92 protein-coding genes, 2 pseudogenes and 1 other annotated feature (1 of these 95 running past the window's edge) are annotated in these 115,343 nt (G+C 38.6%); of the genes and pseudogenes, 48 read left to right on the top strand and 46 right to left on the bottom strand.

The features are described 5' to 3' along the window. The 6 genes from JEP36_RS00470 to serC form a co-directional block, all read right to left on the bottom strand. A protein-coding gene (locus tag JEP36_RS00470) for a DNA internalization-related competence protein ComEC/Rec2 (RefSeq protein ID WP_198629742.1) crosses the window boundary here: on the bottom strand, positions 1-2,356 show its 5' portion. 14 nt of this gene lie to the left of the window's left edge; only the first 2,356 of its 2,370 coding nucleotides appear in the window; it begins with the start codon at positions 2,354-2,356; its stop codon lies beyond the left edge, outside the window. A gap of 413 nt (positions 2,357-2,769) precedes the next feature. After that, complete coding sequence (gene ihfB / locus JEP36_RS00465) at positions 2,770-3,057, bottom strand: integration host factor subunit beta (RefSeq protein WP_006537420.1); 288 nt, start codon at positions 3,055-3,057, stop codon at positions 2,770-2,772. 64 nt (positions 3,058-3,121) lie between these two features. Further along, the gene (rpsA, locus tag JEP36_RS00460) at positions 3,122-4,795 is read right to left on the bottom strand and encodes a 30S ribosomal protein S1 (RefSeq protein WP_006537421.1); all 1,674 of its coding nucleotides are present in this window, start codon (positions 4,793-4,795) and stop codon (positions 3,122-3,124) included. 173 nt (positions 4,796-4,968) lie between these two features. Beyond that, entirely contained in the window at positions 4,969-5,655 is a 687-nt protein-coding gene (gene cmk, locus JEP36_RS00455; protein WP_198629741.1) for a (d)CMP kinase, read from the bottom strand. Positions 5,656-5,967: 312 nt separating this feature from the next. Beyond that, complete coding sequence (gene aroA, locus JEP36_RS00450) at positions 5,968-7,254, bottom strand: 3-phosphoshikimate 1-carboxyvinyltransferase (protein ID WP_198626167.1); 1,287 nt, start codon at positions 7,252-7,254, stop codon at positions 5,968-5,970. 196 nt (positions 7,255-7,450) lie between these two features. Then, complete coding sequence (gene serC, locus JEP36_RS00445) at positions 7,451-8,539, bottom strand: 3-phosphoserine/phosphohydroxythreonine transaminase (RefSeq protein WP_198629740.1); 1,089 nt, start codon at positions 8,537-8,539, stop codon at positions 7,451-7,453. A 136-nt stretch (positions 8,540-8,675) separates the two neighbouring features. Here serC and JEP36_RS00440 point away from each other — a divergent pair, with 136 nt between their 5' ends. Next, positions 8,676-10,109, top strand: coding sequence for an MFS transporter (locus JEP36_RS00440; RefSeq protein WP_198629739.1), 1,434 nt, complete (start codon positions 8,676-8,678; stop codon positions 10,107-10,109). A 69-nt stretch (positions 10,110-10,178) separates the two neighbouring features. Here JEP36_RS00440 and ansB read toward each other — a convergent pair whose 3' ends face one another. Then, a complete protein-coding gene (gene ansB, locus JEP36_RS00435; protein ID WP_109373520.1) occupies positions 10,179-11,216 on the bottom strand; it encodes an L-asparaginase 2 in 1,038 nt (345 codons plus the stop codon). A 230-nt stretch (positions 11,217-11,446) separates the two neighbouring features. Here ansB and ycaO point away from each other — a divergent pair, with 230 nt between their 5' ends. The 5 genes from ycaO (at position 11,447) to JEP36_RS00410 (ending at position 19,095) form a co-directional block, all read left to right on the top strand. Next, a complete protein-coding gene (ycaO, locus tag JEP36_RS00430; protein ID WP_198620528.1) occupies positions 11,447-13,204 on the top strand; it encodes a 30S ribosomal protein S12 methylthiotransferase accessory factor YcaO in 1,758 nt (585 codons plus the stop codon). Positions 13,205-13,876: 672 nt separating this feature from the next. Then, on the top strand, positions 13,877-14,731 hold the full coding sequence (focA, locus tag JEP36_RS00425) for a formate transporter FocA (protein ID WP_100159566.1): 855 nt from the start codon (positions 13,877-13,879) through the stop codon (positions 14,729-14,731). Positions 14,732-14,785: 54 nt separating this feature from the next. Beyond that, positions 14,786-17,068 (top strand): formate C-acetyltransferase, encoded by a 2,283-nt coding sequence (pflB, locus tag JEP36_RS00420; protein ID WP_198620500.1) that lies wholly within the window; start codon positions 14,786-14,788, stop codon positions 17,066-17,068. Positions 17,069-17,176: 108 nt separating this feature from the next. Continuing rightward, positions 17,177-17,917 carry a pyruvate formate lyase 1-activating protein gene (gene pflA / locus JEP36_RS00415; RefSeq protein WP_023581312.1) on the top strand — a complete coding sequence of 247 codons (741 nt, stop codon included), beginning with the start codon at positions 17,177-17,179 and terminating at the stop codon, positions 17,915-17,917. A 299-nt stretch (positions 17,918-18,216) separates the two neighbouring features. Next, entirely contained in the window at positions 18,217-19,095 is an 879-nt protein-coding gene (locus JEP36_RS00410; RefSeq protein WP_198620499.1) for a BPSS1780 family membrane protein, read from the top strand. Between the two features lie 86 nt (positions 19,096-19,181). Here the strand turns inward: JEP36_RS00410 and allD are convergent, their stop codons facing one another. The 9 genes from allD to lrp all read right to left on the bottom strand — a co-directional run bounded on the left by allD (position 19,182) and on the right by lrp (position 31,160). Beyond that, positions 19,182-20,231: an ureidoglycolate dehydrogenase gene (allD, locus tag JEP36_RS00405; RefSeq protein WP_198629738.1), complete on the bottom strand. Its 1,050-nt coding sequence runs from the start codon at positions 20,229-20,231 to the stop codon at positions 19,182-19,184. A 257-nt stretch (positions 20,232-20,488) separates the two neighbouring features. Next, positions 20,489-21,313, bottom strand: a complete 825-nt coding sequence (locus tag JEP36_RS00400) for a MetQ/NlpA family ABC transporter substrate-binding protein (RefSeq protein ID WP_198626163.1) — start codon at positions 21,311-21,313, stop codon at positions 20,489-20,491. A gap of 52 nt (positions 21,314-21,365) precedes the next feature. Beyond that, positions 21,366-22,052 carry a methionine ABC transporter permease gene (locus JEP36_RS00395; RefSeq protein WP_198620496.1) on the bottom strand — a complete coding sequence of 229 codons (687 nt, stop codon included), beginning with the start codon at positions 22,050-22,052 and terminating at the stop codon, positions 21,366-21,368. Between the two features lies 1 nt (position 22,053). Next, positions 22,054-23,040 carry a methionine ABC transporter ATP-binding protein gene (locus tag JEP36_RS00390; protein ID WP_198629737.1) on the bottom strand — a complete coding sequence of 329 codons (987 nt, stop codon included), beginning with the start codon at positions 23,038-23,040 and terminating at the stop codon, positions 22,054-22,056. A 304-nt stretch (positions 23,041-23,344) separates the two neighbouring features. Next, on the bottom strand, positions 23,345-24,634 hold the full coding sequence (gene serS / locus JEP36_RS00385) for a serine--tRNA ligase (protein WP_109373512.1): 1,290 nt from the start codon (positions 24,632-24,634) through the stop codon (positions 23,345-23,347). A gap of 118 nt (positions 24,635-24,752) precedes the next feature. Further along, complete coding sequence (locus JEP36_RS00380; protein WP_198620527.1) at positions 24,753-26,102, bottom strand: replication-associated recombination protein A; 1,350 nt, start codon at positions 26,100-26,102, stop codon at positions 24,753-24,755. 7 nt (positions 26,103-26,109) lie between these two features. Then, positions 26,110-26,718: an outer membrane lipoprotein chaperone LolA gene (gene lolA / locus JEP36_RS00375; protein WP_109373511.1), complete on the bottom strand. Its 609-nt coding sequence runs from the start codon at positions 26,716-26,718 to the stop codon at positions 26,110-26,112. Positions 26,719-26,831: 113 nt separating this feature from the next. Next, positions 26,832-30,533: a DNA translocase FtsK 4TM domain-containing protein gene (locus tag JEP36_RS00370; RefSeq protein ID WP_198629736.1), complete on the bottom strand. Its 3,702-nt coding sequence runs from the start codon at positions 30,531-30,533 to the stop codon at positions 26,832-26,834. 132 nt (positions 30,534-30,665) lie between these two features. Further along, complete coding sequence (gene lrp, locus JEP36_RS00365) at positions 30,666-31,160, bottom strand: leucine-responsive transcriptional regulator Lrp (protein ID WP_004244566.1); 495 nt, start codon at positions 31,158-31,160, stop codon at positions 30,666-30,668. Positions 31,161-31,704: 544 nt separating this feature from the next. Between lrp and trxB the strand changes: the two genes are divergently transcribed. From trxB to infA, 5 genes are all read left to right on the top strand, one after another. Beyond that, a complete protein-coding gene (gene trxB / locus JEP36_RS00360; RefSeq protein WP_109373510.1) occupies positions 31,705-32,664 on the top strand; it encodes a thioredoxin-disulfide reductase in 960 nt (319 codons plus the stop codon). Between the two features lie 141 nt (positions 32,665-32,805). Continuing rightward, positions 32,806-34,575 carry a heme ABC transporter permease/ATP-binding protein CydD gene (cydD, locus tag JEP36_RS00355; RefSeq protein WP_198620493.1) on the top strand — a complete coding sequence of 590 codons (1,770 nt, stop codon included), beginning with the start codon at positions 32,806-32,808 and terminating at the stop codon, positions 34,573-34,575. A 2-nt stretch (positions 34,576-34,577) separates the two neighbouring features. Beyond that, the gene (gene cydC / locus JEP36_RS00350; RefSeq protein ID WP_198629735.1) at positions 34,578-36,329 is read left to right on the top strand and encodes a heme ABC transporter ATP-binding protein/permease CydC; all 1,752 of its coding nucleotides are present in this window, start codon (positions 34,578-34,580) and stop codon (positions 36,327-36,329) included. A 1-nt stretch (position 36,330) separates the two neighbouring features. Next, the gene (gene aat, locus JEP36_RS00345; protein ID WP_198620491.1) at positions 36,331-37,023 is read left to right on the top strand and encodes a leucyl/phenylalanyl-tRNA--protein transferase; all 693 of its coding nucleotides are present in this window, start codon (positions 36,331-36,333) and stop codon (positions 37,021-37,023) included. A 340-nt stretch (positions 37,024-37,363) separates the two neighbouring features. After that, the gene (gene infA, locus JEP36_RS00340) at positions 37,364-37,582 is read left to right on the top strand and encodes a translation initiation factor IF-1 (RefSeq protein ID WP_004244560.1); all 219 of its coding nucleotides are present in this window, start codon (positions 37,364-37,366) and stop codon (positions 37,580-37,582) included. Between the two features lie 118 nt (positions 37,583-37,700). Here the strand turns inward: infA and clpA are convergent, their stop codons facing one another. Both clpA and clpS read right to left on the bottom strand, forming a co-directional pair. Then, positions 37,701-39,992, bottom strand: a complete 2,292-nt coding sequence (gene clpA / locus JEP36_RS00335; protein WP_198629734.1) for an ATP-dependent Clp protease ATP-binding subunit ClpA — start codon at positions 39,990-39,992, stop codon at positions 37,701-37,703. 30 nt (positions 39,993-40,022) lie between these two features. Next, a complete protein-coding gene (gene clpS / locus JEP36_RS00330; protein ID WP_109373506.1) occupies positions 40,023-40,337 on the bottom strand; it encodes an ATP-dependent Clp protease adapter ClpS in 315 nt (104 codons plus the stop codon). 288 nt (positions 40,338-40,625) lie between these two features. Here clpS and cspD point away from each other — a divergent pair, with 288 nt between their 5' ends. Continuing rightward, on the top strand, positions 40,626-40,835 hold the full coding sequence (cspD, locus tag JEP36_RS00325; RefSeq protein ID WP_109373505.1) for a cold shock domain-containing protein CspD: 210 nt from the start codon (positions 40,626-40,628) through the stop codon (positions 40,833-40,835). 137 nt (positions 40,836-40,972) lie between these two features. On the opposite strand, the gene macB is transcribed toward cspD, so the two are convergent. The 5 genes and pseudogenes from macB to JEP36_RS00300 form a co-directional block, all read right to left on the bottom strand. Further along, positions 40,973-42,919 carry a macrolide ABC transporter ATP-binding protein/permease MacB gene (macB, locus tag JEP36_RS00320; RefSeq protein ID WP_198629831.1) on the bottom strand — a complete coding sequence of 649 codons (1,947 nt, stop codon included), beginning with the start codon at positions 42,917-42,919 and terminating at the stop codon, positions 40,973-40,975. Continuing rightward, a pseudogene (gene macA / locus JEP36_RS00315) lies at positions 42,919-43,776 on the bottom strand (macrolide transporter subunit MacA); the annotation flags it as partial. The pseudogene macA and the gene macB, both read right to left, overlap by 1 nt. Next, positions 43,777-45,129, bottom strand: coding sequence for an IS110 family transposase (locus tag JEP36_RS00310; RefSeq protein ID WP_067424518.1), 1,353 nt, complete (start codon positions 45,127-45,129; stop codon positions 43,777-43,779). A gap of 221 nt (positions 45,130-45,350) precedes the next feature. Continuing rightward, a pseudogene (locus JEP36_RS00305) lies at positions 45,351-45,605 on the bottom strand (macrolide transporter subunit MacA); the annotation flags it as partial. 120 nt (positions 45,606-45,725) lie between these two features. Then, the gene (locus tag JEP36_RS00300) at positions 45,726-47,402 is read right to left on the bottom strand and encodes an ATP-dependent nuclease (RefSeq protein ID WP_198629733.1); all 1,677 of its coding nucleotides are present in this window, start codon (positions 47,400-47,402) and stop codon (positions 45,726-45,728) included. 343 nt (positions 47,403-47,745) lie between these two features. Between JEP36_RS00300 and JEP36_RS00295 the strand changes: the two genes are divergently transcribed. The 6 genes from JEP36_RS00295 (at position 47,746) to artM (ending at position 53,152) form a co-directional block, all read left to right on the top strand. After that, the gene (locus JEP36_RS00295) at positions 47,746-48,648 is read left to right on the top strand and encodes a lysine exporter LysO family protein (protein ID WP_196533032.1); all 903 of its coding nucleotides are present in this window, start codon (positions 47,746-47,748) and stop codon (positions 48,646-48,648) included. Between the two features lie 52 nt (positions 48,649-48,700). Beyond that, positions 48,701-50,158: a DUF2867 domain-containing protein gene (locus JEP36_RS00290; protein ID WP_198620487.1), complete on the top strand. Its 1,458-nt coding sequence runs from the start codon at positions 48,701-48,703 to the stop codon at positions 50,156-50,158. A 112-nt stretch (positions 50,159-50,270) separates the two neighbouring features. Continuing rightward, positions 50,271-50,999, top strand: coding sequence for an arginine ABC transporter ATP-binding protein ArtP (gene artP / locus JEP36_RS00285; RefSeq protein WP_109373499.1), 729 nt, complete (start codon positions 50,271-50,273; stop codon positions 50,997-50,999). 14 nt (positions 51,000-51,013) lie between these two features. Next, positions 51,014-51,748 (top strand): arginine ABC transporter substrate-binding protein, encoded by a 735-nt coding sequence (gene artJ / locus JEP36_RS00280; protein WP_023581291.1) that lies wholly within the window; start codon positions 51,014-51,016, stop codon positions 51,746-51,748. Positions 51,749-51,779: 31 nt separating this feature from the next. Then, the gene (artQ, locus tag JEP36_RS00275) at positions 51,780-52,484 is read left to right on the top strand and encodes an arginine ABC transporter permease ArtQ (RefSeq protein ID WP_198626155.1); all 705 of its coding nucleotides are present in this window, start codon (positions 51,780-51,782) and stop codon (positions 52,482-52,484) included. Beyond that, complete coding sequence (artM, locus tag JEP36_RS00270; protein ID WP_196533029.1) at positions 52,484-53,152, top strand: arginine ABC transporter permease ArtM; 669 nt, start codon at positions 52,484-52,486, stop codon at positions 53,150-53,152. Before artQ ends, artM begins: the two co-directional genes overlap by 1 nt. A 119-nt stretch (positions 53,153-53,271) precedes the next feature. Here the strand turns inward: artM and JEP36_RS00265 are convergent, their stop codons facing one another. The 4 genes from JEP36_RS00265 to JEP36_RS00250 all read right to left on the bottom strand — a co-directional run bounded on the left by JEP36_RS00265 (position 53,272) and on the right by JEP36_RS00250 (position 56,725). Further along, entirely contained in the window at positions 53,272-54,471 is a 1,200-nt protein-coding gene (locus tag JEP36_RS00265) for a multidrug effflux MFS transporter (RefSeq protein WP_198626154.1), read from the bottom strand. A gap of 105 nt (positions 54,472-54,576) precedes the next feature. Beyond that, positions 54,577-55,710: a 23S rRNA (uracil(747)-C(5))-methyltransferase RlmC gene (gene rlmC / locus JEP36_RS00260; RefSeq protein WP_198629732.1), complete on the bottom strand. Its 1,134-nt coding sequence runs from the start codon at positions 55,708-55,710 to the stop codon at positions 54,577-54,579. Positions 55,711-55,740: 30 nt separating this feature from the next. Next, positions 55,741-56,256 carry a YbjN domain-containing protein gene (locus tag JEP36_RS00255; protein ID WP_109373494.1) on the bottom strand — a complete coding sequence of 172 codons (516 nt, stop codon included), beginning with the start codon at positions 56,254-56,256 and terminating at the stop codon, positions 55,741-55,743. A 166-nt stretch (positions 56,257-56,422) separates the two neighbouring features. Beyond that, entirely contained in the window at positions 56,423-56,725 is a 303-nt protein-coding gene (locus JEP36_RS00250; protein WP_196533025.1) for a YbjC family protein, read from the bottom strand. Between the two features lie 171 nt (positions 56,726-56,896). Here JEP36_RS00250 and JEP36_RS00245 point away from each other — a divergent pair, with 171 nt between their 5' ends. Beyond that, entirely contained in the window at positions 56,897-57,160 is a 264-nt protein-coding gene (locus tag JEP36_RS00245) for a GrxA family glutaredoxin (protein ID WP_036912158.1), read from the top strand. 253 nt (positions 57,161-57,413) lie between these two features. Here the strand turns inward: JEP36_RS00245 and JEP36_RS00240 are convergent, their stop codons facing one another. Beyond that, positions 57,414-57,839, bottom strand: a complete 426-nt coding sequence (locus JEP36_RS00240) for a secondary thiamine-phosphate synthase enzyme YjbQ (RefSeq protein WP_198620483.1) — start codon at positions 57,837-57,839, stop codon at positions 57,414-57,416. 238 nt (positions 57,840-58,077) lie between these two features. Here JEP36_RS00240 and ybjG point away from each other — a divergent pair, with 238 nt between their 5' ends. The 4 genes from ybjG (at position 58,078) to JEP36_RS00220 (ending at position 64,406) form a co-directional block, all read left to right on the top strand. Then, complete coding sequence (gene ybjG / locus JEP36_RS00235; protein ID WP_198620482.1) at positions 58,078-58,689, top strand: undecaprenyl-diphosphate phosphatase; 612 nt, start codon at positions 58,078-58,080, stop codon at positions 58,687-58,689. A 911-nt stretch (positions 58,690-59,600) separates the two neighbouring features. Next, positions 59,601-60,917 carry an HAAAP family serine/threonine permease gene (locus tag JEP36_RS00230; protein ID WP_160230107.1) on the top strand — a complete coding sequence of 439 codons (1,317 nt, stop codon included), beginning with the start codon at positions 59,601-59,603 and terminating at the stop codon, positions 60,915-60,917. Positions 60,918-61,042: 125 nt separating this feature from the next. After that, the gene (locus tag JEP36_RS00225) at positions 61,043-62,407 is read left to right on the top strand and encodes an L-serine ammonia-lyase (RefSeq protein ID WP_198620481.1); all 1,365 of its coding nucleotides are present in this window, start codon (positions 61,043-61,045) and stop codon (positions 62,405-62,407) included. 328 nt (positions 62,408-62,735) lie between these two features. Then, the gene (locus tag JEP36_RS00220) at positions 62,736-64,406 is read left to right on the top strand and encodes a formate--tetrahydrofolate ligase (RefSeq protein ID WP_198629731.1); all 1,671 of its coding nucleotides are present in this window, start codon (positions 62,736-62,738) and stop codon (positions 64,404-64,406) included. Positions 64,407-64,556: 150 nt separating this feature from the next. On the opposite strand, the gene JEP36_RS00215 is transcribed toward JEP36_RS00220, so the two are convergent. Continuing rightward, the gene (locus tag JEP36_RS00215; protein ID WP_198629730.1) at positions 64,557-65,759 is read right to left on the bottom strand and encodes a serine hydrolase; all 1,203 of its coding nucleotides are present in this window, start codon (positions 65,757-65,759) and stop codon (positions 64,557-64,559) included. 157 nt (positions 65,760-65,916) lie between these two features. Between JEP36_RS00215 and JEP36_RS00210 the strand changes: the two genes are divergently transcribed. Further along, complete coding sequence (locus tag JEP36_RS00210) at positions 65,917-66,537, top strand: glutathione S-transferase family protein (protein ID WP_198620478.1); 621 nt, start codon at positions 65,917-65,919, stop codon at positions 66,535-66,537. 1 nt (position 66,538) lies between these two features. On the opposite strand, the gene JEP36_RS00205 is transcribed toward JEP36_RS00210, so the two are convergent. Further along, entirely contained in the window at positions 66,539-67,360 is an 822-nt protein-coding gene (locus tag JEP36_RS00205) for an SDR family oxidoreductase (RefSeq protein WP_109373485.1), read from the bottom strand. Positions 67,361-67,745: 385 nt separating this feature from the next. Beyond that, positions 67,746-67,875, top strand: a sequence feature (His leader region). 44 nt (positions 67,876-67,919) lie between these two features. On the opposite strand from JEP36_RS00205, the gene hisG reads away from it, so the two are divergent. From hisG to hisIE, 8 genes are read left to right on the top strand one after another with little or no spacing between them, the layout of a single operon-like run. Further along, on the top strand, positions 67,920-68,819 hold the full coding sequence (gene hisG, locus JEP36_RS00200; RefSeq protein ID WP_109373484.1) for an ATP phosphoribosyltransferase: 900 nt from the start codon (positions 67,920-67,922) through the stop codon (positions 68,817-68,819). Between the two features lie 6 nt (positions 68,820-68,825). Continuing rightward, complete coding sequence (gene hisD / locus JEP36_RS00195; RefSeq protein ID WP_198629729.1) at positions 68,826-70,154, top strand: histidinol dehydrogenase; 1,329 nt, start codon at positions 68,826-68,828, stop codon at positions 70,152-70,154. Next, a complete protein-coding gene (gene hisC / locus JEP36_RS00190; protein ID WP_198629728.1) occupies positions 70,144-71,226 on the top strand; it encodes a histidinol-phosphate transaminase in 1,083 nt (360 codons plus the stop codon). The genes hisD and hisC overlap by 11 nt, the downstream gene beginning before the upstream one ends. Before the next feature lie 49 nt (positions 71,227-71,275). Continuing rightward, on the top strand, positions 71,276-72,343 hold the full coding sequence (hisB, locus tag JEP36_RS00185; RefSeq protein WP_198620475.1) for a bifunctional histidinol-phosphatase/imidazoleglycerol-phosphate dehydratase HisB: 1,068 nt from the start codon (positions 71,276-71,278) through the stop codon (positions 72,341-72,343). After that, on the top strand, positions 72,343-72,933 hold the full coding sequence (gene hisH / locus JEP36_RS00180; RefSeq protein WP_109373480.1) for an imidazole glycerol phosphate synthase subunit HisH: 591 nt from the start codon (positions 72,343-72,345) through the stop codon (positions 72,931-72,933). The genes hisB and hisH overlap by 1 nt, the downstream gene beginning before the upstream one ends. Positions 72,934-72,939: 6 nt before the next feature. Then, on the top strand, positions 72,940-73,677 hold the full coding sequence (gene hisA, locus JEP36_RS00175) for a 1-(5-phosphoribosyl)-5-[(5-phosphoribosylamino)methylideneamino]imidazole-4-carboxamide isomerase (RefSeq protein ID WP_198620474.1): 738 nt from the start codon (positions 72,940-72,942) through the stop codon (positions 73,675-73,677). Beyond that, positions 73,659-74,432 (top strand): imidazole glycerol phosphate synthase subunit HisF, encoded by a 774-nt coding sequence (gene hisF / locus JEP36_RS00170; RefSeq protein WP_109373478.1) that lies wholly within the window; start codon positions 73,659-73,661, stop codon positions 74,430-74,432. The genes hisA and hisF overlap by 19 nt, the downstream gene beginning before the upstream one ends. After that, positions 74,432-75,049 (top strand): bifunctional phosphoribosyl-AMP cyclohydrolase/phosphoribosyl-ATP diphosphatase HisIE, encoded by a 618-nt coding sequence (hisIE, locus tag JEP36_RS00165; protein ID WP_198620473.1) that lies wholly within the window; start codon positions 74,432-74,434, stop codon positions 75,047-75,049. The genes hisF and hisIE overlap by 1 nt, the downstream gene beginning before the upstream one ends. A 110-nt stretch (positions 75,050-75,159) precedes the next feature. Here hisIE and yiaY read toward each other — a convergent pair whose 3' ends face one another. After that, entirely contained in the window at positions 75,160-76,311 is a 1,152-nt protein-coding gene (gene yiaY, locus JEP36_RS00160) for an L-threonine dehydrogenase (RefSeq protein ID WP_198620472.1), read from the bottom strand. A 314-nt stretch (positions 76,312-76,625) separates the two neighbouring features. Here yiaY and JEP36_RS00155 point away from each other — a divergent pair, with 314 nt between their 5' ends. The 4 genes from JEP36_RS00155 to tnpA all read left to right on the top strand — a co-directional run bounded on the left by JEP36_RS00155 (position 76,626) and on the right by tnpA (position 81,379). Beyond that, complete coding sequence (locus JEP36_RS00155; protein ID WP_100159528.1) at positions 76,626-77,123, top strand: YbaK/prolyl-tRNA synthetase associated domain-containing protein; 498 nt, start codon at positions 76,626-76,628, stop codon at positions 77,121-77,123. Positions 77,124-77,555: 432 nt separating this feature from the next. Then, entirely contained in the window at positions 77,556-78,905 is a 1,350-nt protein-coding gene (locus tag JEP36_RS00150; RefSeq protein ID WP_198629727.1) for a dicarboxylate/amino acid:cation symporter, read from the top strand. Between the two features lie 437 nt (positions 78,906-79,342). After that, the gene (locus JEP36_RS00145; protein ID WP_198629726.1) at positions 79,343-80,695 is read left to right on the top strand and encodes a dicarboxylate/amino acid:cation symporter; all 1,353 of its coding nucleotides are present in this window, start codon (positions 79,343-79,345) and stop codon (positions 80,693-80,695) included. 228 nt (positions 80,696-80,923) lie between these two features. Continuing rightward, positions 80,924-81,379, top strand: a complete 456-nt coding sequence (tnpA, locus tag JEP36_RS00140; protein WP_165121832.1) for an IS200/IS605 family transposase — start codon at positions 80,924-80,926, stop codon at positions 81,377-81,379. Positions 81,380-81,537: 158 nt separating this feature from the next. Here tnpA and gndA read toward each other — a convergent pair whose 3' ends face one another. Then, complete coding sequence (gndA, locus tag JEP36_RS00135) at positions 81,538-82,944, bottom strand: NADP-dependent phosphogluconate dehydrogenase (RefSeq protein ID WP_023581264.1); 1,407 nt, start codon at positions 82,942-82,944, stop codon at positions 81,538-81,540. A gap of 244 nt (positions 82,945-83,188) precedes the next feature. Between gndA and JEP36_RS00130 the strand changes: the two genes are divergently transcribed. Beyond that, the gene (locus JEP36_RS00130) at positions 83,189-84,769 is read left to right on the top strand and encodes a TerC family protein (RefSeq protein ID WP_109373472.1); all 1,581 of its coding nucleotides are present in this window, start codon (positions 83,189-83,191) and stop codon (positions 84,767-84,769) included. 148 nt (positions 84,770-84,917) lie between these two features. Here the strand turns inward: JEP36_RS00130 and dcuC are convergent, their stop codons facing one another. From dcuC to apbC, 5 genes are all read right to left on the bottom strand, one after another. Continuing rightward, the gene (gene dcuC, locus JEP36_RS00125) at positions 84,918-86,279 is read right to left on the bottom strand and encodes an anaerobic C4-dicarboxylate transporter DcuC (protein ID WP_198620469.1); all 1,362 of its coding nucleotides are present in this window, start codon (positions 86,277-86,279) and stop codon (positions 84,918-84,920) included. A gap of 275 nt (positions 86,280-86,554) precedes the next feature. Further along, positions 86,555-88,492, bottom strand: a complete 1,938-nt coding sequence (gene asmA / locus JEP36_RS00120) for an outer membrane assembly protein AsmA (protein WP_198629725.1) — start codon at positions 88,490-88,492, stop codon at positions 86,555-86,557. 46 nt (positions 88,493-88,538) lie between these two features. Continuing rightward, the gene (gene dcd / locus JEP36_RS00115; RefSeq protein ID WP_006537532.1) at positions 88,539-89,120 is read right to left on the bottom strand and encodes a dCTP deaminase; all 582 of its coding nucleotides are present in this window, start codon (positions 89,118-89,120) and stop codon (positions 88,539-88,541) included. Between the two features lie 67 nt (positions 89,121-89,187). Continuing rightward, on the bottom strand, positions 89,188-89,829 hold the full coding sequence (gene udk, locus JEP36_RS00110; RefSeq protein WP_109373469.1) for a uridine kinase: 642 nt from the start codon (positions 89,827-89,829) through the stop codon (positions 89,188-89,190). A 220-nt stretch (positions 89,830-90,049) separates the two neighbouring features. Next, positions 90,050-91,162: an iron-sulfur cluster carrier protein ApbC gene (gene apbC / locus JEP36_RS00105; protein ID WP_036912151.1), complete on the bottom strand. Its 1,113-nt coding sequence runs from the start codon at positions 91,160-91,162 to the stop codon at positions 90,050-90,052. 204 nt (positions 91,163-91,366) lie between these two features. Here apbC and metG point away from each other — a divergent pair, with 204 nt between their 5' ends. The 6 genes from metG to sanA all read left to right on the top strand — a co-directional run bounded on the left by metG (position 91,367) and on the right by sanA (position 98,567). Then, positions 91,367-93,394 carry a methionine--tRNA ligase gene (metG, locus tag JEP36_RS00100; protein ID WP_198629724.1) on the top strand — a complete coding sequence of 676 codons (2,028 nt, stop codon included), beginning with the start codon at positions 91,367-91,369 and terminating at the stop codon, positions 93,392-93,394. 134 nt (positions 93,395-93,528) lie between these two features. After that, on the top strand, positions 93,529-94,002 hold the full coding sequence (locus JEP36_RS00095; protein WP_198620466.1) for a CidA/LrgA family protein: 474 nt from the start codon (positions 93,529-93,531) through the stop codon (positions 94,000-94,002). Beyond that, the gene (locus tag JEP36_RS00090) at positions 94,002-94,697 is read left to right on the top strand and encodes a CidB/LrgB family autolysis modulator (RefSeq protein WP_100159648.1); all 696 of its coding nucleotides are present in this window, start codon (positions 94,002-94,004) and stop codon (positions 94,695-94,697) included. Before JEP36_RS00095 ends, JEP36_RS00090 begins: the two co-directional genes overlap by 1 nt. A gap of 200 nt (positions 94,698-94,897) precedes the next feature. Then, positions 94,898-95,782: a cytidine deaminase gene (gene cdd / locus JEP36_RS00085; RefSeq protein WP_198620465.1), complete on the top strand. Its 885-nt coding sequence runs from the start codon at positions 94,898-94,900 to the stop codon at positions 95,780-95,782. Positions 95,783-95,996: 214 nt separating this feature from the next. Continuing rightward, positions 95,997-97,694, top strand: a complete 1,698-nt coding sequence (locus JEP36_RS00080) for an NAD-dependent malic enzyme (protein ID WP_196533004.1) — start codon at positions 95,997-95,999, stop codon at positions 97,692-97,694. 141 nt (positions 97,695-97,835) lie between these two features. Further along, positions 97,836-98,567: an outer membrane permeability protein SanA gene (gene sanA, locus JEP36_RS00075; RefSeq protein WP_198620464.1), complete on the top strand. Its 732-nt coding sequence runs from the start codon at positions 97,836-97,838 to the stop codon at positions 98,565-98,567. Here the strand turns inward: sanA and yeiB are convergent. The 3 genes from yeiB to JEP36_RS00060 form a co-directional block, all read right to left on the bottom strand. After that, positions 98,564-99,715 (bottom strand): DUF418 domain-containing protein YeiB, encoded by a 1,152-nt coding sequence (gene yeiB / locus JEP36_RS00070; protein ID WP_198629723.1) that lies wholly within the window; start codon positions 99,713-99,715, stop codon positions 98,564-98,566. The two genes, sanA and yeiB, sit on opposite strands and share 4 nt — an antisense overlap. Before the next feature lie 13 nt (positions 99,716-99,728). Then, on the bottom strand, positions 99,729-100,388 hold the full coding sequence (folE, locus tag JEP36_RS00065) for a GTP cyclohydrolase I FolE (RefSeq protein ID WP_023581251.1): 660 nt from the start codon (positions 100,386-100,388) through the stop codon (positions 99,729-99,731). A gap of 148 nt (positions 100,389-100,536) precedes the next feature. After that, complete coding sequence (locus JEP36_RS00060; RefSeq protein ID WP_198620462.1) at positions 100,537-101,706, bottom strand: YbfB/YjiJ family MFS transporter; 1,170 nt, start codon at positions 101,704-101,706, stop codon at positions 100,537-100,539. Between the two features lie 210 nt (positions 101,707-101,916). On the opposite strand from JEP36_RS00060, the gene moeA reads away from it, so the two are divergent. The 3 genes from moeA (at position 101,917) to JEP36_RS00045 (ending at position 105,865) form a co-directional block, all read left to right on the top strand. Continuing rightward, on the top strand, positions 101,917-103,158 hold the full coding sequence (gene moeA, locus JEP36_RS00055; protein WP_198629722.1) for a molybdopterin molybdotransferase MoeA: 1,242 nt from the start codon (positions 101,917-101,919) through the stop codon (positions 103,156-103,158). A gap of 5 nt (positions 103,159-103,163) precedes the next feature. Next, positions 103,164-103,931, top strand: a complete 768-nt coding sequence (gene moeB, locus JEP36_RS00050; RefSeq protein WP_198620461.1) for a molybdopterin-synthase adenylyltransferase MoeB — start codon at positions 103,164-103,166, stop codon at positions 103,929-103,931. 233 nt (positions 103,932-104,164) lie between these two features. Then, positions 104,165-105,865, top strand: coding sequence for an amidohydrolase (locus JEP36_RS00045; protein WP_198629721.1), 1,701 nt, complete (start codon positions 104,165-104,167; stop codon positions 105,863-105,865). Positions 105,866-105,958: 93 nt separating this feature from the next. Here JEP36_RS00045 and JEP36_RS00040 read toward each other — a convergent pair whose 3' ends face one another. Then, positions 105,959-106,423, bottom strand: coding sequence for a GNAT family N-acetyltransferase (locus tag JEP36_RS00040; RefSeq protein WP_198620459.1), 465 nt, complete (start codon positions 106,421-106,423; stop codon positions 105,959-105,961). Positions 106,424-106,432: 9 nt separating this feature from the next. Then, on the bottom strand, positions 106,433-107,011 hold the full coding sequence (locus JEP36_RS00035; RefSeq protein WP_196573867.1) for a TIGR00730 family Rossman fold protein: 579 nt from the start codon (positions 107,009-107,011) through the stop codon (positions 106,433-106,435). Between the two features lie 332 nt (positions 107,012-107,343). Here JEP36_RS00035 and rhtA point away from each other — a divergent pair, with 332 nt between their 5' ends. Continuing rightward, positions 107,344-108,234, top strand: coding sequence for a threonine/homoserine exporter RhtA (gene rhtA / locus JEP36_RS00030; RefSeq protein ID WP_198629720.1), 891 nt, complete (start codon positions 107,344-107,346; stop codon positions 108,232-108,234). 274 nt (positions 108,235-108,508) lie between these two features. Further along, positions 108,509-109,015: a DNA starvation/stationary phase protection protein Dps gene (gene dps, locus JEP36_RS00025; RefSeq protein WP_100159508.1), complete on the top strand. Its 507-nt coding sequence runs from the start codon at positions 108,509-108,511 to the stop codon at positions 109,013-109,015. 76 nt (positions 109,016-109,091) lie between these two features. Here the strand turns inward: dps and JEP36_RS00020 are convergent, their stop codons facing one another. The 4 genes from JEP36_RS00020 to JEP36_RS00005 all read right to left on the bottom strand — a co-directional run bounded on the left by JEP36_RS00020 (position 109,092) and on the right by JEP36_RS00005 (position 114,770). Continuing rightward, positions 109,092-111,125: a TonB-dependent receptor domain-containing protein gene (locus tag JEP36_RS00020; RefSeq protein ID WP_198629719.1), complete on the bottom strand. Its 2,034-nt coding sequence runs from the start codon at positions 111,123-111,125 to the stop codon at positions 109,092-109,094. A 97-nt stretch (positions 111,126-111,222) separates the two neighbouring features. Then, entirely contained in the window at positions 111,223-112,368 is a 1,146-nt protein-coding gene (nrfD, locus tag JEP36_RS00015) for an NrfD/PsrC family molybdoenzyme membrane anchor subunit (protein ID WP_109373455.1), read from the bottom strand. Then, entirely contained in the window at positions 112,365-113,195 is an 831-nt protein-coding gene (locus tag JEP36_RS00010; RefSeq protein WP_198629718.1) for a 4Fe-4S dicluster domain-containing protein, read from the bottom strand. The genes nrfD and JEP36_RS00010 overlap by 4 nt, the downstream gene beginning before the upstream one ends. An 18-nt stretch (positions 113,196-113,213) precedes the next feature. Next, positions 113,214-114,770: a [FeFe] hydrogenase, group A gene (locus JEP36_RS00005; RefSeq protein WP_109373453.1), complete on the bottom strand. Its 1,557-nt coding sequence runs from the start codon at positions 114,768-114,770 to the stop codon at positions 113,214-113,216. Positions 114,771-115,343: the final 573 nt, after the last annotated feature.

The raw sequence follows: 115,343 nt of genomic DNA, 5'->3' as shown, positions 1-115,343 counted from the left end.
TCAAAATACCAAACCACTGATGATACCAACGAGGTAAAATATCTCGTCTATAGGTAAATACATCAATATTATCTTGATTAAACTCGATAGAAACTTGCCCACTAATAGAGGTTGTTAGCCAATTAATAGCTTCTTTTTTATAGCGATGATGTACTTTATCAGAAGGTAAACGCCAAGGGCTATAACGAGCAGCAGAAACAAGTGCAATTTTTGGTGATACAGCTTGAATAAACATCAATGTGGATGATGTTTGACTACCATGATGAGGGACTTGTAAAACATCTGCTTTCAGTTGTTCTTTTTTTACTCTTACCAATTGAGCTTCAGCTTCTTTCTCTATATCTCCAGTCAAAAGAATATTGTGTTTACCATCGCTGACATTAATTACACAGGATTGATTATTCTTCGGAGAAAGTGATTTATTCAGTGGCCATAATGCATCAAATTGAAGCTCTTTCCACTGCCATGATTTATTGCTTAAGCAAGGTAAATGCGAAGGATCGTCAAAACTACTACGAATGCTTAAGTTAGGATAAGCTTTTATTAAATCTTTAATACCACCCGTATGATCAAGATGATCATGACTAATTATCAATGCAACGGGTTTAAGTCGATGGCTTTTTAAATAAGGAATAATGACACTTTTTGCAATTGAACCACCACTTTTCCAACGTATTCCAGTGTCATAAATAATTGCCTCTCCTTCTTTTTCAATAATAATCGCTAAACCATGCCCAACATCTAGCATAGACATTCGCCATTGATAGCGTGAAGAAGCGGCGAATTCACAATATAAAATAGTAGCAATAGCCACAATACAAATAAAATGATGATACCACCATGACATTTTGATGACTAAAATAATACCAATTCCCAAAAATCCTAATAATAAGGGGATAGCGCCGCTATCTTGCCAAAATGGTAAAAATAATGGAGCACACCAAAAAGCAAGGTTTATTGAAAGATCAACCCAATGCCAAATTATCGGTTGAAAAAATGAGAGAAAAAATGTCAATAATCCAAGCATTATTAATGGTACAGTAATAAAAGAAATAACAGGAACCGCCCATAAATTAACAATAAAACTAAAAAAATTAGCACCACTAAATAAATATAATTGAAATGGTAATAAAATAATTAATAAACCAAATTGTAAATGTACTAATCTTAAAATAAACCACCGTTTTTGATAATTATATTTAGCTTTTAATGGGTACATCCAATACCAAAAAATAATGGCGAATATAGCAGAAAATGAGAGCCAAAAACTGGCTGAAAGTATAGAAAGAGGTTCAACAATAAGAATGAGTGCAGCACTCCACAGTGCCCATTGCCACGGTAAAAATAACCGGCTCCCCCAATGCAAAATAACCCAAACGGTTAATCCAATAACAGCTCTTGTTGCTGGTATTCCCCAACCCGATAACGCGGCATAGAAAACACCACATAGCCAAGCTATAACTAATGGAAATTGTGGATTAATCCATCTAATAGGAAAAAGAAATTGAATACCTCTTGCAATAACCCAACCAGCAAAGGCAGCTAAACCTATATGTAAACCCGATATCACAATTAAATGTGCAACTCCTGTTTTCATATAGAGATCTTTTTTTTCAGGTTCGATATATCGCTTATCACCTAAGACTAAAGCAATTATTTCACCTTTATTTTTTGCTGTTTGCCAATAAGCTGAGATGGTCTGAATAAGCTGAATACGCAGTGATATATCATCTCGGATAAACTTAGCCGTCATCACTTTACCCGTTAGAGTTTCTTTCATAGAAACGGCATATTTTTGGCTATCAAACCCACCTTCATTTAAATAGCTATGTACAGCTCTGAATTGAATCTTAAACTTCCAATATTGCCCTACCGCTATATTTTTAGGCGGATTTCGCCAATACACGTTAGCGTAAACAGATGATGAAAAGAGCGTTTTTTTCGTAATAGGTATTTTGATAATAATATTACCATCTGCTAATTGGCGATATCCCATAACTTTGGTTTCAAATGTTGCCATATTATCAGCAAACTGTTCCGTTCTCGTCATTAACGATGACGCAGCCATATTTGAATAACCCCAGAAAAACAGAAATATTGCTAAAAATCGGAATGAGCAAAAAGGAACAAATAATAGAAATAGAGCAACTAGAATAATAATAGAATAAATAGTTTGGCTAAAAAGTGTATGTTGAGCTAATAACGGTAAGCAACCTAATATCATTGCTAAAGCAATATTATCTAAAGTTAACTTTGTGAAATAGAGTTTTTGAAAATAGGTTGAATGAAAGCACCTCCATTTTATTGATACCACCCTTAACTCAAAAAAGTTTATTATTCGATTCAATAAAATCATTTTCAGCATCCTTACCTTCAATCATTCTTTAAATATCATGATATTACCATTCAGTTAAAGAAAGACGTTTAGGTCATTTTTTAGCGATGCTTTATAAAAAGAAAAAGATCTCTTGTTGCATACAATGAATTTTGAGAAGAAACTCGTAAAAAGCCAAACAACTAAGTGATACAGGTAATTAAATAGAGAAATTACAACTAAAGCAGAATACAGTAGTAAAGAAGAAGTAAGAAAGGTAGGTACTAGTGGGATAAAGTAAATAGAGCAAATCAATCAATTCAAGATCAGAGATTGAAGAAGATTAGAGAGCAGAAAAATACGCTAAAAGTCATAATAATTGGTAATAAAAAAACGGCACCTAAGCACCGTTTTTGAGAAAGTTAACTAACATCGTGCCATTTCGACAGGAGTTATTATTCCGTATAAATGTTTACACGGTCACGTAACTCTTTACCTGGCTTAAAGTGTGGAACGTATTTACCTTCCAGATCTACTTTATCACCAGTCTTCGGGTTACGACCCGTACGCGGCGCACGGTAGTGTAGAGAAAAACTGCCGAATCCGCGGACTTCGATACGCTCACCATCAGCTAAAGTATCAGCCATATGATCAAGCATTTCTTTTACAGCTTCTTCAACCGTCTTAGCCGAAAGATGAGATTGTAGGCCTGCAAGTCTCTCGATTAACTCAGACTTGGTCATATTACCTCCCTAAACTACCGATAAATAGGCAACGATTAACGTTGCCTTCCGTTAATAACTTAAATTATTCGCCTTTAGCTGCTTTGAAAGCTTCAGCCATAGCGTTGTTTGAAAAACCAACTTCTTCTTTGTTGTTTACAGAAGCGATAGCGTCTTTCTCGTCTGCTTCGTCCTTAGCACGAACAGATAAGTTGATAACGCGGTTTTTACGGTCAACGCCAGTGTATTTAGCTTCTACAGCTTCGCCAACATTCAGAACCAGAGTTGCATCTTCAACGCGGTCACGTGAAGCTTCTGAAGCACGCAGGTAACCTTCAACACCGTCAGCTAATTCTACAGTTGCGCCTTTAGCGTCAACAGCAGTTACTTTACCAGAAACAATAGCACCTTTTTTGTGAGCAGACAGGTAATTATTGAATGGATCTTCTGATAATTGTTTAACGCCCAGTGAGATACGTTCACGTTCAGCATCAACTTGCAGAACTACAGCAGCGATTTCGTCGCCTTTTTTGTATTCACGAACTGCTTCTTCACCTGCAACATTCCAAGAAATGTCAGATAAATGAACCAGACCATCAATACCGCCGTCTAAACCGATGAAGATACCGAAGTCAGTGATAGACTTGATTTTACCTTCAACACGGTCGTTCTTGTTGTGAGTTTCTGCGAACTGCTGCCATGGGTTAGATTTGCACTGTTTCAGACCCAGTGAAATACGACGACGTTCTTCATCGATGTCAAGAACCATAACTTCAACAACATCACCAACGTTAACAACTTTAGATGGATGAATGTTTTTGTTAGTCCAATCCATTTCAGAAACGTGTACCAGACCTTCAACGCCTTCTTCGATTTCTACGAAGCAACCGTAATCAGTCAGGTTAGTTACACGACCAGTCAGTTTAGTACCTTCTGGATAACGTTTAGCGATAGCTACCCATGGATCTTCGCCCAGTTGTTTCAGACCTAATGATACGCGAGTACGTTCACGGTCGAATTTCAGGACTTTAACAGTGATTTCGTCGCCAACATTGACAATTTCGCTTGGGTGTTTAACACGTTTCCAAGCCATGTCAGTGATGTGCAGTAAGCCGTCAACACCGCCCAGATCAACGAATGCACCGTAGTCAGTAAGGTTCTTAACGATACCTTTAACTTCCATGCCTTCTTGCAGGTTTTCTAATAACTGATCGCGTTCTGCGCTGTTTTCAGATTCGATAACCGCACGACGAGACACAACAACGTTGTTACGTTTTTGGTCTAATTTGATGACTTTGAACTCAAGCTCTTTGTTTTCCAGATGAGTTGTATCGCGAACTGGGCGAACGTCTACCAGTGAACCTGGTAAGAACGCACGAATGCCGTTCAGTTCAACAGTGAAACCACCTTTAACTTTACCGTTGATGATACCAACAACAGTTTCGTTTTCTTCGTAAGCTTTTTCCAGCATCAGCCACGCTTCGTGACGTTTAGCTTTCTCACGAGACAGAACGGTTTCACCGAAGCCATCTTCAACCGCGTCCAGAGCAACATCAATTTCGTCGCCCACTTGGATTTCTAATTCGCCTTGAGCGTTTTTGAATTGTTCTACAGGAATAGCAGATTCTGATTTCAGACCTGCATCAACCAGAACAACGTCTTTATCGATAGCAACTACAACGCCGCGAACGATAGCGCCAGGACGAGTTTCGATTGTTTTTAGGGATTCTTCAAAGAGTTGAGCAAAAGATTCTGTCATGTTAATGATCTTCAAGTAAATTTAATTAACGTCCATTTAGCATCCGGCCGAATGGGGTTGTTTCACATACCTCGTTACATCCTTTGTGACAAGGTCATCGGGCATTGTTGTGTTTTCATTAACACGTCAACCCGATTTTGATAATTACCTAGTATAAACGAAATAAAAATTAATTACGCTGATAATTGCAGATTTTTTTTAGCATAAGCCAACGATTTTTCAATGACTTCGTCAATAGACAAGCTTGTAGAATCGAGAATTAATGCATCTTTCGCCGCAACAAGTGGCGCAACAGCGCGATTCCGGTCACGGTAATCGCGTTCTTTTATCTCGGATAAAAGGCGCTCAAAGTTAACATTAAAGCCCTTTTCCTGCAACTGTAACATGCGACGACGCGCGCGCTCTTCTGCACTCGCTTCTAGAAATATTTTTACTTGAGCATCAGGAAAAACAATTGTGCCCATATCTCGACCATCTGCAATTAAGCCCGGCGCTGTACGAAATGCGCGTTGACGACGCAGTAATGCTTCTCTTACACGAGGAAAAGTCGCAGCTTGTGATGCCGTATTCCCAACTGTTTCTGTTCGAATTTCAGTTGAAACATCTTCACCTTCAAGAATGACACTTAAGCCATTCTCATTAGGAATAAAACGTACATCTAAATTTGCAGCCAGGGGAACTAAAGCATCTTCTGAGGTGATATCAACATGGTGATGTAAAGCCGCTAATGCCAATACACGATAAATAGCGCCAGAATCGAGTAAATGCCAGCCAAACGCTTTCGCTAATGCTTGGCATAATGTTCCTTTACCTGCTCCGCTAGGCCCATCAACAGTTATAACAGGGACGATAACCGCCATGAGTTTCTCCTTTTCGTGGGCACTGCATTTCTGTATTTGTTGCTCTTATTACATTGATATAATAGGCATTGTATTCAAACAGAGAAAAACAGTATTAATATATGCGCGACATTATACGCATACAATGTATAGGAAGAAACAAGCAGATAAGCACTAAAGGGTCTTATTTAATATTATTTTTTCGAGATAGTGTATTTTTTAGAAAAATTAATCTAATCACAATAAAAAATCGGCAGTATTGTTCTTTAAAAAGTCCAATACTACCGATTTAATTGATTTAATTTTGACTCATTTTAATTAATGATTTTCACATTAATTATTACGTTGAGAAAGTGTTTCTAATTTCTCAAAATAATCAGGGAAGGTTTTTGCAGTACATCCTGGATCAAGAATAGTAATTGGCGTATCTGAAAGTGCCACCAGCGAAAAACACATCGCAATGCGGTGATCATTATAAGTTTCGATATCCGCAGTGATTAACTGTTTTGGTGGCGTTACTTTTAAGTAGTCGTGCCCTTCTTCAACTATCGCACCTACTTTTTGTAACTCTGCTGCCATTGCCGCTAATCGGTCAGTTTCTTTTACACGCCAGTTATAGATATTACGGATAACAGTCTCACCTTCAGCAAAAAGTGCCGTGGTAGCAATGGTCATTGCTGCATCAGGGATAGTATTCATATCCATATCAATGCCTTTTAACGTTCCACGCTCACACTCTATATAGTCATCACCCCAGCGTACTTTTGCGCCCATTTTTTCAAGCACAGAAGCAAAATGGATATCCCCTTGTAAGCTATTTTTACCTATACCTGTAACTCGTACAGTGCCACCTTTAATGGCAGCAGCGGCTAAAAAGTAAGAAGCAGATGAAGCATCACCTTCTACAAGGTACTTTTCTGGTGATTGATATTGCTGCCCACCTTTTATAACAAAGCGTTGGTAGTCTTGATTTTCAATTTTCCCACCAAAGGTATTAATTAATGCTAAGGTAATATCAATGTAAGGTTTTGATACTAATTCGCCTTTAATAGTGATAATAGTATCTTGCTCAGCTAAAGGTGCCGTCATTAATAATGCAGTCAAAAATTGGCTAGAAACACGCCCATCAACCTCAACATTACCACCTAAAAAACCACCACATAAGCGAATTGGCGGATAATCTGTCTGTTCAAGGTAGTCAATTTTTGCGCCACCTTGGCGTAAAGCGTCAACTAAATGCCCAATTGGACGCTCTTTCATACGAGGTTCACCCGTAAGAATAATATCGTGCTCACCAAGACTTAATGCAGCCGCTAATGGGCGCATTGCTGTACCTGCATTACCTAAAAAGAGCTCTAATGGCGAATTTGTTTTAAACTTTCCCTCTAGCCCTTCAATATCACATACCGTATTGTTATTTGATAATTGATATTGCACACCTAACGCTTTTAATGCATTAAGCATATGACGAATATCATCACTATCTAATAAGTTGGTTAGACGAGTTTTACCTTTAGCTAAAGCCGCTAATAACAACGCACGGTTAGAGACACTTTTTGATCCTGGTAAATTAATAACACCTTCGATATGAGCGATAGGTTGTAATGTTAACGATTCCATAAACAGGTAAAAACTCCAATAGACAAATAAATTAAGAGGGATGTTATTTAATTAAATATAAAATTATTTAGATACTTATATTTTTATTTATTAATTCCGCACTAAGTAATTCAATTTTAATTATTAACATCTTGAATATTGAATGAATAAGAAAACCTGTATGTTAAGCAGATTTTCTTATTCTAAATTTTATTTCTTACGCATGGCGACGTTCAAAATCAGCCATAAAGTCAACTAATGCTTGAACACCGTCCAATGGCATTGCGTTATAAATTGAAGCACGCATACCACCAGATACACGGTGACCTTTTAATGCGACTAAACCCTGTGCTTCTGCCTCTTTTAGAAATACAGAATCCAACTCAGGAGAAGACATTTGGAAAGGTACATTCATTAGTGAACGATTCTCTGTGGCAACACGATTGATATAGAAATCACTATTATCAATTGCACTATAAAGAAGCGCTGCTTTTTCATAGTTACGTTTTGCCATCTCTTGCAAACCACCTTGCTCTTTCAGCCATTTAAAGACCATACCTGATAAATACCAAGCAAAGGTAGGTGGTGTATTAAACATGGAATCATTTTCAGCAAGCACAGTGTAATCAAACACGGAAGGCGTTTCTTTACGCGCTTTACCTAATAGATCTTCACGAATAATGACAATCGTTAAACCCGCAGGACCAATATTCTTTTGTGCACCCGCGTAGATAACACCAAAACGGCTAACATCTATCGGTTGAGATAAAATAGAAGATGAATAGTCAGCAATAACAATTTTGCTGTCATCAAAATCTGGCTCTTCATGAATGGCAATACCATCAATGGTTTCATTTGGGCAATAATGCACATAAGCAGCATCAGCACTTAATTGCCACTCTTTCATTGGCTTAACGCCAATTTTGCCATCAATTTCTGTTTTAATTTTAATGATATTCGGCGAACAATATTTTTCAGCTTCTTCGGCTGCACTTTTAGCCCAATAACCACCATCAATATAATCAGCGCTTGCTTTATCGCCTAATAAATTGAGAGGTAAAGCAGCAAAATGGCCACGAGCACCACCGTGGCAAAAAAGAATTTTATAGTTTTCTGGCACATTGAGAAGATCGCGAAGATCTTGTTCTGCCTGATGAGCAACCTCAAGAAACTCTTTACTGCGGTGGCTAATTTCCATAACCGAACGCCCAAGTTCATGCCAGTTGCATAATTCTAATTCTGCACGACGAAGGACTTCTGCCGGTAACATAGCCGGACCTGCACTAAAGTTATATACCTGACTCATTCAAATTCACCCTATCTGAATATGTTTTTACAAAATGACCTTTATCGGTTGTATCATTCCCGTTAAATTGGCGCAATGATTATTGTGAACTAACGCATAATATGCAGAGCATAAAAATAATGGTTAGGAGTGTTTTATGTCGGGGAGTGTAAATAAAAAAGAAGAAGCGAGCTGGGGAATGCTTCTTCATGGAAAAAATAGTCTAAAATCGCTCGCTTTGGCAGGAGGTGTCGCATTACATGCAATTAATGTCTATATTACGATCACAACGCTACCTTCAATTGTACGTGATATTGGTGGGCTTAATTTATATGCATGGAACACCACTGTTTTTATTCTGGCTTCAATTCTCTCTTCTGCATTAACTTCTCGATTACTGAGCGTACTTGCACCCCGCAATAGTTATCTTTTTGCCACAATTTGCTTTTTAGCAGGTTCTGTTATTTGTGCGACAGCACCCTCAATGCAGATATTACTTTTAGGGCGATTTATTCAAGGAGCTGGCGGAGGAATGTTGCTGGCTCTTGCTTACTCTTTAGTTCGGGTCATGTTTCCTCAACCACTTTGGTCTAGAGCCATGGCATTAATGTCTAGCATGTGGGGAATATCGACACTATTAGGCCCTGCGCTAGGTGGAATATTTGCTGAATATGATGTTTGGCGCGGTGCATTTTGGTCTATTTTATTTGTAGGTATTCCTTACGCTATTTTATTATTTACTATTCTTCCTACCGAAAATAATGCTGATAATATCGTCGCGAAAACCCCATTACCTTATCAGCAGCTTATTTTATTAATGCTTGCTGTATTATCTATTTCTATTGGTAGTCTTTATAACGTTATTTTATATAACGCCTTATCCTTTATATTTGCTTTTATCTTTATTCTCCTGTTAGTCAATATTGATAAAAAATCAAATGATGGCTTATTTCCTAGAGGGACATTTTCTTTTTCTGCACCGTTAGCACCCATATATTTCACAATGGCTTTATTAGGGATTAGTGTACAAACAGAAGTCTTTGTGCCCTATTTCTTGCAAATTATCCATAATGTTACCCCACTACTTTCAGGTTATTTAGCGGCATTGGTTGGTGCGGGTTGGTCTTTCTCTGCCATTGTGTCTTCATCAAGTAAACAATCTACTGCACAGCGGTTAATGCGTTTTGGCCCAATGATTAATTTTTCAGCCATTGTGATCCTCGGTTTATTTATCTCTAATGTTTTAACCGTACCTTATGGGCAGATTATCATTATTTGTATCGCTCTCTTTTTTACAGGTGCCGGAATTGGTATGGCATGGCCTCATTATTTAACCCATGTTTTACACGTTTCTCAGGGACAAGAAGCTCAAAAAGCGGCAACATCCATTACCACTATTCAATTGTTTTCAACAGCTGTCGGTGCATCTATTTCAGGGACTGTGGTTAATATGGCAGGGTTAACAGATCCAGGAGGTATTCTTGGCGCGCAAAATGCTGCACATTGGCTGTTTATTGTGTTTGCTTTTACGCCGTTTGTGGCGTTTTTTACAGCGAAAGTTGTGGTATCTAGCGCTAAAAAGAATCAATGAATATGATGTGATTTTTAATATAACAAAGCCTCACGAATGAGGCCTTGTTATTATTTAGACTTGTTTAACTTAATACTTTTCAAAGTTTTCTTGAATTTTTGCAGGATCTTGAGTTTCAGTCAGTGATAACTGTAATAACACTCTCGCTTTTTGTGGATTTAAGCGCTCTGACGCAATAAAGCCATATTTTGCATCATCCACTTCACCATTTTGGGTGGTAAATCCTACTGGCACACGGCTTGCACGAACCACTGCAACACCTTTTTTCGCGCCATCAGCTAAGGTATTAAAAATATCAGTATATAAGTTACCGTTACCCACACCTGCACTAACAATACCTTTGTAGCCATTATCAATAAAGGCTTTTGCTGGTAAATCAGACGCATTGGAGTAGTTATAAACAATACCAACTTTTGGCAATTCGGTTAGTTTGCTCACATCAAATGCGGCTTTATCTGCACGAGGTAATGCCGCAGTATAATAATGAACCTTACCGTTATGCACATAACCTTGAGCACCTGCGTTAACAGGCTGGAATGCTTGTACTTCAGTAGTATTCATTTTAACAACGTCTTTACCACTAATCACCGCGTTATTCATAGTGACTAACACACCACGATTTTCAGAGGCTTTATCACTGGCAATCACAACCGCATTAAATAAGTTTAAAGGGCCTTCAGCGCCTAATGCCGTAGCAGGACGCATTGCACCTACCATTACAACAGGTTTTTTACAAGCAGTTGTTAAATCAAGAAAATAAGCCGTTTCCTCCATGGTATCAGTACCATGTGTTATCACGAACCCGTCGGTTTTATCGCAATCTTCATTAATTTTTTTAGCGAGTTTTAACCAAACTTGGTCATTCATATCTTGAGAACCGATATTAACGACTTGCTCACCTTTTAAATTAGCCACTTGCTTCGCTTCAGGCACTGCATTGATCAACACATCAATGCCTAATTTACCTGCCGTATAGCTAGACTGTGTTGCTGAATCACCGCCGCCTGCAATCGTTCCACCTGTTGCAAGAATAGTGACATTAGGCAAAGCGAAAACAGAACCACTGATTACAGCTAACAAACTGGCAAGCAATGTTTTCTTCATCATTTTTTTCGATCCCTTATGAATTAATAAATAAATCTAATTATGATGATTTTTAATTATCAATTCCGTGATAAATCAAACGAATTTATTAAAAAAACTCATATATCAAATAAATAATGAGGCTTCTATATAGTTAGTTATTTTTCGTCATAAGAAATCGTTAGTGCATTACAGGGGATTTCAGTATCATGTGCCCCCTAACTATCACCAGCAAAATATTGATGAAACCTGCCATGTCACAAACATTTATTCCTGGCAAAGATGCCGCACTGGAAGATTCTATCGCTAGCTTTCAGCAAAAATTAACCGACTTAGGATTTAACATTGAAGAAGCTTCATGGTTAAACCCTGTACCAAACGTTTGGTCTGTTCATATTCGCGATAAAGATTGCCCTTTATGTTTTACTAACGGTAAAGGCGCCAGCAAAAAGGCGGCATTAGCCTCTGCTCTAGGCGAATACTTTGAACGTCTTTCAACCAATTATTTCTTCTCTGATTTCTGGTTAGGTGCTGATATTGCAGAAGGTGAATTTGTTCATTATCCAAGTGAAAAATGGTTCCCACTAACAGAAGATGATTCTGTTCCCGCTGGCTTATTAGATGCGCGTTTACGCGAATTTTATGATCCAGAAGGTGAGTTATGTGGTAGTGAGTTAGTTGATTTACAATCAAGTAATCATGATCGCGGAATCTGTGCTCTGCCATTTATACGTCAATCTGATGAAAAACCTGTTTATATTCCTGTAAACATTATTGCTAATTTATATGCTTCTAATGGCATGTCAGCGGGAAATACAAAGAATGAAGCACGAGTTCAAGGGCTTTCTGAAGTTTTTGAACGTTATGTAAAAAATCGCATTATCACTGAGAGAATTAGCTTACCTGAAATTCCTAAAGAAGTTTTAGCTCGCTACCCTGCTGTTATTGAAGCGATTGAAACATTAGAGCAAGAAGGTTTCCCAATCTTTAGTTTTGATGCCTCTTTAGGCGGTCAATTCCCTGTTATTTGTGTCGTATTATTCAACCCACAAAATGGTACCTGTTTTGCCTCTTTTGGTGCTCACCCTGATTTTGGTGTGGCTCTAGAGCGTACTGTCACTGAATTATTGCAAGGCCGTAGCCTTAAAGATCTCGATGTCTTTAATCCGCCAAGCTTTGATGATGAAGAAGTTGGTGATCATACTAACCTTGAAACACACTTTATTGATTCAAGTGGTTTAATTAGTTGGGATCTATTTAAGAAAGATGCCGATTACGCATTTGTTGACTGGAACTTCAGTGGTACGACAGAAGAAGAGTTCCATACCTTAATGTCACTTTGCCAGCAGTGCGATGCAGAAGTCTATATCATGGACTACTCACACCTAGGTGTTTACGCTTGTCGTATTTTAGTACCGGGCTTATCTGATATTTATCCTGCTGAGGATTTACAATTAGCCAATAACATTATGGGTGTACATTGGCGTGACACCATTCTTTCTCTACCAACGAGCGAAGGCACTAAAGAAGAGTATCTTTCTCTTATTGGTCAATTTGATGAAGATGGTTTAGATGACTTTACACGTATCAGAGAGATGATTGGTATTGCTCCGGGCAAAGATAATGGTTGGAGCCATTTGCGTGTAGGTGAATTAAAATCAATGTTAGCGCTTGCGGGTGGCGATCTTGATCAAGCGCTCGTTTGGGTTGAATGGACTCAAGACTTTAATGCTTCTTTATTTACGCCAGAGCGTCAAAACTATTATCGCTGTTTACACAATCTCTTATTATTACAACAAGAGACTGAACGTGAACCAGAACAATATATGTACGCATTTTCTCGTATGTATGGCGAAAAAACATTACAAGCAGCCTTAAATGCAATACAAGGCAAACAAGCATTTTACGGATTACAAACTATTGATCCTGATTTAGCTAATTTACCTGTTCATCAGTCATTACTTGCTGCCTATGAGAAATTACAGAAAGCAAAACGTCAATCGACTAAATAAGGCTATTTTGTTTAAGGTTATTTATTAAATAATAATTAACTTTAACTGAATAATAAGCGCGTATTTAAATTGAAACACTCTATTGAAAAGTAGAGTGTTTTATTTTTCTAAAAATAAAATATTGACAGATTTGTCATGTTGACAAATTTGCCATCTGACAAAATTGTCAAAATATGGCAAAAGTGACGATTTAAGGCATTTAATATGACACTATAAATACATATTGAACTTTTACACCAAGAATATTACTTAAATATAGTTTAAATTGCTATTTGTTTAACCAGATCTCAAAAATTAAAAAACCTTATTTTTATAATGGGTATATGTCTGGAGTAATCATTAAAGATTAACCACAAATAAAGTAATGTTTATATTTATGACAAAAGTAAATAAGGCGTTAAATTTAATTTTTAATTCTTAACATGCGGGGTTTAAATAATACTTTATATTTACTTTCTACTTTATTTATCCAGCTAGTCTAAAATTTTTTGATAATTTTTAAAAAATTTTTTCATTTTATTAATCAAATAGTTATAGCCAAAATAGCGGGTTTTTACGCACTAAAAACGGGATTCTAATGAGCGACCATGATCCATATCAATTTTAGAAGTAAGCCCCTTTGCTACTATTATTGCGTGCTATAATTATTCCAACATATAAGAGAGTGTTAGTATGAAAGCTGACAGCCCTTTTAATTTATTATCACCTGCAGATATGGCAAAAGTTGCCGATGATGCATGTTGTTATAAAGCAAATAAACATATTCCAACGACTTACTTATCTGCATTTACCGCGGGTATGTTTATATCAATTGCTTTTGTTTTTTATATTACTGCTACTACAGGTACCGCATCTGTTCCATTTGGGCTGGCTAAATTAGTCGGTGGGATCTGCTTCTCTCTGGGGTTAATGCTCGTCGTCGTTTGTGGCGCTGACTTATTCACCTCTACTGTTCTTACTATTATTCCTAAAGCAACTGGACGTATATCTTGGGGCAAAATGTTTGCAAACTGGATAAATGTCTATCTTGGTAACTTTGTTGGCGCACTCTTTTTTGTCGCCTTAATGTGGTTCGCAGGTCAGCATATGGCAGCGAATGGGCTTTGGGGGCTTAATGTCTTACAAACAGCACAACATAAAGTTGAACACACTTTTATTGAAGCAGTTTGTTTAGGTATTTTAGCTAACTTAATGGTTTGTCTTGCAGTTTGGATGAGCTATGCAGGTCGCACACTAATTGATAAACTCTTTGCATTAATTTTACCTATCGGTATGTTCGTTGCTAGTGGTTTTGAGCACAGTATCGCTAACATGTTCCTTATCCCTTTAGGTATTGTTATTAAGAATTTTGCACCCGCAGAATTCTGGACTAAAGTAGGTGCATCACCCGAACAATTTTCGGATTTAACAGTTTCGAATTTCCTCGCTGACAATTTATTACCTGTCACTATCGGTAACATTATTGGCGGAGCAGTCCTAGTCGGTTTGGTATACTGGTTAATGCATCTGCGTGGCGATAAACATTAATCCACGCAGGTATGACTGATTTCTTAAGTTCCATTGTAAAAAGGTAGAAGTATCATGTCTGATTTAAATGAAAAATTTGCTGAAGCATGGAAAGGTTTTTCTGAAGGTGAATGGCAGAACAATGTTAACGTTCGTGACTTTATCCAAAAAAACTATACTCCATATGAAGGCGACGAATCTTTCCTAGCAGGTTCCACTAAAGCAACTGATACACTTTGGGAACAAGTTATGGAAGGCATCAAAATCGAAAACCGCACGCATGCGCCGGTTGATTTTGATACTTCTGTTGCTTCAACTATCACATCTCACGATGCGGGTTATATCTCTAAAGATTTAGAACAAATCGTAGGTTTACAGACTGATGCACCTCTGAAACGTGCGATCATCCCATTCGGTGGTATCCGTATGGTTGAAAGTTCTTGCCACGCTTACAACCGTGAGCTGGACCCAGAACTGAAAAAAATCTTTACTGATTACCGTAAAACTCACAACCAAGGCGTTTTCGATGTTTATACTCCAGACATCATGAAATGCCGTAAATCTGGTATCTTAACAGGTTTACCAGATGCATATGGTCGTGGCCGTATCATCGGTGACTACCGTCGTGTTGCACTGTATGGTATTGAGTTCCTGCGTAAAGATAAATTTGCCCAATTCACCTCTTTACAAGAAAGAATGGAAAAAGGCGAAGATCTGGAAATGACTATCCAACTGCGTGAAGAAATCGCAGAGCAGCACGCTGCTTTAGGTCAAATCCAAGAAATGGCTGCGAAATACGGTTACGATATTTCTCGCCCAGCGCAAAACGCAAAAGAAGCAGTACAATGGACTTACTTCGGTTACTTAGCCGCTGTTAAATCTCAAAACGGTGCTGCAATGTCATTTGGTCGTGTATCTACTTTCTTAGATATCTACATCCAACGTGATATTGAAGCTGGCTTACTGACAGAAGAACAAGCTCAGGAATTAATTGACCACTTAGTCATGAAATTACGTATGGTTCGTTTCTTACGTACTCCTGAATATGATGAACTGTTCTCTGGTGACCCAATCTGGGCAACAGAATCTTTAGCAGGTATGGGTTTAGATGGCCGTACTCTGGTAACTAAGAATACTTTCCGTTTCTTAAATACCCTGTACACAATGGGTCCATCACCAGAACCAAACATGACCATCCTGTGGTCAGAACAACTGCCTATCAACTTCAAAAAATATGCAGCTAAAGTCTCAATCGATACTTCTTCAATCCAGTACGAAAATGATGACTTAATGCGTCCTGACTTCGACAGCGATGACTATGCAATCGCATGTTGTGTTAGCCCAATGGTTGTTGGTAAACAAATGCAGTTCTTCGGTGCTCGTGCGAACTTAGCGAAAACCTTACTGTATACCATCAATGGTGGTGTTGACGAAAAACTGAAAATCCAAGTAGGTCCAAAACATGCTCCAATCATGGACGAAGTATTAGACTTCGATACTGTGATGAACCAAATGGATCACTTTATGGATTGGTTAGCAACTCAGTACGTAACTGCGCTGAACGTTATCCACTACATGCACGATAAATACAGCTATGAAGCAGCTCTGATGGCACTTCATGATCGTGACGTATATCGTACAATGGCATGTGGTATCGCAGGTCTGTCTGTTGCTGCTGACTCACTGTCTGCAATCAAATATGCAAAAGTTTCTCCAATCCGTGATGAAAACGGCTTAGCAGTTGACTTTAAAATTGATGGCGAATACCCACAATTTGGTAACAACGATTCTCGTGTAGATGACATCGCTTGTGACTTAGTTGAACGTTTCATGAAGAAAATTCAGAAACTGCGTACATACCGTAATGCGGTACCTACACAGTCAATCCTGACTATCACTTCAAACGTTGTTTACGGTAAGAAAACAGGTAATACCCCAGATGGTCGTCGTGCAGGTGCACCATTCGGACCAGGTGCTAACCCAATGCACGGTCGTGACCAAAAAGGTGCGGTAGCTTCTCTGACTTCTGTTGCGAAACTGCCATTTGCTTATGCGAAAGATGGTATTTCTTACACCTTCTCAATCGTACCTAATGCATTAGGTAAAGATGATGATGTTCGTAAAGCAAACCTTGCGGGTCTGATGGATGGTTACTTCCACCACGAAGCGGGCATCGAAGGTGGTCAACACCTGAACGTCAACGTGATGAACCGTGAAATGCTGTTAGAAGCAATGGAAGATCCTGAGAAATATCCTCAGTTAACTATCCGTGTTTCTGGTTATGCAGTTCGCTTTAACTCACTGACTAAAGAGCAACAGCAAGACGTTATCACCCGTACATTTACACAAACAATGTAATAAAGATAACTATATGCATTTATTTACTGAGAAAGTAGATAAAATCGCTTAGAATAAAGGCCCCTACTTTGGGGCCTTTTTATTAGACAGTTTTGGAGTAACCCTGTTATGTCCGTACTTGGTCGTATCCACTCATTTGAATCCTGCGGTACTGTTGACGGTCCCGGAATACGTTTCATTGTTTTCTTTCAAGGATGCCTAATGAGATGCCTCTATTGTCACAACCGTGACACATGGGATACTCATGGTGGGCAAATCGTCACAGTTGATGAACTAATGAAAGAGGCGGTTACCTATCGTCATTTTATGAATGCTTCTGGCGGCGGTGTTACTGCTTCAGGTGGCGAAGCAATTTTGCAAGCAGAGTTTGTACGTGATTGGTTTCGTGCTTGTCAGAAAGAAAATATCCATACCTGCCTAGATACTAATGGCTTTGTTCGTCGTTATGATCCCGTTATTGATGAATTAATGGATGCCACTGACTTAGTGATGCTCGACCTAAAACAAGTCAATGATGAGATCCACCAAAAGCTCGTTGGTGTATCAAACCAGCGTACACTTGAATTCGCACGTTATTTAGCAAAACGAGGCCAAAAAACATGGGTTCGTTATGTAGTTGTACCGGGTTGGTCTGATGATGATGATTCTGCTCATCGTTTAGGCGAATTTATTAAAGATATGAAAAATATCGAAAAAGTAGAACTTCTTCCTTACCACGAACTCGGCAAACATAAATGGGTAGCTTTAGGAGAAGAATACAAGCTAGATGGCATTCATCCACCGTCAAAAGAGACGATGGAAAATGTAAAATCAATTCTTGAATCTTATGGCCATAAAGTGATCTACTAAGCTTTTCTACTTAAGATTAATTTAAGAAGCAGCGCATTAAAGCGCTGCTTTTTTGTTTTTATATAATTAAAAATATTCAAAACAAATAAAGTTATTTTTTAATGAGATGAAGTTAACTTAAATTATTTAAATCATTTTGTATTAATTAAAGAATGTCTGTCCTCACAAGTAAAAATATACATTCTAAGATTATCCTTAACCTATATTAAGTTGAATACAGTTGATTAATAACAAAACAAAAAGATATTATAGAAATCTTATATTTATAAACTAAAGATATTGGGATTAAGGTACAGGAAATGGAACAAGACAATAATTCATCGCTAACAGAGCCTCAAGAGGTATTTACGCCTATTCCTCAAGCACGAGGTGCCTCAGGCGGAGTACGTTGGTTAGGACTGGGATGGGATTTAATAAAAGAACGTTTTTGGATGTGGGTAGGCGTTATTATTATCTACTTTATCGTTAGTCTTATTATATCGACCATTCTTGGATTTATTCCGCTAATAGGTCCAATCATATCACCTTTTATTACTACTGTATTAGCTACAGGCCTTATTGCCATTGCCCATCAGCAATATGAAACCCGACGGATGGACGTTGATAATCTATTCTTTGGTTTTTATAACAAACGCTATCTAAGTATAATGGGCGCTTACGGCATCAGTTTCCTTATTTTGCTGTTTGGGATTATTCTCGCAGTTATTATCTCTGGTGCAGCCATGATGGACGTTATCTATGCAGCTTCTAGTGATTATTCTGAAGAAATTATTGCTGAAATGATGGCAGATAACACATCAGGTTTTACTCTATTTATCATTATTATTGCTATTTTTGGTACAATTAGTACTGCTGCATATTGGTTTGTCCCTGCGTTGGTATTAGTAAACGGTTATAAAGCGCTCCCTGCTGTTAAAGCGAGCCTTTCGGCAGTAAAAATAAATTTAGCGGGTGGATTCTTCTTCTTTATTTTACTGCTATTTATTCTGGTAGTGAGTATTATTCCATTTGGTTTAGGGTTATTAATTACTATTCCTCTTTCTTACACTGCGATGTATGGCTCTTATCGTGACGTTTTTTATCACCATAATGTAGGCAACCAAGGAAATAATGGTGGAAATGGAACGATTTCTCTTAATAAAACCGCTGAATCCAATATTGGTAAATTAGTCAGTTAATTCTTAGCATTAGCTTACTTAAATAAAAAAGCAGTAGAGCGTAAATCCTACTGCTTTTTATTATCTAGAATACATAGCTTACATCATTAACCCGCAAACGGGTTTTTATTATCATAAGATTTATTATAAAGTGCATCAGATATTAAATAATTATAAATTTCATCAACAATCTCAATACCTTCTTTTTCACTTCTTTGTTCTTCTATTTGACTATTCTCACCAGGATAAAGCACTTTCTCCACATGAGGAGCTGGCTTAATTGCATTTAACTCCCCCATAGCCTGTGAGATATGTTCTCTAAATAATGAGGCATCAGTAAAGAAAGCAGGATTAATAACAATATGTAATTGCCCTAGCTCTCGCCCCTGAGTTAAATCGTGATACATCGAACTGACATGTTTACCAAAAGGAAGTCCAAGCAAGATACCAGACAACACATCAACCATCATCATTAAGCCATAGCCTTTAGGCCCAGCAATAGGCAATAAGCCTTTTACTGCGAAGGGATCAGTCGTAGGTTTACCACTTTCATCGACTGCCCAAGTATCGGGAATATCGACATGCCGTGAACGCGCATCGAGTACCTTGCCCCATGCCTGTACGGTTGTCGCCATATCAAATGTAATACGTTTATCGCCAACTCCTGGCGCTGAAAAAGCGATAGGATTAGTGCCGTAATAGACTTCTGAGCCGCCAAAAGGAACAACCATAGGATCGGACTGGCACAACGAAATACCTACCATGCCTGCTTGCGATGCTTGTTCAACAAAGTAAGATAGCGCACCACTATGACCAATTCGTCTTACACCAACAACTGCAACTCCCTTCTCTTGTGCCATTTTAATTGCGCGTTCCATTGCGTCTTTCGCTGCAACATGCCCAGCTCCATTATCTCCATCAAATACAGCGCTACATGGTCCCGTTTCAGTATAAGTAAAATCAGGAGCCGTATTTGTACCACCTTTACTGATCCGCTCTGCATAATACTCTACACGAACAGCACCATGAGAATGAATACCTTTGGCATCAGCATGGACTAAGACATCAGCCACCGTATCAGCATGAGACTCACTCAATCCTGCATGATGTAATTTATTTTTTATTAATTGATGTAACTGCTGTTTAGAAACTATCATAGAATATGCTCTTTTGTAGGGTTCTAATTAAATAGAAACGTCATAAAATAACGGGGGTAAATTCGAGTGATAGGTCTAATTTAACAGCATAAATAGGATCTGCCGTGATCGGTTTAACCAATGGCGGATTGCGTTATATTTTTGTTAAATAGTCATTTCTTTATTAAAAACCTTTTTATAATCCCTCTTATAAAAAACAAAAAAGTGGCATAATCTCTTACACCACTCTTTGATACATTAATTTAAAAATAAACTAATTATGGAACAGGAACTGCTTCGCCTTTAAAGGTATCCAAAATAAATTTTTTGGTTTCAGGCGCTTTTAGTTGTGCCATTAATTTAGCAATACGCGGATCGTTTTTATCTTCTTCTCTTATAACAACCACATTGGCAAACTTACTGTTAGCCGCAGGCTCTGTATAAATTACTTCTTTGCTTAAATCTAGCCCAGCATTAATGGCAAAGTGCCCATCAATAGAAGCGACATCTGCTTCACCGTTTTTATAAATTTGTGGCAGCAATGGGCCATCATAGGTGAATAAGAATTTAATATTACGAGGATTTTCTACAATATCATCAATTGTGGAGTCATCAGGATCGATGCCATCACGTAATTTAATTAAGCCCTCATCTTGAAATAGTTTTAATATATGTCCATGTTGTGCCAAGTTATTACTACTAATCATTTTTGCACCGTTAGGTAAATCTTGCAGACTTTTATATTTTTGCGAGAAAAAACGATATGGATGCATATGTACAGCTCCCGCAGAAATTAATTTCCAATCAGGGTGATCTGCTAGTGTTTTATTTAAATAAGGTACATGTTGGAAAAAATTAGCATCTAATTCTTTTTCGGCTAATGCTTGATTGGGAATAATATAATCATTAAAAATTCGAATATCTAACTCTAGCCCTTCTTTTGCTAATTGCGGTTTAACAAATTCTAAAATTTCTGCATGAGGTGTACTTGATGCGCCGATAATTAATTTATTCTCTGATTTTTCATCTGATGGTTTGCAAGCAGAGAGCACTAGACTAATAAGTAGCAGTGATCCCAGTTTTTTAAATACTGTTAGTTTCATTATTGTAACCTTATTTTTTTAAATTTGATTTTTAATTGAATTAATTCTTTAATTAGCGTTTATCTATATTTCTTACAACACTATCTCCTAATAACTGAATGCATAATACAATAAATAAAATCACTAAAGTCGCAGCCCAAACCACATCAAGATGACTGCGTTGGAATCCTTCTAAATAAGCTAAGTTACCTAGTCCACCCGCCCCAATTGCGCCTGCAACTGCGGTTCCACCCACTAAAGAAATCAATGTGACAGTTAAGCCAGAAATAAGTGCAGGTGATGATTCTGGTAATAACACTTTAAATATTAACGTAGGCAAATTAGCGCCCATTGAAAGACTTGCCTCAATAACACCTTTGTCTACTTCACGTAATGCTAATTCAACTAGTCTGGCATAAAAGGCTGCTGCTGAAATCACTAATGCAGGTAACGCTGCATTAACACCTAATATGGTTCCCACAATTAATTTAGTAAAAGGGAACAATAAAATAATTAAAATAATAAAAGGAACGGCTCTAAAAATATTTACAATAAATGAGAGTATTCGATAAATAGAAAGTTGCTCTTTATAACCCTCTTTTGCTGTTAAAAATAATGCCACGCCAATTAAGATCCCTAATAAGCAGGATAATGCACCAGAAACCAGTGTCATATATAATGTATTTAATGTTTCTTCACCGAGTACATTGAGTTTTAAATGAGGTAAATAGCTATTAAACCAACTTTGTATTTCATCCATATCACACGACCGCTATATCAAATTTATTATTCTCAAGATATTGGATGATTTCATCCGATTTATTATTTAGCTGTAAATAAATAAACCCGTTTTCTTGTGAAAAACTGCCCTTTATTAAATTAACTGGTTCATTAAATTTAGAAATTAAATCATAAAGTAAATAGTCATATTTTTTACCCTCTTGCAGTAACAGTTTTATTACTGTGCTTTGCTGCTTTATATTCTCAATATCATCACTGTTATCTGTTACATGTACTGATTGTGATAAAAACTGTTGTGTCACTTTATGTTTTGGTTGGTTAAATATTTTTACTACTTCGCCTTGTTCAATTATTTTTCCTTGCTCAATAACGGCTACTTTATTGCATATCGCTTTTACAACTTGCATTTCATGCGTGATCAACACAATCGTAATATTCATTTTTTGATTAATTTCAGCGAGTAGTGCTAAAATTGTTTGTGTTGTTTTTGGATCTAATGCAGATGTTGCTTCATCACATAATAAAACATCAGGATTATTTGCCAGCGCTCTAGCAATACCAACACGTTGTTTTTGCCCACCACTTAATGTTGATGGATATTCATCAGCTTTATCAGCAAGCCCAACTAACTTCATTAATTCACTCGCACGCTGAAAACGTTGCTTCTTATCTAACCCTGAAATTTCAAGTGGGAATTCAATATTCTCTCTAACGGTGCGTGACCATAGCAAATTGAAATGTTGAAAGATCATACCAATTGAGTGGCGGATTTTACGGATCTCACGTTCACTACTGGTAGTAATATTGTATTTACCAACAATCACTTCTCCTTTTGTTACAGGTTCTAAGCGATTCAATAAACGAATTAAGCTACTTTTCCCAGCACCGCTATAACCAATGATGCCAAAGATATCTCCCTGCTCAATATTCAAATTAATATCATCAACAGCAATAGTTTGCTTTTTCCCTAGCTGATAAATTTTGCTGACATTTTTTAGTGTTATCATTTTAATCAACTCACCTATTAAATAGAAATCTAGACGGCTAAACATCTAGAAATCCAAGTTAATGTTAATATGAGAAATTGTCAAGCAAGGAATGAAAAAGAGATAAACAAAAAAGACATACCTTAGAATTAAATTATTTTTGATACGCTCTTTATTGAGATTTAACTCTGATGAAATAAAATATTGTGGATTTAATGACTTATAAAAAACAAATAAACAGCGTTAAATATTTACTACAGTTAATAAAAAACCCCCGGCCTAAGCAGGGGGTTAAATTATTAATACTCAATTAATTAGATAATAATTAACCGATATATTCTAAACCTTTCATGTATGGGCGTAACACTTCTGGAATTTCAATACGGCCATCAGCCATTTGATAGTTTTCCATAATTGCGACTAAAGTACGACCTACTGCTAAGCCCGAACCATTTAAAGTGTGAACTAACTGGATCTTCTTATCACCTTTAGAACGGAAGCGTGCTTGCATACGACGTGCTTGGAAATCCCACATATTTGAACATGAAGAGATTTCACGGTAAGTATTTTGAGCTGGTACCCAAACTTCTAAGTCGTAAGTTTTACGTGAACCAAAGCCCATATCGCCAGTGCAAAGTACCACTTTACGGTAAGGTAGATTCAGTAATTGCAGTACTTTTTCAGCATGACCAGTCAGCTCTTCTAATGCTTCCATTGATTTTTCAGGATGAGCGATTTGAACTAGCTCAACTTTATCAAATTGGTGCATACGAATTAAACCACGAGTATCACGACCATAAGAGCCTGCTTCTGAACGGAAGCATGGTGTGTGAGCTGTCATTTTCAATGGCAAGTCGTCTTCTTCAAGAATGACGTCTCTTACCATATTTGTCACAGGCACTTCCGCTGTTGGAATAAGTGCGTATTGGCTTTCTGCTTCTTCTTCTAACGGTTTAGTGTGGAATAAGTCTTCACTAAATTTAGGTAACTGACCTGTACCGTACAGAGTTGCGTGGTTAACCAAGTAAGGAACATACATTTCTTGGTAGCCGTGCTCTTCAGTGTGCAGATCCAACATAAATTGTGTAATAGCACGATGTAAACGTGCAACTTGACCTTTCATCACAACAAAACGTGAACCGGTAATTTTTACCGCAGAAGCAAAATCTAAACCATCTGTTAGCTCACCTAAAGTCACATGATCTTTTAATTCAAAATCATAAGTTTTTGGTGTGCCCCAACGAGAAACTTCAACGTTTTCGCTGTCATCTTTGCCATTTGGAACAGCATCATCTGGCATATTTGGGATAGTTAAAACGTAATCACGAATTTCCGCTTGAAGCACTTCAAGTTCGGCTTTTGCAGCTTCAAGTTTTTCACCTAACAGGTTAACTTCTTGACGAAGTGGCTCAATATCTTCACCACGCGCTTTTGCCGCACCAATGGACTTCGATCGGGAATTACGTTCTGCTTGCAGGGATTCAGTTTCAACCTGTAACACCTTACGGCGTTCTTCTTGTTGACGAATTTTTTCCACATTGAGGATGAATCCCCTGCGAGCCAGTTTTTCGGCGACCGCGTCTAGCTCATTACGCAGTAGATTTGGATCGAGCATGCTTATCCTGTGCTTATTGATAGATTAATAAAAACCTTCTCTCCTATCTTATAAAAAAGATATCTGAGACAAGGCATAGTTAAGAAATTAATGATAATTGAATAACCTTACCGCATCTTTACATTTTGCGATAGCGTTTTGTCGTACTATTTTGATCTTGTTGAGTAAGCCAGTCTAATTTCTCTGCAAGCTTGATCTCTAACCCTCTTTTCACTGGGTAATAGTACTGTGTATCAGCCATTTCTTTAGGAAAATAGACCTCACCAGCAGCATAAGCATTAGGCTCGTCATGAGCGTACCGATATTCAGCACCAAGCCCCATTTCTTTCATTAATTTTGTTGGTGCATTACGCAAATGCTCAGGTACATCATAATCAGGTTTACTTTTAGCGTCAGCAATGGCTGCTTTAAATGCAGTGTAAACAGCATTACTTTTGGGAGCACAAGCCAGATATACAATTGCTTGAGCAATAGCGCGCTCACCTTCGGCGGGACCAACACGCGTGAAACAATCCCATGCAGCTATTGCCACTTGCATAGCACGAGGATCGGCGTTTCCCACATCTTCTGACGCAATCGCCAATAAGCGACGAGCAACATAAAGCGGATCACCGCCGGCTGTTATGATCCTTGCATACCAATAAAGAGCAGCATCAGGCGCTGATCCCCTGACTGATTTATGTAATGCAGAAATAAGATCGTAAAAGCGATCACCTTTATTATCAAAACGAGCACTTCGTTCACCACTGATTTCTGTCAGTAATGCTGGTGTTAATACTCGTTTTCCTTGATTATCAACTTCAGCGATATCCGCCATCATTTCAAGCAAATTTAATGAACGGCGCGCATCACCATTAACCAATTGTGCAATCATTTTGCGTGTATCATCTGGCAGAATAATATTACGTCCGCCTAAACCCCGTTCAGGATCGTCCAGCGCTTGTTGTAGCACTTGCTCAATATCAGCTTCGGTTAATGAACGTAATAGATAAACTCTTGCTCTGGATAGCAACGCTGAATTTAATTCAAAAGAGGGATTTTCTGTTGTTGCGCCAATAAAAGTGATTGTGCCGTCTTCAATATGAGGCAAAAAAGCATCTTGTTGACTCTTATTAAAACGATGAACTTCATCAACGAACAGGATCGTTCTACGCCCTGCATTGCGATTTTGGCGCGCAATTTCAATAGATTCTCTAATTTCTTTAATACCCGATGTCACCGCAGATAATCGTTCTATATCAGCTTGCGCATAGCGACCAATGATCTCAGCAAGGGTAGTTTTACCCGTACCAGGAGGTCCCCATAAGATCATGGAATGCAATTGACCTGCTTTAATCGCTCGAGGTAATGGTTTACCTTCGGCAAGTAAATGAGTTTGTCCGATATATTGTTCCAACGTTTCAGGTCGCATTCTTGCGGCTAAAGGTTGGAACTCATTGCGTGAAAAATCGAGTGATAAATTACTCAAAATATCCTCACTGACGTTGGTCATCCACAGTCACACCCGCTGGAGGAGTAAAGCGAAACGCGGATGCATCGATTGGTGCGGCAGTCTGTGCAGTCAATTGATAATTGCTTACTTGACCGTCTTGTTCTGTAGCAGCAAATTGCTGAATTTGTCCGTTAGGTAATACAGTTATCGTAAAATGTTTTAAGTTATTTTCTACTTTAGGTGTTAACTCAAAACGATCACCAGACTGTTTCACGTCATAGTTTTGCCACTCTTTACTGTCATTACGGGCGATCAGCATAAAAGGCGTATTGGTTGTAGCACTTTCCAACCAAGTTGCTGTAACTTGCTCGACAAAAGGATTGTAAAACCACAATGTTTTACCATCAGAGATCAATGTGCTCTCATCCGGTGCTGTCATGTGCCAATTAAACAAATCAGGGCGTTGTACTTTTAAACTGCCTTCCCCTTTTTGGATAAGTGAGCCTTCGTTGCTGGTCACGGTTTGACTAAAGTTTGCTTGAAAACTATTTACTTTATTTAATCGTTGTTGCAAATCCTGACGTGCATCAGCCCAAGCAGCTTGGCTACTAAATAATGTCATCGCACACACTGCAAATAATACTTTTTTCATTCTACAAGCCTCGGCATGAGATAACGCCGACATAATGTCGGCGCATAAATTATTGATGATGTTGTGCAGATTATCATGCTATCTCATTAGCTGATAACTGTGTTTTCAAGATATTACATATCTGAAGGTGGTGGCGAAAGGACATCACGCGTATTGTTGTGATTTGGCGCACTGACAATACCTTGCATTTCCATTTGTTCCACAATTCTTGCTGCACGATTATAGCCAATTCTAAATTGACGTTGCACTCCAGAAATAGAAACACGTTGTTTTTCAACCACAAATTCTACAGCTTGGTCAAATAACGGATCAAGCTCTTCGCCATCGTCATATCCACCACCACTATTACCTTCACCTTCTTCACTGCATTTAGTAATAGCTTCAATATACTGAGGACGACCGCGTGCTTTCCAGTCGGTTGCGACTGCATGAACTTCATCATCACTCACAAAAGCACCGTGAACACGCTCAGGTACAAAACCATTAGGTGCATAAAGCATATCCCCCATACCTAGTAATGATTCTGCACCACCTTGGTCTAAGATAGTTCGAGAGTCGATTTTACTCGATACAGTAAACGCAATGCGGCTAGGAATATTGGCTTTAATTAACCCAGTAATGATATCAACGGAAGGTCTTTGCGTTGCAAGCACAAGGTGAATACCCGCAGCACGCGCTTTTTGAGCTAAACGTGCAATCAGCTCTTCGACTTTCTTACCTGCTGTCATCATTAAATCAGCAAATTCATCAACAACAACCACGATATAAGGCTCTTTTTCCAACGTTGGCATTTCTGTTGCCATACTGTCTGTTGGTTTCCAGAATGGATCTGGAATTGGGCGTCCCATCGCTTCTGCTTCTTTAATTCTTTCGTTATAACCTGCAAGATTACGCACACCCAATGCCGACATCAGTTTATAACGGCGTTCCATTTCAGCCACACTCCAACGCAGAGCACTTGCGGCATCTTTCATATCGGTAACGACTTCTGTTAGAAGATGTGGAATACCTTCATAAACCGAAAGCTCAAGCATTTTAGGGTCAATCATAATAAAGCGAACATCTTCTGGTTTCGCTTTATAGAGAATGCTGATGATCATCGCATTCACACCGACAGATTTACCTGAGCCTGTTGTACCAGCAACAAGTAAGTGAGGCATTTTAGCCAGATTGGCAACAACTGGCTGACCGCCGATATCTTTACCTAAAACAACAGTCAATGGAGAACGGCTATCACGAAATGCATCACTATCTAACAACTCACGCATATAGACGGTTTGACGTTTTTTGTTAGGTAATTCCAGCCCTACATAAGGTTTGCCCGGAATAACTTCAACAATACGTACTGCAATAGCAGACAATGAACGAGCTAAGTCGCGTGATAAATTTGATATACGCGCAGCTTTTACACCTGGTGCAAGTTCAAGTTCAAAACGAGTGATAACAGGCCCTGGTGAAATGCCAACCACCTTGGCTTTAACACGGTAATCATTAAGACGAGCTTCAATAAGTTTACCAATACGCTCAAGCTCAAACATATCAACAGGTTCATCTTCTACTGGTGGCGTTGTTAGTAGATCCAGAGAAGGCATTGGCGTTGTTGGCTTCAGCAATGGTCTATCATTACGCATCAAGAATGGGTGAATTAACGATTCTTGCTGTTGCTGTTGCTGTTGCTGTTGCTGTTGCTGTTGCTGTTGCTGTTGCTGTTGCTGTGCAAAATGCTGAGCCATATTAGGCTGAGGCTCAATACGTGATTGAGGTACAGCTTGTGGCGTAACAGGTTCTGAAACAATCGGTGTAAACACTGGCTCTATCGGATCTTCATCCAATAGATCATCAATTGGCGAGAACGCCTCTAATGCTGTGAGCTCTCTTTCTAACTCAATTTTAGGGCTGTATTCTTCCTCTTCTTCATCACGAGGCGAAATTTGTAGAAATGCATTGCTGGCTGGGTATTCAACTTTTTTCTCAATAGTTTGAGTCGGTTGCGCTGATTGTGAAGCGAATGAATGTTGAATATGAGGTTGATAACCCGTTGTTGCTTGCAATGAAGGTGCTGATGTTGATATTTGAGGTAAAACCTCATCTTCGTTATCATCTAACGAAACATCATCACCATAACGATCCTGCAATTGTTGCTTAAATTGTGCTGCTAATTGTTGCTGATATTGCTCATCTTCATCAATATCGCTGTTATTCTCTTCTGTGGAAGAGAACGTATTCGCGGTAACCGTTGGTTCATCACGATAATCATCTTGTTGATGATTAAATGAAGGTAATGGTGTTGTAATATTTGGCTGATGGGCTCCAATAATAGCTTCAGGATCAGCACTATCGTTCTCACCATAACGTTCGCGTTGCTGTTCGAGGAATTGCTGACGCAACTCTTGTTCGAAATTCGCTTGTTCTTGAATATCAGCTAACTCATCTTCAGATTCAGATTGAACGGCTTCCTCACGACGACGCAATTCAGCTTCGCGTTGTGAAGGTATATGAATGCCATAAAGCTCACGGCGTGTTGGCAATCGCACTGGATTTGGGCGTGGTAATTCAGGGCCTAATCCTTGTTTAACTTGAGAGCCATGACTAACAAGAGCACTCGTTGCTACCACACCTGCTGCCACTGTAGCTGCTTGCGTTAAAGAGTCTGTATCAGGTGCTAACGAGAATGTAGGTTCAGCTCTGGCAGGCATTACACTATCTGTTGATACGGACGATGGCTGTGCCATAGGTTCATTATCAAACGGCATCACAGAAGGTATATTCTTTTCTGGTATTGAGTAAACTGAACTTGAAGGCGCATTGACTTCTGATTGAGCTTCTTTTTTCAAAAATGCTTCTGGAATATCAAAACGGTAATGTTCTGGCTCTTCCTCTGTATGAGTTGGTTGTGAAACCGTTGCTGGCACAAGAGGATCAGCTTGCGTCAATGTTTGCGCATGTTCATCTGCTATGTCATTTGTTGCAGAGAAAGATGGCAAATCATCTTCTTGTTCTGCTTTAACTTGTAATGTGTCTATCTCTTGCTGACGAGCTAGCTCAAGTGCTGAAGGCGCAGAAAATAAAATATCATCACTCTCTTCTGTTGCTAATTCAGATTGCTGATTTTCTTTTTGATTTAAATTATCAGCTAATTCTGTAACAACGTCTTGAGTATCATCTTCCTCTTCTTCATCCTCGTAATCAGCTTCATTTTGGCCTCTATTGGTAATAAAACCAACACTTCCCAAAATAACGGCACCAATCTTTTCTGTGATTGTTAACCAAGACCAGCCGGTAAACAGTGTAAAGCCAATAGCCCAAACAGATAAAAGGGCAAGAGTAGCACCTAAAACATTAAACCACGGTAATAGGGCTTTGCTAAACAAACTTCCAATAACACCACCAGAGCTGAAATTATAGATATCATCAAAATTAAGATCAGCCAATGCACAAGAGGTAAAGATCAGAGCCAAAGCACCAATCGTGCGTAGTGCAAGGGAAAAGAAGTCAGTGTATTCACGGTTTTGTTGGTAGCGTAGAGAATTCCAGCACCCAAAAACCACGACGACAGGAATTGCATAGGCAAGTAAACCAAATGCAGAAAATAGAATATCAGCTAACCATGCTCCAATACTACCGCCTAAATTTTGAATAGGCTCATTCCAAGTGGTTTGTGACCAGCTAGGATCAGAGGGATGAAAGCTAAGTAATGAAACCATTAAAAAGACAGCGCCAATGCCGATGAGGATGAGAATAGCCTCCCAAATACGGCGACGGTTGCTTATCTTTGTTAAACGAATATTTTTATCTTCTGTATATTCCTGGCTCAAAGAGGGCTCTCCAGGTTTAACTTAGGGTGAATTAAAACGGAACAACGCTGAGATATCCCAGCGTTGAAACTGTATGCATAGACAGGAGTGTACCTAACTTTTTCCTGCTTTGCACCAACCTATTAAGTTGGCTTAGCGAGTTTTAATTACAAGACGGTTACTTTGTTTAACTTCTTCCATAACCACGTATGTACGTGTGTCATTAACGCCTGGAAGACGTAACAGTGTTTCACCGAGTAATTTACGGTAAGCGGACATATCAGGTACACGAGTTTTCAACAGATAGTCAAAATCACCAGAAACTAAATGGCATTCTTGGATTTCTTCAAGTTTTTGAACAGCCATATTGAATTGTTCAAAAACATCTGGTGCACCACGGTTTAATGTGATTTCCACGAATACTAGTAATGATGCATCTAAGTAATGTGGGTTTAACAGTGCAGTATAACCAGAAATAAATCCTTGGCGTTCTAAACGACGTACACGCTCTAAACAAGGCGTTGGTGATAAACCTACACGTTTAGATAGCTCAACGTTTGAAATACGACCATCTTTTTGAAGCTCATTTAGAATATTCCGGTCTATTCTATCAAGATCTTTACCCGGACGTTTTTTATTATCAATCATCTCTATACTCTCTTTCTCTTTTTCTCTTACTTTATTTTCCTATACCCATACCTGTACACCTTCAGCATCACTGTCGAAACTTCGGTATCAAACGGTCAGAGCAAACTACCAATCTATTTTCTTTTAATGCCAGATAAAAGTTCTATTTTATCCAAATACTCATTAGCAAATATCACAAAGTAACTATCCTATGCCCTGTCTGTCTAAAAAATAATACGTACAACATCCGAGGATAATTATCTTTAACAATCATGTTTTCGCAAATGTACAGCGGATTGTCAAAGCAAATGAGTAAAAATCAGAACAAGGCGCTATGTTATTCTCTATATACGCAAGATAAACATCAATTGTAAAGCAAAATGTTTCAGGTTAATTCGATGATGTTAGCCCAATATAACTCTATAATTATTAAACTATATTAGTATTAACTATTGCTAAAATAGCTAAAATATTATGTCTATTTCTCGTCATTGGCTTTTTTTAACGTCTTATTTCTCCTACAATCCCTCAATTCGCATCACGCCTAATCAGAGATGAGGTATACATGAGCACCATCAAACATAGCAAACTTATTATTTTAGGTTCAGGCCCTGCGGGTTATACCGCCGCCGTTTATGCTGCAAGAGCAAACTTAGAACCAGTACTGATTACGGGTGTTGAAAAAGGCGGTCAGCTGACAACGACAACAGAAGTCGAAAACTGGCCCGGTGACCCAGAAGGGTTAACAGGTCCTGGATTAATGGACCGCATGTTTCAGCACGCTGAAAAATTTAATACAGAGATTATCTCTGACCATATTAATAAAGTCGATCTGAAAAACCGTCCATTCCGCCTATTTGGTGATGAACAAGAATACACTTGTGATGCATTAATTATCGCAACAGGTGCTTCTGCACGTTATATCGGTTTACCTTCAGAAGAATCTTTTAAAGGCCGAGGCGTTTCGGCTTGTGCAACGTGTGACGGATTTTTCTATCGTAACCAGAAAGTCGCTGTTGTCGGTGGCGGAAATACCGCTGTGGAAGAAGCTCTTTATTTAGCGAATATCGCATCAGAAGTTCATCTGATCCACCGCCGTGATTCTTTCCGCTCTGAAAAAATCTTAATTAACCGTTTAATGGACAAAGTCAACAGTGGCAATATTATTTTGCATACTGATCGCACCTTAGACGAAGTTCTTGGCGATGATATGGGTGTAACTAAAGTTCGCTTAAAAGATACTAAGAGCGATAAAACCGAAGAATTAGAGGTTATGGGTGTCTTTATTGCTATTGGACATAGCCCTAATACCGCTATTTTTGATGGTCAATTAGAATTAGACAATGGTTACATCAAAGTACAATCAGGTACTCAAGGTAATGCAACACAAACCTCTATCGAGGGTGTTTTTGCAGCAGGTGACGTAATGGATCACATTTATCGTCAAGCAATTACCTCCGCAGGTACAGGCTGTATGGCTGCTTTAGATGCAGAACGTTACTTAGACGCACTAAAATCCAACTAAAATCATCACTTCCTTTCAAGGCGCTATTTCAGTAGCGCCTTTTACCATGTAACATACTAGCCTGGTTGCCAAAGCGTATAACTACTTACCCTTGGCCTTTCTGATACTGTGTATCTCACCTGCAAATTTGAATCTTTTCTTATGGATAAAACTAAACAAAGTGAATTGGTTCGATGGCTGAAACAGCAAAGTGCTCCAGCCCGCCGATGGCTACGGCTATCAATGATCTTAGGTGTTGTAAGCGGTTTATTAATTATTGCACAAGCATGGTTATTAGCTGTTTTACTTCAAGCATTTATCATGGACAGTCTGAGTCGTGATATACATATACCTACCTTTCTCACCCTTATTGGTATTTTTATCTTACGCGCTGTAGTGATGGCGATAAGAGAGCGTGTAGGTTATCGATGTGGTATGGCGGTCAGGCAACAAATTCGTAAAATCGTGCTTGATAAACTTGAAGAGCTAGGTCCTGTTTGGGTTAAAGGCAAACCCGCAGGGAGTTGGGCAACAATTATTCTAGAGCAAATAGAAGATATGCAAGATTACTATGCGCGTTATATTCCGCAAATGTATCTTTCTACTATTGTGCCTATTCTTATCCTTATCACCATTTTCCCTGTTAACTGGGCTGCTGCCTTGATTCTATTTTTCACCGCCCCACTGATCCCGCTATTTATGGCATTAGTTGGATTAGGTGCAGCAGATGCTAACCGCAGAAACTTCCTCGCATTAGGTCGTTTAAGTGGTAACTTCCTAGATAGATTAAGAGGGCTAGATACATTACGGTTATTTAACCGTGGTAATGCAGAAGTTAAACAAATCACCGAAGCAACAGAAGATTTCCGCAAACGTACAATGGAAGTGCTAAGAATGGCATTTCTTTCGTCAGGCGTATTGGAATTCTTTACCGCTGTTTCTATCGCTGTTGTGGCTGTTTACTTTGGTTTTTCTTACTTAGGTGAACTTAGTTTCGGTAGTTATGGCTTAGGTGTCACACTATTCTCAGGCTTTTTGGCGCTGATCTTAGCCCCTGAATTTTTTCAACCTTTGCGTGATTTAGGAACTTACTATCATGCCAAAGCACAAGCCATTGGCGCCGCAGAATCTCTGGTTGAATTTTTAGAAGCCGATGGTGAAAAACCACAATTCACAGGTAATGAGCGCATCAATACAACAGAAAGTATTGAGATTACAGCTCATGAACTAGAAATTCTATCTCATCAAGGTGTTAAACTCGCAGGTCCATTAAACTTTACCATTAACCCTAATCAACGAATTGCGATTGTGGGTCTAAGTGGTGCAGGCAAAAGCTCGCTATTAAATGCGCTACTCGGCTTTTTACCTTATCGTGGCTCATTAAAAGTTAATGGCGTTGAATTGACGCAACTCTCACCTGAAGCATGGCGTCAATGTTTAAGCTGGGTTGGTCAAAATCCTAATTTACCAGAACAAACCTTGCTAGATAATATTCGCTTAAGTAATCCTAATGCCAGCAATGAACAAATCAATCTTGCCATTGAAAAAGCGTATGTCAGCGATTTTATTAATGAGTTACCTGACGGCTTAAATACGATTATTGGCGATAGTGCTGCACGCCTTTCTGTTGGTCAGGCTCAGCGTATTGCTGTTGCTCGTGCTTTATTGTCGCCTTGTCAATTTTTGTTATTAGATGAACCCGCAGCAAGCCTTGATTCTCATAGTGAACAACGTGTCATGCATGCGCTTAATAACGCTTCATTAAATCAAACAACCTTGCTTATTACCCATCTACTTGAAGAAACATTGGGTTACGACCAAATTTGGGTGATGGAAAAAGGTCAGATTATTGAAACTGGCACTTATGCATCATTAAGCCAACAGAACGGCACTTTTGCTCGCCTTCTTGCTCATCGTAAAGAGGAACTTTAATCATGAGAGTATTGCTTCCTTTTCTTGCGCTCTATCGACGTCACTGGTTTATGTTATTGCTGGGGATTATCCTTGCAATTCTGACGTTACTGGCGAGTATTGGCCTTTTAACACTATCGGGCTGGTTTTTAGCAGGTACTTCTCTTGCGGGTTTTGCGGGTATTTATAGCTTTAACTATATGCTACCCGCAGCGGGTGTTCGAGGTGCTGCAATTTTTCGTACTGCGGGTCGTTATTTTGAAAGGCTTGTCAGCCATGACGCAACGTTTCGCGTATTATCGCACCTACGTGTATTCACCTTTAAAAAGATCCTCCCTCTTTCGCCAGGTGGAATTGCACGTTTTCGTCAAGGTGAGTTACTAAACCGCTTAGTTGCTGATGTTGAAACGCTCGATCATCTTTATATTCGCGTTATTTCCCCTATCATTGCCGCTTTTGTTGTCATTATGACAATTATGTTTGGCCTTGGTTTAATCGATGCACGTTTAGCCAATACGCTAGGTGGCATTATGCTTACCTTGCTGATTGTTTTGCCTTTCGTATTCTACTACGCGGGTAAACCTATTGGTCGTGATCTCACCGATTTACGAAGTCAATACCGCACAGTATTAACTAGCATGTTGCAAGGACAAGCCGAGCTAACTGTTTTTGGCGCATTACCTCGTTTTAGACAAAATCTGGCGCAACTTGAAGCTAAATGGCTACATAGACAAGCACAACAAGCAAACTTAACTGGTTTATCGCAATCATTGATGATCCTCGCATCAGGCCTAACAGCAACATTAATTTTATGGCTGGCGGCTGATGGTATCGACAATAGCTTTATGCCAGAAGCGTTAATTGCCTTATTTACGTTCTGTGCATTGGCAGCATTTGAATCTTTAGCGCCTGTTACTGTCGCTTTCCAGCATTTAGGTCAAGTGATGACATCAGCAACACGAATTTCTCATTTAATTGAGCAAAAACCCGATGTCACTTTCCCTGAAAAAGGGGGAGAAAAAAATAATCGCGCCACACTTACAATGCACAATATTTGCTTTACTTATCCAGCCCAACCAATGCAAGTGATCAATCATGTTGATTTAACGATTGAAGCTGGACAACACATTGCATTACTAGGAAAAACAGGGTGTGGTAAATCGACGCTATTGCAGTTGATCAATCGAGCTTTTGATCCGACTCACGGCACTATCAGTTTAAATAATCTGCCTATTGCTGATTATGATGAAGCGACATTACGTTCAATGATGTCAGTTGTTCCTCAACGTGTTCATGTTTTTAGTCATACATTAAGAGAAAACTTAACAATGGCTAAAGAAGATGCAACAGATGAAGAGATTAAACATGTTCTTCAGCAAGTTGGTCTTGGGCAACTACTTGAAAATGAGGAAGGCTTAAATGCATGGATGGGTGATGGTGGTAGACAGCTCTCTGGTGGCGAACAGCGACGTTTAGGACTTGCAAGAGCCCTACTCCATAATGCACCTCTTGTATTGCTTGATGAGCCAACAGAAGGCCTTGATGCCGATACAGAACAGCAAATCCTTGCACTCTTGCATCAGCATTGCCAAGGTAAAGCTGTATTAATGATCACACACAGACTTCACGGTTTAGATAAAATGGATAAAATCTGCGTTATGGATGGCGGAAAAATCGTTGAAACAGGCACTCATGCTTCATTGTTACAACAACAAGGACATTATGCTAAATTTCATCAAAGACAGGCTCTATTAACACCAACGCACGAGGCATAATATGCCGTTGTTTCAATTGGATGATAATGATTTAGATTTTCCAGAGCCTCACTTAGCTTTAAAAGAGCCTAATGGTTTATTAGCGATAGGGGGAGAAATCTCCCTTTCACGATTACGTGTTGCGTATCAATCGGGTATTTTCCCTTGGTACTTTCCTTATGAAGAACCACTTTGGTGGTCACCTGATCCAAGGGCCGTTTTACCAGCTGGTGATTTGCATATTGGGCGCAGTTTACGTAAATTTATTCGGCACCAGCCTTATAAAATCACGTTAAATCATGCCTTTGCTTCAGTTATTGAGGCTTGTTCTGTACGTGAAGAAGGTACGTGGATAGGCCCTGATATAAAAACAGGTTATGAAGGGCTTCATCAACAAGGTGAAGCTCACTCTGTTGAGGTTTGGGAAGGTGATGAACTCGTTGGAGGATTATATGGTGTAAACATGGGTGCCGTTTTTTGTGGCGAATCTATGTTTAGCCGTAGAGATAACGCCTCTAAATGTGCCTTTATTGCTTTTTATAACCATTTTCTTCGTTATGGGGGTCAACTATTTGATTGTCAGGTGCTAAACTCTCATACTGCCTCGTTAGGTGCCACTGAGATCTCTCGTGAACATTATTTAGTTGCGTTATCTCGTTGGAAAAAAGTGATTATTGATAAAAAGTGTTGGTATCAGCAATCGTTGGAATTATAATCACTGCTTGTTTTTGTAAAGCCCTTCTTATTTAAGACAGAATCGAGAATGCCATTCTGTTATTTATGCAAAAAAGGTTTATACAAAAATTTTATCTTACACACCCATTATGTGGTTTGGGTGCTGTTATTTTATTGCTACAAATACCACAAAATAAAGAATTACGACTTCTGTTATTACTTTTACTTTAGCAAAGTAAAACGCAAGTTGCGGTAAGGATGTTAAGTGCAATAGCAAGGTGAACACCATTGCTATCCAATAACATTCCTTTACATAGGACAATATTTTCGGCATTATCTTGCCGTTTAAAAAATATGGTTATTAAAACTTAGAGGATTAGATGGCCAAAGAAGACAACATTGAAATGCAAGGCACTGTACTGGATACTCTGCCAAACACGATGTTCCGCGTTGAATTAGAAAACGGACACGTCGTTACCGCTCATATCTCAGGAAAAATGCGTAAAAACTATATTCGTATCCTGACAGGCGACAAGGTTACCGTTGAGCTGACCCCATATGACCTGAGCAAAGGCCGTATCATCTTCCGTAGCCGTTGATCCCAATCTGTTCTCTCCCGCTATTGTCATATAACGGGTGAAAAAAACACCACAGGCAAGGCATTTATTGATGCTCACCTGTGGTGTATGCTTTTATAGTTGAGATTAACCGCTATCCTTAGATAACGGTATCTTCATTCTTGGCTAGTTTTTCTTGGCTAACAAACTCATAATTCAATTTGCTTGCCAGCTTATCTAGTGTTACAGAAACTGAACCACCATTAACAAGAGAACCAAATAAAATCTCGTTAGCTAATGGTTTTTTCAAGTTTTCTTGAATAACACGCGCCATTGGCCTTGCGCCCATCGCTCTGTCATAACCTTTATCACATAACCATTGACGTGCTTCTTGGCTAACTTCTAGAGATACCCCTTTATCATCTAACTGCACTTGCAGTTCGACAATAAATTTATCCACCACCATAGAGATAATTTCTGGTGATAATGCATTAAACCAAATAATACTATCTAAACGGTTACGGAACTCTGGTGAGAAGGCTTTTTTGATTTCAACCATCGCATCAGTACTGTTATCTTGCTCTGTAAACCCAATCGATTTACGTTGAGTTTCACGTACACCCGCATTGGTTGTCATCACTAAAATAACATTACGAAAATCTGCTTTACGTCCATTGTTATCAGTTAATGTACCGTTATCCATTACCTGTAACAGGATATTGAATACATCAGGGTGTGCTTTCTCAATTTCATCAAGTAACACAACAGAATATGGGTTTTTAATGACAGCGTCTGTTAATAATCCACCTTGATCAAAACCAACATAACCAGGAGGAGCACCAATTAAACGACTGACCGTATGTCTTTCCATATATTCCGACATATCAAAACGTAACAGTTTTACATTTAATGCGTTTGCTAACTGTACAGTGACTTCCGTTTTACCTACCCCCGTAGGGCCAGCAAATAAGAACGACCCCACGGGTTTATTATCTTGGCTTAATCCTGCACGGCTCATCTTAATCGATTCAGATAAAGCATGGATTGCTTGATCCTGACCGAATACCAACATTTTTAATTGGTTATCGAGATTTTTCAGCATTGATTTATCACTGCTAGAAACTGTTTTTTCAGGAATTCGTGCAATTTTAGCCACGACCGACTCAATATCAGAGACATTAATGGTTTTCTTACGTTTACTTGGTGCAACTAAACGTGTTTTTGCACCTGCTTCGTCGATAACATCAATAGCTTTATCAGGTAGATGTCTATCGGTGATGTATTTAACCGATAAGTCCACCGCGGCCTGAATCGCTTTATTGGTATAACGTACATCATGGTGCGCTTCGTATTTCTGGCGCAATCCTTTAATGATCAAAACCGTCTCATCTGGAGATGGCTCAGTCACATCAATTTTTTGGAAACGACGAGCAAGTGCTCTGTCTTTTTCAAAGATATTGCTAAATTCCTGATAAGTCGTAGAGCCTATAACGCGAATTCGACCACCTGACAGTAAAGGCTTAATTAAATTTGCCGCATCAACTTGTCCCCCCGATGCTGCTCCTGCACCAATAATGGTGTGGATCTCATCAATGAATAAGATGCTTTTTTCATCTTTTTCTAGGGTTTTCAGTAATGCTTTAAACCGTTTTTCGAAATCGCCACGATATTTTGTTCCCGCTAATAGCGAACCAATATCGAGTGAGTAAATCGTGTAACCTTTCATCACATCAGGTACATCATCTTGCTCAATACGCCATGCAAGCCCTTCTGCGATAGCTGTTTTACCGACACCCGATTCGCCCACTAATAATGGGTTATTCTTGCGACGGCGGCATAACACTTGGATTGTTCTTTCTAATTCAGCTTGGCGCCCAATTAGAGGATCAATTTTACCTTGGCGCGCTAACTGATTAAGGTTAGTGGTAAAATTATCCATATGATCGTCACCTTGAGGCATCTCTTGTTGAGATTGTGCGTTCATATCATTCATGTCAGAAAGATCTTCGTTTTGTTGATCTTCTTTTGAAATGCCATGAGAAATAAAGTTAACGACATCAAGGCGACTAACGTCGTGTTTACGTAATAAGTAAGCTGCGTGAGACTCTTGTTCACTAAAAATAGCCACCAGCACATTAGCGCCAGAGACTTCATTTTTGCCTGATGATTGAACATGAAAAACAGCGCGCTGTAATACACGCTGAAAACTCAGCGTTGGCTGTGTTTCTCTGTCCACATTTTCAGGCAGAATTGGGGTCGTTTTACGAATAAAGACTTCAAGTTCTTCGCGTAAGACTACTAGATCGACTTTACAAGCTTCCAATGCTTCGCGTGCCGATTTATTACTTAATAGCGCCAACAACAGGTGCTCTACAGTCATAAATTCGTGTCTGTTATCACGGGCTTTCGCGAATGCAACATTAAGACTCAGCTCTAATTCGTGATTAAGCATAAGCACCTCCTCCTTAAAAAACTAACCGGATTATGCCTGTTCAAGAGTGCACAAAAGTGGGTATTCGTTTTCTCTTGCATACAGATTAACTTGAGCCACTTTTGTTTCGGCAATATCCGCACTATAAACCCCACAAACTCCTTTTCCTTTATGATGAACGTCCAACATAATTTGCGTTGCTTTTTCCTCGCTAAGGAAAAAATACATCGTAAGCACTTCTACAACAAAATCCATGGGGGTGTAATCATCATTATTCAAGATCACCTTATACATTGCTGGTGGCTCATTTAGCTGATGAACATCATCCCTTAACGTGGTTTCTGTTAAAAAATCAAACTGACCCATTGTTTTGCATTACTCATAGTTTTGTTAAACGTCACTTTCAATTATGACATTTAGTTTACCATCTCACAGGAAAGTCTGCCTATCAACGCTTTTTTATTCCCTCTTTTTACATCCAAAAAATAACAAAGCGTTAGCTACATCAAAATTTCGCCTCATTGAAACACTTTCTATCCCCTTCACCTCTTGACGACTTAAACAATAAAATAGAGTATGTTTTATGAACAGCTCAGTAAATATACTGAAAGTGATGTTAAACAAATAAATACAAGTATATGAGAGAAGCTAAGTATGGAGACAGGTACAGTAAAGTGGTTCAATAATGCTAAGGGTTTTGGTTTTATTACCCCGGCAAATGGTGGCGAAGATATTTTTGCCCACTATTCAACAATTAGAATGGAAGGCTACCGCACACTTAAAGCGGGACAGAAAGTTAATTATAGCACGATAAAAGGACCTAAAGGTGATCATGCCGACCTTATCATTCCTATTATTGAATAGAGGATAATTGACAGTATAGATAAACCCAATAAAAATACCTTTTACACAATGCAGTTCGATACTTTTAATTTAAAAGAATGCCTAATTCATTCAAATAAAAGCCCTTTCTATTAAGGGCTTTTATCTTATGGCTTGCGTTATTCTCTCGCGAGAGCATCTATTGGATTCATTTTTGCTGCACTTCTTGCAGGTAAAAATCCGAAAATAATTCCAATAGCAGTTGAACAGATAAACGCACTGACTAAGGCAATAGGCTGGAAAACAAAATGCCAATCAGGCAACATCACACTGGCAATCATTGCGATACCAAATGAAAGACCAATCCCTAATAATCCACCCACTAAACAAACTAAAACTGATTCGATCAGGAATTGTTGCATCACATCACTCGCTCTGGCACCAACCGCCATTCTAATCCCTATTTCTCGAGTTCTTTCAGTTACGGAAACCAACATAATATTCATTACACCAATCCCACCAACCACCAACGAAATAACAGCAACTAATGTCAGAAACAGTTGCATTGTCTGTGTGGTTTTTTCAGCGGCTTTCAACAAGTTGTCGATGTTATAGGTGAAAATATCTTTCTTACCATGTCTAATCGTTAATAGGCGAAGTATTTGCTGCTCTGCCACACTCGCATCATAGCCCTCTTTCGCCCTTACTGTGATGTTATCAAGGTAAGCCCGATTTAAAATTCGGCTATTTAATGTGCTGTAAGGTACCCATACTCGTAATGACTTATTATCACCAAAATTCGATTTTTGTTCAGCAACCACCCCTATAATCGTAGAGGGAATATTACGGATAATAATTTGCTCACCAATCACCTCTTTTTTAGTAGGAAAAAATCGGCGTAATGTATTTTGATCAATCACTACAACTTGAGCTTGCCGTTGGATCATATCAGGTGTAAATGAATGTCCTTGAGCGAATTTCATGGCATAGACAGAAAAATAATCATCACTGACACCCGCAACAGTGGCAGGTGAGTCTTGATTTCCACGACGTAATCGCGTACTAAATTGCACCTGTGGTGTCACCGCTTGTATGTAAGATTGTTGCTTAAGTGCGTAGACATCTTGGATAGTTAATGATTGCCTATCTTCAGGCGAATCACTGCCGAAATCTTTCCCAGGATAGATATCAATAGTATTAGAGCCAATAGCTTTTATATCTGCCAGCACCATGCTTTTAGCTGCATCGCCAATCACAATAATAGTGACGACAGAGGCGATACCAATAATAATGCCGAGCATCGTTAGCAAAGTGCGTACTTTATTCACAACCATTGCACGCCAAGCCATATCTAATGCTTGTGTGAAACGCCCAAATATTTGCCCTAAATAAGAAGAAGCTAAAACAGAGGTTGTCTCTTTTTTAACTTTATTTGCTGTTATTTGATGGTAATTATCATTAATAATCTTACCATCTTTTATTTCTATAATTCGCTCAGCCTGTGCCGCAATTAACGGATCATGGGTTACGATAATAACCGTATGCCCTTGTTCATTTAATTGCTTAAGAATGGACATCACCTCTTTACCAGAATGGCTATCCAATGCTCCTGTTGGCTCATCAGCAAGAATGACTTCCCCACCATTCATTAATGCTCTAGCGATACTTACACGCTGTTGCTGACCGCCAGAGAGTTGATTAGGGCGATAATCAACGCGATCACCTAATCCTAAGCGCGTTAATAATTCACGAGCCCTTTCTTTTCTTTGAGTGGCATTTTTATCTGCATAAATTGCAGGAATTTCAACATTCTGTTCTGCATTTAAATGCGACATTAAATGGTAGCGTTGGAAGATAAAACCAAAATGCTCACGGCGTAATGCAGCAAGTTGATCGCCTTCCATTTTCGCAACACTTTGACCTGCAACTTTGTATTCACCGCTACTTGGTTTATCTAAGCAACCTAAAATATTCATTAAAGTCGATTTACCGGAGCCAGAAGCGCCAATAATCGCCACCATTTCTCCGGCATTAATCGTTAATGAAATTTTATTGAGAACAACGTTTTCTTCTTCACCATTAGTATATAAACGGCTAACCTCATTGAGCTCTAATAATGCAGGCATCATGCTTCTCCTGAAGTTTCACCCAGAATAACCTCATCGTTTTCTTTCAATCCGCTGAGAACTTCTGCATAAACATCAGTACGCATTCCTATTTTTACTGTGCGTCTTTCTGGCTGACCATTAACCAATACATCAACATAATATTCATTAATTCCAGCATCATCACCTAACACAGAAAGCGGGACGAGAAGCACATCTTTCTTATTTTCAATAAGAATTTTAACTTGTGCCGTCATTTGTAAACGTAATAAGTGTTGGTCATTAGGCACTTCGAAACGTGCATAGTAAAAAATGGCATCATTAATTTTTTCAGGTGTGGGTAAAATATCTTTTAACTTACCGCTAAAGGCTTTATCTGGCGCACCTAGAACGGTAAAAGAGGCGCTGAGATCAGGTTTTAAATAGATAACATCTGCCTCTGATACTTCTGCTTTTACTAGCATTGTGTCTAAGTCAGCTAAAGTTAAAATAGTCGGCGCTTCTTGCGCTGCAATCACCGTTTGACCTTCAAGGGTTTTAATAAACGTGACAACACCATCCATAGGTGCCGTAATACGCGTATATTGCAGATTTGTTTTTGCTGTATCTAAAGTCGCTTGGTTCTTTTTAATTTGCGCTTCATAAGTGATGATGCGTGCTTTTTTCACTTCAACATCGGTTTTAGTGCGATCAAGCTCTTCTTGTGCAATCACATGGGTAGCAATCAACTTTAATTGTCGTTGATATGTCAATTGTGCCAAGCGCAATTCAGCCTGTGCTTGTTGAAGGTTGGCTTTTAATTCATTGTTTGTTTCTTGAGATTCAATGACGTCATTTTGCGCTTTTTTAGGATCAATAATCGCCAATAAATCACCTTCCTAAGAAACACATTCTTCTTTTGCCTGTAAAGTCATACCCATTCTCTCGGCTTGGCGTTTGAGATTTTTTAGTACCCTTTCTTTGTACCGCTCTTCGTAATATTCAGCGCCAGGATCTTTATACTTTGTGCCATATTTCATTGCATTGTAAAACAGTATAGCTATCTTTCTTGCAGTGGCAGTTACCGCTTTTGCTTTACCAATCCTAGATGAGAGCCTTCGATAAAATGCACCAAGGGCTGTATCTGAACGACCAACGGTCGTTGCTGCTAGCCTGAGATGAGCGACAACTCGATTATTACTCTTTCGGGAGTGAGAAGACATGACTTTACCACCACTAATTTTTGAGCCTGGGCATAATGTTAACCACGATGTAAAATGCTTTTCAGTCGGCCATTTATTCATATCTGTACCACACTCAGATATCAGTCGTAACGCAAGAAAAGGGCCTATGCCGTGAATTTGCGTGAGATCAGCCCCTATTAAACGATAAAGCTTTTCTCGCACATCAAATGTCATTGCGTTTGCCTGCTTTGCTCTGTGCTTTGGTTTGGGGATAGGCTCATCGGGTTCGCTCGAATTTATGCAAAGCCTATCGAGTACAGCTTCAATTTGTACATCACATTCATTTACTTGTCGCTGGTACACATCATACAAAATAATAGCTTGACGTAGAGCAAATAGATGTTCTGGCTGATAGTTACCTTTTAGGGCCGCACAAATTGTTTGTTCATCCGCTTTACAACGTGGATCTCTGAATTTTGCTAATATAGCTGGGTCGTGCTCGCCCGCAACGATGGCTCTTACAATCTTCATCCCCGTTACACCTGTGATATCAGAAACGACTATATGCAATTGAACGTTCATGAATGTGAGTGCTTTTTGCATATGTTGAATATGTGCTGCTGCATAATCCAACATACGTTCTCTGACTCGCATATATGTCCGAAGTTCAGCTATTGTAGCATCGGGTCTAAAACTGGCTTTTAGCAAACCACATGCATGAAGCCGCTGGATCCATTGTGCATCTCCCACATCAGTTTTCCTACCTGGTACTGCTCGGGTATCACGTGCGTTGGAAAGGACAACCTCAAAACCATGTTCTTCCAAAATTTCATACACAGGTACCCAGTATACGCCGGTCGACTCCATAGCGACGGTCGTTATTCTACATTTAGTTAACCAACGTGCCATGTTATGGATATCGCCAGTAAAAGCTTTAAACGTTTGAACGGATTTGTCACTGCGATCAGGAGGAACGGCGACAACATGAAAACGGCCACCTATATCTATACCCGCAGCATTAGGATTGATGACAGGAAGTGATTGGGATTTTGGTTTTAATTTTGACATAGTAACCTCGGCTCAATTGTGAATACCGGATGGGGAACTCGGATTAATCACTTTCCTAAACGGGGTCTATGCCACCAACATCGGGTCCGCAGATTTCCCTGGGTCAGGTTTTTTGACGGGATTTATGTCTCCAAAAGGCGTACGACCACTATCCGGTTAATTTAGAGTATAGATCTTTCTATGTTTCTAGTCAGATGGGGGATATCGCGAAATGTAGGCAGTTTTTTAACAACATCCCCTTCTTTTACATATAAAGTTTGTAGCTGACCACTAACCTGCGCACCGACATCAACTTTACGCACAGCATCAAGCTTACCTGTTGCGGTCACTTCTTTTGCCAGATCACCGCGTGTAATTGTTTGAGTTTGATAGGTGGGTGTATTTTCTCTCGGCCAGAAAAAATACATCGCAATTGCCACAATAATCAAAATAAGGGTGATCACTTTCCCTTGCTTTTTTAAAGATAAAAAAGCCATAAAATATCCTTCTAATACAATAAGACTAAATAAAAGCCGTGAGATTGAGTTGCAACTTAATGCCACAACTCAATATTAAGATCAGTAATTACGCAATAATTCACTTATTGGCGAACTTAATTAATTCGCTTTGCCTCGGGCAAGCCATGCAACACGAGAAAACATACTTTTCAGTATTGAAGGGATGGAGTCTACTCCACGTTGAGCCGCATTGTTAGCCACCATTAGTGCGAGATCAGGCTTGGATGAACGTTGAATTGCTTTAATGATCACGCGTCGAGTTGGCCATTTTTCATTATCTGGCACACCTGCGACATCATGATATACATTGCGAAAGCCTTCTTTGTATAAAAAGTGTTCCATATCTAACGCAGGAAGCTTCGTTAATCTATCACGCTCTGCATCATTGCTTTTTAACGCAAAATCCTTAACGGTAGCAGCATATTTCTTACCCGCTTCATCACCATCCACTAAGGTATGCCATTCTATCCCCATATAAGTTGCGTACTTTAATAATGGCTTAAGCCCACATTGAGCAAACTCAATGACTTTTATTCCTTCCGCTTCAAAGAAATAATTACATTGCCTTGCCAATTCGTTCATTAACCAAATCTCTGTTTCACCTTCTACCAATAACCAACAACGCGCAAATAACGCAGAAGGTCGGTTATAACGAATATGAAATGAGATACGCCGCTCTTCATCAGAATGTAGTTGCTGACCTCCAACACGGTAAGCAGCAACTTTATCGGTATCACGCACTAAACGGCAAACGCTCTGCAACGGTGCTAGTGAAAGCAGTTCACCTGAGTTTGTGGTTGTGATCCGTTGTAATGAGAAAAGATTGAGTAACCCCCAAGCCACCGAAAGCATAATAGGATGTAAACGCGTTTCTGGGTTTTCAACAATCACGATAGGTCTTGCATACGGATCCAGCGCAACACTACCACGAGACTGTAAAATAGAAGAAAACATCCCCAAGATAATTAATCGAATACTTCTCTGATTGGGTTTTGCCAACACTTTATTGATATTTTCTAACGCATGCCAGCCGCGTATATGAGGCTCGTTGACTTTGCTATGGCGAGAGTGAGATTTGAACAGCAACGAACCGTGATCTGCAAAATAGTGCCCTAACAGTTGTTGCATTGCATCAAGGCCTTCACGTAAATCCTCATCTGATAACTCGTCAGGATTTTTGACTAACGCTTTGGTTAACTCGCTCATTTTGTTATTAAACGCTTCTCGATGAGGGCTGTTGTGAGAATCGATAACGTCAGAGGCAAGATCACGTACAAAACGCGCATCTTGTAAGCGGAGGACAGGATAAAGCCTAACAATCTCTGCAATGATTTCTTGAGTTTGTCCATTAGGTAAGCGAATTTGCTTTCCTTCTTTATCAAGAAAATAGCGGAATGTTTTTACATTTTTCTGCTCATCGAGTTCAGCACTGATACGGTAATAGATATGTTTAAGATCGTCACCATTTTCAACCCATACAGGCGCTATTTTATGGAAACGATAAGAACGATGACGTCCTGGGCGAGATTCGGTAAACGTTAAAATAATTTGTAGGCTTTTTTTGCCATTTTCTTCAGGTTCATTCGGCAAACGATGGAAATCTTCAGGTGTAAATGCATATTGATAGGTTTCAATACCTAAACTGAGTGTTAATGCATCAAGTAATGAGCTTTTACCCCACGCATTTTCACCCACTAAGACTGTATTCATATCAAGAGGTAATGAGAGACGATTAAGTCCACGGAATCCAACTATTTCCACTCTTTCTAAATACATAAATTCCCTCGCAAGTTATGACTAAGCTCTGGTTTTATTTTATGCTTTCTATCTTAATTTTATGCTTAATCAGCTAATAATTTCACTTAATGGATGTTTTCATTAATATCACAGTTAAAGCGCGCCGTAATAAAATTTACTCAACTATTCGATATATACCCAAATCGTTCGCATTTCAAACAATTAAAGCCTCTTACACCTAAACGTGGTAGGCTCATTACCCTTAATAAATATTTTAGACTTATCTTAATTTCTGTATCCACAACATCATAAGTAAATGTTATAATCCAATTCACGTTATTAGTTTATTTTATAATTTGAGCACACTCAGTAAGGAATAGAAATGCTGTCAGGGTTATTGATTATCCTACTTCCACTTTTTGTAGGATATTTGATTAAGTTAAACAATCGCCCATTGCTTCATCTAGCAAACCGCCTACTTAGCGCGATGGTTTACGTTATCCTATTTCTAATGGGCGTTAGTTTAGCCATGCTAGATAATATTGGTGAAAACTTAGTCTCCATTCTTGCTTATGCCAGTGTTTTCTTTTTATGTACCTTTGGCGCAAACTTAGTGTTCTTATGGTTACTCGATAAAAAAGATCCTTGGCATGTGCCTGCTCATAAGCAATCCAAGCCTCCATCACGCATCAAAATGGTGCTCGAATCACTGCAACTATGCGGTGTTGTCGTTGTGGGTTTTTTTGTGGGATTAACTGGCTGGTCAATTTTTCATTACGCCTCTCATGCCAGCCAAGGCGCGCTTATCTTCTTACTTTGGTTAGTAGGGTTACAATTGCGTAATAGCGGAATGAGCCCAAAACAAATTTTAATTAACCGTCGAGGTACAACAGTCGCGGTAGTAATGGGCGTTAGCGCCCTTGCAGGTGGAGCTTTAGCCGCTTATTTACTGGGATTACCTTTGAAAATGGGATTAGCAATAGCATCAGGTTATGGCTGGTATTCTTTATCAGGCATTGTCTTAACAGATGCATTTGGTCCCGTTATCGGGAGTACCGCTTTCTTTAATGACTTAATGCGAGAATTAGCGGCAATCATGCTTATTCCTATTATTGTTAATCGTTATAGAAATACAGCATTAGGGATTTGTGGTTCAACATCAATGGACTTCACCTTACCTGTTTTACAACGCAGTGGTGGTGTTGCCATCGTTCCCGCAGCTATTGTGCATGGATTCGTGTTAAGTTTAATCACACCAATCTTGATGGCGTTCTTTACTTCATAGAAAAATCAGTAACAATAGAACGATAACGTTCTCTTTTTACAATGGATTAACAATGAATCAACAACGTGTATTAGTACTTGGTGCCAGTGGACATATTGGTCAAAATCTTATTCCAGCTCTGATAAAACAAGGTCATCAAGTCACGGCAGGTGCCCGTAGAATTGACTGGATGATGTCTCAAGGTTGGGAAAATACACGCTGTATTTTTGTCGATCTCCACAATCCTGAAACACTTAAAAAGGTGATGCAAGATACCGATATTGTCTATTATCTTGTTCATAGTATGGGAGATGCGCATAATCTAGTTGAACTAGAGCGTCAAGCTGCCATAAATGTTGTTGAAGCACTTGAAGGCTCAAACGTTCAACAAATTATCTTTCTAAGTGCCTTACAACATGAAGATCAGCAATATTCACCTCATCTTATTGCACGAAAACTTACAGGTGAAGTTTTAAGAACCAGCACTATTCCTGTAACAGAAATCCGTACCTCAATGATTGTAGGACCGGGTTCTGCTGCCTTTGAAATTATGCGTGATATGGTTTATAACCTTCCTATTCTTACGCCACCTCGCTGGGTTCGTTCAAAATCCTCCCCTATTGCCTTAAAAAACTTAATTCACTATTTAACGGAAATTATTCATCACCCTACACATCAGCACCGAATTTTTGATGCTGGTGGCCCTGAATACATCAGCTATCAAACCCTTTTTGAGCGCTTCATTAAAATTTCAGGTAAAAAGCGGATGCTAATCCCCATTCCGATGCCAGCTAGTTTAATTTCGGCAGGATTTATCAGTATGATAACGTCTGTGCCCACCTCTATTGCCAAAGAACTGATCCAAGGGCTTAAATATGATCTCCCTGCCAACGATGCGCCATTACGTAAACTTATTCCTCAATCTCTAATTAAATTTGATGATGCGGTAAAAGAAACACTCGCTGATGAAGAAGCAGCTTTAGATAACCAAGATTGGGGTTACTCTTCGGCAGTCCGTAGTCGCTGGAAACCCGGTTATGGTTATTACCCTAAAAATGCAGGCTGCACAGTATCCACACCTGCAAGCGCGGCATCCCTTTGGCATACAGTGCAACAAATTGGCGGAGAACAAGGCTATTTCTATGGTAATGCGCTATGGAAAACACGCGCCATTATGGATGATATCGCTGGAAATAAAGTCACTTATGGGCGCCCATCAAGAGAAACATTAGAGCTTGGCGATATGATTGACGGCTGGCGAGTGATCAAACTTGAGCCTGAAAAACAGCTCACACTGTTATTTGGAATGAAAGCACCCGGTTTAGGCAGACTCTCTTTTACGATCCACGACAGTGGTAATCTTCGTTCAATAGATGTTCGTGCTTGGTGGCATCCCGCAGGATTTAGTGGATTACTTTATTGGTTTGCCATGATGCCAGCACACTTATTTATTTTCAAAGGTATGGCTAAAACAATAAGTACTAACGCTTACAAACTGGATAAAAATTCACCTAACAGTGAAAAAAAATAGCCGAATTACCCATTTTTACGTAAAAAAACCACTTTATTATGCAGTTTTAGTTGCATAATTATTCTTACCGTTTTATTATTTGAACCAGTTAATGACTATTCAGAAAAAACGCATGAGTATTCAATTAAAAAACATAAATTGTTTCTACGGTTCGCACCAAGCACTCTATGATATTAATCTAGAATGCTCTGCTGGTGAAACAATGGTTCTATTAGGACCAAGTGGTGCAGGTAAGAGCTCACTAATGAGAGTTCTTAATTTATTAGAAATGCCACGTTCAGGCGAATTAGAAATTGCGGGTCTACATTTTGACTTTAGCCAACAACCCAACGCAAAGGCAATTCGTTCATTACGCCAAAATGTGGGCATGGTATTTCAACAATACAATTTATGGCCACATTTAACGGTTCTTGATAATTTAATTGAGGCACCTTGTCGTGTATTAGGTTTATCAAAACCACAGGCCAAAGAAAAAGCAATGAAATTACTTGAACGTTTACGTTTAAGTGAATACGCAGAACGCTTCCCACTGCATTTATCAGGGGGACAGCAACAGCGTGTTGCTATTGCTAGAGCATTAATGATGGAGCCTCAAGTTCTCTTATTTGATGAGCCAACGGCAGCATTAGATCCTGAAATTACCGCTCAAGTTGTTGATATAATTAAAGAGCTTTCTGAAACGGGTATTACACAAGTGATTGTGACCCACGAAGTTGAAATCGCACGCAAAGCCGCGAGCAAAGTTGTATATATGGAAAACGGCCGTATTATAGAGCAAGGTGATAACTATCGTTTCACTGCTCCACAAACGGAAGCTTTTGCTAATTACTTGTCACACTAAATCAGGATCAGACAATGAAAAAAATATTATTTGCAGCACTTCTGACCAGTATTACACTTTCTGCAACTGCGGCTGAGAAAGAGACAATTCGTTTTGCAACGGAAGCAACGTATCCTCCATTTGAAATGATTGATGCGAATAATCAAATTGTGGGATTTGACGTTGATTTAGCGAATGCAATGTGTGCAAAAATTAATGCTGATTGTACCTTTACCAATCAGTCATTTGATAGTTTAATTCCTAGTCTGAAATTCCGTCGTTTTGAAGCATTAATGGCAGGCATTGATATTACGCCAGAGCGTCAAAAACAAGTTGATTTCACTGATTCTTACTATGATAACTCAGCAGTATTTATCACAGTAACAGGTAAAATCTCTGATGTTGCAAGCCTAAAAGGCAAGCAAATTGGTGTGCAGAATGGGACAACCCATCAGAAATTCATCAATGAACAACACAAAGAGATGAAAACGGTTCCTTATGACAGTTACCAAAATGCAGTATTAGATCTGAAAAATGGTCGTATCGAAGCTATCTTTGGTGACACAGCTGTTGTTAATGAATGGCTGAAAAAGAATCCTGAATTAGGTATTGTAGGTGACAAAGTTGCAGATCCTAACTATTTTGGTACTGGTCTTGCAATCGCAGTAAGAAAAGGCAATGCTGATTTACAAGATAAATTAAATAAAGCATTAGCTGAAGTAAAAGCTGATGGCACCTATGATGTCATTTATAAAAAATGGTTTGAATAACGATATTTCAATAACAACAATAGCTTAATAGATGAATGAAATAACAACTCTAGCAGGTGCGGCCGTCACAACGGTCTCACTTGCTATTTCTGCTCTTATTATCGGATTAGTTCTTGCCATGCTGTTTACAGCTTGGGAATCCGCGAGATGGAAAGCCTTTGCTTTCTTAGGAACATGCTGGGTAACACTAATTAGAGGACTACCAGAAATGCTGGTGGTTCTTTTTGTCTATTATGGTACCTTGCAAGGTGTCATGATGCTAATGGATGGTATTGAATTAGGTTCATTCACCTTGCAAATTGATTTTGGTGATACTGAATCTTTACCTTTCTATTGCGGTGTTATCGCCCTTTCACTTCTTTATGCTTCTTATGCTTCACAAACTTTACGTGGCGCATTAAAAGCTGTACCAACAGGACAATGGGAAGCGGGTCAAGCATTAGGCATGGGGCGTATTACTATTTTCTTACGTTTTATTATGCCTCAAATGTGGCGTCATGCTTTACCAGGTTTAGGTAATCAGTGGTTAGTTCTATTAAAAGACACCGCGTTAGTCTCATTAATCAGCGTCAATGATTTAATGCTACAAACACAAAGTATCGCCAATAGAACTCAAGAGCCTTTTACTTGGTATAGCATTGTTGCTCTGATTTATTTAGCAATTACATTAATCAGTCAATATATCCTGAAATGGCTAGAAATGAGAACGACTCGATTTGAACGGAGTGCCTCATAATGTGGGATTATATTGTTGATATTTTACCGGGATTACCAACAAGCCTTTCATTAACTTTTGTGGCTTTATTGGTAGCATTTACTTTATCGGTATTAATGACCTTTATCTTGGCATTAAAAACTCCCATCATTACCCCGATTGTAAAAGCTTATATTACCTTATTTACTGGTACGCCATTATTGGTGCAGTTCTTCTTAATCTATTATGGTCCTGGGCAATTTCCTGCGTTGAAAAACTTCCCGTTGATTTGGGAGTTATTATCAACACCATGGTTTTGTGCAATGGTCACATTAGCATTAAATAGTGCGGCTTATTCAACCTTACTTTTCTATGGTGCTGTAAGAGCTATTCCGTCAGGACAATGGCAATCTTGCCAAGCGCTAGGAATGTCACCAGTACAAACAGCAAGAGTGATATTACCTTACGCATTTAAGCGTGCGCTTTCATCGTATTCAAACGAAGTAGTCTTAATATTCAAAAGTACCTCACTTGCCAGTACTATCACCTTACTTGAGTTAACAGGTTATAGCCGACAAGTCTTTGGTCAAAGTTATGATGTGATGGTTTTTGTTGCCGCAGGTATTATTTATCTGTGTATCAACGGAATACTGACACTTTTAATGAGATTAATTGAGAAAAAAGCCTTAGAGTTTGAACATCGTAATTAAAAACGCGTAAGCCGAACTGTCGATATAAAAACACCCCAGCAGGTTATGAACTGCACCCCAAAAGTTGGACACCAACTTTGGGGTGTTTTTTATGTCAGAATAAACAACAAATACTTGTTCTATTCTTGTGTAGCCTGTTTTTCCATTAACGCTTCTTTGTGGCTTACTCGATAAGCATTCAACGCTAATAAACTACCGAGTAACATCACAATAGCTAACGCTAATTTAGGTTGTACTGATGAAGCCAATGCCGTTAAACCAAAGACGGCACCACCTGCCATTTGAATAAAACCCACTAATGCAGAGGCAATGCCTGCCGTTTTTGAATAAGGCTCAAGCGCATAACTTGTCGCGGGTCCCATAATAAAAGCAAGACCAGCACATGCACTTGCTACAGGAAGCATATAGATCAACCAATGATTTTGCATTTCGGCAGGAATAAACAACAAGCCACCTAATAAGCTCACACAGCCTAATCCCATTAATCCGCTCCCTAAGATCAAACAAATAGGTCTGCCGACACGATGAATAACGCGGTTCGCATAAAAACTGACAAACATGATCCAAAAACCATTTACACCAAAAACAATAGAAAAAATCAGTGCTGATAATTTTGCATCTTTCATCAATACAATTGGGGCAAATGACACATAGGTTAATGCCATCCCCATTGTGCCCGCATTCACTAAAGCAAAAGTCAAAAAGCGTTTACTGCATAAAATCTCAAGGTATGTTTTACCTAATTTTTGTTTTGATTGAGCAGTATTTTCAGGCTTTGTTTCTGGTAAAAAACGCGCAATTAGAATTAAAACAAGTATGGAGTAGAAAATTAAAAATCCGAAAGGAGCACGCCATCCCCAATATTCTGCCAATAATCCACCTAATAATGGTGCCAATGCAGGGATAATATTTAACGTACCATTTAAAAAACCAAAAACGCGGGCAGCTTCATTACCATTAAAACAGTCACGAACACAGGTAAAAGCGACAACAGAAGTACAGCACACAGCTGAAGCTTGTAATAATCGTGAGATAATAAAAAGCGTTGAGTCTGTCGAAATCGTTGCAATAACAGAACCCACAATATAGATAAGTATCCCCGCGATAGCGATTGGTTTACGGCCAAACTTATCCACTAAAGGCCCTGATATAAGTTGCCCTACACCTAGGACAAAAATAAATAAAGCGATAGTTGATTGAATAAGAGAGACACTACTTCCTAAATCTTGAGCAATCGCAGGTATCGTCGGTAAATAGAGATCGATCCCCAAAGGCCCCAATAACACCATCACTAATAACAACGCTTTTAAGTTCTGCATAAAATAGAATGCCTATCTAATAAAAAAGAAAACGCCCGATGTTATCCATCGAGCGTTAAATGCTTATTTATACTAACACTCAATCACTATTTTGTAATAAATATCTTAGTTGTCTTGTAATACCAATAACGTAAGCACTTCATAGTGAGAAGTATGAGGAAACATATCAAATAATTGCACTCTATCTATCTGATAGTGAGAAAGTTGCTGAATATCTTTTGCCATGGTTTGAGCATTACAACTTGAGTAAAGAATAAAGCGAGGTTTCATTTTATTTAGATAACCGCATAACGCCTCACCAATACCTCTCCTAGGTGGATTCACAAGCACTAATTCAGGAACAGACTCTTTTGCTAATGCATAGCCCGTTGAATCTAACGCTTGGAATTCAACATGTTCTAGCCCTAATTCCTGAGCTGATAAACGCGCACATTCAATAGCTTCTGGACTAATTTCAATACCTGTTAATTGGGTTGATTTATCCGCACAATGCAACCCAAACCCCCCAGATCCACAAAACATATCCCACAGATGCGTGATATTTAATTCTCTTACCCAACACCCAGCAGTAGCATAAAGTGATGAGGCAACTTCTGGATTAGTTTGAAAAAAGCCTCTTGGACGAATATGCAATGGAATTTGGTTAAATGATTCATCCAAGAACGTTTTTTCAGTCAGAATAATTTCTTGCTCGCCTTCCAAAATAGCCATATGGATAGGTTGAATATTCACGGAGATAACGGCTAATTGAGGCAATTGCGCTTGTAACCAAGGAAGTGCTTTGCGAAGTTGTTCTAGTTTTTTTTCTGAGCGCAAAACAAAGCGCAACATCATGGTGCTATTACTTCGACTCTCAGTTAATAAAATAAACTTGAGTTCACCGCGGCGACGTTCGATGTCGTAAGGAACTAACCCTGCTTTTGCAATAAATGTTTTTAGAACAGGAAACACGGAGGTAAAAGAAACTGGGTACAGTGGACATTCGCATAAATCGACAGCAACACCGTCTTTAGTTTTTAAACCTAAGACGGGTCTTTCGACACTCCCGCTGACGACCATTTTTGCTTTATTACGAAATTGCGCCTGTTGGCTTTCAACTGGCGCTAATTTATCAAAAGCATAATCTTCTGGAAGTAATGCTAATAGGCTGTGCTGTTTTTTCTTGATTTGTTCAGGATAAGCAAGAGAAAGCCACTCACAAGAATGACATTCACCCGCACTAAATCGTGCGCATTGCATAAGATTTTGTAACCGTTATGGAGATTAATATTAATGTACAGTATAGGAGGAGTCAGTTGATGCGCTGTTTATCTCAACATCTTCTTCCTCATCTTCTTCGTTTTCACTTTCTTGCTTTTCGCCATACAAGAAACCATTATTAAAAATTTCGCTGACGACTTCAGCAGATTGCTCTTCTGCTTTTTGTAAGAATAGGTCAAATTGATTAAGTGAGATACCCGCAGCAACCGGGAATGATTGGCAGAAAACTAATTTTGGTAAGTTCTCATCACTAATTTCTAGAAATGTTTTAATAAATAAAGAGCTTGCATTAATTTGGCTTAGATTTGCCATTAAAGGCACTATTGCTGACGGTTTTAGCTCAGCGATAGCGGTAAATACAAGTACATCCTCAAGAATATCAATTTTGGCATCAAAAATGCCACTGATATATTGAAGATGCGGTAAATGTAACGCCTGACAAGAGTCACATTCATAATAAGCAATCTGTAGTTCATCAAGCCAAGACTTTAGCTGATCCAGATCGGTAGTCACAACAGCGTTCATTCAAATAACCTTTACGCGCAAAAAAAAGAGTGCCTTTTGGCATTGGCGCTATTTTGCCACTTTTTCTATCTTGAAGGCACTAATAAATAGAAAAACTAAGAAAATTAAGCCAATTTACACATTGGATTTTCTTAGTTTCTAATATATTTTGAGGAAAAACAGATAGCTATTCTTCGTTATTCTCTTTTTTCTTTTTATTATTTAGGGATTTATGGTCAATCCCTAAAAAAGTTAATCGATAAATAGCACGCCATACAATATGGATAGCTGGCGGGATCATGCAGATAACCCCTAAAACAACCAACGTTAACTGTCCTGTATATGTTCCTAGCCACTGCGGAGAGGTCATATATTGGTTGATATAAAGATAAGCAACCACCAATAGAATAATCCCAATTATTTCAATGATGATAATGGGTTTTGGCATATCTGACAGTGATTTCATATCTCGATTTGAAGGCTTTTCCATCATTTCTCCACTAAATGCTGTGTTGCAGTCCTATCTCATTATTCGGCAAATTGGTATAATTTATCACACTAAAAGGCAATAACTGTTTTTGTTTAGCCTAATAAAAGGGCATAGTAACAACCAATAGAAACTATTATGCCTGAATTTTATTTCCTCAATAAGGAGTGTCGTATGTTTGTTGTCATTTTTGGTCGCCCAGGTTGCCCATATTGTGTTCGTGCGAAACAACTGGCTGAAACTTTGTCTGAAAAACGTGACGATTTTGATTTCCGCTATGTAGATATTCAAGCTGAAGGAATTACAAAAGCTGATTTATCTAAAACTGTCGGTAAACCTGTTGAAACTGTGCCACAAATTTTTATTGATGAGAAACACATTGGTGGTTGCACAGATTTTGAAGCTTATGCTAAAGAAAATTTAGGCATCTACAACTAATTTAAAAGCGCTAAAACAGTTTATTTATCAATATGTTTTAGCGCTTTCTCTTTTTGTATCATCCATCTTTTCTCTATCATCTCACTCTTTCCAAAAAAAAATTCTATTTTTTTTCATTAGTCAGCGAACTTTCTTTCTAACCTGTAGTCTGAATTAGTGCCACTGCTTTTCTTTGATGTCCCCAAATATTGAGGAGCCCGATAGTTTCAACCCTTTTGGTGAAATAGCTGTCGGGTTTTTTATTGCTTGAAATTTAGTAACACTCACCTTGCAATGTCACAATAATACGACGATTACCACCGTGATTACGATGTTCACCGAGATAAATCCCCTGCCAAGTCCCTAAATTCAGCTCACCTTGACTAATAGGAACCATGACACTTTGTCCAAGTAAGCTACTTTTAATATGCGCGGGCATATCATCACTGCCTTCATAAGTGTGAAGATAGTAATCTTCATTCTCTTTTACGTTGTGATTAAAGAAGTTTTCAAAGTCACTTCGTACTGTTGGATCCGCATTTTCATTAATCGTTAATGAGGCCGATGTATGTTGAATAAAAAAATGAGCAATTCCGATTTTATATTGTCTTAGTTCTGGTAATTCTTGAATCAATGCTTGTGTAATTAAGTGAAATCCTCTAGACCTTGCACTAAGGACTATATTTTTCTGGAACCACATAAAGTTATACCTCGTTGAAGATAAGAAAAAGAACGATGTAGGAGCAATAACATAAGCGCAATACTCTTTTTAAGAGTGCTTTAGCTCAGTTTTGTATAAAACTGGCAAATCTTTTAAAAAAGCACAATTAAATAAGAAAAAAACACTTTACCCCTATTACTCCCTCATTTACCCTTAAAAACTTGCGTATTATGCATCATAAACATCGCTTATCAGTACGACATGTATGGAGCCTACTTTGCTGGAACAATTCAATTTAGCCGTATTTTCAATGATGAATGCAACACCTGCGGCATCTCCTTTAGAAATCGGTACGGCGATAATTATTGCTAAGTACCTTGTCTATCTTTTTCCGTTATCTTTAGTGTTCTATTGGTTATGGGGTAATGAAAAATATCTTAGCCAGCAAAGAACATTGGTATGTAAAGCGGCTATCTCTTTAGGTATCGCACTTTCTATCTCTTGGGTGATTGGTGCTATTGCTCCTCATGAACGCCCTTTTGCAGCTAACATTGGCTACAACTTTCTTGATCACGATGCAACACCATCATTCCCAAGTAACCATGGTACGTTTGTTTTCACCATTGCTTTAGCTTATCTCTTTTGGCATAACAGCAAACGTATTGGCTATATTATGCTCGGTTTAGGACTTGCGATTGCTTGGGCGCGTATCTATCTTGGCGTACATTGGCCAATCGATATGATTGGAGCTTTTATCGTTGCTCTACTTTCTTGTGGCCTTTGCCAGATCTTCTGGTCTAAAGGTGGAAATATACTCCAAAAATGGGTACAACAGCTCTATCAGCTCTGTTTTGCTTATCCTATTCGCAAAGGTTGGACAAAGGCATAACCTTTCTTATACCGAAAAAGACCACATTTATTGTGGTCTTTTTTATATTTAACTTAAGTGACACCGCCCTTCAATATATTAATATATAAATAAAAATATTCTCTACTATTATAGTATTTGTCCAAAAAAATAAATATGTTGTTATTTTAATCAAAATGAAACTTTTATATTCGTTATATAACAACCTACCAAACTCATTTATTAACAAATTCATTGTCGTATTTATAAACAATATTCTACTTATAAATGAAATATAGCTATATACATTTCATAAAATAAAAGAAATTCATTAATAAATAATCATATTGCATTGTTTCTATATTCTTTTGTCTAGTTTTAAACATTAATTAGAGAAAATAATTTATCATTATATTTCAATTGGATACGTGGTTAATGTAATGTTTTAATTGTAAACAAAAATAACCTAGTTGATTTTAATCATTTATTTTCTAGTTAATAAAAATACCTAAAAATAATCATTAACATATGAATATTTAAGTATTTAGCTTTATTTTGTATTTCCTTTAAAATTGGAAAGTTATTTCAAAATGTTTTAAAAACCGCCTCGAAAAACACAAAATATAAAAAATGTTACATTTTCAGGTTTTTCAGTTATATTTAGCATTTGAGATGGTGATCACGGTAGTTTATCCTGAAAAACACTATATTCTGCACCTCTTAAGTCTGGATATAAACTTATTGAATATTTTTTCAAATTTTGGAAGAGTCTAATTCTTTTGAAATTTAAAGATTTTGTATGTGGTAATTGAAGATATTGAGATAACACCAGGTACTCAATGCACTCATTTATTCATAATTAAATTTATGCCGTGATTATTTCTAAAAAGAAATACAATCGCGCTCTTATTTTTATTCATTATTTTTTTTACCGCGTTATTTCGGAGAGTATTATGGATACAACCAAAGTTGGTTCTATCGCGTCGGGTAACACCCAAGGTGATTACAAAACATGGCGTAAGTCAGATACAGTATGGATGTTAGGTTTATACGGTACGGCTATCGGTGCTGGCGTTCTATTTTTACCTATCAACGCAGGGATTGGTGGTTTAATTCCTCTGTTGATCATGTTAGTACTTGCATTCCCAATGACCTTCTTTGCACACCGTGGTATGTGCCGCTTTGTGTTATCAGGTAAAAATCCAGGTGAAGATATCACTGAAGTTGTTGAAGAACACTTTGGTAAAACAGCAGGTAAATTAATCACCCTGCTCTATTTCTTCGCAATTTATCCTATTCTATTGGTTTATAGTGTTGCTATCACCAATACAGTAGAAAGCTTTATTGTGAACCAAATGCACATGTCTGCACCACCTCGCGCAATTTTATCGTTGGTACTGATTGTCGGTATCATGTCGATTATTCGCTTTGGTGAACAAGCTATCGTTAAAGCAATGAGCGTTTTAGTGTTCCCATTTGTTGCTGTCCTGATGGTCTTAGCACTGTATCTGATCCCAGAGTGGAATGGTGCGATCCTTGATACTCTCTCTTTTGATCACGCAACAACATCAGGTATGGGTCAAGGCCTATTAGTAACCCTATGGTTAGCTATCCCTGTAATGGTGTTCTCTTTTAACCACTCTCCAATCATCTCTGCGTTTGCTGTTGCAAAACGTGAAGAATACGGCGAAAACGCTGAGAAAAAATGTTCACGCATTTTAGCTTATGCGCACATCATGATGGTTATCACTGTAATGTTCTTCGTGTTTAGCTGTGTATTTAGCTTAACACCAGAAAACTTAGCAGAAGCAAAAGCACAGAACATCAGTATTCTGTCTTACCTTGCTAACCATTTTGAAGCACCTGTTATCGCTTATATTGCTCCATTTATTGCTTTCGTTGCGATCACTAAATCTTTCTTAGGTCACTACTTAGGTGCTCGTGAAGGTTTCAACGGTTTAATCATCAAATCACTGCGTGAAAAAGGTAAAACAATCGAAAAAGATCGTTTAAACAAAATCACTGCACTGTTTATGCTGGTTACAACTTGGATTGTTGCAACATTAAACCCAAGCATCTTAGGTATGATTGAAACATTAGGTGGCCCAATTATCGCAATGTTACTGTTCCTGATGCCTATGTATGCAATCCGTAAAGTACCAGCGATGAAGAAATACCAAGGCCATATCAGCAACGCATTCGTTGTAATTATGGGTCTTATCGCAATCTCAGCAGTTTTCTATAGCTTAATTAGTTCATTCATGGGCTAATAAAGCACCTGATGGCTACTTTCATAAAAGAAAGTAGCCATTACAGCCTTAGACTTCAAAACTGACACTTATCACTCTAATAATCACACAGTTGCGCCTTTAAATTAATTAGGGAGGCGAATATTATGGTTAGCGTCTTTGATATTTTTAAAATCGGTATCGGCCCTTCAAGCTCACACACTGTAGGTCCAATGAAAGCAGGTAAAGAATTCGTTGATTTACTTGCAGAAAAAAATCTCCTCTCTTCTGTTTCCCGCGTTATCGTTGATGTTTATGGCTCTTTATCTTTAACAGGTAAAGGTCACGCAACGGATATTGCTATTATTATGGGACTCGCAGGAAATTTACCTGATACTGTCGATATTGATTCTATCGCCCCGTTTATTAAACAAGTAGAAACAACTGGTCGCTTAATGCTGGCAAATGGCATAAAAGAAGTCGATTTTCCTGTTGAAGGCGGTATGAATTTTCATAAAAACAATCTACCCCTTCATGAAAATGGCATGACCATTACCGCTTATAACGGTGAGCAGGTTTTATTGAAAAAAACCTATTATTCTACTGGTGGCGGTTTTATTGTTGATGAAGAACATTTTGGCCAACCTGAAGAAAATGCAGTTCAAGTTCCTTATCCTTATCAATATGCGGCTGATTTACGTCGCCATTGCAAAGAAACAGGCCTTTCTTTATCAGCATTAGTGATGCAAAACGAATTAGCATTACGTAGCAAAGAAGAAATTTCAGCTCATTTTGCGGCTGTTTGGGAAGTAATGAAGTCAGGTATTGAGCGCGGTGTAAATACCGAAGGCTTATTACCAGGGCCATTACGTGTACCTCGCCGTGCTTCTGCATTACGCCGTATGTTAGTCACAGAAGATAAAACGACAACAGATCCAATGACAGTTGTTGACTGGATTAATATGTTTGCCCTTGCCGTGAATGAAGAAAACGCGGCTGGTGGACGTGTTGTCACAGCACCAACAAACGGTGCCTGCGGCATTATCCCAGCAGTATTATCTTACTATGATAAATTTATTCGCCCTGTAAATGAAAACTCTTACACTCGCTTTTTCTTAGTTGCTGGTGTTATTGGTTCACTTTACAAAATGAATGCATCTATCTCGGGTGCTGAAGTCGGTTGCCAAGGTGAAGTCGGTGTTGCTTGTTCAATGGCAGCAGGTGCATTGACTGAACTCTTAGGCGGTAGCCCAGAACAAGTTTGTATCGCAGCAGAAATTGCGATGGAGCATAACTTAGGGCTTACTTGCGACCCAGTGGCAGGACAAGTACAAGTTCCTTGTATTGAACGTAATGCTATCGCAGCCGTACAAGCTGTAAACTCATCTCGTATGGCTTTACGTCGTGTTAGCGATCCTCGTATTTGTTTAGATAAAGTCATTGAGACAATGTACGAAACAGGGAAAGACATTAATGCTAAATATCGTGAAACCTCTCAAGGTGGATTAGCCATTAAAATTTCTTGTGACTAAATCTGAAAGTCTGAAATACAGATATTTATGATAGATAAGGCGCTGATATCAGCGCCTTTTTTGTTTATTAACCTCAATCTTGAGACTCTTCTTTTTTTAATATCCTCTTTTTTGTATGAGATTAAATTGTCATCCTTAGTTAAAATAGTTTTTTTGAAAAAAATAGGCGCTAACCTCAAAAATTATTTAAATGACGTGACGATGAACGCGTTATCTAAAGTAAATAACTACAAATTAATCAATCTATTGGCCATATTTAGATTATTGTCTAGAGTTGATAAATAAAGATCACTAGAGACATCATTAACGGGATAAAAAGAGAATTAAAATGAAATCAGATATTCAAATCTCCCAAGAAGCACACCTCTTACCTATTCAGGACATTGCTAAAAATTTAAATATTGATCAAGACGATATCGAGTTTTATGGCAAGTACAAAGCCAAATTTAGCCACAACATTTGGTCAAAAATTGCGACAAAAAAGCCCGGAAAGTTAGTTTTAGTGACAGCAATAAACCCAACACCGGCTGGTGAAGGTAAAACAACGGTGACTGTTGGATTAGGGCAAGCACTTAATCATATTGGGAAAAATGCCATTATTGCATTGCGTGAACCCTCTTTAGGCCCTTGTTTTGGCATTAAAGGTGGAGCAACTGGTGGTGGTTATTCACAAGTCGTTCCGATGGAAGATCTCAACCTTCATTTTACTGGCGATTTTCATGCTATTACCTCTGCCAATAACTTACTTGCAGCCATGCTTGATAATTCGATTTATCAAGGTAATCCTTTAAATATCGATCCTAAAAAAATCGTGTTTAAACGTTGTATGGATATGAACGATCGTGCTTTACGTAATATTGTTGTGGGATTAGGTGGCGAAAAAGACGGTATCACAAGAGAAGATAACTTTGTTATTACTGTTGCTTCTGAAATTATGTCTATCCTATGTTTAGCTTTGGATATTGATGATTTAAAGCAGCGACTTTCTCGCATCATTGTTGCTTATTCTTATAATGGTGATCCTGTTACAGCAAACGATCTACAAGCCGTCGGAGCAATGGCGAGTTTATTAAAAGATGCTATTAATCCTAATTTAGTACAAACACTCGAAAATACTCCTGCCATTATTCATGGAGGTCCTTTTGCTAATATTGCTCATGGATGTAATAGCGTAAGAGCGACAAAACTTGCTCTTCAACTTGCTGATATTACTGTGACAGAAGCTGGTTTTGGTGCTGACTTAGGTGCTGAAAAATTCTTTGATATAAAATGTCGGGTCAGTGGATTACGCCCTGATTGTGCCGTTATTGTTGTAACCACCAAAGCGCTAAAATATAACGGTGGCTTAGGTAAAGGCGAGTGGAATAATGAAGATTTAGCTGCCCTTGAAAAAGGCATTGTAAATCTTGAAAAACACATTGAAAACCTTAAAAAATATGGCTTACCCGTGATTGTCTCTCTTAATGCGTATGTCACTGATAGTATTGCAGAGCACCAGTTTATCGAACAATTTTGCCAAGATAGAGATTGTCGCTTCGCAATTACCAAAGTGTGGGAAAAAGGCGGCGAAGGTGGTATTGAATTGGCTAAGCAAGTGATTGATACGCTTGAAAATGAACAGAGCCAATTTCAATTAATTTATCCTGATGATGCTTCACTTAGTCAAAAAATCGAGATTGTTGCCAAAGAAGTTTATGGTGCAGGTAGTGTGACTTATAGCCAACATGCTCGTAAGATGTTAGAAAAGATAGAAAGTATGGGGTTTGCTCATTTCCCTGTTTGCATGGCAAAAACTCAATATTCACTCTCAGATGATCCCTCGTTATTAGGCCGACCGACTGACTTTACAATAAACGTTCGTGAAGTGTATGTTTCTGCTGGCGCAGGCTTTGTTGTCGCCTTAACAGGCTCTATCACAACGATGCCCGGATTACCGAAAACACCTGCTGCTATCGCTGTTAATGTTGATAATCAAGGCAAAATAGATGGGCTTATTTAAGTTCTAAAATAGGATATCTCTCTATTTTATTGAGTATAAAAAAATCCGTAATCGTTAAAAAATTACGGATTATTTATATAAAAATAACAGCTAGTCTTTCTTTTTGGGTGAAAAACTCAGTAACGCTTTGATAGATCCATTATTGGTGAATTAACCCAAAATAGCATTAAACCAACCAGATACTGTTTTAACAACAAAATCCCAAATACGACTAAAGAAACCGCCTTCCTCAACCGCTTCTTTTACAACTAATGGGCGTTGTTCAATCACTTCATCATTTAATAAAAAGTTAACTGTACCTACAACCTGATTTTGCGTTAACGGCGCTTCTAATACAGGATTAGTTAAAGTAAAAGAGGCTTTCAGATTTTTCAATTCACCTTTAGGAATGGTAATTGAAGCATCGTTAGCAACCCCTAATGCTACTTCACCTTTATCGCCATACCACACTTTTTGAGTTGTCAGTGGTGTATCTGCTTTTACAGGTGTTACCGTTTCAAAAAAGCGGAAACCCCAGCCTAATAATTTTTCACTTTCAGCAAAACGCACTTTATCTGATGGTGTTCCTAAAACAACAGCAATTAAGCGCATATCACCTTCAGTTGCCGAAGAAACAAGATTGTACCCTGCTCCATTAGTGTGACCCGTTTTCACACCATCGACATTCATATTTTTATTCCACAATAAACGGTTACGGTTTGGCTGACGAATATTGTTGAATGTAAATTCTTTTTCTTTATGAATTTCATACTCAGAAGGAACATCGCGGATCATGGCTGCTGTCAGTAATGCCATATCTTGTGCGGTTGTATATTGTCCATCAGAATCTAACCCATGAACGGTTTTAAAGTGTGTATTTTTTAAACCGAGATTCTTAGCATAAGAATTCATTAAATCAACAAAGGTTTCCTGACTACCCGCAACATGTTCTGCTAATGCAATACTGGCATCATTACCAGATTGAATAACCATACCGCGGTTTAAATCAATCACTTTGACCTGATCACCCGGTTTCAAGAACATCAATGATGATCCCTTCAATACCGGATTTCCCGTTGCCCACGCATTACGCCCAACAATAACCATATCGTCAGGAGACATACGACCTTCTTTGATAGCTTGCCCAACAACGTAGCTACTCATAATTTTTGTCAGGCTAGCAGGATCTAAACGCTCATCAGGTTTCTCTGATGCCAGAATTTTTCCGCTGTTGTAATCCATTAATACATAAGATTTTGCCTCTATTTGAGGAGGTACCGGATTATTTACTGCAAATGAAGGACTAGAAATAATTAGCAGTAAACCCATTCCCGCGGTAACCTTACCCAGAACAGATGGAATATTTTTTTTCATTACCGATCACCCTTTTATATCAATTTGTTAAAGCTTTCCTACTATATGGCTTTCTGGAATAAGACGCCAACATTGATATATAGAGATTTATCTTATATTCATATTTAGCGCCCTATAGAGGGAAATTTTATTACTTATCGTGGTTTAGGAGACCTTTATGTTAAAAGTCTGGGGTAGAAAAAACTCATCTAACGTTAAAAAAGTTCTTTGGTGCTTAAAAGAATTAAATGTTCCTTATGAACAAATCGACGTTGGTGGCCCTTTTGGTGGACTCAATGAAGCAAATTATTTAGCGATGAATCCCAACGCTTCTATTCCAACCTTACAAGATGATGACTTTGCTTTATGGGAGTCTAATACCATTATTCGTTATTTATGTACAAAATATGAAAATAATACCCTCTATCCCATTGATCCGAAACAACGAGCAAATGTAGAAAAATGGATGGATTGGTCAAATGGCAGCTTATTTTCTCCCATTCAACAAATGATGATCATGATTGTTCGCACGCCTAAAGAGCAGCAAAATCCTGAGATTGTTAACGCGTTGAAAGAGAAGCTGAATAAATTAATCAAAATAGCTGACGACCAACTTGCAAAAACAACTTATTTCGCAGGAGATGCATTCTCTCTTGCCGATATGGCGATCGCACCATTGGTCTACCCGTGGCTTGAAGTTTGCAAAGATAGACCTAACTTCCCTCACATTGAGCGCTGGTTTGCACAATTAAGTGAAAGACCTATTTTCCGTGATATCGTGTTATTGCCTGTAAATTAAGTTAATTCATTGGCATTTTGTCGGGATCTGGATAATGGTAATGAAATCCAAGATCTCGACAGATCTCCTGACCATCAATTTCTCGTATTAAAGGCTTCTCTTCTTCAACAAATTCTGGCGGAATAAGATCGAGTTGATTCGACACTCTTGAGTAAAATTCTTTCTTTTTAGGGTGAATTGGAGCACATAAATTATATAAATGACCACCTTCATTCTGCGCAAGAAGTTGTTCGACTGCAAAAATCACATCGTCTAAGTGGACTAAGTTAACGCATTGATGAGCGCCTTTTACCTGTTTTTTACCTGATAAAAAACGTCCTGCATGACGACCCGGCCCGACTAATCCAGCTAATCGAAGAATATCAACTGTAGTCAACGGTAAACGGTGTAGCCAGTTCTCAACTTCTGCTAACATTTTTGCTGATTGTGTTTCTGGTCGAATATCCATTTCTTCCGTGATATTACCTGTTTGATTGCCATATACAGAAGTAGAGCTAATGTAAATGACTCTCGTAACATGGCGAGACATTGCGCTATCCACCAGCGTCTGAATGGCTTCAACATAATCATAACCTCCACCAGCAGCACTGGGTGGTAACGTGATAATGAGAACGTCAGTTTCCATTAAGTAATCAAAATCATCTCTATCACATTCAATTGCGGGTGTTAAATTCACTAAACAGCAGTCAATGCCACTCATTCTTGCTGCTTCTACACCATCTTCAGTGGTTTTAGTCCCTTTAACTTGATAGCCTGCATCACGCAACGCAACGGCAAGTGGTAAACCTAACCAACCTAATCCTACGATGGTTATTCGTTTCATTTTGCTCCCCTACTTAAATGGCTTAGTCAAAGTATGCTATAAAATTTTAGTTTCGCCATTACTTATAAATACTACTTATATTTCGTGAACGTTTAGCATCTCCCTATATACTCGCCTACTTGTTCCATTAAGTAAATAAGAGAAATATTAAAATTACATTAAAAACAAAAGGTTACAAAATAATTAAATTATTATTAAAAAATAGGTTGCTTTCTGCTTTGTAAATCATGTAGGTTGAAAGGCAGACAAATTCTAAATGCAGGTTACTCAATATTGGTTACTAAATATTGGTTACTAAATATTGATTAACAGTAACGGGCATTATTAAATAACAAATAGTGTTATTAGCTAGGAAAATAATTATGTATAGCATTCAACTAAACCACCATCATCACCATCACCCTGACTAGTCTTTCAGGCGATGAGTGCTGGAAGACGTTTAAGAAACGCTTCCGGTGGTCTGAATGCAGATAACAACTAAAACCCCGGAAGGCAACTTCCGGGGTTTTTTTATAGCTAATTTTCATAACAAAAATATGGACAATGATAGGGTAATAATATGTTAGATAAAGCAAGATTAAGGATCGCAATGCAAAAATCAGGACGTTTAAGCGATGATTCTCGTGCTCTTTTAGCACGTTGTGGCATCAAAATTAACTTAAATCAACAGCGCCTGATTGCTTACGCTGAAAATATGCCAATCGATATTTTGCGTGTTAGAGATGACGATATTCCAGGATTGGTAATGGATGGCGTTGTTGATTTAGGGATCATTGGTGAAAACGTTTTAGAAGAAGAGCTATTAAAGCGTCGTTCACAAGGTGAAAACCCAAATTATCTGACACTACGTCGTCTTGATTTCGGTGGCTGTCGCTTATCTCTCGCAACCCCTGTTGATTTCGATTATCAAGGTGTGGAATGCTTAAATAATACTCGTATCGCGACCTCCTATCCAAATCTGCTCAAACGCTATTTAGACCAAAAAGGCATCAAGTTTAAATCCTGTTTATTAAATGGCTCTGTTGAAGTCGCCCCTCGTGCAGGTCTTGCTGACTCTATCTGCGACTTAGTTTCTACTGGTGCAACATTAGAAGCCAACGGTTTAAAAGAAGTCGAAGTGATTTATCGCTCAAAAGCCTGTTTGATCCAACGCGATGGTGACATGGAAACCGATAAACAAGCACTTATCGACCGCTTATTAACGCGTATTCAAGGCGTTATTCAAGCTCGAGAATCAAAATACATTATGTTACACGCACCAAGTGATTGTCTTGAAGATGTCATTGCATTACTTCCGGGAGCTGAAAGACCGACTATTTTACCTCTGGCAGGTGACCAAAATCGCGTTGCAATGCACATGGTTAGTAGCGAAACCCTATTCTGGGAAACAATGGAAAAACTTAAAGCATTAGGTGCAAGTTCAATTCTTGTTTTACCAATTGAAAAAATGATGGAATAAGGTGAAATGATGAAAACGGGTTTTAATACATTAAATTACTGGAATAAATGCACTAAAGAACAGCAACAAGTGCTATTAACTCGCCCTGCTATTTCTGCATCAGGTTCAATTACAGAACAAGTTGCTAGCATCATTTCACAGGTACGCAATGATGGAGATAAAGCACTTAAAGCACTCAGCCAAAAATTCGATAAGGCAGCGCCGGAAAGTGTTTTGGTGTCAAAATCGCAAATTGATGCAGCCTCATCAAGACTTGATAGCAAAATAAAACAGGCAATAGCACAGGCGATGAATAATATTCGTCGCTTTCATGAGGCTCAAATTCCTAACACTATCAACGTGGAAACTCAGCCGGGTGTATTTTGCCAACAAGTAAGCAGACCCATTGATGCGGTAGGGCTTTATATTCCGGGAGGTTCGGCACCATTACTCTCAACAGTAATGATGTTAGGTATTCCCGCCCGTATTGCGGGTTGTCGCAAAGTTATTCTTTGCTCGCCGCCCCCTATTGCTGATGAAATTTTATATATTGCTCAACAAATTGGTATTGATGAAATTTTCCAAGTAGGTGGTGCACAGGCGATTGCAGCTATGGCATTTGGTACTGAATCTATTCCTAAGGTTGATAAAATTTTTGGCCCTGGTAATGCCTATGTCACTGAAGCCAAACGCCAAGCAAGTCAATCACTACAAGGTGCTGCAATCGATATGCCAGCAGGCCCTTCTGAAGTATTAGTGATTGCTGATGCGGATGCCAATCCTGCATTTATTGCCGCTGACTTACTTTCACAAGCTGAACACGGCCCTGATTCACAAGTTGTATTATTAACACCTGATGAAACACTCGCTAAAGCCGTTATTGCTGAAACAGAAACACAACTGGCGCTATTAAGCCGCGCTGAAATCGCTAAACAAGCACTTGCAGAAAGCCGCGTCATTATTACTCGTGATCTCGACCAGTGTATTGAAATTAGTAACAGCTATGGTCCAGAACACTTAATTATTCAAACTAATGATGCTGATAGTCGTGTTGATAGCATTACCAGCGCTGGATCTGTTTTTCTTGGTGCTTGGTCGCCTGAATCTGCGGGAGATTATGCTTCTGGTACTAATCACGTTCTACCGACTTATGGCTATACAGCAACCTACTCAAGCTTAGGCTTAGCTGATTTTATGAAACGTATGACAGTACAGAAACTCACAGCACAAGGTTTATCTGATTTAGCACAGACTATTGAAATATTAGCGCAAGCAGAACAACTCACCGCACACAAAAATGCTGTCACACTTCGCGTTAACGCTTTAGCTCAGGGGAAAAAGAGTGATGAAAACTGAATTTGATATCAATACACTTGCAAGAAAAAATGTACGAGAATTAACACCTTATCAATCTGCTCGACGCTTAGGCGGAAATGGTTCTGTGTGGTTAAATGCCAATGAATACCCTATCGCGCCTGACTTTACTTTTAATGAAAAAAACTTAAATCGTTACCCTGAATGCCAGCCTGTTAATGTGATCAATCGTTATGCTGCATACGTAGGTGTGAATGCGAATCAAGTCTTAGTTAGCCGTGGTGCAGATGAAGCGATTGAACTACTTATTCGCGCTTTTTGTGAGCCAGATAAAGATGCTGTACTTTATTGCCCTCCTACTTACGGTATGTATAGCGTTAGTGCTGAAACCTTTGGTATAGAGCAGCGTGTTGTCCCTACACTTGCTGATTGGAGCCCTGATGTTAAAGCAATAGCGTCACAGCTTGATAATGTAAAACTTATCTACCTATGCAGCCCAAATAATCCAACTGGAAATATTGTTAATCCTTCTCTTATTCGGGATGTATTAGCGTTGGCGAAAGACAAAGCGATTGTTGCAGTCGATGAAGCTTATATTGAATTTTGCCCACAAGCGTCAATTGTTTCATGGCTTGAAGATTATCCGAATTTAGTTATTTTGCGAACCTTATCGAAAGCTTTTGCTTTAGCAGGGCTTCGTTGTGGCTTTACGCTTGCCAACCCGCCGGTCATTGAATTATTACTAAAGGTGATCGCACCGTACCCACTTTCAACACCTGTTGCCGATATTGCTGCGCAAGCATTAACAGAAGCAAGTATTGAGATAATGAAAAAGCGAGTGGCAGAAATTACACGTAACAGAAGCATTTTATCTGATAGGTTAAAAAAATTGCCTAATGTAGAACAGGTTTATAACAGTGAAACCAACTATATTTTAGTGAAATTCACTGATGCTAATCTGGTTTTCCGTACTTTATGGGAACAAGGGATTATTTTACGCGATCAACAGCGTCAATATGGGCTTAATGGCTGTTTGCGTATTTCTATCGGTACAGCAGAAGAATGTGATAGCGTGATTAATGCCATAAAAAATATTCAAACTGCAAACGTATAAAACATTAAAAACGATAACAACAAAAAATCGCAACTGAGGGATCTCAACCATGAGCCAAAAAATTCTTTTTATCGACCGTGATGGTACTTTAATCACGGAACCACCCACAGATTACCAAGTTGATAGACTCGATAAACTTGCCTTTGAAAACGGCGTGATCCCCGCACTAACTGCGCTACAAAAAGCAGGTTATAAACTCATTATGATCACAAATCAGGATGGATTAGGCACAGAAAGTTTTCCTCAAGCAGATTTCGATCCTCCTCATAATTTAATGATGCAGATTTTTTCATCACAAGGGATCTCATTTGATGATGTTTTAATTTGTCCTCATAAACCTGAAGACAACTGCCCTTGTCGCAAACCAGAAACAGGACTTGTTACTCAGTATTTAGTTGATGGCGCACTAGATAAAGATAATAGTTATGTCATTGGTGATAGACAAACTGATATTCAGCTAGCTGAAAATATGGGTATCAAAGGTATGCTTTATAATGCCGATAAACTCAATTGGGCGGGCATTACAGAACAACTGACGAAAAAAGATCGCTACGCTCACGTTGAGCGAAAAACAAAAGAGACACAAATCGCCATTGATATCTGGCTAGATCGCGAAGGTGATAGTCAGATCAGCACTGGTGTTGGTTTCTTTGATCACATGCTTGATCAAATTGCCACACACGGCGGTTTTCGCATGAATATCAATGTAAAAGGTGATTTAGTTATTGATGATCACCACACCGTGGAAGATACCGGTCTTGCTTTGGGTGAAGCATTACGTGAAGCATTAGGTGATAAGCGAGGTATTGCTCGCTTTGGTTTTACATTACCAATGGATGAGTGCCTTGCAAGTTGTGCGTTAGATATTTCTGGTCGTCCACACCTTGAGTACAAAGCCGAATTTAAATATCAACGCGTCGGTGATTTAAGTACAGAGATGATTGAACACTTTTTCCGTTCCCTCTCTTACACCATGGGTTGCACGTTGCACCTGAAATCAAAAGGCAAAAACGATCACCACAAAGCTGAAAGCTTATTTAAAGTCTTTGGTCGTACATTGCGCCAAGCCATTCGTGTTGAAGGAAATACGTTACCAAGCTCAAAAGGTGTTCTGTGATGAAAGTGGTTATTCTTGATACGGGTTGTGCCAATTTAGCCTCTGTCGCTTACGCCGTTAAGCGACTCGGTTATGATCCAATTGTGTCCTATGAAAAAAACGTGGTGTTATCTGCGGATAAACTGTTTTTACCCGGAGTAGGAACGGCTAGAGCAGCAATGGAACAACTCAAAGCTCGTGAGTTAATTCCTTTAATTAAAGCCTTAACACAACCTGTTTTAGGGATTTGTTTAGGTATGCAAATATTGGCTTCACTAAGCGAAGAAGGTAAAGATATTCCTTTATTAGGTTTAGTTGATGGCACCATAGATAAGCTTGATACAGCGGGTTTACCATTACCACATATGGGTTGGAACCAAGTATTAGCAAAACCAGGACATCCTCTTTTTCGTTCACTTGATGACAATGCTTGGTTCTATTTTGTTCATAGCTACGCTCTAGCGCTCAATGAATCGACGATTGCGGAAACTGAATACGGCTCTCGCTTTAGTAGCGCAATTCAAAAAGATAATTTTTATGGAGTGCAATTTCACCCAGAACGTTCAGGGAAAGCGGGCGCTCAACTTATCAAGAATTTTTTGGAGATGTAACCCGTTATGATTATTCCAGCATTAGATTTAATTGATGGGAAAGTGGTTCGTCTTCATCAGGGTGATTATGCAAAACAGCGTGATTATGATGATAATCCGCTGACACGCTACCAACAATATGAAAAAGATGGCGCAAAGCTACTTCACCTAGTGGATTTAACGGGTGCAAAAGATCCGTCTGCTCGCCAAATTCCACTGTTAAAAAAGCTTGTTGCTTGTGTCAATGTGCCTGTACAAGTGGGTGGAGGTATTCGCACTGAAGATGATGTGAAATCACTATTAGAAGCAGGTGCAAGCCGTGTTGTTATTGGCTCTACCGCAGTCAGTCAGCCTGAAATGGTGAAAACATGGTTTGAGCGCTATGGTGCAGATGCCATTGTGTTAGCCCTTGATGTTCGCATTGATAAACAAGGCAAAAAGTGGGTAGCTGTCAGTGGGTGGCAAGAGAACTCCCCCTATACTCTTGAAGATATCATCAAGCTTTATCAAAGTGTGGGTTTAAAGCATGTGTTGTGTACCGACATTTCTCGTGATGGCACATTAGCAGGTTCTAACGTTGAACTGTATAAAGAAATTAGCCAGCGTTTCCCTGATATTTTATTCCAAGCTTCGGGCGGTATTGGTGATTTACAAGATATCGCAGATCTTCCAGCATCTGGTGTTGCCGGTATTATTGTTGGTAGAGCATTATTAGAAGGCAAATTTACATTAAAAGAGGCGATATCATGTTGGCAAAACGCATAATTCCTTGTCTTGATGTTCGTGATGGGCAAGTCGTTAAAGGTGTTCAATTTCGTAATCATGAAATCATTGGTGATATTGTCCCTCTTGCTGAACGCTATGCCAAAGAAGGCGCTGATGAACTGGTATTTTACGATATTACCGCCTCTTCTGATGGCCGTGTGGTTGATAAAAGCTGGGTGTCACGCGTTGCTGAAGTGATTGATATTCCATTTTGTGTTGCTGGTGGTATTCGCTCTATTGAAGATGCTGGGAAAATTCTCTCTTTTGGTGCAGATAAAATATCAATTAATTCACCTGCACTTTCAGATCCCTCTCTTATTTCGCGTCTTGCTGAACGTTATGGTGTGCAATGTGTTGTTGTGGGTATTGACACTTGGTTTGATGAAAAAACAGGTGAATATTTAGTTTATCAATTCACAGGTGATGAAAAACGTACTCAGCAAACACACTGGAAAACCCTTGATTGGGTACGTGAAGTTCAGCGATTAGGTGCAGGTGAAATTGTTTTAAATATGATGAATCAAGATGGTGTCAGACAAGGTTATGACTTGAAACAATTAGCTCAAGTACGCCAAGTTGCAGATGTTCCTCTTATTGCCTCTGGCGGTGCGGGTGAAATGTCACACTTTCTTGATGCATTTAAATTAGCCAATGTTGATGGCGCTCTTGCAGCCTCTGTTTTTCATAAACAAATAATTAATATCAACGAATTAAAACAGTATCTTGCAAAGAATGACGTTAAGGTAAGAATATAATGAATAGTGAAACATTAGCGCAACTAGATTGGAAAAAAGTCGATAATCTCATGCCTGTGGTTATCCAAAATGCCATTTCAGGTGATGTATTAATGCTAGGTTACATGAACAAAGAAGCATTAAATGTCACTCTAGAAAGTGGGAATGTTACCTTCTATTCACGCACTAAACAGCGTTTATGGACAAAAGGTGAAACCTCAGGCAACTTTCTCAAATTAGTCAATATTTATCCTGACTGTGATAACGATACTTTACTTATTTTAGCCAATCCGATTGGCCCAACTTGCCATAATGGCACTGAGAGTTGCTTTGCGCCTGCACAAAGCCAGTGGGGATTCCTCTACGAGCTTGAAAATTTATTACGTGAACGTAAAAATGCCTCACCAGATAGCTCTTATACTGCCCGCCTTTATGCCAGTGGTACAAAACGAATAGCGCAAAAAGTGGGCGAAGAAGGTGTAGAAACAGCGCTGGCCGCAACTGTTAATGACAGAGAAGAGCTAAAAAATGAAGCCTCAGACTTGCTCTATCACTTAATGGTATTACTGCAAGACCAATCATTATCACTCACTGATGTTATCGGTTGCCTACAAGAACGTCATAAAAAAGCAGAGTAATTGATATCACCTTAATAAAGATGAAAAAAGCCGATACAAAATAAAGTATCGGCTTCATTTTTAAAAAAAATAAAAAGTAATAGCTTAATTAGCTTTTTATTTTCTAAGCATTACATTGCTTGGCGGAATAACTCGATAACATCACTTTCAGAACCCTGAACTGGGTTAGTGATTGCACAAGCGTCTTTCAGCGCATTTTCAGCTAATGTTTTGAAATCTTCTTCTTTCACGCCTAATTCTTTCAGACCAGCTGGAATACCAACATCTTTAGCCATTTTACGAATTTCTTCGATACACGCTTTCGCGCCTTGCTCATCGCTCATTGCAGAAACATCAACACCCATAGCTTGTGCGATATCTTTTAAACGACCGGCTGCTGCTTGAATGTTATAAGCTTGAACATGTGGTAATAAAACCGCATTACACACACCATGAGGTAAGTTATAGAAACCACCTAATTGGTGAGCCATAGCATGTACATAACCTAAAGAAGCGTTATTAAATGCCATACCTGCTAAGAATTGAGCATAAGCCATGTTTTCACGCGCTGTTGCATCACCACCATTATCAACAACTTTACGTAAAGATTCGCTGATCATAGCAACTGCTTTTAATGCACACGCATCAGTGATTGGATTTGCAGCAATTGAAACATACGCTTCAACAGCATGAGTTAATGCATCCATACCTGTTGCAGCGGTCAAACCTTTTGGCATACCAATCATTAACTCTGAATCATTTACAGATAAGATTGGTGTCACGTTTTTATCAACGATAGCCATTTTGATATGACGCGCAGTATCTGTGATGATACAAAAACGTGTCATTTCTGATGCTGTACCTGCTGTGGTATTAATTGAAATCAGTGGTAATTGCGGTTTAGCTGAACGGTCAACACCTTCATAATCTGCAATTTTTCCACCATTAGAAGCCACTAACGCGATACCTTTAGCACAATCATGTGGTGAACCACCACCTAAAGAAATCACACAGTCACATTGATGTTCTTTCAGCAGAGCTAAACCCGCTTCTACGTTTTCAACAGTAGGGTTCGGTGCAGTACCATCATAAGTAACGCTAGAAATACCAGCCTCTGTCAGTAACTTACTTACTTTATCAACAACACCTAGTTGATTTAAAATGCTATCAGTGACGATCAACGCTTTATGAAAACCGAAGTCTTTCATTGAATTTACAGCATCAGCAAGGCAACCAGCACCAATTTTATTTACAGAAGGGATATAGAATGTTGAAACTGCCATTATTGACTTCCTTTTTAGTAATTAAATCTACGTTTTAATATGTTCTATTCTTTTTGTTCTTAAATTGATCATCATCAAAATAATGAATAAATATCAATTTGTTTATCATTTTATTACAGGTAATTAAATAAAGAAGCCCAATTACCCTATTAATTCAATAGGATAATACTATTAACATATTATCATTTGTAACAAAATAATTTGAAAAGCTTATCAAAATAATCAAAACCAGCCGTGAACATCACAGCAGAATATTTTTTTTAAAGTCGTATAATGACATCAAAGAAATAACTTATTAAATTCAGGAGTCATTGATGTCTTTGACTATTTTTGAGCAACTTACTGCTTTATTAGATAAAAACCACGCTACTTACCGTGTTATGGAACACCCTACCGCAGGTCGTTCTGAAGAAGTTGCAAAAATCAGAGGAACACAATTAGGACAGGGAGCAAAAGGACTTGTTTGCCATATAAAAGGTAACGGCGTTAAACAACATGTTCTTGCAATATTACCCGCCGATAAACAGGCTGATCTGTCAAAACTCGCTCACCAAATTGGTGGAACAAGAGCATCGCTGGCAAGCCCTAAAGAAGTGGATGATCTTACTCAATGCGTATTTGGTGCAATTCCCCCTTTTAGTTTTCATCCTGCGTTGAAGCTTGTCGCTGACCCTTTGCTTTTTGAACGCTTTGATGAGCTAGCTTTTAATGCGGGCACATTAGAGCGTTCTATTATTCTGAATACGCAAGATTACAAACGCATTGCACAACCTGAATTAATCTCTTTTATTCGTGATGAAGAAAACGAATAATAAAAATAGCTAACTTATATTTAACAATTACCCTAGAGATAAATTTAGCCAAGGGTAATTGTTAGTATGATAACAATTCTTGCTGTATGTATATATTTACACACTTAAAAGTAATATTAGATAATCTAATCCAAAGCGCAAGTAGCACTTAACACCAAAAATAATCAAAAAGTCAGAATAACCCCCATAAATTCCACATTACCTTAGCTATAACACTATAAAATGTACCAAGCAGAAAATTTAAATTATTTTTTTCGATTCAGCACTCAATAATTAACTAAATAGATTTTATTTTATTGACCTGATTTAGTAGTACATTTAAGTTAGCATCAATAAAAATACAATAATGTAAAATTCTATTTACAACTCAGTTATTTTCTAACATACAAATAAATATATAAACAATGTACCAATAGGTGCAGGGAAATCTTCATGCAAACTTCAACTAAAAAACAACCGCTTTATAAAGTGCTTTATGTGCAAGTTATCGTTGCCATCTTACTTGGTATCTTGCTCGGGCATTTTTACCCTGATTTGGGTGAATCCTTTAAACCACTTGGTGATGGATTTATCAAAATTGTAAAAATGATCATCGCACCTGTTATCTTCTTAACAGTAGTAACGGGTATTGCAGGTATGAATAATATGAAAGCGGTAGGTACAGTTGCGGGTAAATCCATGGCTTACTTCCTGACTTTCTCTACGATTGCATTAATTATTGGGTTAATCGTTGCAAATGTTATTCGCCCAGGTGATGGTTTAAATATCTCTCCTGCTTCATTAGATGCGAGCAAAGTAGAAAGTTATGTCGCAAAAGCCCATGATTCTTCTATTGTTGGTTTCTTAATGAATATCATCCCTGATACTGTTGTCAGCCCATTAGTTAACGGCAATATTCTGCAAGTACTGTTTGTTTCTGTGGTCTTTGGTATCGCATTAGCCTCTATAGGGGCTCGTGGCGAGCCAGTTCTTAAGTTCTTACAAAACTTCTCAGAGCCAGTATTCAAAATGGTCGGTATGCTAATGAAATTAGCACCTATCGGCGCTTTTGGTGCCATGGCCTTTACCATCGGAAAGTACGGTATTTCATCAATCAGTAACTTAGTATTGCTTGTTCTGACTTTCTACATTACTTCATTATTGTTTGTTCTTGTCGTGTTAGGCGCTGTTGCAAAATATAATGGCTTCTCTATTCTCTCTTTAATTAAATATATTAAAGATGAACTTTGGTTAGTATTAGGTACTTCGTCTTCAGAAGCAGCTTTACCTAGCTTAATGCGTAAAATGGAAAATGTAGGCTGTAAAAAATCAGTCGTCGGCTTAGTTATTCCAACGGGTTACTCCTTTAACTTAGATGGTACTAACATCTATATGACCATGGCTGCTCTATTTATTGCACAAGCCACAGGTATTGAGCTTTCATTAACAGAACAAATCACTCTACTCTTAGTCGCAATGATAAGTTCAAAAGGTGCTGCGGGTGTTACTGGCGCTGGCTTTATTACTTTAGCGGCAACCTTATCAGTTGTACCTAGTGTTCCCGTTGCAGGTATGGCATTAATTCTAGGGATTGACCGCTTTATGTCAGAGTGTCGCGCATTGACCAATCTTGTTGGTAATGCTTGTGCCTGTATTGTTGTTGCTCGCTGGGAAAATGCCTTAGATAAAGAAAGAATGAATGATGTCTTTAGTGGTAGAGCATCAAGCGAATTTGTTGAAGACGCTCCATTAGCTCCTATTAACATTGAGTCTGATAACTCAATTAAGATCCCAGTAAAATAAAAATCATTTTCTACAATCCATAAAAGAGCGCTTATGCGCTCTTTTATTTTCAAAATAATTCAATAAAAACAATCCATTGCCTCATATTTCTTTTCTCACCACTTCCCTTTCATGTTGTTTTACATTTAAACTATTTTATTCACCAAAAAATAAAGCCAAATATACATATCATTAAATAAATACAATAAATTAAAACAAAACATAATTTCATTAACTTATTGATTTAAGAAAAATAAATTCCATAAATAGTAATAAATTGAAATTAAATCTAATTTTTTAGATGAAGAGCACAATATTTGATAAAATCAACTTTATTTTATTGACCTGATTTACTCATACCTTTAAGTTACCTGTCACAACAAAATAAATGTAAATAATAATTTACATCATAATTTCTTTTTTATTTAGTCAATATCTTTCAGTTACAGGGAAATTTTATGCAGATTTCATCCCGCAAGCTCCCCTTTTATCGTGTGTTATATGTCCAAGTGATTATCGCTATCATTCTAGGTATTTTGCTTGGTCATTTTTATCCTGATGTGGGTGAATCCTTCAAACCGCTAGGTGATGGTTTTATCAAAATCGTCAAAATGATTATTGCACCTGTGATTTTCTTAACCGTCGTCACCGGTATTGCTGGCATGAACAATATGAAAACAGTAGGAAAAGTAGCGGGTAAATCAATGATTTACTTCTTAACCTTTTCAACTATTGCGCTGGTTATTGGATTAATAACCGCTAATATTATTCGCCCTGGTGATGGCTTAAATATCTCTCCTGAATCATTAGATAGTAGTCGAGTAGAAATGTATGTCACACAAGCACACAGCTCTTCTCTTGTTAGTTTTCTAATGAATATCATCCCAGATACTATCGTTAGCCCATTAGTTAACGGCAATATCTTGCAAGTATTGTTTGTTTCTGTGATTTTTGGTCTAGCATTAGCATCAATAGGCTCACAGGGTGAACCTGTATTAAAATTCTTACAGCATCTTTGCGACCCCATCTTTAAGATGGTTGGTATGCTAATGAAGTTAGCACCTATTGGTGCCTTTGGTGCCATGGCTTTTACCATAGGTAAATATGGTATTTCTTCTATTGGCAATTTAATGTTGTTAGTGATTACTTTTTATCTTACTGCATTACTTTTTGTTCTCGTGGTATTAGGTGCTGTTGCCAAATATAACGGCTTCTCCATTCTCTCTTTAATTAAATACATTAAAGATGAGTTATGGTTAGTATTAGGTACCTCTTCATCTGAAGCTGCACTCCCCACATTAATGAGTAAAATGGAGCAACTGGGCTGTAAAAAATCTGTCGTGGGTTTAGTTATTCCTACAGGTTATTCCTTTAATTTAGATGGCACCAATATCTATATGACTATGGCAGCTTTATTTATCGCTCAAGCAACAGGCGTTGATTTGTCGTTAACAGAACAAATTACGTTACTGTTTGTTGCCATGATCAGCTCAAAAGGTGCAGCGGGTGTCACTGGCGCGGGCTTTATTACTTTAGCAGCAACGCTATCGGTTGTACCTAGTGTTCCAGTCGCAGGTATGGCGCTTATCTTAGGTATAGATCGCTTTATGTCAGAATGCCGTGCATTGACCAATATTGTCGGTAATGCTTGTGCTTGCATTGTTGTCGCTCGTTGGGAAAATGCATTAGACAAAGAGAGAATGAATGATATTTTTAGTGGCAAAATATCCAGAGAAGACTTTGCTAATGATAATTTAGTCTCTGATAATGCAAATGAAGAACCTCATTATGTGAAAGGCTCTGAGCAATAGATTGGAAAAATCTCGACCTTATTTAGGGTGGGTCACTTCTATAAAAAAGGTGCTCTATTTGAGCACCTTTTATTATTGGCTTTAGCCAGTTTAAGTCGCGTCAGCGTCTTAAATATAAAACCACCCGCTATGCGGGTGGGTATTAAAGGTTATACCAAGAAAAACACCTTTCCGTTACGATATAGATGTTCAAGCTAATATTCGTAACTTAAATAAGGAAAGGTGTTTATGGGCATTAAAGCACAAAGCTCAGCACATACAAAGTGGCTGTGTAAATACCATATCGTCTTTTCGCCGAAATATAGACGGAAAGTAATTTTTAATAAAATTCGTTCAAGTATAGGTGAGATCCTTCGAGACCTTTGTAAGTATAAAGGTGTGGAAATAATCGAAGGGCATCTTATGCCAGATCATGTTCATATGTTAGTGAGTATTCCACCGAAGATATGCGTATCAAGTTTCATGGGATATTTGAAAGGTAAAAGTTCGTTGATGATCTTTGATAGACATGCCAATCTCAAATATAAATTTGGCAACAGAAAGTTTTGGGCGGAAGGTTTCTATGTCACAACAGTTGGACTTAATGAAGCCACAATTCAAAAGTATATCAGAGAGCAAGAAAAGTCGGATTTAATCTCGGATAAATTGAGTAGTAAAGAATATGAAAACCCCTTCAAGGGGTAAGCCAAAGTAGCAAAGACACTTAGCTTGAACGAAGAGAAAGCAGCGTCATTTAGGCGCAGTCGGTAACAAGCCCTTATAGGGCAAGAGCAAACCACCCGTTTTACGGGTGGTTATGATTTGTTATATTTCGATTAAAATAACCGAATATTTAATCTTATTTATTCCATCCACTCGGTATGGAATACGCCATCTTTATCAGTACGCTTATAAGTATGCGCACCAAAGTAGTCACGTTGAGCTTGGATTAAGTTTGCTGGTAACACTTCTGCACGATAGCTATCGTAGTAAGAAATAGCCGCAGAGAATGTTGGAGTAGGAATACCTGCTTGTACGCCATAACAAACAACATCACGCAGAGCTTGTTGGTAATCGTCAGCGATTTGTTTAAAGTATGGTGCTAACAGCAGATTTGCAATACTTGCATCTTCGTTATAGGCATCTGTAATTTTTTGCAGGAATTGAGCACGGATGATACAACCCGCACGGAAAATCTTCGCGATTTCACCGTAGTTTAAATCCCAGTTATATTCGTCTGATGCTGCTTTCAGTTGCTGGAAGCCTTGAGCATAAGAGACAATTTTACCTAAATACAGTGCACGGCGAACATTTTCAATAAAGGCTTTTTTATCACCTGAGAATGCTTTAGGTGTTGGGCCTGATAATACTTTAGATGCAGCAACGCGTTGATCTTTTAATGAAGAGATATAACGAGCAAACACAGACTCAGTGATAAGAGTAACTGGCACACCTAAGTCTAAAGAACTTTGGCTAGTCCATTTACCTGTACCTTTATTTGCCGCTTCATCAAGAATAACATCTACAAGATATTTACCTTCGTCATCTTTTTTACGGAAGATATCAGCTGTAATTTCAATTAGATAGCTGCTTAATTCACCTTTATTCCACTCGGTGAAGGTTTCTGCTAATTCTTCATTAGTTAGGCCTAGTGAGTGTTTTAATACTGAATACGCCTCTGCAATCAGCTGCATATCGCCATATTCGATACCGTTATGAACCATTTTCACATAGTGACCCGCACCATCAGCACCGATATAAGTTACACAAGGTTCACCTTCAGCAACAGCCGCAATTTTTTCAAGGATAGGAGCAACTAATTCGTAAGCCTCTTTTTGTCCGCCAGGCATGATTGAAGGGCCTTTTAATGCACCTTCTTCACCACCAGAAACACCTGTACCGATGAAGTTAAAGCCTTGCGCTGATAATTCACGGTTACGACGAATAGTATCTTTAAAGAAAGTATTTCCGCCATCGATAAGGATATCGCCTTTATCTAAATGCGGTGTCAATGCAGCAATTGTTTTATCCGTTGCTTCACCCGCTTTTACCATTAATAAAATACGGCGCGGTTTTTCTAACGAATCAACAAACTCTTCAATAGAATAATTCGGAACCAGTTTTTTACCTGGATTTTCAGCGATAACTTCGTTGGTTTTATCGCTTGAGCGGTTGTAAATAGATACAGAATAACCACGGCTTTCAATATTTAGCGCAAGGTTACGTCCCATAACTGCCATACCAACCACGCCGATTTGCTGTTTGGACATGAAAATAACTCCCGTCTGAAAATAAACCTGCCAGTATCAATGTACTGACAATTTGTTAACCTGATCACATAGTAACTCACTCTCTCACTTGGTGGTAGTTATTGATGTAATTGGTATCACAATCTTTTAGACAAAATGAAATTATTCCCCTGTTACTGATAATAATTTATTGAAAAATTCCTTCAAATTGCTCATTATTCTCAAGTCGGCATATGCCGTCTTTATAGAAGGTAAAACAAACTGTATGGAATGGATCTTAGATCCGACAATCTGGGTAGGACTCTCCACCTTAATTGTTCTCGAAATCGTACTTGGTATTGATAACCTTGTTTTCATTGCTATTCTGGCAGATAAACTCCCAGCAAAACTAAGAGATAAAGCACGTATAACAGGCTTATTGTGTGCCCTTGTTATGCGAATTGTGTTGTTATTTAGTCTCTCTTGGCTTATCACTCTGACAAAACCTCTTATTACACTGTTTGATCATCCTTTCAGTGCAAGAGACTTGATCATGCTTCTCGGAGGGATATTCTTGCTGTTCAAAGCCACAATGGAGCTTAATGAACGGCTAGAAGGTAAAGATCACAACGAAGGGAAACAACGCAAAACGACCAGCTTTTGGTCTGTCGTTGCACAAATTATCGTGCTGGATGCGGTATTCTCGCTTGACTCAGTGATAACCGCTGTGGGTATGGTTGATCATTTAGGTGTTATGATTGCGGCTGTTACTATTGCAATGTTCTTGATGATCCTTGCAAGTAAGCCTCTAACAAATTTCGTCAATAACCACCCAACTATTGTTATCTTGTGTTTAAGCTTCTTGCTGATGATTGGTTTTGCATTAGTTGCCGAAGGCTTTGGCTACGCCATTCCAAAAGGTTACCTATATGCAGCGATTGGCTTCTCTATCATGATAGAAGTCTTTAATCAGCTTGCACAATTTAACCGTCGCCGTTTCTTATCGGCTTCTCGCTCTTTGCGTGAACGTACAGCAGAAGCGGTTCTACGTATTATTAATGGTAAACCTGAATCTTCTGAATTAGATCCTCACACATCTGATTTAGTCTCCAGTTCAGAAGAAGTGTTTGATCCTCAAGAACGCCAAATGATTGTACGTGTGCTTGGTTTAAGCCAACGTAATGTTAACAGTATCATGACGTCTCGCCATGATGTTGAATACGTAGACTTAAATGCAACACAAGATGATATTCGCCAATTATTGGAAAAGGATCCTCACTCTCGCCTAGTGATCACAGATGAACAATCTGGTGATGAACCTGTCGGTGTTGTTAATGTTATTCAACTACTGAATCAACAGTTGCGTAATGAACCTCTAAACTTACGTTTATTGGTCACTCAACCTTTGATTTTCCCTGAAGGTTTATCTTTACTGCAAGCGTTAGAACAGTTCCGCAGTGCTCACACTCACTTCGCTTTTGTTGTAGATGAATTTGGTTCAGTCGAAGGGATCGTGACGCTGACTGACGTTATGGAAACTATTGCAGGTAACTTACCTGTCAGTTCTGAAGAAAACGATTCACGTCATGATTTGGTTCAAAACGAAGACGGTTCATGGACTGTAAACGGTTTTACACCACTTGAAGACTTAGTGCTTTATATTCCAATCAAACTGGATGAAAAACGTGAGTATGAAACCTTAGCAGGCTTATTAATGGAGCATTTACAACGTGTTCCAACTGTTGGTGAGAAGATCCTTATTGATGGCATTGAATTTGAGCCGTTAGAAGTGAACAACCATCGAATTAATAAAGTTCGAATTGTTGAACCTACACCAGAAGACGAAGAAAACGTTGACGAAGCGTAATCCCTGTCAAAATAGCAAAATATCCGCCTTTAAGGCGGATATTTTTTATCTGCATTTTATGTACCATAAAAAACGAGCTTTGTTTTCACACAAAGCCCGCCAATAAAATTTAAAATAATAATTTATTATTAATTCAATGAGTTAATAATTAACCTAATGTACTTGGTACAAGAATTTCAGTTGCAACAATAACAATAACCAGCCCTACTAATACGGGTACAGAAACACGCTTCATCACTTCAAAAGGTGAAATTTTTGCCATACCCGATACGGCAACGACAACACCAGAAACTGGTGATAATGTACGACCTAGGTTTGAAGCTTGTAACATTGGGATGGTTAAATAAGCTGGGTTAACACCCATATTGCTTGCTAAACGAGGAATTAACTCAACGAATGCATAGAATGGCGCATTACCAGAGCCTGTGGTCATTGCCGCTAACATGGTAATTAATACCAGTGCAATCATCATCACAATGGCACCTGAGCCTAATGACTGAGCACCTTCAATTAACGCATTGATAAAGCCAACGGTTGTTAAACCTTGAGCGAATACCCCAGCAGCGACTAATAACATCACAACTTGTGCAAATGCATCTGCCATACCACGGTAAGCCACTTCTAAGCCTTCAAAAACTTGTTTTGCACTGAAACTACGAATAAATTCGATAACAGCCGCTAAAATCATACAGATAATAATAATGGCAACAATATGAAGTTCTGGTAACCATTTACCATCAAAAACGAGAACACCGATAATTGGCGTGAAAGGCAAAATTGCATAGAAACTTGGTGCGTGAGTTTTGATCTCATTCACGTCTAACATTTCCGTTTCGATATGCTCTTTACGGTCAAGATAACGCTGCCAGAAGAAGTGAGCGATACACATGCCCATAATTGCAGCAATAGAGATAGGCAATGTGGTTTTAAATGCGAAATCAATCAGCGGCATTTGAGATGCTTCAGCAGCTAAAATAACATCACCTGATGTTGGTGCTAAGATAATAGAAGCTGGAGACGCACAGATTGCAGCAGCAGCTCCGCGGCTAATTCCCATATTCACCATAACAGGGAACAGCGTTGCCATTAATAACACACCTAAACCTGTTGCTGATGAAACAGCCAGTGACATCAAACATGCAACAATGTAAGCCGCAACCATCAGCAGATAAGGTGAGTTAATCATTTTCAGTGGGCGTGATGCTAATTTTACAACAACATCATTAGCGCCAATGTGCGTCATATAAGCAGCGAAACCACAAAGTATCATGATCATCATACCTAAATCGCCACCACGGCTCATTAGTAGATTTTTCACATACTCGACAATATCAATTAAGCCATAGCCTGTTGCTGTCGCACTCGCAGGTAAAACAGCCCTTCCCATAATTACGCTGATGATCAGTAATAACAGACCACCCGTCATTAAGACACCTGTTGCTGAATAGCCTTTTACGATATAACGTCCAACACCTACGGCAACGAAGGCGCCGATAAGAATTTCGATCATTTATTTATCCTGTCTAAAATAGTCATTTATAAAATGAAGTTTTTTATTTTTATCATCATTTTTGCGTTTAGTGCGATTGACACACTCTGCCCAAAGGCAACGTTGCAGTGTATGACATATATCAAAAAAAACGACTATTTTTTTACATATACATAGCACGAATGCTTACTTTTCATTCAAAACATAAATTAAATGATAGATATAAAGCAAAAAGCACACAATTATAAAAATAGTGTGCTTTTATTAAGAATGTGATGAAGTTAAAAATCGTGAAACTAGATTTTCTTCAATAGCTGATTAAGTGCTTTTACTTCAGGGCTTTCGGCATCTTGTTTATTTAGCCAATTATCGATAGCTTGCTTGGCTTTTTGCTGTAATTGATCGCGCAATAATTTTTCAATATTAAGTTCATATTGAATAGCATTCCAATCACCATAGAGTCTTAATGGAATTTCAATTTTAGCCAATTGACGGATAAATTCATTTTCTTTACCCCAACCTTTTTTGATATTAACAAGTAACATCACATCAAGATCATGACGTTGAAGATCCACTTTGCCCTGCCCTTTAATTTGATAAGCCTCTGCTTGAGCATCAAGTGAATTAATAGTTACTTTCCCTTTTGGCGCTAACTTAAATTGGGCAATCACATTATCTGCTTGGGTATAACTTTCAATATCTTCAGGGTAAATCACTTTATCCGTCGCTTGAGCGACTGATTGCTGAATAACCTGTGGTACATTTAATCCCTGCATTTTAAATTGGGTAACAGAGGTATTAAGTGTACCTTGCCAATAACGATAAAAAGCTTTTCGGTTATATCCCGTTCCTTCTAAATTCCCTTTTGCTGAAATTAATCCACTGAAATTTTCAGGTTGATTAAAGACACGCAATAGTGGCTCTAATGGAATATTGTTCATTGTGATATCCATGCTGATATGCGCTGGCACAATGCTTGTTGAGATAACCGTTGGCAGTGAAAAATCACCTTGAAGGATTTGCCCTGTTAAGGTTTGAATATTCAGTGAATTAGGGTTATTTAATGCATCAAGTTTAAAATTATTAATCTCTAAATCTTTATAGAGAAGCTTATTCAGGGCTAATTTCAGTGTAAATTCAATATCACCCCAACTCGTTAGATCATATTCTTTATTTTCAATGGTAACTGAAGTAATAACCGGTTTTGCCATAATGGTGGCATTTGGTGCGGGTGCCGCATGGGCTGTACTAAATAATGAAAATGAAGGAGGTATATGATTATCAGTCGTTGGCACTAACAACGCATTTTCTGATACGTTAGCCGTTGCTAATTCTGGCAATAAAGTATTTAAATTTAGCATTTCACTCTTTAAATCAACTTGATAGCGAGTAGCATCTGCAAATTCTGCACTGATATTACCTTGCAATTGACTATCATTAGCTGTGAGATTTAAGTTCTCAAGTGAAACTTTTCTTACGCCCTCATTTTGGATCGTAAAATCTGAAGTTAAACTTCCTACAATTCCATTTTCAGGGATCTCGACTCCTGATAAAGCGTAATCTAACTGTGTGATCTTACCCGTAACTTGGTAAGGATAGCTGTTCATATCCACATCAGCAGCAACATTTAGCGTGATCTCACGACGGTCACGATTCACTTTCGTGCTCATCTCAAGACTAACTTGTTTTTTCTCGTCTGTTTTCAACGATAAATCAATATCACGTAAATTAAGTTGCTCACCGTCTTTCATTTGCCAAATAATTAAGCTGTCTGAAATTTTTACTTTGGCGATATTCAACTGCCAATTATTGGCTCTAGGTTCGACAACTGGGTGAGAAATATCTCGAGGAGTAGAAGGTGGTGATATTTTAGGAATAGCTTTACTTTCAGGTGTTTGGCGAACTACGGCACCTTTAAGCATGACTTCTTTTACTTCAAGTTGATGAGAAAGTAGCGGTAATAACTCAACATCAAGACGCATATTATCGGCAGTAATAAAAGGCATTTCAGCACCTGGTGCTGTCAATGACATTTTACCACTGATAATGCTTAACTTTGGCCACACATGCCAACGCATATCATCTTGTAATGTGAGTTTATAACCGCTTTGTTTTTCGACCCTTTCAACAAGGTATCCACGGAAATCATTCGGGTTAATGAGTAAAACTAACGCTGTTAAGCCTGCCAAAATAACCACAAGCAAGATAGCCAGTGTTGTCAAAAACCTTTTCATATAATTACCCGCTTAGTGAACATGATAATGATGATTATAAAGATAGTTAATCTTCACTAATCCGACTACCAACAGCACCTTGTTGATTTTTATATTTTGCATCTTGACGACGATTATAAGGTCTATCAGCAGAACCAGACATAGGTTCAAAGCTTAATGCACCAATAACCATACCTGGTCTTAATGCGAGAGGAAGTTTACCTGAATTAAAAAATTCTAATACGATTTGTCCATGCCAGCCGGGATCAATACGATGAGCGGTAACATGTACCATTAAACCTAAACGGGCTAATGATGAGCGTCCATCTAACCATCCAACAACATTATCAGGCAAAGTGACTGACTCAAGTGTCACCGCTAACGCTAATTCACCCGGATGTAAGAAAAATGCTTCACCTTCAGGTAACACAATTTCATCACTCATTACACGTTCTAGCGCAGCGTTCACTTCAGCCTTAGGGCCACTCAAATCAATATAAGCAGCAGTATGACCTTGGAAAACACGAAATTGATTTCCTAAGCAAACATCTGCTGTTGCGCCGTTAATTCGCTCGACGGGCGGGCGGGGTTCAATGACTAATTTACCTTCATCCAGCCACTGAATAATATCACGGTCGCATAATCGCATTTTATTTCCTTCTTCAAGTTAAACAGGCAGTTTCATCATGCATGAAAGCTGCCCACAAATGAACCTATTATTCGCAGAACTGCCCAATTTTTGCTTTCAGAATATCAATCGCAACGCGGTTTTTACCCCCTCTAGGTACAATAATATCGGCATATTGTTTAGAAGGTTCAATAAACTGGAAGAACATAGGACGAACGGTTTTATTATATTGTTCAATGACTGAGTCTAAGCTACGTCCACGTTCATTCACATCACGTTTAATTCTACGCATTAAGCAAATATCTAATGGCGTATCAACAAAGATAGAGAAATCCATCTCTTCACGCAGGCGTTTATCTGTTAATAACAAGATGCCTTCAATGATAATAACTTTTTTAGGTTGAAAAGGAATGGATTCTGTTTTGCGAGTGTGAGCAACGTAGTCGTATTGAGGGAGTTCGATGGTTTTTCCTGCTTTTAGTTCACACAAATGCTGATATAAAAGTGCGTGATCCATCGAATTTGGGTGGTCATAATTGACCTTATATCGTTCTTCCATCGTTAAATCACTTTGGTCACGATAATAACAATCTTCTGGTATCACCCCGATATTATGATCACCTACTTGCGCTCTTAATTCGCGGTAAAGTGTACTTGCAATAAGACTTTTACCCGAAGCAGAAGCTCCAGCGATACCTACAATTGTGCACTGATGTGCTGTGTCAGCCATAATCAAAAACCTGGTTTGAAATAAAAAGAGGGATAACGTAATAATATGTAAATATTACGCTAGCGCAGATTATAGTTTTGAAATCACTCTGGTTCCAGCGTAAAACCAGAAATCTATTCGTTTTTTATCAAAAACAGTCGGAAATCGCATGTAAAAAATGGAAAGCCAAATAGCTCTCCATTTAAATCAGCAAATAACTCAACGTATTATTTTACTGTCATTACACTGCGCGGAAAGAAATTTCCGTTGGGATTGCATCGCCATCCCAATACATTTGAGCAGACACTGTTGATGCGATTTCGCGATAAATATCAGCAAATTCGCCTTCAGGATCACGCATCACTGTTGGTTGCCCGCGGTCTAAGTCTTCACGTAAAGAGATATGAAGAGGAACTTGACCTAATAATTGGCAATGATATTTCTCTGCCAATTTCGCCGCACCACCAGTACCAAAGATAGGTTCAAGGTGACCACAGTTACTACAAATATGCGCGCTCATGTTTTCAATAATACCTAATACAGGTACATTGACTTTCTTAAACATGACGATCCCTTTCATTGCATCCACCAGCGCGATATCTTGTGGTGTTGTTACCACAACCGCAGCGGTTACAGGGATATTTTGAGATAAGGTTAATTGGATATCACCTGTTCCCGGCGGCATATCGATAACGAGATAATCCAAATCAGGCCACAGCGTATCTTGGAGCATTTGCATTAATGCTTTGCTCGCCATAGGACCACGCCATACCATTGCATTATCATCTGTAACTAAATAACCGATAGAGTTAGATGCTAAACCATAAGCCATAATCGGTGCCATATGTTGTCCATCAGGAGACGTTGGACGCTCCATTGTGGTACCCAACATATTCGGAATAGACGGTCCATAAATATCAGCATCAAGAATACCTACTTTAGCACCTTCTTGTGCAAGAGCTAATGCAAGGTTAACTGCTGTACTTGATTTACCAACGCCACCTTTACCAGAGCTCACAGCAAGAATATTACGCACACCATTAACGCCTGGTAGATCATTTGCACGGCGTAAGGTTGAAATATTGTGCTTGAGTTTCCATTCAATGGCTTTTGCACCAGTGATGTTGCGAAGTTCAGCTGTTTTTTCTTCGATTAGGACTTGGAAAGGTTTTTTCCAAACAAATGGCATCACTAACTCGATATGAAGAACATCGTCAATCATCGCACATTGATGTAATGCTTTTAGAGAAAGCAGATTACGCTTCAATGTCGGGTGTTCAAAAGTAGACAAGACACCTGAAACTTTTTCGTTCAGAATCTCAGGGGTGGTCTGCTCGGGGGATTTATCACTCATCCCGGCTCCTCTCGTTTTCATTATTTATTAAATATATGAGTGCATCTATCATATCAGATAGTAGATGACTACGTTAATGCCTTACCTCAATTTGCCAACTGAAATTTCTCTTGCAAAAACTCGATTATTGCCCTAGCGACATCATGACGGATCGGTTAACATCAAAGTCCCTTTTATTAATTTTATGGAAGTAAGATCCTTACTATGTCTCACGTCGCGAATAAATTATTGGTAACCTGCGCGTTACCTTATGCTAACGGTTCAATTCATCTCGGTCATATCCTTGAGCACATTCAGGCAGATATCTGGGTCCGTTATCAACGAATGCGCGGCAAAGAAGTTCATTTCATCTGCGCTGATGACGCTCACGGCACTCCAATTATGCTGAAAGCTCAACAACTGGGTATTACGCCAGAAGCCATGATTGAAGAAATGAGCAAAGAGCATCAACAGGATTTTGCTGGTTTTAATATCAGTTACGACAATTATCACTCTACACACAGTGAAGAGAGTCGCCAATTATCGACTAAAATTTATCTTGCACTGAAAAAAAATGGTCACATCAAAAGCAAAACTATTTCTCAGCTTTATGATGAAGAAAAAGGCATGTTTTTGCCTGACCGCTTTGTAAAAGGCACTTGCCCTAAATGTAAAGCGCAAGACCAATATGGTGATAACTGTGAAGTTTGTGGCTCAACTTACAGCCCAACAGAATTAATTAATCCACGCTCTGTTGTATCAGGTTCAACACCTGTTATGCGTGAAACTGAACACTATTTCTTCGATTTACCTGCATTTAGCAACATGTTACAAGAGTGGATCCGCTCTGGTGCTCTGCAAGAGCAAGTTGCGAATAAAATGCAAGAGTGGTTTGACAGCGGTTTACAACAGTGGGATATCACTCGTGACGCACCTTATTTTGGATTTGAAATCCCAGATGCACCGGGTAAATATTTCTATGTATGGCTAGATGCACCAATCGGCTACATGAGCTCTTTCTTAAACTTATGTGAAAAGCGTGGTGATTTAAGTTTTGATGAGTTCTGGAATAAAGACAGCAAAGCAGACCTTTATCACTTTATTGGTAAAGATATCGTCTATTTCCACAGCTTATTCTGGCCTGCCATGTTAGAAGGCAGCGAATACCGCAAGCCAACCAACCTGTTTGTTCACGGTTATGTCACTGTCAATGGCGCGAAGATGTCAAAATCTCGTGGCACCTTTATTACAGCTCGTGCTTACCTTGATCATTTTGATGCAGATTGCCTGCGTTATTACTATGCGGCAAAACTTTCCTCACGCATTGACGATATTGACCTAAACTTAGAAGACTTTGTTCAACGTGTTAACAGCGATATTGTTAATAAAGTCGTTAACCTTGCATCACGTACAGCGGGTTTTATCAGCAAGCGTTTTGATGGCAAATTAGCTGATTCTTTAGATGATGCTAAGCTTTATCAACACTTTGTTGATATGAAAGAAACTATCGCACAGTCATTTGAAAATCGTGAGTTTGGTAAAGCAGTTCGTGAAATCATGGCATTAGCGGATGAAGCCAACCGCTATATTGATGAAAAAGCGCCGTGGGTTGTAGCAAAACAAGAAGGTCAAGATGCACAGCTACAAGCTATTTGTACAATGGGTATTAACTTATTCCGTGTACTGATGACATATCTGAAACCTGTTTTACCTTCATTAACAGAACGTACAGAAGCCTTCTTGCAAACTGAATTAACATGGGATGCGCTTGAGCAACCACTGCTAAATCAAGATATTACAAAATTCAAAGCGCTGTTTAACCGCATTGAAATGGATAAAGCTAATGCAATGGTTGAAGCATCTAAAAGCACCATTGCACCAGTAAAAGAAGTGACTGGTCCATTAGCAGATGACCCAATTCAAGAAACCATCAACTTTGATGATTTTGCGAAAATCGATATGCGTATTGCTGAAATTAAACAAGCTGATTTTGTTGAAGGATCAGACAAATTGCTGAAACTAATTTTGGACTTAGGCGGTGAAACTCGCCAAGTATTCTCTGGTATTCGTACAGCATACCCAGATCCAAAAGTGTTGGAAGGTCGTCTAACCGTTATGGTAGCAAACTTAGCACCTCGTAAAATGCGTTTTGGTATTTCGGAAGGCATGGTAATGGCAGCAGGCCCTGGTGATAAAGATATCTTCTTACTCAGCCCAGATTCTGGTGCAAAACCGGGCCAGCAAGTGAAATAACAACCAAGATTCATTTGCCAAATAAATAAATGACGGGGTTCTATAAGAGCCCCGCTCTTTTTTTATTGTGATCCGTAGCACACTTTCAAAATCGGTGTATGATAAATCTGTTAGTTGATTTGGGACACTTACTTATGAAATCTAAACGGGCACGAGTGCAGATTACACTTTGGCACTATCTACGATCTTTTTTGGTACTTTATCTTTGTCTTTTTGCAGGTAATCTTATTTCAGCCCTTTTGCCCTTTGCGGTTCCAGGCAGTATTGTTGGCTTACTGATCCTTTTTGGTTTACTTGCTTTCCAGCTTATTCCATTACGCTGGGTAAAACCGGGTGCCAATATTCTATTAAAAAATATGACATTACTCTTTATTCCTATCGGGGTAGCCGTCATGAACTATTATGATTTATTAAGTCAGCAACTCTTCCCGATTGTTTTAGCCTGTATAGTCAGTACCTTTGGTGTAATGGCATTGGTTGCTTATTGTTCACACTACGTTCATCGTGAACGCATTATTGTTGGTGCAAAACCAGACCAAGTTGAAGATGTTGTTGTAGCAAAAGAAAAAGACGACGATAAAGCGTTAAGTGAGAAGAAAAAATGTTAATGTTAATGAATATCTGGTGGTCACTTCCTCTCACCATAATCGTCTTTTATTTATCACGTAAACTTGCGGCTCGTTATAAATTACCAATATTAAACCCGTTGCTTATTGGTATTGCAGTTATTATTCCCATTCTATTAATCACGCACACACCTTATGAGCATTATTTTGCAGGTAGTCGTATTTTAAATGACTTACTGCAACCTGCTGTTGTTGCTTTAGCGATACCGCTTTACCAGCAATTACACCAAATTCGCGCACAGTGGAAATCGCTGATCAGTATTTGCTTTATTGGTAGTATTGCCGCAATGGTCAGTGGTACTGCAATTGCCTTATGGGCAGGAGCAACACCCGAAATTGCTGCATCAATTTTACCTAAATCAGTGACAACGCCTATCGCAATGGCTGTCGCAGATTCCATAGGTGGTATTCCTGCAATCAGTGCTGCATGTGTTATTGCAGTAGGTATTTTAGGTGCCATTTTTGGTCACACACTCTTTAAAATACTGCGTATTCCTACTCACGCATCTCGTGGTTTAGCAATGGGAACCGTTTCTCACGCAGTGGGAACAGCAAGAGCGGCTGAAGTCGATTATATTGAAGGTGCTTATAGCTCACTGGCATTAATGACCTGTGGGATTATTACTTCCCTTACAGCGCCATTTATCTTCCCTATTATTTTGCATCTTTATAGTTGATACCTTTCTTATTCTCCATTCTTAAATCCTCGATTTAATTAAATTTATTTCGGGGATTTTTACTATAAATTTGAGATACATCTCTCAATTAATGAATTTGTTGCAATTGTTTCATTGAAAATATGATTTTCATCACATATAAGAATGGGTAAAGATGCCTAGAATCTTATAATACAGAAAGATTAATGGGAGACTCATGTATGCATACTCGTTTTCAGGCAATTTGGTCAGATTTATCCCCTCAGTTACAACAAGCACTTGCTCCTTATCTTGAGCAGGATGAATTCCCTGCAATGTTTACGGCAGAACAGGTCAATGCCATAAAAACACAGTTACAATGTAATGATGATGCCTTAGCCCTAGCACTTCTACCAGTTGCCGCAGCTTGTGCTGTCGCGCCAATCTCTAATTTCAAAGTGGGTGCGATTGCTCGTGGCGAAAGTGGTAATCTCTATTTCGGTGCCAATATGGAATTTGCTGGCGCACCGCTACAACAAACGGTTCATGCTGAACAAAGCGCCGTGACTCATGCATGGTTACGTGGTGAATCTCGCTTAATCTCAGTCACCGTTAACTATACACCTTGTGGTCATTGCCGCCAGTTTATGAACGAATTGAACAGTGGCACCCATATTCAAATTCAGTTGCCGGGTAGAAAAATGGCAACATTAGGCGATTATTTACCTGATAGCTTTGGCCCGAAAGATCTCAATATCACCTCTTTATTAATGGACAAAGTTAATCACGGTTACAAAATTGATAACCCTAGTGAATTAGCACAACAGGCACTACAAGCTGCCAATCGTAGCCATGCTCCTTATAGTGGATCGCACAGTGGTATTGCTGTTCAAATGAAAAATGGCAAAATTTTCCAAGGTAGCTACGCTGAAAATGCCGCATTTAATCCAAGTTTACCGCCATTACAAGCGGCATTAATTTTATTAAATATGGCAGGTGAGTGTGTGATGGATATTGAATCTGCTGTCTTAATTGAAAAAGCAGAGACAATTTTAACGCAATGGGATGCAACACAAGCAACATTAACTGCTTTAGGTTGCCGCCAAATGCAACGCATCACTTTGTAAAAAGTTTTAACTTATTCCTCTAAAAATCTCTCCTAAAAAAAGCATCAGCATGTAAATTTTGCTGATGCTTACCAGAAAAAGTTGTAACAACCGTATCTATCTCTCATTTCCAAGCATAAAAATCATAAAAAAATAACATAAGCTGTACATATTTTTATTATTTTGTAGGATCTACAATTGTCATGTGACTAACTGCCTTACAAGAGTATTTTTCATGGAACTGGAACACGAAAGTAAACGCCCTCTCTACATCCCGTATGCAGGCCCAATCCTGCTTGAATTTCCCCTGTTAAATAAAGGTAGTGCTTTTAGCGATGAAGAACGCAGTACCTTTAACTTACATGGTTTACTGCCTGAAGCAGTAGAAACCATTGAAGAACAGGTTGAACGCGCTTATCGCCAATATCTTGATTTCAAAAACGATAACGATAAACATATTTACCTAAGAAATATTCAAGACACTAACGAAACTCTATTTTACCGTTTATTAGAATCTCACCTCACTGAAATGATGCCAATCATTTACACACCAACAGTGGGTGAAGCCTGTGAACATTTCTCCGATATTTATCGTCGCGCTCGCGGTTTATTTATCTCTTACCCTAACCGCGCCAATATCGACGATATGCTACAAAACGCCACTAAACAAAACGTAAAAGTGATTGTTGTGACTGATGGCGAACGTATTCTTGGTTTAGGTGATCAAGGTATCGGTGGTATGGGCATTCCTATCGGTAAACTCTCTTTATATACCGCGTGTGGTGGTATTAGCCCAGCTTACACCCTGCCTGTTGTGCTAGATGTGGGAACGAATAATCCACAACGCTTAAACGATCCACTGTATATGGGATGGCGTCATCCTCGTATTACAGGTGATGAATATAACGAGTTTGTCGATGAGTTTATCCAAGCTGTTAAACGTCGCTGGCCAAATGTTTTACTACAATTTGAAGATTTCGCACAAAAAAATGCGATGCCTTTATTAAATCGTTATCGTGATGAATTATGTTGCTTTAATGACGATATTCAAGGTACAGCGTCGGTCACTTTAGGTAGCCTAATTGCAGCAAGTCGTGCTGCGGGTCGCCAATTAAAAGATCAAACTGTCACTTTCTTAGGCGCAGGTTCTGCGGGTTGTGGTATTGCCGAGCAAATCATCGCCCAAATGAAATCTGAAGGTTTAAGTGATGAGCAAGCGCGTGAACGTATCTTTATGGTTGACCGTTTCGGCTTATTAACAGACAAACTGCCAAATTTACTTGATTTCCAAAGCAAACTTATCCAAAAAAGCGAAACTATTGCTGATTGGCAAACCGAAAGCGATGCTATTTCACTACTAGAAGTGGTTAAGAATGCAAAACCAACTATTTTGATTGGTGTTTCAGGACAAGCAGGCTTATTCACTGAAGAAATTATTCGTGAAATGCACAAACACTGTGAACGCCCTATCGTAATGCCATTATCTAACCCGACGTCTCGTGTAGAGGCGCGTCCTGAAGATATTATCAACTGGACTGATGGACAAGCTTTAGTGGCAACAGGTAGTCCATTTGCACCAGTTAAATACAAAGATAAAGAATATCCAATTGCACAGTGCAACAACTCTTATATCTTCCCAGGTATTGGATTAGGTGTTATCGCATGTGGTGCAAAACGTGTTACTGATGCCATGTTGATGGTGGCAAGTCGCGCATTAGCAGATTGCTCACCAATGGCAAAAGACGGTGATGGATCTCTGTTACCTTTACTGGCTGATATTCAAAAAGTTTCGCGCTATATCGCAAAACAAGTTGCAAAAGAAGCACAAGTACAAGGTGTTGCTACTGTTACTTCTGATTCAGCATTAGAAGAAGCAATTGAACGTAACTATTGGTCACCAGAGTACCGTATTTACAAAAGAACCTCGTTCTAAGTAGTTTGAAACACTAAGTACCATTCCGAAAAGCGCGTCATTACTTAATATGAGGCGCTTTTTTCTTGCTTCCCTATCGCCGCTCAAGTAGCCTTAACTATTATGAAAGTCATTCGTTATTTGCGTCATTAAGGCAAGGACATGCTAAAACGCCTCATTTATCTTTTTCTCACAATTTTTATTCTACTTGCAGTCACCTTGATTGCCTGCGATCGCTGGATCGGGTGGAAAACCAATCCCTATATATTTGAAGACGTGGATACATTACCTGCTAAAAAAGTGGGCATGGTGTTAGGCACATCAAAGTACTATACCAGCGGTTATATAAATCAGTTTTATCAATACCGCATCCAAGGCGCTGTAAATGCTTATAATAGTGGCAAAATTCAGTATTTATTGCTCAGCGGCGATAATGCAAAACATAGTTATAATGAACCAAATACGATGCGTAAGGATCTCATTAAAGCGGGCATTCCTGCCTCTCGTATTGTGATGGATTTTGCAGGCTTCAGAACACTTGATTCAGTAGTACGAACAAAAGAGGTATTTGGTACAGATGGATTTACCATTATTACTCAGCGTTTTCACTGTGAACGAGCTGTTTTTATCGCATTAGAAAAAGGAATTGATGCACAATGCTTTGCGGTTGCATCGCCTAAAAGCATGTTTAAAGTACGTGTACGTGAAGTATTTGCCAGAGCAGGTGCCATGATTGATGTTTATATTCTAAACCGCGAACCACGCTTTTTAGGGCCGCCAGAAACTATTCCCGCAATACAATCTATTCCTGAAGGCATTAAAGGTTATCCTGCGGTTTCACCAGAGGAAGTCGAATCACTTCCTCTAAATGAAAATAATCATGAAAAAAGCTAAAAGAATTGTGCTAATTTCGAGGCTGATTTACGCCAAATCCACTCTATTGGCCCTTGTGGAAAATAACGTAACCAAATCACAGCAAAAGCAATATTGATTGCCCAAATGACGGCAACAAAAGGCATCAGTTCAGGTAGAGTAAATTGATTAAATAGCCCCATACGCTGAAATAAATAAATACCGATAACACTTTGCATTAAATAGGTTGTTAACGCCATTTTGCCAACACAACGTAAAGCATAGGCAAAATAAGAGTGTTGAATAATATTCCAACTCCAATAAAACAGCGCAATATACCCCAAACTTTGCATCACTTGGATCAACATGGTTAAAGGTTGTGCCCAAATAGCCGCCCAGCGGTAATCCCAATCAAGATAATAATCCACCAGCACAATAACCGTTTGTAAGCTTAAACTAATTGTGAGGAAATAAAGTGCCACATGACCATAATGAGCGCGACTAAATTTCTGCTGCAACCAACCTGATGCCATTAATGCAGAACCCATCAACATCGCACCAAACAAAAACCAACTGTATTGACGTACTAGATTAAAAATAAAAAGACTTAGTTCATTCAAACGATAATAAACACTATTTAAATAAGGCCCTGTTTTCCAATCTGATTCAGACAATTGAGAATATGGCGTGCTATACCAAACGGTATCAATAAAATCACGATAATAGTAAAACAGCGCACCTAAAATCAGTGCGCCACAAAAATAGAGTATCACTCCCAATATAAATTGGTGCTTTGTTGCGATTGATTTGATAAACGCAAAAACAAATAAACCACATATACTATATGGAAATAAAATATCCCCTTCCCAAATAAATAATGTGTGAATAACACCAATTAATGCCAGTACAACTAATCGCGATAAATTAAAACGAGTTCCTTTATACAAAAGGAGATAAAGCGTACCACCAAATAGCAGCGCAAAAATAAAGAGGAATTTTCCTTGAGCAAACAGATTTAATGCCATCCATGTTATACGATCACCAAAAGAGGCTTCTCCCGAATGTAATGGATTAAATGAAGCCACTCTTAATAATGCAAAACCTGAAATATTGAGCAATAAAATGCCAAGGATCGCCATTCCTCTCAACGCATCGAGGGCTTCAATACGTTGATGAGACGATTCATTCATTTTTATTTAAATCTCAAAGATGACGAACAGCGCGCAGAAACTCCTGACGCGTATTTTGACTAGATTTAAATAACCCGCCTAATGAAGTTGTTGTTGTTGCACTAGTTGCATCACGAATACCACGAGCTTTAACACAATAGTGAACCGCATCAATAGAAACAGCCACATTTTTTGTGCCTAGTAACGTTTGTAATGCGATAAGGATTTGCTGCGTTAAGCGCTCTTGAACTTGAGGACGCTGAGCAAAGAATTGCACAATTCGATTAATTTTAGATAACCCAATCACTTTATCTTTCGGGATATAAGCCACAATAGCTTTACCATCAATGGTGACAAAGTGGTGTTCGCAAGTACTTGTTAATGTGATATCTCGTACCGTCACCATTTCATCAACTTGCATTTTATTTTCGATTAGTGTGATTTTGGGGAAATTGTGGTAATCCAGCCCTGAGAAAATTTCATCAACATACATTTTAGCGATACGACGAGGAGTTTCAGCTAAACTATCGTCGCTTAAATCTAGATTTAACAGCTTCATCACTTCTGTCATATGATGTTCAATTTGCTGTTTGCTCTCACTTGGAGAGAGTTTCGGTTCACGAAGAGGCGTTTCCAAACCGCGTTCAACTAACGCAGCGTGCACCCATTGCGCCTCTTTACTTAATGATGACATTGGACTCTCCGATAAACACATTAATTAAGTAGCCGTTATCGCTATTAGCAACAACAGCCTACACTTTAGATGACCTCAATCACATTATCCAGCAATACCGCATTTTTCGTTATGAAATTATTGCATTTTTGTATGAGCTATTTTTAATTTAAGCCTGATTTTTTTCTTTTAAACACACCAGAAAACCACCGATTATCAATACAATAAAAGCAACATAAAGAGCAGGTTCTAATTTTCCCGTCAATGCTGTTGAAAGTGAAGAAATTACGGGGCCAACTAATTGCCCGATGGCATAAAAAGTGGTGAGTAAACCCGCCATATAACGCCCATGTTGAGGCGCTAATTCACGACCTCGTAAAAACGCCAGTTGTACTGCACACATTAAGCCGCCACCAATTAAAAATGCCCCTATCGCCAACCCAGTAATGGTAGGAACCCACAGCGCAATCAGTATGCCTAACGCTTGTAACCAAAGCGTAATGGCTAAACGTAACTGCGTGTTTAATACATTACGCGTGAAAATAGCGATCCCAATACATAATGCCGCAGAAGCACCAAAAACAGGCCAAACAAATTGCGCAATTAAGCTCCCTGGAAAGCGTTCTGCTGCCATTTGAGAAAGAAAAGTTGCGGGTAAAATATAGCCAAACCCAGCAAAGGTATAACCCCAAATCAGCCTTTTTATCGCTGGCGTAAGCGTTAAAGAGGTAACTTTTACTTCCTCTCTGCTCATTGTCCAAGGCTTTGGAAGATGGTAGCTCACATATATGGCACAAATAAAAGCAAGAGAACCATAAATTAACCACCCTGCCGCTGCACTCATTTGCCATTTCATAATTAACACAGCAAGAATACCGCTGATAAATATACCAGCACCCGTTCCTGCATAAACAGCCACACTTAATGCAGGTCGATTAAGGCGAGCCAGTAACTCGTTAGCCCATGAAGCCACCAGCACTAATGTCCAACCACTTGCCCAACCAATAAAAAAACGTGCAATACTATGTGTAAAAGCATCATTTAAAAAAGCAGACAACAGCGTGATTATCACCGCCCCCCAAAGACCCGCCCACAAGCGATACCCCACACCTTTAACAGCTTTCATCGCATCATAGGAGCCTGCAAGATAACCAAGATAATTAAATGCAGCGACAATTCCCGCACTTGTTAACGTCAATTGATATTCTGCAATCATCAACGGCACTTGCGGTGTAAAGGTAAAGCGCCCTATTCCCATTGCAACCACTAAAGCAAGAAACCCGCTAAACGCAATATGAAAAGCTTGCGCTGAATGACTTTGGTGATTTGAAGTATTCATGGATATCCATTATTTTGTTTTATCATTTTAAATGTGCTACTCATTAATAACAGAACAAGCAACATATTAACTCCAATCAGTTAACATTTTTTCAATAAAAAGTTTCATTTCTTTCTATTCACAAGATGATCTCTGACATGATGATGTTCATCGTGATAGATTAGTATCATGAAATAAAACAGAACATTTCGATAGATCTTGGAGTATATGATGAGTCAATGTCACGTTAGCGGTTTATTATCTCTTGATGAAGCGCTAGAAAAACTACTTGAAAAACCGCTGGCAATTACCAATACCCTTAACATTCCATTAAATAACGCCGCAGATTATATTCTAAGTGAAGATATTACCTCTCCACTGAATGTGCCACCGTTTGATAATTCGGCAATGGATGGTTATGGACTTCGTTACGCTGACTTAGAAGCTCAAACTCCACTTCCTGTTGCTGGTAAATCGTTCGCGGGTATTCCTTTTGAGGGAGAACTCCCAGCTGGGCAATGTGTACGCATTATGACAGGAGCTATGGTTCCTGCTGGTGTTGATACTGTTATTATGCAAGAAGAAGCCGAAGTGACCGAACATGGTGTCCGTTTTTCACAGCCTGCTAAAAAAGGCCAGAATATTCGCCGTATTGGTGAAGATATTAAAGAAAACGATATTGTATTACCTGCTGGCACGAAGCTTTCAACAGCGCAATTACCTTTAATTGCCTCTTTAGGTGTAGCAACAGTACAAGTTTATCGTCGTTTAAAAGTCGCTGTTTTCTCAACGGGTGATGAATTACAAACTATCGGTCAGCCATTAAAAGCGGGACAAATTTATGATACCAACCGCTTTGCGATACGTTTAATGCTTGAAAAACTAGGATGTGAAGTTTTAGATTTAGGCGTTATTCCTGATTCACCAGAAAAACTGCGTGAAACCTTTAAAAAAGCTGATCAAGAAGCAGATTTAGTCATCAGCAGTGGCGGTGTTTCTGTAGGCGAAGCCGATTATACGAAACAAATTCTTGATGAAATTGGCGAAATTGGTTTTTGGAAATTAGCCATTAAACCGGGAAAACCTTTTGCTTTCGGTCGCTTACACAATGCATGGTTCTGCGGTTTACCGGGTAATCCCGTGTCAGCTACAGTGACATTCTATCAATTGGTTCAACCGTTAATTGCACGCCTATCTGGTTTTAGCCATTGGAAAGCACCGCAACGTTTCCAAGCTATTGCACAATCTCCATTGAAAAAATCAGCGGGTCGTCTTGATTTCCAACGTGGTATTGCCAGTATTAATGCCGAGGGCGTATGGCAAGTCGAAACATCTGGGCATCAAGGTTCCCATGTTTATAGCTCTTTTAGTGCCGCTAATTGCTTTATCGTTTTAGAGCGTGAACGCGGTAAAGTTGCAGCTGGCGAAACTGTTACTATCGAGCTATTTAATTCTCTATTAAAAAGCGAATAGCCTTTATGAGTATTGAATTAACGGATGAAGAAACACTACGTTACAATCGCCAGATTGTATTAAGGGGCTTTGATTTTGATGGTCAAGAGGCGCTGAAAAGTGCCTCTGTACTGATAGTTGGTGCAGGTGGCTTAGGATGTAGTGCCTCACAATATCTTACAGCAGCAGGTGTAGGAAAACTCACTTTATTAGATTTTGATACGGTTTCCCTTTCTAATCTTCAGCGACAAATTCTTCATCGCGACGCCACGATTGGTCAACCCAAAGTACTATCTGCGAAAGCAACATTAGAAGCAATTAATCCTCATGTCACAATAGAAACCGTTGATGCATTACTTGAAGATGAAGCTTTAGCGGAGCTTATTAGCCACCATAACCTTGTTATGGATTGCACTGATAATGTGACAGTGCGTGAGCAACTTAATCGCCTCTGTTTTCATCAGAAAAAACCGCTCGTTTCTGGTGCGGCTATTCGGATGGAAGGTCAAATCAGCGTATTCACCTATCGAGATGATGAGCCTTGCTATCGCTGTTTAAGTCATCTTTTTGGTGATAACGCTTTAAGTTGTGTTGAAGCTGGCGTAATGGCGCCTGTTGTAGGCACTATTGGTACTTTACAAGCCGTTGAAGCTATCAAACTGCTTACAGGGTATGGTGAACATTTACATGGCAAGGTGTTGATGTTTGACGCAATGCGAATGCAATTTCGTGAATTCAAATTACCTAAAAATCCACATTGCGAAGTGTGCTCAACCAATTTACCAGACAATTAACCACGCTGATGCTTGAATAAGGTAAGTCTATATTCTTTAAGCTTACCTTATTTCACTCAATCTCTAAGTTGTATTCATATTCATCATTAAGTCGATGTAACAAGCTTGTAGTATTCACTCTGATTTAATTCTACTATGACCGCCCGCGTCAAAACGCAACAGGATGCCCTATAAACAAAATAATCATTTAAGCACGCATTCTACGTGCTAAAAAAGCAATACAAGGTAGAAGAATGACATTTCAAATTGCAGACACTCTCTATTACAACGGACTTATTTATACCGCTGATCATAATGATACTATTGTTGATGCTATCGCGATCAGCCAAGGTGTGATTATTGCTTCAGGTAAAAAAGAGGGGTTACTTTCTTACTGTAATGAAAATACTGAGCAGATTGATTTACAGGGAAGAATGGTCATGCCGGGCATTATTGATGCACATATGCACCCATTCTGGGGAGGCGCAACACTAGCGGGTTGCCATCTTGATTATCAATCACTCTCTATCGATGACATTTTATTACGTATTCAGAAATACCTTGATGAAAACTTTATTGATAGTAATACCGAATGGTTAAAAGTTTCCGCATGGTATCGTGAAGGTATGCAACCTGAAGGTGTGCAAATGACACGTTATCACCTTGATACCTTAAATACGACTCGCCCTATTTTGCTCTTTTCTAGCGATTGTCATAGTGTTCTTGCTAATTCTCGCGCTTTAGAACTGTTAAATATCACCACTGAAACGCCCGATCCACCTGATGGAAATATTGAACGTGATGGTGATAGAACACCGATTGGCATTCTTGAAGATGCGCCAGCAATGCAAGCCATTGATAGCTTGCCCCCATTAACTGAAGATCAAAATTTACAAATAGCTCGCCATGTTCAAAGATTATTAAATGAACAAGGCGTAACCACGATTATGGATGCTCGTGTGGGTGAGCCTCAATTACGCGCCTTCAACACGTTAAGACAAGCAGGTGAATTAACCCTGCGCATAGAGAATGCCGTTGAAATCACGCCAGATGATGTACCTTGTATTGAGGATATTCCAAACGCTGTATGCCATGCTGTCACTCGCTTTTCGCAATGGCATCAAATCAGCGAAGGTGCTCAACCCAGTGTTGCGATCCGCCATATCAAACTTTTCCTTGATGGTGTATTACAAGCGCCGATTATGACAGCGCGCTTGCACTCACCTTATCGTATTAACGTTGGCACTGATGATACGCCACACTGGCAAGACTCTGAACATATTGGCGATCTCTATTTCTCACCTGAAATTTTAACACCGTTAGTCACAGAAATTGCCCGTGCGGGTTATCACCCTCATATTCATACTGTTGCTGAAGGTGCAATTAGTACGGCACTTGATGCTATTAGTGCAATGCGCAAAGCCTTACCTGAAAAAGACATAAGACCGGGGCTTGCACATAATGAATTGATGTGTGAAAAAGATTATGCCCGTTTTACACAACTAAAAGCCTTCCCTTTCCTCTCCTTCCAATGGGCAGCAGCAGAACAGAGCAATATCGAAAAAGATATTGAAATGCTAGGTAAATCTCGCTGTGACTATTTAGAGACTGCTGGCAAGTTTATTGATGCTGGCGTTACTGTTGCTTTTGGTAGCGATTGGCCAATTGACCCACTTAATGAATGGTACGATTTTAAAGTTGCGATGACTCGCCAAAAAGATGCAGCAAGCCCACGCCTTGATAATGATCGTAACCTTACGTTAATTGAAGTCCTACGTGCTGCTACCATTAATGCCGCTCAAGCATTAGATATGGATAAACAAATTGGATCATTAGAAGTCGGAAAATTTGCCGATTTAATCGTATTAGATAGAAACCTGTTTGAAATATCGGCAGAAGATGTTGAAAATGTCAGGGTATTGTGTACGATCATTGCGGGGAAACCCACAATTTAGCTGAATAATATAATTAATAAACCCGCTTAAAAAGCGGGTTTATTTTTATCATTCGCACTTAATCTTATGAAAAATAAGATAGATTTAATAAAATTATAAAGCAATTCCCATCATTGTGCTGACTTCTTTTAATCCTTCTCGCTCATAAAAACGTTTAGCGGCACCATTTTCAGCTAATACAGACAATTCGAGATGCGTCATTTTTTCTGATTTTGCCCACTCTTTCATTGCGGTCAACAATAAACGGCCTACGCCTTGGCTACGTACCGTAGGATCAGTAACGATATCGTAAATATAAGCATATTTACGTTGAACCAAGCAGTTAAACATAGGTGTTTCTTGAATTTGCGCTATGCTAAATCCAACCACTTTGCCATCTAAATCTGCAACCAAAAGATGAAACTTATTATTTTTTATTCCATTAATAATAAATGCTTCATCTTGCTTACCCGGCTTTAATCTTTCTGGCTGTAATGTTGCCATTTCATCAAATAAATGGATATAAAGAGTATTAATTTCTTCTACATCAGACAATATTGCTTTTCTTATGATTACCATTTTTTACCTTTATTTGTTATAGGTTTTTACTGGAGGTGCAATATATGTTTCAAATTTATCTAATAATTGAATAGGGCATTGTTCCACAATCGCCATATGGCGATATTTTTCATGTAGGAATTGTTCATCCGCCATTTTATCAATCATCATCAAAAGCGGATCGTAAAATTGATTAATATTAAGTATGCCCAATGGTTTTTGGTGCAAACCAATTTGGCTCCATGTAAAGACTTCACTAAACTCCTCTAATGTACCGAAACCACCGGGTAAAGCGACAAAACCACCAGCCAGTTCTATCATTTTATTTTTACGTTGATGCATTGTTTCAACAACATGCAGTTCGGTCAGATTTTTATGCGATATTTCACGCCCTTCTAATAGCGTAGGAATAACCCCTATCACCTTTCCGCCTTCAGCTAATACAGTATCAGCGAGAGTGCCCATAATACCGACACTGGCACCACCATAAACTAAGGTAATATTACGTTTAACTAGCTCTTTGGCAAAAATAATTGCTTGTTCTTTATAAATAGGTGAAGCGCCTAAACTAGAACCACAATACACTGCGATAGATTTTATTTTACTCATTTCTTTATTCTCTTTTAGCTAGTTAAATCGAGCTTGGAATTATACTGAAGGTATTTTTAATAAAAAAGGTTAAAAAAAGTGTTTTTACGCTTTTTATTTCACATATATATTTAATCATTATTAATGCTTATATTTATGAGACGTCATTTTTTATTTTATTAAAAATAAATTAAGTTATATTTTAGCTAATCGCACTCAACTAAATTAAAATAAAAAATATTTATTAATGAATAGCTATATTAAAGTCGGTGATTTTATTTTATATTATGCGATCCTTTGTTATCTGCTAACAGAGAACACATAACGATTGATTATTGACGAGGTTTTATAGGATGTTGTCAGCCAGACACTCAGCTAAATTACAGGTGTTTTACCCTGTGCTTCTTTTGCTTCTCTCCATGCTTTCAATTCAAAGCGGCGCATCCCTTGCTAAAAGCCTATTTCCTGTTATTGGTGCCCCAGCTGTAACGGCGTTACGTCTATTATTGGGTACTTTGATCCTCTTTTTTATTTTTAAACCGTGGCGACTCAAATTTACTCGAAAATCAATTATGCCACTGTTTCTATATGGTTTATCTTTAGGAGCAATGAATTACCTTTTCTACCTTGCTCTTGAAACTATTCCTTTAGGAATTGCTGTTGCCCTTGAATTTACAGGCCCTTTAGCTGTTGCTATGTTTTCATCACGCAGAACCATCGACTTTTTATGGATAATTTTAGTCATTGCAGGCTTAGGATTATTGCTACCTATTGGCGATAATATTCATGGATTAGATCCTCTAGGTATTCTTTATGCACTGGGTGCTGGTGTAGGTTGGGCGCTATATATTGTATTCGGACAACGTGCAGGTAAAGGCTACGGTGCGGCAACAGTTTCAATTGGCTCATTAGTGGCTGCCTTTATTTTCGTTCCTATTGGTATGTTACAAAGTAGCCCTGACATTATGTTTAGCTGGTCAATTTTACCAGTTGCATTAGCCATTGCAATTTTATCAACTGCATTTCCTTACACCTTAGAAATGATTGCGCTTACACGTTTACCCGCTAAAACGTTCGGTACTCTAATGAGCTTAGAGCCTTGTATGGGTGCCTTTATTGGTATTATTTTCTTACACGAACATTTGACACTAATTCAATGGATTGCCCTTGCCTTTATTGTATTAGCCTCTATAGGTTCAACAGCAACCATGAAAAATAAAACCAAATTGGAAGAGGTTAAATAATTACTTAACCGTATTTTCTTATAAGAAATAAATATTTATTTAAAAAGGATCTTATGATCCTTTTTTCTTATTCAATAATAACTTTACTGACCTATCATTGCTATTTTGCGCTCATTGTCTTACCCTAAATAGACTATTTCGATAGATTAGATTTTTTTAATAGATGACCTATCAATTTAATAGTATCAATCGATAAGACTAACCATTAATAATTCACTATCATCATTAACAGAAATTAAGATATTGAGTTATTAATTATTTAGGGAGAACGATTATGAGTACTGCTAAATTAGTCAAATCCACACCTTCAACTCTGCTTTATACCCGTAATAACCTCGATGACAGCGTAAAACTGCACGCTATTGAATTATTGCAACAGATGGTGACGCAGTTTATCGACCTATCTCTCATCACAAAACAAGCGCACTGGAATATGCGTGGCAGAAACTTTATTTCTGTTCATGAGATGGTTGATGGCTTCCGCGATACCATTAATCAGCACACTGATGAGTTCGCAGAGCGTATTGTTCAGTTAGGTGGCACAGTATTAGGCACCGCGCAAGTTGTCGGTAAAAAAACACCACTGAAAGCTTATCCACTGGATATTCATGATGTGCAAGATCACCTAAAAGCACTGGCTGATCGTTATGCTGTTGTTGCTAATGATATTCGTAAAGCCATTGACGAAGTTGAAGACGAAGATACCGCCGATATGTTTACTGCTGCATCGCGTGATCTTGATAAATTCCTATGGTTTATTGAAGCCAATATTGAAAATTAATCTACGTGTAAAGAGACATGATTAATATCAAAAAAGGCTGCCATGTAAGGTAGCCTTTGTCTATTTTCTGATTGAATTAAAATGTATACACCACACCCGCATTAACACTAAAACCATTCCCAGGGAAAAGTAAGGCATCATTCTTTTTCACTGTTGGATTGGCCAAAGTGCTTGCTGCATAGCGTTTATTCGTAATATTGTCTAAATTCAAATAAGTAGACCACTGATTATCATATTGATAATGTGCATTAAATCCTAATAATGCATAGGGTTTACTCTTTTGAATATTAAGATGGTTACCATGATCAACAGCAACATTTGTGGGTGACCAATACAGTGTAGGACCAAATCTCAATCCATTTAATTGATAGTTAATTTCACCCGAAATAAGGTTTCTAGGAATACCTGCAATATATTTTCGATTATATTCCCCGCCCATAAAGCGAAAATCATTATACGTCCATGTTACACGATAGAGAAAATCACCAACACGAAGCGGTTGAATCGCATTGATACTGAATTCAACACCTTGATGGCGAGTTTTTGCAGGATAATTATAAATATCAACAATATTCCCATTTTGATCGTGGGATGTAATATATTCATCTTTAATAAAACTGCGATAAAGCACCGTACTTAAACTGATATTATCTGTTAATTCAATATCACTACCAATTTCAAAACTGGTTGCTTTTTGAGGTGAAAGTTTTAACAGATTGACCTTATTTAACGGCGCTTTAGGATTAATAATATCATTAAAGGAAGCCGGCTCTTGGCTCATACTGACATTAGCAAATAAGCGTGCATTGTAATTAGGATACCAAATCAGCCCAACTTTAGGTGTTAAGAAATTAAAGGACTGTTCAAGAGAATTATGGCTCGAAAATACATCTCTTTTCGCATGAGTTCCTTTTACATCCAGATTAAACAACACACTGTTACTAATATGTATACCCGCCCCTAAAGACGCATAGATATTTTCAGCTCGTCCATCATATCGTCCTAGCCAGCCTTTGGGATTTTTCTCGATATCATCTTTCATTATCGAGTGATCCCAAGCTAACGCGGCACGATAACTAATATGCTGAGTTTCTAATTTATAATTAAATTGAGCGCCTTTAGTATAGTAATTCACAAATTGGTAATGACTGGGTGTTTTGAAATTATCATGTGTTTGTGAATACCACCATCCAAATTGAATATCGTGAGCACCACTATTCCATGTCGATTTATTGGCTATACGTAATTGTTCGACATTTCTATGGGGATCTTTTTTCTTAATTGCAGGTAATACCGCTTTAGGATCATTCTCAACCATTTGTAAGGTTGCTGGGCCAGGAACATCAAAACGCAGATCAGTCCAATTAATCCATGTTCTATTTTCAAAGTTGTCTGAAGTATACCCGAGTGTTGAGCGCATTGTTTTACGTTGAGAAGCAGAGTGCTCTCGATACCCATCATAATGGTCATAACTTAGACTTATTCTGGCATCAATAGGATGATCATCACTATAACCGCCTAACGCCATTTGTAGACCTTGACGCCCAAAAGAACCTTGCTCATAACGCAATTGATTTTGATTATTTCGTCCTGTATAGGTGATAAAATCAAGCTCTCCCCCTAAGTTATTGCTTTGCAATTGTGTACTATTTGCACCGCGGCGAATGCTAATAAATTGTGCATCTCGTACATCAATCATACTTGAGTGAAAGCTACCATCGGCTTCATTAAGAGGTAGTCCGTCTTGGAGTAATAATACCCCTCTAGAAAGTGGCGCACTTTGAACACCTGAGCCTCGAATACTTAAACGAGGTTGATCTAATCCACCAAATAAACTTTGTATCACGATACCGGGTTGATCCTTTAAGGCATCATTCAACGTTAATAAGCGATTTTCATGATCAACCGTAATTAAATTAGTTCCCCCTGCTATATTGCTTATTTTCTCAGCTTCAATGTTATAAATACGATTTGACGAATGACCTTCTTTTTGTCCACTGACAATAATATGTTCTGGTTTATTTTCATTCGCTTGGGAATAACTCAATATTGGTGTAATCGAAAGCAAAGAGGAAGAAATAAACCACAAGGATTTTTTTAAAATAGGCATATTTATCGTTCTATTTATCATTAATAAAAGAATAAAAAAGAGTATTTTCTTGGTTTTATTTATAAAAAATGCCCAATTAAATTGGGCATTAAGTTAATTAATGTTTGTCGTCTTCATGTTCAATAATACGGAAGTTTTCACAGATAAATAAATAAGCGAGCGCTCCCATTGAAACTAGACCAAGAGTGATAGTTAATTCTGGTAGCGATGGCCAATAAGAGACACCCGTTGATGTCACCATACCTGTCACCACAACGTTATAACGGTTTAAAATAACCCCCGAAGCGACTAGCGCACCAAAGGTTACCAGCCAGCCTCGACGTTTTATTAATGGTGAGAAACAGATAATTAACGGCACAATAACGCCAAAACCAACTTCAATCCAAAAGAATAAAGATTCAAAGCTGCCTTCGAAAAGGTAATGCACTTTACCTTCTGCAATAATACTGCCGAATTTCAACGCTAAATAAACCAGCATTGCATAACCTGAAATTCGAACTAATCCGCTTAATACCGACATTGGCACTTTGTGATTAAACGCTCGGCCTGCTAATGCAGTTTCAACTGCGATCATTGCAGGGCCAACAAAAAACGACGAAATTAAAAATTGGAAGAAAATAATTGGCGACCACCATAATGGATGCAGTTTATCGACCATTAATAAATAAAGCGCCCCAAGTGATGATTGATGCATTGATGGAATTGCAATACCAATGACTAACAATACTGGTAATATTTTACGGAAAAAATTATGGTATTTTCGTCCAACTCGTTCAGTTGCCACTTCTCCAAATTCAATTAATTGCACACTGGTATAAACAGAGACGCAAATAAAGACTTCAAAAAGCACTGAGCTATGCCCTTGAGAAACTAATGGACGCCAGAAATTCCACCACTGCCCGATATCAAGGAAAAGCCCGACCATCACCAATAAATAACCAATTAATGACGTTAATGCTGCACTTCGAGCAATACTTGAAAATTGTTCTTGTTTAAATACGTAAACAATTAACGCAGTACCATACCCGCCCCCAGCTAACGCCACACCGCACATCACGTCAAAAGAGATCCAAAGCCCCCAAGGCCATTCATCATTAAGATTGGTCACTAATCCCAATCCTGTGACTAAGCGAAATAAGATAAGCCCTACGGCAATCAAACTGATAGCAACAAGCACCCAGCGCACTGGTGTCATAGGAAAACGCCACTTACCAAAGTGGGTCGAATTATCGATAACACTCATTCTGATCTCCTTGTTTCTTCATCAGTACTATTCTGGTTATGCTCTAGATGCTGATGGGATTGCTCATCGTGGCTCACTTTATCTTTTCTGTGATTAAACATGGCAATACCACCCAAAATCACAGCCCAAGTAGCACCTGCTATCGGCGTATATTTCATAAAATCAGAGGTATAAGAAGAGAGTGGTTTTTCCGTTAATCCCGTTTTAAAGCCAAGCTGTTCAAATGGCACATCAGAAATATAGAGCCATTCAGTCCCCCCCACTTCTTTCTCACCATAAATATGTTGAACATATTCTGGATTATTCGTGATGGTTTCTCTGGCTTTTTCTAATAAGGTTTGTCGCTCACCAAATACCAAGGCTTGAGTAGGACATACTGCAACACATGCGGGAGATTGCCCTTCTTCCACACGAGATGAGCACATCATGCATTTAGTGACATAAGGAAGTGACTTTTCCCACTCATATTTAGGAATATCAAACGGGCATGCCACCATGCAATATCGGCAACCCACACAGAGATCAGGATAATAAACCACTGGCCCTGCGGGTGTTTTTTGGAAGGCTTTTGCAAAACATGCTGAAGCACAAGCGGGATCAATACAGTGAAAACATTGCTCTTTAACATAACGCCAAACCGCTTTATCTTCTTTCTCAACCGTGACTGTTTTGATAACTGTCCAGTTTTCATCCGCGAGTTTGGCATTCTCACCACTTGTGGGTTGTCTGTCTTCTATCCATTTATTTTCGTTGTACATTTTGCATGCAACTGTACAACTACCGCAGCCGATACACTTTGTAAGATCGACTAATACACCTTTAGACATAATGTGTTTCCTCAATCTTTAAGCTTTCTTTTTGTTAAAATGAATACTGCGATCTTGGTAATGCGTATGAAGCAATTGATGAGCACGTTCACCACAAGGTTCACCTAAAAATTGTTTATAGATACTTTGAATTTCACTGTTTTCATAACTCAAGCGGATTGTGGCGCGTTCATCTTTGCTATAAAGCGCTTTCATGCGTAAAGCACGTATTTCATCAGAAGGCGGTAATGCCGAACGAGGCTGTCCTCCTCCCGCAATACACCCACCAGGACATCCCATAAATTCAACGAAGTGCCACTGTTTTTCCCCTTTTTGAATTGCTTCTAAGACAGGACGCGCATTTCCCATACCAGAGCAAACTGCCACGCGAATTTCCCCCACTCCCGGAATATCCAGAGCGGCTTCTTTAATACCTTCTAATCCACGTACAGGTTGCAAATTAAATAAAGGCTCTGGTGGTCTTTCACCTGTAATAAAGTAGTAACTGGTTCTGACCGCTGCTTCCATCACGCCCCCTGTCACGCCGAAAATAGCACCAGCACCACTGTATTCAGACATTAAGCGATCATAATTTGCGGGTTGAAGAGACGTTAAATCGATATTGTGACTTTTAATTAATCTGGCGAGCTCTCTTGTTGTTAGCACGATATCAACATCACGAAGATCAGGTTTTTCCCATAACACGCTAGCGCCATTCATTTCAGGGCGTGCCGCTTCTGATTTTTTAGCGGTACATGGCATAATGGCAACAGAGACAATTTTGGTAGGATCGATATTTTGCTCTTTGGCATAATAGGTTTTTATCATCGTTCCCAACATTGTCATGGGTGATTTTGCTGAAGATAAATTAGGTATTAATTCAGGATAAAACATTTCACAGAATTTAACCCAACCCGGCGAGCACGATGTAAATTGTGGTAATACGCCATTATTTTGAATTCGTTGCAGTAATTCTGTCGCTTCTTCCATAATGGTTAGATCAGCAGAAAAGTTCGTATCAAAAACTTTATCAAAACCCAGTTTTCTCAGTGCAGCAACTTGCAGTAACTCAATATCCTTACCTGGTTGCATACCAAACTCTTCACCCAAAGCAACGCGCGTAGCGGGCGCTGTTTGAACAACGACATGCAGTGTTGGATCTAATAACGCCCTAATCACCTTATCCGTATCATCAACTTCTGTTATCGCACCTGTTGGACACCAAAGCGTACATTGCCCACAATCAATACAAGGAACGCTATCAATTAACGGTAAATCGTAATTTCCCATCACCGTTTGTACTTTTTCACACACCTCAACACATTGACCACATAAAATGCATTTTTTATCATCACGACAAATTGCCACATTATTAGGATCAATAGGAATTCGGCCTCGGACTTGTACAGGAAAAGTACCTTTTGCATTGTATTGCTCGGGAACCCAGCCAGTACCTCCAGAAATATTACCATCACATCCCGCCGTTACAGCGGTTACCCCTGCCGCAAGACTCATCTTTCCAGCAAATGAAAAGAAAGAACGCCGAGATAATAATTTCTCGTCACTCTCTTCTTTTGTAGGGAGAATAGATTTCATTTTTTACAATGCTCCTGCTTTAATATATAAATAAAACTACCGTTTAAAAGTAGTAATATATAAAGGATTAAAACTTATTTTTGTTAAATATATTTATATGATTTTATTAATAAAAAGATCAATACTTAAAATAAGTATTAACCTTAAAGAACCTAGTTTATTTGAGAAAAAACACCCTATCAGCAATCATCGTTTCATTTAAGAAAATCAGGAGAGATTTTTTAATTCAATAAGTGATAGGGTGTTTATGAGATATATTGTACTGAAGAGAAATTAAAAAAAAACAGCTTACAACCTTATTAATTAAATATATTTAATTTTATTGATACATATCAAAATAGAAATAAAATAATAAAAATATCCCTATAAAAAAACGAGAAAATCAATATAAAAAATTAAAACAAATCATATAGTTAAAATGGATGTTATTTTTTATAAATTTATTGAGCATTTATCTTAACTAAATAAAAAAAGATTATCGCATACTATTTAATATAAAATAAATAATTTAAAAAAACATCAGGCTGATAATTTCTAAATAAAGTATTCACTTTTTCTAAATTAATAAAAATA

The organism is Proteus sp. PR00208, from assembly GCF_016238545.1.
Lineage (GTDB): Bacteria > Pseudomonadota > Gammaproteobacteria > Enterobacterales > Enterobacteriaceae > Proteus.
Note: the sequence above shows the minus strand (reverse complement) of the source record. Positions and strands in the feature narration are given on the sequence as shown.

What these genes read in the sequence shown, in the direction of transcription:
- JEP36_RS00290 (WP_198620487.1), top strand. Translation starts at nt 48,701, where the DNA reads ATGAATCAACAACGTGTATTAGTACTTGGTGCCAGTGGACATATTGGT.
- JEP36_RS00245 (WP_036912158.1), top strand. Translation starts at nt 56,897, where the DNA reads ATGTTTGTTGTCATTTTTGGTCGCCCAGGTTGCCCATATTGTGTTCGT.
- ansB (WP_109373520.1), bottom strand. Translation starts at nt 11,216, where the DNA reads ATGATGAAGAAAACATTGCTTGCCAGTTTGTTAGCTGTAATCAGTGGT.
- JEP36_RS00390 (WP_198629737.1), bottom strand. Translation starts at nt 23,040, where the DNA reads ATGATAACACTAAAAAATGTCAGCAAAATTTATCAGCTAGGGAAAAAG.
- JEP36_RS00220 (WP_198629731.1), top strand. Translation starts at nt 62,736, where the DNA reads ATGAAATCAGATATTCAAATCTCCCAAGAAGCACACCTCTTACCTATT.
- lrp (WP_004244566.1), bottom strand. Translation starts at nt 31,160, where the DNA reads ATGATTGATAATAAAAAACGTCCGGGTAAAGATCTTGATAGAATAGAC.
- ycaO (WP_198620528.1), top strand. Translation starts at nt 11,447, where the DNA reads ATGTCACAAACATTTATTCCTGGCAAAGATGCCGCACTGGAAGATTCT.
- hisA (WP_198620474.1), top strand. Translation starts at nt 72,940, where the DNA reads ATGATTATTCCAGCATTAGATTTAATTGATGGGAAAGTGGTTCGTCTT.
- JEP36_RS00255 (WP_109373494.1), bottom strand. Translation starts at nt 56,256, where the DNA reads ATGAACGCTGTTGTGACTACCGATCTGGATCAGCTAAAGTCTTGGCTT.
- JEP36_RS00090 (WP_100159648.1), top strand. Translation starts at nt 94,002, where the DNA reads ATGTTAATGAATATCTGGTGGTCACTTCCTCTCACCATAATCGTCTTT.
- JEP36_RS00040 (WP_198620459.1), bottom strand. Translation starts at nt 106,423, where the DNA reads ATGGTAATCATAAGAAAAGCAATATTGTCTGATGTAGAAGAAATTAAT.
- artP (WP_109373499.1), top strand. Translation starts at nt 50,271, where the DNA reads ATGAGTATTCAATTAAAAAACATAAATTGTTTCTACGGTTCGCACCAA.
- JEP36_RS00295 (WP_196533032.1), top strand. Translation starts at nt 47,746, where the DNA reads ATGCTGTCAGGGTTATTGATTATCCTACTTCCACTTTTTGTAGGATAT.
- JEP36_RS00250 (WP_196533025.1), bottom strand. Translation starts at nt 56,725, where the DNA reads ATGGAAAAGCCTTCAAATCGAGATATGAAATCACTGTCAGATATGCCA.
- JEP36_RS00010 (WP_198629718.1), bottom strand. Translation starts at nt 113,195, where the DNA reads ATGTCTAAAGGTGTATTAGTCGATCTTACAAAGTGTATCGGCTGCGGT.
- hisG (WP_109373484.1), top strand. Translation starts at nt 67,920, where the DNA reads ATGTTAGATAAAGCAAGATTAAGGATCGCAATGCAAAAATCAGGACGT.
- allD (WP_198629738.1), bottom strand. Translation starts at nt 20,231, where the DNA reads ATGATAGTTTCTAAACAGCAGTTACATCAATTAATAAAAAATAAATTA.
- rpsA (WP_006537421.1), bottom strand. Translation starts at nt 4,795, where the DNA reads ATGACAGAATCTTTTGCTCAACTCTTTGAAGAATCCCTAAAAACAATC.
- JEP36_RS00005 (WP_109373453.1), bottom strand. Translation starts at nt 114,770, where the DNA reads ATGAAATCTATTCTCCCTACAAAAGAAGAGAGTGACGAGAAATTATTA.
- hisH (WP_109373480.1), top strand. Translation starts at nt 72,343, where the DNA reads ATGAAAGTGGTTATTCTTGATACGGGTTGTGCCAATTTAGCCTCTGTC.
- JEP36_RS00300 (WP_198629733.1), bottom strand. Translation starts at nt 47,402, where the DNA reads ATGTATTTAGAAAGAGTGGAAATAGTTGGATTCCGTGGACTTAATCGT.
- dcuC (WP_198620469.1), bottom strand. Translation starts at nt 86,279, where the DNA reads ATGATCGAAATTCTTATCGGCGCCTTCGTTGCCGTAGGTGTTGGACGT.
- cydC (WP_198629735.1), top strand. Translation starts at nt 34,578, where the DNA reads ATGAGAGTATTGCTTCCTTTTCTTGCGCTCTATCGACGTCACTGGTTT.
- JEP36_RS00080 (WP_196533004.1), top strand. Translation starts at nt 95,997, where the DNA reads ATGGAACTGGAACACGAAAGTAAACGCCCTCTCTACATCCCGTATGCA.
- nrfD (WP_109373455.1), bottom strand. Translation starts at nt 112,368, where the DNA reads ATGAGTGTTATCGATAATTCGACCCACTTTGGTAAGTGGCGTTTTCCT.
- asmA (WP_198629725.1), bottom strand. Translation starts at nt 88,492, where the DNA reads ATGAAAAGGTTTTTGACAACACTGGCTATCTTGCTTGTGGTTATTTTG.
- apbC (WP_036912151.1), bottom strand. Translation starts at nt 91,162, where the DNA reads ATGAGTGATAAATCCCCCGAGCAGACCACCCCTGAGATTCTGAACGAA.
- yeiB (WP_198629723.1), bottom strand. Translation starts at nt 99,715, where the DNA reads ATGAATGAATCGTCTCATCAACGTATTGAAGCCCTCGATGCGTTGAGA.
- aat (WP_198620491.1), top strand. Translation starts at nt 36,331, where the DNA reads ATGCCGTTGTTTCAATTGGATGATAATGATTTAGATTTTCCAGAGCCT.
- metG (WP_198629724.1), top strand. Translation starts at nt 91,367, where the DNA reads ATGTCTCACGTCGCGAATAAATTATTGGTAACCTGCGCGTTACCTTAT.
- JEP36_RS00230 (WP_160230107.1), top strand. Translation starts at nt 59,601, where the DNA reads ATGGATACAACCAAAGTTGGTTCTATCGCGTCGGGTAACACCCAAGGT.
- tnpA (WP_165121832.1), top strand. Translation starts at nt 80,924, where the DNA reads ATGGGCATTAAAGCACAAAGCTCAGCACATACAAAGTGGCTGTGTAAA.
- JEP36_RS00020 (WP_198629719.1), bottom strand. Translation starts at nt 111,125, where the DNA reads ATGCCTATTTTAAAAAAATCCTTGTGGTTTATTTCTTCCTCTTTGCTT.
- JEP36_RS00045 (WP_198629721.1), top strand. Translation starts at nt 104,165, where the DNA reads ATGACATTTCAAATTGCAGACACTCTCTATTACAACGGACTTATTTAT.
- folE (WP_023581251.1), bottom strand. Translation starts at nt 100,388, where the DNA reads ATGTCATCATTAAGTAAAGAGGCGCAATGGGTGCACGCTGCGTTAGTT.
- infA (WP_004244560.1), top strand. Translation starts at nt 37,364, where the DNA reads ATGGCCAAAGAAGACAACATTGAAATGCAAGGCACTGTACTGGATACT.
- yiaY (WP_198620472.1), bottom strand. Translation starts at nt 76,311, where the DNA reads ATGGCAGTTTCAACATTCTATATCCCTTCTGTAAATAAAATTGGTGCT.
- JEP36_RS00060 (WP_198620462.1), bottom strand. Translation starts at nt 101,706, where the DNA reads ATGAATACTTCAAATCACCAAAGTCATTCAGCGCAAGCTTTTCATATT.
- JEP36_RS00410 (WP_198620499.1), top strand. Translation starts at nt 18,217, where the DNA reads ATGGAACAAGACAATAATTCATCGCTAACAGAGCCTCAAGAGGTATTT.
- dps (WP_100159508.1), top strand. Translation starts at nt 108,509, where the DNA reads ATGAGTACTGCTAAATTAGTCAAATCCACACCTTCAACTCTGCTTTAT.
- clpA (WP_198629734.1), bottom strand. Translation starts at nt 39,992, where the DNA reads ATGCTTAATCACGAATTAGAGCTGAGTCTTAATGTTGCATTCGCGAAA.
- pflB (WP_198620500.1), top strand. Translation starts at nt 14,786, where the DNA reads ATGTCTGATTTAAATGAAAAATTTGCTGAAGCATGGAAAGGTTTTTCT.
- serS (WP_109373512.1), bottom strand. Translation starts at nt 24,634, where the DNA reads ATGCTCGATCCAAATCTACTGCGTAATGAGCTAGACGCGGTCGCCGAA.
- trxB (WP_109373510.1), top strand. Translation starts at nt 31,705, where the DNA reads ATGAGCACCATCAAACATAGCAAACTTATTATTTTAGGTTCAGGCCCT.
- JEP36_RS00095 (WP_198620466.1), top strand. Translation starts at nt 93,529, where the DNA reads ATGAAATCTAAACGGGCACGAGTGCAGATTACACTTTGGCACTATCTA.
- artJ (WP_023581291.1), top strand. Translation starts at nt 51,014, where the DNA reads ATGAAAAAAATATTATTTGCAGCACTTCTGACCAGTATTACACTTTCT.
- hisC (WP_198629728.1), top strand. Translation starts at nt 70,144, where the DNA reads ATGAAAACTGAATTTGATATCAATACACTTGCAAGAAAAAATGTACGA.
- cdd (WP_198620465.1), top strand. Translation starts at nt 94,898, where the DNA reads ATGCATACTCGTTTTCAGGCAATTTGGTCAGATTTATCCCCTCAGTTA.
- JEP36_RS00150 (WP_198629727.1), top strand. Translation starts at nt 77,556, where the DNA reads ATGCAAACTTCAACTAAAAAACAACCGCTTTATAAAGTGCTTTATGTG.
- cmk (WP_198629741.1), bottom strand. Translation starts at nt 5,655, where the DNA reads ATGGCGGTTATCGTCCCTGTTATAACTGTTGATGGGCCTAGCGGAGCA.
- lolA (WP_109373511.1), bottom strand. Translation starts at nt 26,718, where the DNA reads ATGAAAAAAGTATTATTTGCAGTGTGTGCGATGACATTATTTAGTAGC.
- hisD (WP_198629729.1), top strand. Translation starts at nt 68,826, where the DNA reads ATGATGAAAACGGGTTTTAATACATTAAATTACTGGAATAAATGCACT.
- JEP36_RS00265 (WP_198626154.1), bottom strand. Translation starts at nt 54,471, where the DNA reads ATGCAGAACTTAAAAGCGTTGTTATTAGTGATGGTGTTATTGGGGCCT.
- JEP36_RS00225 (WP_198620481.1), top strand. Translation starts at nt 61,043, where the DNA reads ATGGTTAGCGTCTTTGATATTTTTAAAATCGGTATCGGCCCTTCAAGC.
- JEP36_RS00440 (WP_198629739.1), top strand. Translation starts at nt 8,676, where the DNA reads ATGTCGGGGAGTGTAAATAAAAAAGAAGAAGCGAGCTGGGGAATGCTT.
- udk (WP_109373469.1), bottom strand. Translation starts at nt 89,829, where the DNA reads ATGGCTGACACAGCACATCAGTGCACAATTGTAGGTATCGCTGGAGCT.
- JEP36_RS00310 (WP_067424518.1), bottom strand. Translation starts at nt 45,129, where the DNA reads ATGTCAAAATTAAAACCAAAATCCCAATCACTTCCTGTCATCAATCCT.
- JEP36_RS00145 (WP_198629726.1), top strand. Translation starts at nt 79,343, where the DNA reads ATGCAGATTTCATCCCGCAAGCTCCCCTTTTATCGTGTGTTATATGTC.
- JEP36_RS00130 (WP_109373472.1), top strand. Translation starts at nt 83,189, where the DNA reads ATGGAATGGATCTTAGATCCGACAATCTGGGTAGGACTCTCCACCTTA.
- hisF (WP_109373478.1), top strand. Translation starts at nt 73,659, where the DNA reads ATGTTGGCAAAACGCATAATTCCTTGTCTTGATGTTCGTGATGGGCAA.
- rlmC (WP_198629732.1), bottom strand. Translation starts at nt 55,710, where the DNA reads ATGCAATGCGCACGATTTAGTGCGGGTGAATGTCATTCTTGTGAGTGG.
- focA (WP_100159566.1), top strand. Translation starts at nt 13,877, where the DNA reads ATGAAAGCTGACAGCCCTTTTAATTTATTATCACCTGCAGATATGGCA.
- JEP36_RS00400 (WP_198626163.1), bottom strand. Translation starts at nt 21,313, where the DNA reads ATGAAACTAACAGTATTTAAAAAACTGGGATCACTGCTACTTATTAGT.
- macB (WP_198629831.1), bottom strand. Translation starts at nt 42,919, where the DNA reads ATGCCTGCATTATTAGAGCTCAATGAGGTTAGCCGTTTATATACTAAT.
- gndA (WP_023581264.1), bottom strand. Translation starts at nt 82,944, where the DNA reads ATGTCCAAACAGCAAATCGGCGTGGTTGGTATGGCAGTTATGGGACGT.
- pflA (WP_023581312.1), top strand. Translation starts at nt 17,177, where the DNA reads ATGTCCGTACTTGGTCGTATCCACTCATTTGAATCCTGCGGTACTGTT.
- ihfB (WP_006537420.1), bottom strand. Translation starts at nt 3,057, where the DNA reads ATGACCAAGTCTGAGTTAATCGAGAGACTTGCAGGCCTACAATCTCAT.
- aroA (WP_198626167.1), bottom strand. Translation starts at nt 7,254, where the DNA reads ATGGAATCGTTAACATTACAACCTATCGCTCATATCGAAGGTGTTATT.
- moeB (WP_198620461.1), top strand. Translation starts at nt 103,164, where the DNA reads ATGAGTATTGAATTAACGGATGAAGAAACACTACGTTACAATCGCCAG.
- JEP36_RS00205 (WP_109373485.1), bottom strand. Translation starts at nt 67,360, where the DNA reads ATGAAACGAATAACCATCGTAGGATTAGGTTGGTTAGGTTTACCACTT.
- JEP36_RS00035 (WP_196573867.1), bottom strand. Translation starts at nt 107,011, where the DNA reads ATGAGTAAAATAAAATCTATCGCAGTGTATTGTGGTTCTAGTTTAGGC.
- sanA (WP_198620464.1), top strand. Translation starts at nt 97,836, where the DNA reads ATGCTAAAACGCCTCATTTATCTTTTTCTCACAATTTTTATTCTACTT.
- clpS (WP_109373506.1), bottom strand. Translation starts at nt 40,337, where the DNA reads ATGGGTCAGTTTGATTTTTTAACAGAAACCACGTTAAGGGATGATGTT.
- JEP36_RS00215 (WP_198629730.1), bottom strand. Translation starts at nt 65,759, where the DNA reads ATGAAAAAAAATATTCCATCTGTTCTGGGTAAGGTTACCGCGGGAATG.
- cspD (WP_109373505.1), top strand. Translation starts at nt 40,626, where the DNA reads ATGGAGACAGGTACAGTAAAGTGGTTCAATAATGCTAAGGGTTTTGGT.
- rhtA (WP_198629720.1), top strand. Translation starts at nt 107,344, where the DNA reads ATGTTGTCAGCCAGACACTCAGCTAAATTACAGGTGTTTTACCCTGTG.
- JEP36_RS00240 (WP_198620483.1), bottom strand. Translation starts at nt 57,839, where the DNA reads ATGTGGTTCCAGAAAAATATAGTCCTTAGTGCAAGGTCTAGAGGATTT.
- cydD (WP_198620493.1), top strand. Translation starts at nt 32,806, where the DNA reads ATGGATAAAACTAAACAAAGTGAATTGGTTCGATGGCTGAAACAGCAA.
- JEP36_RS00210 (WP_198620478.1), top strand. Translation starts at nt 65,917, where the DNA reads ATGTTAAAAGTCTGGGGTAGAAAAAACTCATCTAACGTTAAAAAAGTT.
- moeA (WP_198629722.1), top strand. Translation starts at nt 101,917, where the DNA reads ATGAGTCAATGTCACGTTAGCGGTTTATTATCTCTTGATGAAGCGCTA.
- JEP36_RS00395 (WP_198620496.1), bottom strand. Translation starts at nt 22,052, where the DNA reads ATGGATGAAATACAAAGTTGGTTTAATAGCTATTTACCTCATTTAAAA.
- serC (WP_198629740.1), bottom strand. Translation starts at nt 8,539, where the DNA reads ATGAGTCAGGTATATAACTTTAGTGCAGGTCCGGCTATGTTACCGGCA.
- artM (WP_196533029.1), top strand. Translation starts at nt 52,484, where the DNA reads ATGTGGGATTATATTGTTGATATTTTACCGGGATTACCAACAAGCCTT.
- artQ (WP_198626155.1), top strand. Translation starts at nt 51,780, where the DNA reads ATGAATGAAATAACAACTCTAGCAGGTGCGGCCGTCACAACGGTCTCA.
- dcd (WP_006537532.1), bottom strand. Translation starts at nt 89,120, where the DNA reads ATGCGATTATGCGACCGTGATATTATTCAGTGGCTGGATGAAGGTAAA.
- hisIE (WP_198620473.1), top strand. Translation starts at nt 74,432, where the DNA reads ATGAATAGTGAAACATTAGCGCAACTAGATTGGAAAAAAGTCGATAAT.
- JEP36_RS00155 (WP_100159528.1), top strand. Translation starts at nt 76,626, where the DNA reads ATGTCTTTGACTATTTTTGAGCAACTTACTGCTTTATTAGATAAAAAC.
- hisB (WP_198620475.1), top strand. Translation starts at nt 71,276, where the DNA reads ATGAGCCAAAAAATTCTTTTTATCGACCGTGATGGTACTTTAATCACG.